This window comes from Devosia sp. (genome assembly GCF_017744655.1).
In the GTDB taxonomy this organism is placed as follows: Bacteria; Pseudomonadota; Alphaproteobacteria; order Rhizobiales; family Devosiaceae; genus Devosia.
In genome coordinates this window covers 1-115,343 of record NZ_JAGIAW010000004.1, presented here as the reverse complement: position 1 = coordinate 115,343, position 115,343 = coordinate 1, and the positions used below count along the sequence as shown (strand labels likewise).

103 protein-coding genes and 1 pseudogene (1 of these 104 running past the window's edge) are annotated in these 115,343 nt (G+C 62.2%); 45 read left to right on the top strand and 59 right to left on the bottom strand.

All coding sequences use genetic code 11. From position 1 onward, the window contains the following. Positions 1-606, top strand: partial view of a hypothetical protein gene (locus J7557_RS09860; RefSeq protein WP_291419835.1) — the 3' portion only. The gene continues 36 nt to the left of window position 1, outside the view; the window shows 606 of its 642 coding nt (coding positions 37-642); its start codon lies beyond the left edge, outside the window; the stop codon is at positions 604-606. On the opposite strand, the gene J7557_RS09855 is transcribed toward J7557_RS09860, so the two are convergent. Genes J7557_RS09855 through J7557_RS09840 form a run of 4 tightly spaced genes read right to left on the bottom strand, consistent with a single transcriptional unit; the run spans position 595 to position 4,889 of the window. Further along, on the bottom strand, positions 595-1,629 hold the full coding sequence (locus tag J7557_RS09855) for an ABC transporter ATP-binding protein (RefSeq protein ID WP_291419833.1): 1,035 nt from the start codon (positions 1,627-1,629) through the stop codon (positions 595-597). The genes J7557_RS09860 and J7557_RS09855 overlap by 12 nt on opposite strands. Beyond that, the gene (locus J7557_RS09850; protein WP_291419830.1) at positions 1,626-3,167 is read right to left on the bottom strand and encodes an iron ABC transporter permease; all 1,542 of its coding nucleotides are present in this window, start codon (positions 3,165-3,167) and stop codon (positions 1,626-1,628) included. The genes J7557_RS09855 and J7557_RS09850 overlap by 4 nt, the downstream gene beginning before the upstream one ends. A 48-nt stretch (positions 3,168-3,215) precedes the next feature. Further along, positions 3,216-4,211 (bottom strand): iron ABC transporter substrate-binding protein, encoded by a 996-nt coding sequence (locus J7557_RS09845; RefSeq protein WP_291419828.1) that lies wholly within the window; start codon positions 4,209-4,211, stop codon positions 3,216-3,218. Positions 4,212-4,223: 12 nt separating this feature from the next. Further along, the gene (locus J7557_RS09840; RefSeq protein ID WP_291419826.1) at positions 4,224-4,889 is read right to left on the bottom strand and encodes a Fe2+-dependent dioxygenase; all 666 of its coding nucleotides are present in this window, start codon (positions 4,887-4,889) and stop codon (positions 4,224-4,226) included. Positions 4,890-5,042: 153 nt separating this feature from the next. Between J7557_RS09840 and J7557_RS09835 the strand changes: the two genes are divergently transcribed. The 11 genes from J7557_RS09835 to J7557_RS09785 all read left to right on the top strand — a co-directional run bounded on the left by J7557_RS09835 (position 5,043) and on the right by J7557_RS09785 (position 17,912). Then, positions 5,043-6,305, top strand: coding sequence for an imelysin family protein (locus J7557_RS09835; protein ID WP_291419824.1), 1,263 nt, complete (start codon positions 5,043-5,045; stop codon positions 6,303-6,305). Positions 6,306-6,403: 98 nt separating this feature from the next. After that, on the top strand, positions 6,404-7,846 hold the full coding sequence (locus J7557_RS09830; protein WP_291419822.1) for a hypothetical protein: 1,443 nt from the start codon (positions 6,404-6,406) through the stop codon (positions 7,844-7,846). A gap of 63 nt (positions 7,847-7,909) precedes the next feature. Further along, positions 7,910-8,272: a cytochrome c gene (locus tag J7557_RS09825; protein WP_291419820.1), complete on the top strand. Its 363-nt coding sequence runs from the start codon at positions 7,910-7,912 to the stop codon at positions 8,270-8,272. Positions 8,273-8,401: 129 nt separating this feature from the next. Continuing rightward, positions 8,402-9,550, top strand: a complete 1,149-nt coding sequence (locus J7557_RS09820; RefSeq protein ID WP_291419818.1) for a calcium:proton antiporter — start codon at positions 8,402-8,404, stop codon at positions 9,548-9,550. Between the two features lie 72 nt (positions 9,551-9,622). Further along, entirely contained in the window at positions 9,623-9,799 is a 177-nt protein-coding gene (locus J7557_RS09815) for a hypothetical protein (protein WP_291419816.1), read from the top strand. Positions 9,800-9,819: 20 nt separating this feature from the next. Beyond that, entirely contained in the window at positions 9,820-10,572 is a 753-nt protein-coding gene (locus tag J7557_RS09810) for a F0F1 ATP synthase subunit A (RefSeq protein WP_291419814.1), read from the top strand. Positions 10,573-10,716: 144 nt separating this feature from the next. Beyond that, the gene (locus J7557_RS09805; protein WP_291419812.1) at positions 10,717-11,820 is read left to right on the top strand and encodes an LLM class flavin-dependent oxidoreductase; all 1,104 of its coding nucleotides are present in this window, start codon (positions 10,717-10,719) and stop codon (positions 11,818-11,820) included. Continuing rightward, entirely contained in the window at positions 11,817-12,770 is a 954-nt protein-coding gene (locus tag J7557_RS09800) for an amidohydrolase family protein (RefSeq protein WP_291419810.1), read from the top strand. The genes J7557_RS09805 and J7557_RS09800 overlap by 4 nt, the downstream gene beginning before the upstream one ends. A gap of 44 nt (positions 12,771-12,814) precedes the next feature. Beyond that, complete coding sequence (locus J7557_RS09795; RefSeq protein WP_291419808.1) at positions 12,815-13,783, top strand: AraC family transcriptional regulator; 969 nt, start codon at positions 12,815-12,817, stop codon at positions 13,781-13,783. Positions 13,784-13,841: 58 nt separating this feature from the next. After that, the gene (locus J7557_RS09790) at positions 13,842-15,053 is read left to right on the top strand and encodes an MFS transporter (RefSeq protein ID WP_291419806.1); all 1,212 of its coding nucleotides are present in this window, start codon (positions 13,842-13,844) and stop codon (positions 15,051-15,053) included. A 264-nt stretch (positions 15,054-15,317) separates the two neighbouring features. Further along, complete coding sequence (locus tag J7557_RS09785) at positions 15,318-17,912, top strand: DUF4344 domain-containing metallopeptidase (protein ID WP_291419804.1); 2,595 nt, start codon at positions 15,318-15,320, stop codon at positions 17,910-17,912. A gap of 34 nt (positions 17,913-17,946) precedes the next feature. On the opposite strand, the gene J7557_RS09780 is transcribed toward J7557_RS09785, so the two are convergent. The 5 genes from J7557_RS09780 to J7557_RS09760 are packed head-to-tail and all read right to left on the bottom strand — an operon-like array spanning position 17,947 to position 24,902. Continuing rightward, positions 17,947-19,941, bottom strand: a complete 1,995-nt coding sequence (locus J7557_RS09780; protein ID WP_291419802.1) for a CocE/NonD family hydrolase — start codon at positions 19,939-19,941, stop codon at positions 17,947-17,949. Between the two features lie 14 nt (positions 19,942-19,955). Next, complete coding sequence (locus J7557_RS09775; protein ID WP_291419800.1) at positions 19,956-21,563, bottom strand: ABC transporter ATP-binding protein; 1,608 nt, start codon at positions 21,561-21,563, stop codon at positions 19,956-19,958. Next, positions 21,560-22,387 carry an ABC transporter permease gene (locus J7557_RS09770; protein WP_291419798.1) on the bottom strand — a complete coding sequence of 276 codons (828 nt, stop codon included), beginning with the start codon at positions 22,385-22,387 and terminating at the stop codon, positions 21,560-21,562. Before J7557_RS09770 ends, J7557_RS09775 begins: the two co-directional genes overlap by 4 nt. Then, positions 22,384-23,331: an ABC transporter permease gene (locus tag J7557_RS09765; protein ID WP_291419796.1), complete on the bottom strand. Its 948-nt coding sequence runs from the start codon at positions 23,329-23,331 to the stop codon at positions 22,384-22,386. The genes J7557_RS09770 and J7557_RS09765 overlap by 4 nt, the downstream gene beginning before the upstream one ends. Continuing rightward, positions 23,331-24,902, bottom strand: coding sequence for an ABC transporter substrate-binding protein (locus J7557_RS09760; RefSeq protein WP_291419794.1), 1,572 nt, complete (start codon positions 24,900-24,902; stop codon positions 23,331-23,333). Before J7557_RS09760 ends, J7557_RS09765 begins: the two co-directional genes overlap by 1 nt. Before the next feature lie 267 nt (positions 24,903-25,169). On the opposite strand from J7557_RS09760, the gene J7557_RS09755 reads away from it, so the two are divergent. Further along, entirely contained in the window at positions 25,170-25,481 is a 312-nt protein-coding gene (locus J7557_RS09755; protein ID WP_291419792.1) for a cyclic nucleotide-binding protein, read from the top strand. On the opposite strand, the gene J7557_RS09750 is transcribed toward J7557_RS09755, so the two are convergent. From J7557_RS09750 to J7557_RS09735, 4 genes are all read right to left on the bottom strand, one after another. Next, the gene (locus J7557_RS09750) at positions 25,478-26,371 is read right to left on the bottom strand and encodes a LysR substrate-binding domain-containing protein (RefSeq protein ID WP_291419790.1); all 894 of its coding nucleotides are present in this window, start codon (positions 26,369-26,371) and stop codon (positions 25,478-25,480) included. The two genes, J7557_RS09755 and J7557_RS09750, sit on opposite strands and share 4 nt — an antisense overlap. 88 nt (positions 26,372-26,459) lie before the next feature. After that, the gene (locus J7557_RS09745) at positions 26,460-27,263 is read right to left on the bottom strand and encodes a transglutaminase family protein (protein ID WP_291419788.1); all 804 of its coding nucleotides are present in this window, start codon (positions 27,261-27,263) and stop codon (positions 26,460-26,462) included. A gap of 9 nt (positions 27,264-27,272) precedes the next feature. Then, a complete protein-coding gene (locus J7557_RS09740) occupies positions 27,273-28,223 on the bottom strand; it encodes an alpha-E domain-containing protein (protein ID WP_291419786.1) in 951 nt (316 codons plus the stop codon). Between the two features lie 2 nt (positions 28,224-28,225). After that, the gene (locus J7557_RS09735) at positions 28,226-29,647 is read right to left on the bottom strand and encodes a circularly permuted type 2 ATP-grasp protein (protein WP_291419784.1); all 1,422 of its coding nucleotides are present in this window, start codon (positions 29,645-29,647) and stop codon (positions 28,226-28,228) included. A 226-nt stretch (positions 29,648-29,873) separates the two neighbouring features. On the opposite strand from J7557_RS09735, the gene J7557_RS09730 reads away from it, so the two are divergent. Then, positions 29,874-30,803: a 2-hydroxyacid dehydrogenase gene (locus J7557_RS09730; protein ID WP_291419782.1), complete on the top strand. Its 930-nt coding sequence runs from the start codon at positions 29,874-29,876 to the stop codon at positions 30,801-30,803. Between the two features lie 36 nt (positions 30,804-30,839). On the opposite strand, the gene J7557_RS09725 is transcribed toward J7557_RS09730, so the two are convergent. The 3 genes from J7557_RS09725 to J7557_RS09715 are packed head-to-tail and all read right to left on the bottom strand — an operon-like array spanning position 30,840 to position 32,588. Then, positions 30,840-31,736 carry an alpha/beta hydrolase gene (locus tag J7557_RS09725; protein ID WP_291419780.1) on the bottom strand — a complete coding sequence of 299 codons (897 nt, stop codon included), beginning with the start codon at positions 31,734-31,736 and terminating at the stop codon, positions 30,840-30,842. Further along, positions 31,733-32,071, bottom strand: coding sequence for a cupin domain-containing protein (locus tag J7557_RS09720; RefSeq protein ID WP_291419779.1), 339 nt, complete (start codon positions 32,069-32,071; stop codon positions 31,733-31,735). Before J7557_RS09720 ends, J7557_RS09725 begins: the two co-directional genes overlap by 4 nt. Before the next feature lie 55 nt (positions 32,072-32,126). Then, the gene (locus J7557_RS09715) at positions 32,127-32,588 is read right to left on the bottom strand and encodes a GNAT family N-acetyltransferase (protein WP_291419777.1); all 462 of its coding nucleotides are present in this window, start codon (positions 32,586-32,588) and stop codon (positions 32,127-32,129) included. Positions 32,589-32,705: 117 nt separating this feature from the next. Here J7557_RS09715 and J7557_RS09710 point away from each other — a divergent pair, with 117 nt between their 5' ends. Beyond that, complete coding sequence (locus tag J7557_RS09710) at positions 32,706-34,340, top strand: alpha-glucosidase family protein (RefSeq protein ID WP_291419775.1); 1,635 nt, start codon at positions 32,706-32,708, stop codon at positions 34,338-34,340. Positions 34,341-34,497: 157 nt separating this feature from the next. Here the strand turns inward: J7557_RS09710 and J7557_RS09705 are convergent, their stop codons facing one another. Beyond that, entirely contained in the window at positions 34,498-36,735 is a 2,238-nt protein-coding gene (locus J7557_RS09705) for a heavy metal translocating P-type ATPase (protein ID WP_291419773.1), read from the bottom strand. Between the two features lie 67 nt (positions 36,736-36,802). Here J7557_RS09705 and J7557_RS09700 point away from each other — a divergent pair, with 67 nt between their 5' ends. Continuing rightward, positions 36,803-37,228, top strand: a complete 426-nt coding sequence (locus J7557_RS09700) for a helix-turn-helix domain-containing protein (RefSeq protein WP_291419771.1) — start codon at positions 36,803-36,805, stop codon at positions 37,226-37,228. Positions 37,229-37,326: 98 nt separating this feature from the next. Next, positions 37,327-37,713 carry an NAD(+)--rifampin ADP-ribosyltransferase gene (arr, locus tag J7557_RS09695; RefSeq protein ID WP_291419769.1) on the top strand — a complete coding sequence of 129 codons (387 nt, stop codon included), beginning with the start codon at positions 37,327-37,329 and terminating at the stop codon, positions 37,711-37,713. 177 nt (positions 37,714-37,890) lie between these two features. Here arr and J7557_RS09690 read toward each other — a convergent pair whose 3' ends face one another. From J7557_RS09690 to J7557_RS09675, 4 genes are read right to left on the bottom strand one after another with little or no spacing between them, the layout of a single operon-like run. Beyond that, positions 37,891-38,739, bottom strand: coding sequence for a metal ABC transporter permease (locus J7557_RS09690; protein ID WP_291419766.1), 849 nt, complete (start codon positions 38,737-38,739; stop codon positions 37,891-37,893). After that, a complete protein-coding gene (gene sitC / locus J7557_RS09685; protein ID WP_291419764.1) occupies positions 38,736-39,593 on the bottom strand; it encodes an iron/manganese ABC transporter permease subunit SitC in 858 nt (285 codons plus the stop codon). The genes J7557_RS09690 and sitC overlap by 4 nt, the downstream gene beginning before the upstream one ends. Continuing rightward, positions 39,594-40,487: a manganese/iron ABC transporter ATP-binding protein gene (locus tag J7557_RS09680; RefSeq protein WP_291419762.1), complete on the bottom strand. Its 894-nt coding sequence runs from the start codon at positions 40,485-40,487 to the stop codon at positions 39,594-39,596. Next, on the bottom strand, positions 40,484-41,347 hold the full coding sequence (locus J7557_RS09675; RefSeq protein ID WP_291420073.1) for a metal ABC transporter substrate-binding protein: 864 nt from the start codon (positions 41,345-41,347) through the stop codon (positions 40,484-40,486). Before J7557_RS09675 ends, J7557_RS09680 begins: the two co-directional genes overlap by 4 nt. Positions 41,348-41,942: 595 nt before the next feature. Between J7557_RS09675 and nrdH the strand changes: the two genes are divergently transcribed. From nrdH to J7557_RS09650, 5 genes are all read left to right on the top strand, one after another. Then, complete coding sequence (gene nrdH / locus J7557_RS09670) at positions 41,943-42,164, top strand: glutaredoxin-like protein NrdH (RefSeq protein WP_291419760.1); 222 nt, start codon at positions 41,943-41,945, stop codon at positions 42,162-42,164. 47 nt (positions 42,165-42,211) lie between these two features. Further along, entirely contained in the window at positions 42,212-42,616 is a 405-nt protein-coding gene (gene nrdI / locus J7557_RS09665; RefSeq protein ID WP_291419758.1) for a class Ib ribonucleoside-diphosphate reductase assembly flavoprotein NrdI, read from the top strand. After that, the gene (gene nrdE, locus J7557_RS09660; RefSeq protein WP_291419756.1) at positions 42,598-44,772 is read left to right on the top strand and encodes a class 1b ribonucleoside-diphosphate reductase subunit alpha; all 2,175 of its coding nucleotides are present in this window, start codon (positions 42,598-42,600) and stop codon (positions 44,770-44,772) included. Before nrdI ends, nrdE begins: the two co-directional genes overlap by 19 nt. Positions 44,773-44,789: 17 nt before the next feature. Continuing rightward, positions 44,790-45,764: a class 1b ribonucleoside-diphosphate reductase subunit beta gene (gene nrdF, locus J7557_RS09655; protein WP_291419754.1), complete on the top strand. Its 975-nt coding sequence runs from the start codon at positions 44,790-44,792 to the stop codon at positions 45,762-45,764. 103 nt (positions 45,765-45,867) lie between these two features. Further along, on the top strand, positions 45,868-46,467 hold the full coding sequence (locus J7557_RS09650) for an ImmA/IrrE family metallo-endopeptidase (RefSeq protein ID WP_291419752.1): 600 nt from the start codon (positions 45,868-45,870) through the stop codon (positions 46,465-46,467). A gap of 56 nt (positions 46,468-46,523) precedes the next feature. Here the strand turns inward: J7557_RS09650 and J7557_RS09645 are convergent, their stop codons facing one another. Beyond that, positions 46,524-47,069: an AAA family ATPase gene (locus J7557_RS09645; RefSeq protein ID WP_291419750.1), complete on the bottom strand. Its 546-nt coding sequence runs from the start codon at positions 47,067-47,069 to the stop codon at positions 46,524-46,526. A 179-nt stretch (positions 47,070-47,248) separates the two neighbouring features. Between J7557_RS09645 and prpC the strand changes: the two genes are divergently transcribed. The 8 genes from prpC (at position 47,249) to J7557_RS09605 (ending at position 58,995) form a co-directional block, all read left to right on the top strand. Continuing rightward, positions 47,249-48,385, top strand: coding sequence for a 2-methylcitrate synthase (gene prpC / locus J7557_RS09640; protein WP_291419748.1), 1,137 nt, complete (start codon positions 47,249-47,251; stop codon positions 48,383-48,385). A gap of 18 nt (positions 48,386-48,403) precedes the next feature. Next, complete coding sequence (prpB, locus tag J7557_RS09635) at positions 48,404-49,315, top strand: methylisocitrate lyase (RefSeq protein WP_291419746.1); 912 nt, start codon at positions 48,404-48,406, stop codon at positions 49,313-49,315. Positions 49,316-49,565: 250 nt separating this feature from the next. Next, positions 49,566-50,231 carry an epoxyqueuosine reductase QueH gene (locus tag J7557_RS09630; RefSeq protein WP_035078157.1) on the top strand — a complete coding sequence of 222 codons (666 nt, stop codon included), beginning with the start codon at positions 49,566-49,568 and terminating at the stop codon, positions 50,229-50,231. Between the two features lie 238 nt (positions 50,232-50,469). Then, a complete protein-coding gene (bcsN, locus tag J7557_RS09625; RefSeq protein ID WP_291419742.1) occupies positions 50,470-51,393 on the top strand; it encodes a cellulose biosynthesis protein BcsN in 924 nt (307 codons plus the stop codon). A gap of 18 nt (positions 51,394-51,411) precedes the next feature. Next, positions 51,412-53,583 (top strand): UDP-forming cellulose synthase catalytic subunit, encoded by a 2,172-nt coding sequence (gene bcsA / locus J7557_RS09620; protein WP_291419740.1) that lies wholly within the window; start codon positions 51,412-51,414, stop codon positions 53,581-53,583. Next, complete coding sequence (locus J7557_RS09615) at positions 53,580-55,820, top strand: cellulose biosynthesis cyclic di-GMP-binding regulatory protein BcsB (RefSeq protein WP_291419738.1); 2,241 nt, start codon at positions 53,580-53,582, stop codon at positions 55,818-55,820. Before bcsA ends, J7557_RS09615 begins: the two co-directional genes overlap by 4 nt. Before the next feature lie 32 nt (positions 55,821-55,852). Then, the gene (locus J7557_RS09610; protein ID WP_291419736.1) at positions 55,853-56,863 is read left to right on the top strand and encodes a glycosyl hydrolase family 8; all 1,011 of its coding nucleotides are present in this window, start codon (positions 55,853-55,855) and stop codon (positions 56,861-56,863) included. Continuing rightward, positions 56,860-58,995 carry a cellulose synthase gene (locus J7557_RS09605; protein WP_291419734.1) on the top strand — a complete coding sequence of 712 codons (2,136 nt, stop codon included), beginning with the start codon at positions 56,860-56,862 and terminating at the stop codon, positions 58,993-58,995. The genes J7557_RS09610 and J7557_RS09605 overlap by 4 nt, the downstream gene beginning before the upstream one ends. Positions 58,996-58,998: 3 nt before the next feature. On the opposite strand, the gene glpK is transcribed toward J7557_RS09605, so the two are convergent. After that, complete coding sequence (gene glpK, locus J7557_RS09600; RefSeq protein WP_291419732.1) at positions 58,999-60,528, bottom strand: glycerol kinase GlpK; 1,530 nt, start codon at positions 60,526-60,528, stop codon at positions 58,999-59,001. Positions 60,529-60,656: 128 nt separating this feature from the next. On the opposite strand from glpK, the gene J7557_RS09595 reads away from it, so the two are divergent. After that, positions 60,657-62,444 (top strand): adenylate/guanylate cyclase domain-containing protein, encoded by a 1,788-nt coding sequence (locus J7557_RS09595; protein ID WP_291419730.1) that lies wholly within the window; start codon positions 60,657-60,659, stop codon positions 62,442-62,444. 154 nt (positions 62,445-62,598) lie between these two features. Here the strand turns inward: J7557_RS09595 and J7557_RS09590 are convergent, their stop codons facing one another. The 4 genes from J7557_RS09590 to J7557_RS09575 form a co-directional block, all read right to left on the bottom strand. Then, a complete protein-coding gene (locus J7557_RS09590; protein ID WP_291419727.1) occupies positions 62,599-63,192 on the bottom strand; it encodes an SCO family protein in 594 nt (197 codons plus the stop codon). After that, positions 63,185-63,736 (bottom strand): copper chaperone PCu(A)C, encoded by a 552-nt coding sequence (locus J7557_RS09585; protein ID WP_291419725.1) that lies wholly within the window; start codon positions 63,734-63,736, stop codon positions 63,185-63,187. Before J7557_RS09585 ends, J7557_RS09590 begins: the two co-directional genes overlap by 8 nt. 60 nt (positions 63,737-63,796) lie before the next feature. Further along, entirely contained in the window at positions 63,797-64,186 is a 390-nt protein-coding gene (locus tag J7557_RS09580; RefSeq protein ID WP_291419723.1) for a hypothetical protein, read from the bottom strand. Positions 64,187-64,264: 78 nt separating this feature from the next. Next, entirely contained in the window at positions 64,265-65,422 is a 1,158-nt protein-coding gene (locus J7557_RS09575; RefSeq protein WP_291419721.1) for an HPP family protein, read from the bottom strand. A 237-nt stretch (positions 65,423-65,659) separates the two neighbouring features. On the opposite strand from J7557_RS09575, the gene J7557_RS09570 reads away from it, so the two are divergent. From J7557_RS09570 to gmd, 4 genes and pseudogenes are all read left to right on the top strand, one after another. Next, positions 65,660-66,088 carry a hemerythrin domain-containing protein gene (locus J7557_RS09570; protein ID WP_291419719.1) on the top strand — a complete coding sequence of 143 codons (429 nt, stop codon included), beginning with the start codon at positions 65,660-65,662 and terminating at the stop codon, positions 66,086-66,088. Between the two features lie 131 nt (positions 66,089-66,219). Next, positions 66,220-68,406 (top strand): bifunctional diguanylate cyclase/phosphodiesterase, encoded by a 2,187-nt coding sequence (locus J7557_RS09565; protein ID WP_291419717.1) that lies wholly within the window; start codon positions 66,220-66,222, stop codon positions 68,404-68,406. A 139-nt stretch (positions 68,407-68,545) separates the two neighbouring features. Further along, positions 68,546-69,886, top strand: a complete 1,341-nt coding sequence (locus tag J7557_RS09560) for a UDP-glucose/GDP-mannose dehydrogenase family protein (protein WP_291419716.1) — start codon at positions 68,546-68,548, stop codon at positions 69,884-69,886. A 39-nt stretch (positions 69,887-69,925) separates the two neighbouring features. Then, positions 69,926-71,079: pseudogene (gene gmd, locus J7557_RS09555) on the top strand (GDP-mannose 4,6-dehydratase). Here gmd and otnI read toward each other — a convergent pair. From otnI to J7557_RS09505, 10 genes are all read right to left on the bottom strand, one after another. Further along, complete coding sequence (gene otnI, locus J7557_RS09550) at positions 70,986-71,774, bottom strand: 2-oxo-tetronate isomerase (RefSeq protein WP_291419690.1); 789 nt, start codon at positions 71,772-71,774, stop codon at positions 70,986-70,988. The pseudogene gmd and the gene otnI overlap by 94 nt on opposite strands. 65 nt (positions 71,775-71,839) lie before the next feature. Beyond that, positions 71,840-73,075, bottom strand: a complete 1,236-nt coding sequence (locus J7557_RS09545) for an amidohydrolase family protein (protein WP_291419688.1) — start codon at positions 73,073-73,075, stop codon at positions 71,840-71,842. A gap of 9 nt (positions 73,076-73,084) precedes the next feature. After that, positions 73,085-74,059 (bottom strand): ABC transporter ATP-binding protein, encoded by a 975-nt coding sequence (locus tag J7557_RS09540; RefSeq protein ID WP_291419686.1) that lies wholly within the window; start codon positions 74,057-74,059, stop codon positions 73,085-73,087. Further along, positions 74,049-75,044, bottom strand: a complete 996-nt coding sequence (locus tag J7557_RS09535) for an ABC transporter ATP-binding protein (protein ID WP_291420072.1) — start codon at positions 75,042-75,044, stop codon at positions 74,049-74,051. The genes J7557_RS09540 and J7557_RS09535 overlap by 11 nt, the downstream gene beginning before the upstream one ends. Positions 75,045-75,119: 75 nt before the next feature. Further along, positions 75,120-76,064, bottom strand: a complete 945-nt coding sequence (locus tag J7557_RS09530; RefSeq protein WP_291419684.1) for a succinylglutamate desuccinylase/aspartoacylase family protein — start codon at positions 76,062-76,064, stop codon at positions 75,120-75,122. 16 nt (positions 76,065-76,080) lie between these two features. Next, entirely contained in the window at positions 76,081-76,941 is an 861-nt protein-coding gene (locus J7557_RS09525) for an ABC transporter permease (RefSeq protein ID WP_291419681.1), read from the bottom strand. Continuing rightward, the gene (locus J7557_RS09520) at positions 76,941-77,921 is read right to left on the bottom strand and encodes an ABC transporter permease (protein ID WP_056311544.1); all 981 of its coding nucleotides are present in this window, start codon (positions 77,919-77,921) and stop codon (positions 76,941-76,943) included. The genes J7557_RS09525 and J7557_RS09520 overlap by 1 nt, the downstream gene beginning before the upstream one ends. A gap of 30 nt (positions 77,922-77,951) precedes the next feature. After that, complete coding sequence (locus J7557_RS09515; RefSeq protein WP_291419673.1) at positions 77,952-79,124, bottom strand: Xaa-Pro peptidase family protein; 1,173 nt, start codon at positions 79,122-79,124, stop codon at positions 77,952-77,954. Positions 79,125-79,190: 66 nt separating this feature from the next. Then, on the bottom strand, positions 79,191-80,729 hold the full coding sequence (locus J7557_RS09510; RefSeq protein WP_291419671.1) for an ABC transporter substrate-binding protein: 1,539 nt from the start codon (positions 80,727-80,729) through the stop codon (positions 79,191-79,193). A gap of 24 nt (positions 80,730-80,753) precedes the next feature. Continuing rightward, positions 80,754-81,758 (bottom strand): GntR family transcriptional regulator, encoded by a 1,005-nt coding sequence (locus tag J7557_RS09505; protein WP_291419669.1) that lies wholly within the window; start codon positions 81,756-81,758, stop codon positions 80,754-80,756. A gap of 193 nt (positions 81,759-81,951) precedes the next feature. Here J7557_RS09505 and J7557_RS09500 point away from each other — a divergent pair, with 193 nt between their 5' ends. Both J7557_RS09500 and J7557_RS09495 read left to right on the top strand, forming a co-directional pair. Further along, a complete protein-coding gene (locus J7557_RS09500; RefSeq protein WP_291419667.1) occupies positions 81,952-82,923 on the top strand; it encodes an aldo/keto reductase in 972 nt (323 codons plus the stop codon). A gap of 12 nt (positions 82,924-82,935) precedes the next feature. Then, complete coding sequence (locus tag J7557_RS09495; RefSeq protein WP_291419665.1) at positions 82,936-84,102, top strand: hypothetical protein; 1,167 nt, start codon at positions 82,936-82,938, stop codon at positions 84,100-84,102. A 67-nt stretch (positions 84,103-84,169) separates the two neighbouring features. On the opposite strand, the gene J7557_RS09490 is transcribed toward J7557_RS09495, so the two are convergent. The 8 genes from J7557_RS09490 to J7557_RS09455 form a co-directional block, all read right to left on the bottom strand. Further along, the gene (locus J7557_RS09490; protein WP_291419664.1) at positions 84,170-84,892 is read right to left on the bottom strand and encodes a Bax inhibitor-1/YccA family protein; all 723 of its coding nucleotides are present in this window, start codon (positions 84,890-84,892) and stop codon (positions 84,170-84,172) included. Between the two features lie 12 nt (positions 84,893-84,904). After that, positions 84,905-85,666: an anti-sigma factor gene (locus J7557_RS09485; protein ID WP_367272883.1), complete on the bottom strand. Its 762-nt coding sequence runs from the start codon at positions 85,664-85,666 to the stop codon at positions 84,905-84,907. Further along, entirely contained in the window at positions 85,666-86,184 is a 519-nt protein-coding gene (locus J7557_RS09480) for a sigma-70 family RNA polymerase sigma factor (protein WP_291419660.1), read from the bottom strand. Before J7557_RS09480 ends, J7557_RS09485 begins: the two co-directional genes overlap by 1 nt. Positions 86,185-86,371: 187 nt before the next feature. Then, positions 86,372-86,983, bottom strand: a complete 612-nt coding sequence (locus J7557_RS09475; protein WP_291419658.1) for a TetR/AcrR family transcriptional regulator — start codon at positions 86,981-86,983, stop codon at positions 86,372-86,374. A gap of 16 nt (positions 86,984-86,999) precedes the next feature. Further along, on the bottom strand, positions 87,000-88,640 hold the full coding sequence (locus tag J7557_RS09470) for an ABC transporter ATP-binding protein (RefSeq protein WP_291419656.1): 1,641 nt from the start codon (positions 88,638-88,640) through the stop codon (positions 87,000-87,002). Further along, complete coding sequence (locus J7557_RS09465; RefSeq protein WP_291419654.1) at positions 88,640-89,581, bottom strand: ABC transporter permease; 942 nt, start codon at positions 89,579-89,581, stop codon at positions 88,640-88,642. The genes J7557_RS09470 and J7557_RS09465 overlap by 1 nt, the downstream gene beginning before the upstream one ends. Positions 89,582-89,585: 4 nt before the next feature. Beyond that, on the bottom strand, positions 89,586-90,566 hold the full coding sequence (locus J7557_RS09460; RefSeq protein ID WP_291419652.1) for an ABC transporter permease: 981 nt from the start codon (positions 90,564-90,566) through the stop codon (positions 89,586-89,588). A gap of 70 nt (positions 90,567-90,636) precedes the next feature. Beyond that, entirely contained in the window at positions 90,637-92,214 is a 1,578-nt protein-coding gene (locus tag J7557_RS09455) for an ABC transporter substrate-binding protein (RefSeq protein ID WP_291419650.1), read from the bottom strand. Between the two features lie 476 nt (positions 92,215-92,690). On the opposite strand from J7557_RS09455, the gene J7557_RS09450 reads away from it, so the two are divergent. Further along, positions 92,691-93,437: an SDR family NAD(P)-dependent oxidoreductase gene (locus J7557_RS09450; RefSeq protein ID WP_291419648.1), complete on the top strand. Its 747-nt coding sequence runs from the start codon at positions 92,691-92,693 to the stop codon at positions 93,435-93,437. Between the two features lie 58 nt (positions 93,438-93,495). Beyond that, a complete protein-coding gene (locus J7557_RS09445) occupies positions 93,496-94,230 on the top strand; it encodes a phosphotransferase (protein WP_291419646.1) in 735 nt (244 codons plus the stop codon). A gap of 413 nt (positions 94,231-94,643) precedes the next feature. Here the strand turns inward: J7557_RS09445 and J7557_RS09440 are convergent, their stop codons facing one another. Genes J7557_RS09440 through J7557_RS09430 form a run of 3 tightly spaced genes read right to left on the bottom strand, consistent with a single transcriptional unit; the run spans position 94,644 to position 96,743 of the window. Beyond that, positions 94,644-95,519: a sigma-70 family RNA polymerase sigma factor gene (locus J7557_RS09440; RefSeq protein ID WP_291419644.1), complete on the bottom strand. Its 876-nt coding sequence runs from the start codon at positions 95,517-95,519 to the stop codon at positions 94,644-94,646. Continuing rightward, on the bottom strand, positions 95,509-95,973 hold the full coding sequence (locus J7557_RS09435) for a carboxymuconolactone decarboxylase family protein (RefSeq protein ID WP_291419642.1): 465 nt from the start codon (positions 95,971-95,973) through the stop codon (positions 95,509-95,511). The genes J7557_RS09440 and J7557_RS09435 overlap by 11 nt, the downstream gene beginning before the upstream one ends. Before the next feature lie 14 nt (positions 95,974-95,987). Further along, on the bottom strand, positions 95,988-96,743 hold the full coding sequence (locus J7557_RS09430) for an SDR family oxidoreductase (protein WP_291419640.1): 756 nt from the start codon (positions 96,741-96,743) through the stop codon (positions 95,988-95,990). A gap of 181 nt (positions 96,744-96,924) precedes the next feature. Here J7557_RS09430 and J7557_RS09425 point away from each other — a divergent pair, with 181 nt between their 5' ends. From J7557_RS09425 to J7557_RS09405, 5 genes are all read left to right on the top strand, one after another. Continuing rightward, a complete protein-coding gene (locus tag J7557_RS09425) occupies positions 96,925-97,896 on the top strand; it encodes a bestrophin family protein (protein ID WP_291419639.1) in 972 nt (323 codons plus the stop codon). Further along, a complete protein-coding gene (locus tag J7557_RS09420) occupies positions 97,896-98,534 on the top strand; it encodes a TetR/AcrR family transcriptional regulator (protein WP_291419637.1) in 639 nt (212 codons plus the stop codon). Before J7557_RS09425 ends, J7557_RS09420 begins: the two co-directional genes overlap by 1 nt. Before the next feature lie 91 nt (positions 98,535-98,625). Further along, positions 98,626-99,366 (top strand): 3-oxoacyl-ACP reductase family protein, encoded by a 741-nt coding sequence (locus J7557_RS09415; protein ID WP_291419635.1) that lies wholly within the window; start codon positions 98,626-98,628, stop codon positions 99,364-99,366. A gap of 83 nt (positions 99,367-99,449) precedes the next feature. Then, entirely contained in the window at positions 99,450-100,115 is a 666-nt protein-coding gene (locus tag J7557_RS09410) for a helix-turn-helix domain-containing protein (RefSeq protein WP_291419633.1), read from the top strand. 77 nt (positions 100,116-100,192) lie between these two features. Then, the gene (locus J7557_RS09405; RefSeq protein WP_291419631.1) at positions 100,193-101,317 is read left to right on the top strand and encodes an epoxide hydrolase family protein; all 1,125 of its coding nucleotides are present in this window, start codon (positions 100,193-100,195) and stop codon (positions 101,315-101,317) included. A 66-nt stretch (positions 101,318-101,383) separates the two neighbouring features. On the opposite strand, the gene J7557_RS09400 is transcribed toward J7557_RS09405, so the two are convergent. The 11 genes from J7557_RS09400 to J7557_RS09350 form a co-directional block, all read right to left on the bottom strand. Further along, a complete protein-coding gene (locus J7557_RS09400; protein ID WP_291419629.1) occupies positions 101,384-102,853 on the bottom strand; it encodes an amidohydrolase family protein in 1,470 nt (489 codons plus the stop codon). 23 nt (positions 102,854-102,876) lie between these two features. Continuing rightward, positions 102,877-104,355, bottom strand: a complete 1,479-nt coding sequence (locus J7557_RS09395) for an amidohydrolase family protein (protein WP_291419627.1) — start codon at positions 104,353-104,355, stop codon at positions 102,877-102,879. A gap of 53 nt (positions 104,356-104,408) precedes the next feature. Further along, complete coding sequence (locus J7557_RS09390) at positions 104,409-105,977, bottom strand: ABC transporter substrate-binding protein (RefSeq protein WP_291419625.1); 1,569 nt, start codon at positions 105,975-105,977, stop codon at positions 104,409-104,411. An 86-nt stretch (positions 105,978-106,063) separates the two neighbouring features. Continuing rightward, a complete protein-coding gene (locus J7557_RS09385) occupies positions 106,064-107,026 on the bottom strand; it encodes an ABC transporter ATP-binding protein (RefSeq protein ID WP_291419623.1) in 963 nt (320 codons plus the stop codon). Further along, a complete protein-coding gene (locus J7557_RS09380; protein ID WP_291419621.1) occupies positions 107,023-108,009 on the bottom strand; it encodes an ABC transporter ATP-binding protein in 987 nt (328 codons plus the stop codon). Before J7557_RS09380 ends, J7557_RS09385 begins: the two co-directional genes overlap by 4 nt. After that, positions 108,002-109,492, bottom strand: a complete 1,491-nt coding sequence (locus J7557_RS09375) for an amidohydrolase family protein (protein WP_291419619.1) — start codon at positions 109,490-109,492, stop codon at positions 108,002-108,004. The genes J7557_RS09380 and J7557_RS09375 overlap by 8 nt, the downstream gene beginning before the upstream one ends. Further along, positions 109,489-110,682: an amidohydrolase family protein gene (locus J7557_RS09370; protein WP_291419617.1), complete on the bottom strand. Its 1,194-nt coding sequence runs from the start codon at positions 110,680-110,682 to the stop codon at positions 109,489-109,491. The genes J7557_RS09375 and J7557_RS09370 overlap by 4 nt, the downstream gene beginning before the upstream one ends. A 13-nt stretch (positions 110,683-110,695) precedes the next feature. Further along, complete coding sequence (locus tag J7557_RS09365; protein WP_291419615.1) at positions 110,696-111,634, bottom strand: ABC transporter permease; 939 nt, start codon at positions 111,632-111,634, stop codon at positions 110,696-110,698. 12 nt (positions 111,635-111,646) lie between these two features. Beyond that, positions 111,647-112,615: an ABC transporter permease gene (locus tag J7557_RS09360; RefSeq protein WP_291419613.1), complete on the bottom strand. Its 969-nt coding sequence runs from the start codon at positions 112,613-112,615 to the stop codon at positions 111,647-111,649. A gap of 292 nt (positions 112,616-112,907) precedes the next feature. Beyond that, positions 112,908-113,609 (bottom strand): aspartate/glutamate racemase family protein, encoded by a 702-nt coding sequence (locus J7557_RS09355; RefSeq protein WP_291419611.1) that lies wholly within the window; start codon positions 113,607-113,609, stop codon positions 112,908-112,910. 11 nt (positions 113,610-113,620) lie between these two features. After that, positions 113,621-114,238 (bottom strand): flavin reductase family protein, encoded by a 618-nt coding sequence (locus J7557_RS09350; RefSeq protein ID WP_291419608.1) that lies wholly within the window; start codon positions 114,236-114,238, stop codon positions 113,621-113,623. A 137-nt stretch (positions 114,239-114,375) separates the two neighbouring features. On the opposite strand from J7557_RS09350, the gene J7557_RS09345 reads away from it, so the two are divergent. Then, complete coding sequence (locus J7557_RS09345) at positions 114,376-115,044, top strand: GntR family transcriptional regulator (RefSeq protein ID WP_291419606.1); 669 nt, start codon at positions 114,376-114,378, stop codon at positions 115,042-115,044. Positions 115,045-115,343: the final 299 nt, after the last annotated feature.

Sequence of the window (115,343 nt, the reverse complement as noted above, 5' to 3'; positions counted from 1 at the left end):
ACGACGCGTGACGTTGCCCTCGCTTCGGCTCTGTCGCCGCGCGAGTTTTCGCTGTTGCTCGCCAGGGGCGTGGCGCCCGAGCCGCTCAAGGAAGTGCCGGGGCGCGGTGGCCATCGGCTCTTTTGCAGCGATGGGCTCAGCCATGCCGCCGTGATCAGCGGCATTCATCACGCCGGGCTCGAACTGCTGGTGGCCGCCCGCCTGGCCGCCATGCTGGTCGACCACTACAATCTCGGCCAGAACGGCAATCTCGCCAATTTTCCCGATGTCGAAGAAGCCTCCGGTCTCTATGAGGCGCATGCCTATCTCTACGCTAGGCCCGATCTCTACTCGCCCGGCCGGTCGCGCCAGGGTGATATCCTGATCGAAATCGAAAATGGCCAGACCCTTTCGACCGGCCTCCTCGACTTTGAGGCGCGCGCCTATTTCGACCGGGGCGTTGTGCTGAGCCTCGATGGCCTGGGCTTTCCGCCCCATGAGCATGGCACGCAGGAAAAGACCGACCCGGTCAGCCTGGTTTTCTTCAACCTGTCGCTTGCCGTGCGCAATGCCTTTGATCGCATGCTGCAGGCAAAGCAGGGCGCGCAGGCCGCTTCAGCTTTCTAGCGGGTGCACGGTCCCCGTGATCTCGACCTGCACCGCTTGCCCGACCTCCAGACCATGCGTGGAGACGTCGTCGAAGCTGATCATCACCCGATCACCGCGATAAACCCGCTCGATGGTCACGGCGCTCTTGTTGCCGCGGTCCAAAGCCGAAACGACACGCCACTCGGCTTCCGGTGCGACCGCGATATTCAACTGCTCGGGGCGGACAAGCACTTTGCCGGCGCCCTCTGCGGCATCGTCCTCGGCAATAAGGAGCGCGCCCAAGGCGCATTCGGCTGTCCGGCCGGAGAAATCTGCGGGCAGGATGATCGCCGCGCCAAGGAAAGCCGCGGTAGTTGCATTGACGGGTCGACGATAGAGGGATTTGGGACTGCCGGCCTGGACCAGCCGGCCATCGCGCAAAATCACCAATTGATCGGCAAAGCCCATGGCCTCGTCGCGGTCATGTGTGACCAGCACGGTTGCAACGCCGGCCTGTGCCAGGATGTTTGCTGTCGCGTCGCGCATCTGTTCGCGGAGGCCTGCATCAAGGGCCGAGAATGGCTCGTCGAGCAGCATGAGGCGGGGTTGCCGCGCCAGGGCACGAGCCAGTGCTACGCGCTGCTGTTGTCCGCCCGAGAGTTGGTGCGGCTGGCGTTGCGCCATGCCGCGGTCGAGTTCGGCCAGGTCCATCAGGGCCAGAGCGCGCTTGGAGGCATCCGCCTCGGAGCGGATACCGAAGCAGATATTGTCGAGCACGCTCAGGTGAGGAAACAGCGCGCCTTCCTGCATGACAAGGCCAATATTGCGCCGATGGGCGGGGACGCCGACCTCCCGGTCCGCGATCAATTCACCATTGAGTTCGATCTTGCCAGCGTCCGGAGTTTCAAAGCCCGCGATCAGGCGCAGAAGCGTAGTCTTGCCCGAGCCCGATGGGCCGACGATCACGGTGCGGGAGCCCATGGCGACATCGAGGTTTATGCCGGCAAGCGCAGTCGTCGTGCCGTAAGTCTTGCCCAGATTAGCGATGTGAAGAACGGTCAAGACGAACGGGCTCCGGTGGCCTGGCTATGAAGGATGACGCAGAGCGGCAGGGAGAGGATCACCATGGCGAGGGCGAAGGGGGCCGCCCCGACATGGTCGAATTCGCCAGTGCGGGCCCAGAACTGAGTGGCCAGCGTTTCCGTGCCAATGGGGCTCAACATCAGCGTCGCGGTGAGTTCAGTGGTGATGCCCATGGCGACCAGCGCCATGCCGGCGGCAATGCCGGGAAAAGCGAGACGCAGGGTGACGCCGACAAGGACTATAAGCGGCGGCCGGCCCAGCGCGGTCGCCGCGCGTTCAAGCTCAACCGGCACCTGCGCGAGACTGGCGCGCACCGAAACGATGGCGCGCGGCAGGTAGAGCAGAACATAGGCGAGAAGAAGCGTCGCAACAGTCTGGTAGAGCGGCAGCGCCACCCGCACCGTGACGGCAACCAGCGCCAGAGCGACGATGACGCCCGGAAGCGCGCCGACCTGGAAATGAATATTTTCGAGCGTCTTCTGCAATGGACCGGGCGCCCGGGCGGCAAGCCAGGCAATGGGCAGGGCCATGATGCAGACCGTAACGGCACCGGCCAGGGCGTAACCGGCCGTTTGCCAGGTCGCGACGGCAAGTTGGGGCAGATGCCAGGCTTCGACTCCACCAATCAGCAGCCAGCGGAGCAGTGTCACGACGGGCAGCCCGATAGCGAGCACCGTGACGAGAAGAGGAAGCGCCATGAAGAGTGGCCACCAGGCACCCAGCTTGGCGAGAGCAACCTGCCGCGCCGCGCCGCCACCGACCCGGGCATAGCGCCGCTCGCCCCGCATCCAGGCTTCGGCTGCAAGGAAAACCACGGCAAGAAAGACGAGCACGATGCCCATCAGATTGGCCGCCGGACCGTCATAGACGGCCTGAAACTGGCTGACGATGGCGACGGTCAGCGTGTCATAGCGGATCAGCACATAGAGCCCGTATTCGGAGAGAAGATGCAGCGCGATCAACAATGCGCCGCCCGAAATGGCCAGCCGCAATTGCGGCAGCACGACCCGCAGAAAAACCGCAAGAGGCCTCGTGCCGAGCGTTGCCGCGACATCCTCCATAGCCGGATCGAGCCGGCGCAATTGTGCAATAACCGGCAGATAGACCAGCGGAAAATAGGCAAGGACGGAGACAAGCACGGCCGGCCACAGGCCACGCAGCACCGGGATGGCACTATCCCAGGCATAGGCCTGGACGAAGGCGGGAATGGCCAGCGGCGCCACGGCCAGCCAGCGCCAGAGCGCTCGCCACTTTAGGTCGCTACGCTCCGTGAGCCAGGCAAGGGCCAGCGCCAGTACGATGCTCAGCGGCACGGCCAGCACTTCGAGCAGCATCGTATTAATGAGCAATTCGCCGATGCGCGGGCGAAACAGCAGCGCGCTCGCCGTGCCCCAACCGGATTGGACCAGCACGACCAGAACGAAGCCGACAGGCAGCAAGGACAGCGCCGCAACGGCTATCGCGGCAGCAAGCACAAGGGGCCACGCCCCGCGGCGGCGATGCCGATAGAGACGCATTGGCACGCCAGCGCGGCCCTTACTCGGCAATGCCTGGTGCATGGGCAGTCAGATCACCCCGGCCGCGGTCATCAACCGCACCACGTCCTGCGCATTGAGCAGCGAGGGGTCGATATCGGGGCTGTCGATGCTCGAAAGCGGGGGCAGCGCTGGATTGGGCTCGATGCCGCTGGCAATCGCATATTCATAGCTATGCCCGTCGCGCAGGATTGCCTGACCCTCGGGGCCGGTGACAAAGGCAAGAAACTGCTGTGCGGCTTCCGGATTGTCCGAAGCTTTCAACACGCCGCCACCCGAAACCGAAATAAAGGCGCCGGGATCCTTGTTGGCGAAGTAATGCACTTTCAGCTTGTCCGAGCTTTCGCCGGTGCCGGCCTGATCGCCGAAATAGTAGTAGTTGTAGATCAGCGCCGCTGCCACTTCCCCGACATTGGCGCCGCGCATGGCTTCGAAATTACCGCGATAGGGCAGCGCGTTCTGCTTGAGCCCGACGAGCCAGTTCGCCGTCTCCTCGGTCCCGCGCAATTCCAAGAGCGCCGAAACGATCGCCTGGAAATCGGCGCCGGCCGGTGCCGCGCCCCAACGGCCCTGCCATTCGGGCTTGGCGAGGTCGAGCATGGAGACGGGCAGTTCGTCCTCGCTGATCATCTCGGTATTATAGACGAGCATGGTCGTGCGCGCGGCAATGCCGGTCCACATGCCGCTCTGCGGCCGAAACTGCTCGGGCGTATTGGCCAGCGTTTCCGGCGCCACCGGCAGGAAGAGGTCGGCATCCTGCACCATCATCATGGCCGGCGAATTCTCGGTGAGGAAAATATCCGCCGGGGAATTGAGCCCTTCCTGCACGATCTGATTGGCCATCAAGACGTCGGTGCCCTTGCGGATAGCCACTGGAATGCCGGTCTTGGCGGTAAAGGCATCGGCCCATTCCTGCGTCAAAGCCTGGTGCTGCGAGGTATAGACCGTCAGCCCATGGTCCTGCGCCAGCGCTGAAGTGGCGAGGGTTAGCGTCAATGCGAGCGTCGCGAGAAAAGTCCTTGTCATGCGATTGTTCCCTTACGATTCCACCCACAGGCGCTTGAGATTGGCGCTGCTTTTATTGATCAGCTCGAATTCCTCGGTCTTGCCGTCGCGCTCGAAAATCGAGCGGGCGACACGATCGAGATCGAAGAGGATTTCCCGTTCGTCGGCGCGCCGCACCAGGCTCTGCGCCCACGTGACGGCCACTTCGCGGCGACCGCGCGTTACGGGCTCTACGCGATGCAGGACCGTCGTCGGATAGACAATGGCCGAACCGGCAGCGAGCTTGTAAGCCGCCTCCCCGCCGGTCGTTTCCATCACCAGTTCGCCGCCGTCATAGGTGTCGGGTTCGACAAGAAAAATCGTCACCGAGATATCGGCCCGCATGTGGTCGGGGCCCATCAAGGGATTGTCCATATGGGTGCCGAACTGCATGCCCGGCTCGTAACGCGCAAACAGCGGCGGCGCGAAACGGCGAGGCAATACCGCGCCAGTAAAGACCGGATTGGCTTTCAGCGCTGCGATGACCTTGTCCTGCGCCGCGGCGAGCGCTGGCCCTGCCCCGAGCTGCTCGTTGTTCTTGACCAGCCGCGATGCCCAGCCCGAGCTCAGCACGCCATCGACGAAAACGCCTGACCCAACCGTGTCGCGCAGATCGGCCACGGCATCGCGATCAAGCACGTCGCCGATACACAGGATCATGCTACAGCCCCCTCGCAGGCAAAAGTTGACAATCAGTGTCAGTTACATAGTTGACACTAACTGTCAGTTTATCTACCCCTTGGCTCGGCGGTCCGCAAGCCGCCAAAAACGGGGTCTGGAGGGTTTCTCGTGGAGCGTCGCACGCGGATTTGGATGGGTCTGGGAACCGCCTTGCTGGTGGGTGGCGCAGGTGCAAATTCGCCCGCCATTGCCCGCCAGAATCCCGGCCTCGAATCCGAAGTTCAGCAGACGCCCGCCCCGCAGCCGACGCGTCCGCGCGTGCTTGTCGCTCAGGCCGAGGCAGCCGGTGAAGGTGGTCCGGGCGAAGGCGGCGGGGCCGTGCTTGGGACCATCACCGAGTTCCGCCTCTCGACCAATGACCCCTCGGCGTTTTCCTACGATGCCAAGAGCCAGGTATCGGCCTATGCGGCGTTGGTCTACGACACCTATGTCGCGACCAATGCAGCGGCGACAGCGCTCAACGATGCTGTAGCGGCCCTGCAAGCGACGCCCTCGGACGAGACACTGACCGCTGCTCGTGCAGCCTGGCTTGCAGCGCGCGAAACCTATCTCAAGACCGAGGCCCATCAGTTTTATGCCGGCCCGGTGGACATTCCCACCATCTCTGCCGACGCTCCGGGCGGCCCGATAGCGCGCCTCAATGGCTGGCCGGTCAATCCCGCCACTATCGACGCCGTCCTCGCCGACACGGCCCAATCACTCAATTTCCGCGCCATCGCCCGGCTCAACACAGTCGAGCCGACGGTCAACATCACCACCGGCCTCCATGTCGCCGAATACCTGCTCTGGGGCACGGATGGCGCGCTATCGGCGTCAGCCTTTGAGGGTGAAGCTGGCGCACGCCGCGGCGAATACCTCGCCTCGGTGGCCCGGCTCTTCATCAACGATACCGGCACGCTTGTCGCCGCCTGGGCGCCTGACGTCGGCAACAATTATCGCGCCTCGGTCGAAAGCATGGATCAGCGCAATGCGCTTGGCCGCGCGTTCAACGGCATGACGGTACTGATCGGCTACGAAATCCCGCTGCGCCGCATCGGTGCCGCGCTCTTCCCGGCCAACAAGAACTTCCAGGCCTCTCCTTTCAGCGGCACATCCGAAGTCGACAATGCCGCCTCCTTCGCCGGAGCACGCGCAGTTTATTTCGAGAGCGGTCTAGACGCCCTGGTCAAGGCCACCAATGCCGACCTCGCAGCCAAGATCGATGCAGGCTTTGCCCGCGCCTCCAAGGCTCTCGGCGCCATGGACGCGCCCTATGCCAGGTTCCTCGCCCCCGCTTCGGACAGCCCCGAACGCGCCGCAGGCGAGGAAGCGGCCCGCGCCCTGACCGATCTGGCGCGCGACCTGCGCCAGGCCGCCAATCAGCTTGGCGTGCTCGTCGTCGTACCCGGCATGTAGCCGGAAGAACAGATTTCGACCGTCGGGCAATGGCCCGCCGGAGAAAACACAGGCCCGGATGCACCAGATCGCCTTCCCGGCTCAATTGGAGGACTTCAATGCTTACCCGTAGCCTCATCATCCTTGGCACCGCGCTGATGGCCAGCACCGCCATGGCGCAGGACATCACCTCTTCGGTCGATTTCACCACCAACAAGGCCAATGACTTCCGCGGCCTCGCCTATGGCGCCGATGGCAAGATCTATGTCTCGGGCCATGTCGGCAATCCGAGCGCCGAAACCAATCCTGCCTCGCATGTGATCGTCGGCCGCTTCAATGCCGATGGCACGCCCGATACCGCTTTCGGCGAAGACGGCTTTGCTGAAGTCGACCTGCCGGGCGGCACCATCGAGCAGTCCCTCGCCGTGGCTCCGCTCGCCAATGGCGACGTGGTTGCTGCGATCAATGCCACCGAAGAAGACGGTGGTATCTCCGTCTATCTCGTGCGCTTCGACGCCACCGGCAAGCAGGTGACCGGCGATGCCTGGGGCGGCGAAACCGGAGCCCTCGAAGTCGTCTTCGGCTGGCCCAATGCCAATAACGACGCCTTCCCTGGCGTCGAAAACCCGCCGCAGGATACCGCCTGGGATCTCAAGGTCGACAATTCGAGCGGCGAAGAAAAGCTCGTCGTCGCCGGCCACGGTTCGGCCGCCGAAGGCTCGGGCCGCACCGATGCCGACCGCTATGTGGTTCGTCTCCTCGCCGCCGATGGCTCGGTCGATGCCTCCTTCAATGGCGGCAAGCCCTTCACCTATCAGTCGGCCCAGACCTTTAACGAAGGCGGCCGCCGCGTGACCCTTGGCGCCGATGGCTCGATCATGAGCGCCGGCTATACCAATCTGGGTGAGGCGCTGCGCAACCACATCATCCTGATCCATCTCAATCCCGATGGCTCGCTCGACGAGAACTTTGGCGGCTTCGTGTCCCCGCAGTCCTCGGCTGAAGCCGTTGGCCTCGCAGCGACCCCCGGCATTGCCATTTTCAATCCTCTGGTGGCCGATGGCGGCTTTGCCGAAGGCTATGCCGCCGTTCAGCTCTCCGATGGCAGCTGGGTGACGACCGGCTACGGTGGCGCCACCGCCGAAGCCACGCCCTCGACCCTGGGCTTCAAGACCACCGAAGCGCCCGATCTCGTTTCCTTCCGCGTCAAGGGCAAGGAACTCGACACCACCTGGGGCAGCAACGGTTCCGCGGTCGTGCAGTCCGAAGGCCTGACCGGCCTCAAGTCCGCCGAAGAACGCGGCCGTTTGCTCGTCGGCCTCCCCAATGACCGCACCCTGCATGTCGGCTATTTCGGCGGCATCCCGTCTGCCGTCGTGCTCGATAGCGCCGGCAAGCTCGATACATCAGTGAGCGAAGACGGCATCCTGGCTCTCCCCAACGACACCGTTTCCGCCCAGTTCTTCGGCGCCGCCGTGTCGCCCGATGGCAAGCACGTGGCTCTTTCCACCAACAACAATGCCGGTGGCGCGCGCCTCGTGGTCCTCGACCTGCAGGAATAGACCAATCAAATCTGACGAGGTGGGCGGCCATTGGCCGCCCATTTCATATTTGCGCGAGAGAACATGAAGACATATCAGCGCCTGGCCGTGGTCCTTGCCACTCTCCTCGCCCCGGCACTGCCGGGTTTTGCCGAGGACACGGCCCCGTCCACCCCGACATCGCTCGCCGAAACCATTGTCCTTGGCGAACCGATCTATGTCCGCCGCTGCCAGGAATGCCATGGCGCCAAAGGCGGCGGCTTTGTCGGCCCAAAACTCTCGGGCAATCAGCGCCTCGCCAATGCCGAATTCGTCATCCGCCAGATCACCAATGGCAGCGCCGACATGCCCGCCTTCGGCAAGCGCCTGACGCCGGAAGAGCTGCTCGCCGTCGGCACCTATGTCCGCAATTCCTGGGACAACAGCTTCGGCGCGTTCACCGAGTAAAGCGCGCCATGGACAACGAAACCGCGATGGTCTAAATGCCATATCGACGGCTCCCTAGCCGTCACCGACAGGGACGGCCCTGACATTCGGTTCTATTGATCGGGGACGACCCTGAGGAGATAGCAACCCGTGTCCTTCCTCCGCGAACACCTCCCCAAAGCCACCATCGCCAAATTGCTCGTGGCCTGGGGCGTCGTGATCATCTTCCTCATTGGCGGTCCGACTTGGCTGCACGAGCCGATCGCCCCCTTCGTCGCCGTCATCTCTTTCGTCGTCATCTTCGCGACCATCCTGCTGGCCGCCTTCGGTGTGGTGCACGAGGCCGATTACCTCGCCCATCAACTGGGCGAACCCTATGGCACGCTGATCCTGACGCTCTCCATCGTCATGATCGAAGTCATCCTCATCGCCGCCGTCCTGCTTGGCCCGGGTGACAATCCCACCATCGGCCGCGATTCCATTTTCGCGGTGATGATGATCATCCTCAACCTCGTCATGGGCATCTGCCTGATCCTGGGCGGACGCCGCTTCGGCGAGCAGGAATATAATTCACAGGGCGCCATGGCCTATGTGTCGATGACCCTGCTTCTGGCCGGTATCGGCCTGATTCTGCCCAATACGCTCAGCACCGGAAACGGCACCTTCTGGCCCATGCAGGCCGCAGCCTTCGCCATTCTCACCACGGTGCTCTATGGCGTTTTCCTTTTGATGCAGACCCGCGGCTACAAGCGCTTCTTCATCCAGCCCGATATTGGGCAGCTCGTCGTCCCCATCCGCCCTTCCATGACCGGTTCTCCGGCGGAGCCCGCCCGCGATCTCGACAAGCGCGCCATCATCATGCGCTCTATACTGCTCGTGGCGCTCATGCTGCCCATCGTGCTGCTCGCCCATGACCTGGCGCTGGTTATCGATTTCGGCATTGGCGCGGTCGGCGCCCCGGTCGCCCTGGGCGGCGCGCTGATCGCCATCATCGTCTTCACCCCAGAGTCGATCACCGCCATCCGGGCCGCCGTCGACAATCAGTTGCAGCGCTCGGTCAATCTCTGCCTCGGCGCCTTCGTCTCGACGGTCGGCCTCACCGTGCCCGCCGTCCTCCTCGTCGGCCTCTTCACCGGCAAGACGGTGATCATGGGCGTGACGCCGACCGAAACCGTCCTGCTGCTGCTCACCATTGGTCTCACGACCCTGACCTTTCTCGGCCAGCGCGCCTCGGCCCTCCAAGGCGCGCTGCACCTCACGCTCTTTGCCGTCTACGGCGTGCTGCTCTTTCTGACCTGACGCCAAGGCCCGCCATCGGGACGACCTGATGGCATGGGGCGAAGCGGGGACGACCCCTTTTCGAGGTGTCCCATGTCCAATCCGCTCAACGTCATCGTGCTTATCGGCTGCCTCATCGGCTATCTCGCCGCCGACATTCTTACCGGCATGGGCGCCGTCCAAGGCACGGCCGGCTCAATCATCACCAGCCTCCTGCCCTCCGCCTTCGGCCTCGCCGTGGGCCTCGTGGCGCTGCGGCTGACCAAATAACCGCCATTCAAGGACAAGCCATGGCCAATGACCCCATCCATCAGTTCGTCGTCGAGCCGATCTTCCCCCTCAACCCAATCGCCGGACACGACTTCAGCTTCACCAATGCCTCGGCCTATATGCTCCTTACGGTGGTGATCGCCGGCGGCTTCATGGTGCTGGCGGGACGCAAAAAGGCATTGCTACCCGACCGCCTGCAGGTGGCGGGCGAGATGCTTTACAAGGCCATCGAAAGCCTCGTCGTCTCGATCACCGGCAAGGAGGGCATGCGGTTTTTCCCGCTCGTCTTCTCGCTCTTCAGCTTCATCCTCGTCGCCAATATGATCGGCATGTTTCCATATGCCTTCACCGTCACCGCACAGATCGTCGTCACCGCCGCCCTGGCCCTCTTCGTCTTTGCTGTCGTCACCCTCTATGGCCTTTTGAAGCATGGCCCAAAATTCTTCGGCCTCTTCATGCCCAGCGGCCTGCCCCTCTATCTGGCGCCCGTCATCGTCCCCATCGAGATCATCTCCTATATCTCGCGCCCCATCAGTCATTCGGTGCGTCTTTTCGCGGTCATGCTCGCCGGCCATATCACCCTAAAAGTATTCGCCGGCTTCGTTGTCGATCTCTCGGCGCTCGGCCCCTTCGGCATTGCCTTATCCGTGGCTCCCATGATCATGACCGTGGCCATCACGGCGCTCGAACTCCTGATGTCGGTGATCCAGGCCTATGTCTTCACGCTTCTCACCTGCATGTATCTCAACGACGCCATGCACCCCTCCCACTAGCGTCGGACTGGCCTCGAAGGACGGCGAAGAATTTTCTCCGTCCTCCATCATTGCCGAAAAGCGGCTGCGGATTCGGCACTCAAAACGCAATCGACAATGTCTATAAATTGAATAGGGTTTCACCTCCTAACCGAGGTGATCCCCATGGCAGCCATAGAATTCATCGGCCATACCTCCAATCGCGAGGGATCCGACATTGTGCCCACGACGAGTCCCGTCATCGACAAGACCTATATTCGCAACCACGTGCAGGCGGCGGAGGCAGCAGGCATCGATCGCCTGCTGATCGGTCAATTCGCCCAGTGGCCGGACAATAACCAGATCGCCGCCTATGTCTTCGGCCAGACCGAGCGCATCGGCGCCCTCCTTGCCCACCGCCCTGGCCTGATGGCGCCCACCCTTGGCGCAAGACAATTGGCAACGCTCGATCAGTTCTCCGAAGGCCGCGTCTGGGTCCACATCATCACCGGCGGCTCCGATATCGATCAGGCCCGCGATGGTGACTTCGAGGACCATGACACCCGCTATGCCCGCACCGACGAATATATCGAGGTGCTGAAAAAGGTCTGGGAGAGCGACGCACCTTTCGACCACGAAGGGCGCTTCTACAAATTCAAGGGCGCCTTCAGCCAGGTAAAGCCGTTCCAGAAGCCGCGCATTCCCATTTCCTTCGGCGGCTCCTCGGATGCGGCAATTGCTGTCGCCGGCAAGCATGCCGATATCTATGCGCTCTGGGGCGAACCGCTCGACGGCACCCGCGAAACCATCGCCAAGGTCCGCGCCGCCGCCGCTGCGAACGGCCGCGACCCCTCCGAAATCCGCTTCACCCTCGCCTTCCGCACCATCGTTGCCGATACCGAAGACGAGGCATGGTCCAACGCCGCCGAAATCCTTGAAAAGGTGAAGGCTGGCGTCGCGCGTCAGGCCGGCGGCAATGGCGAAAAGCTGCCGAGCAATGTCGGCTCGGTGCGTCTGCGCGAAGCCGCCAAGCGCGGAAAGGTGCTCGACAAGCGCCTTTGGACCGAAGTGGCCGAAGCCAGCGGCGCCGGCGGCAATTCCACCGCGCTGGTCGGCACGCCTGAACAGGTCGCCGAAGCCATCCTCGATTATTACGACGCCGGCATTTCCAATTTCCTCGTCCGCGGTTTCTACCCCACGGCAGACACCGTCACCTATGGCCGCGATGTCGTGCCGCTGGTCAAGGCCGGCATTGCCGAACGCGAAGCCCGCAAGGTTGCAGCAGAATGAGCGCTCCCCTCGATATCGTCGACATCCACACCCATCTCTGGCCGCCCGCTTGGGGTCCGGGCGGTAAATTCGCAAAACCTGCCGGTAGCTTCTCGCCCGAAATCTACCGCAAGATTACGACACCATCCGCGCTCGTCGATGAATTCAAATCCGCCGGTGTTTCGCTCGCCGTGGTCACCGCCACCGTTGAAAGCCTTTTTGGCGCCGAGGGCCCGGTGGATTCGGCGGGTCTCCGCGAAGCCAATGACTGGCTGGCAAGCCTCGTTGCTGCCGAGCCATCACTGGCCGCTTTCGCCGTCACCGACGTTTTTGCGGGTGAAGAAGGCGCGGCGGAAGCCGAACGCGCGATAGTGGACCTCGGCCTTTCCGGCCTCGTCATCGACTCCTCGCGTAATGGAAAATTCCTCGCCGATCCTTCGGCCCGACCAACCCTTGAAGTCGCCGCCCGCCATCGCGTCCCGGTCTTCGTCCATCCGGTCGCCCATCCCAATTCCGAGGTGCTGATCGCAGGCGCCGGCATGCTGGGCAATTCGCTCGGCCGCGGCTTGATGAATGGCGTCGCGTTCCTATCCATCATCCAGTCCAGCATTCTCGATGACCTGCCGGACCTGCACCTGATCTTCGCCACCCTCGGCCTCGGCGGCATCGTCCAGGCCGCACGCGGCGGCATTTATGGCCGCGCCGAACGCCAAAAACGACCCCGCCCGAACATCTATTTCGACACCATGGGCGCCGATCCCGCCATCGTCCGCACCCTCACCGGCTTTTTCGGCGCCGAACGCGTTTTGGCCGGCACCGACTGGCCGATCCTGCCGGCGCTGCAGGCCGAAAGCCTCGCTGCCAGCCTCGCCGAAGCCGGGCTCAGCGAGGCCGAGCGACGTCTGGTGGCGGGCGGCAATGCGCGTCGCCTGCTCTCTTTGCGCGCGGCAAAAGCCGAAGCCGCGGAATAGCTCCGCGGCTTGTCTGCCGGACGAATTGACTGTAAACTTTACGCATGAACTACAATTCGTCCGCCACCACCGACGCATTGAGCGAAGTCCTGCAGGATTTTCGCTTGAGCGGCGTCAATTATGGCCGCTGCGAACTGCGCCATCCCTGGAGCATCAGCTTTCCAAAGCAGCCGCTACTGCGCTTCCATTTCGTCAGCAAGGGCCCCTGCTGGGTGCATACGGAGGCCGAGGGCTGGCAGGAGCTCGCCGCGGGCGATCTGATCCTCCTTCCACAGGGCGTCGAGCATCGTCTCGCGAGCTCCCCCAGCGTCACCGAAAATTCCCTGTCGGCCTGTCAGGTGACCGGACACGGCGGCAATGTTTGCGAAGTGGTACAGCAGGGCGATGGCGATATCAGCATGATCTTCTGCGGCTCCATGGCGCTCGGCGCCTATGCGCTGCACCCACTGATCAGCCTCATGCCCTCCATCATCCGCGGCTGCGACGTCGCAACCCACGACCCCATGGTCAATCCCTTGCTCGAAGCCATGGCCATTGAAGCCAGCCAACCGCGCATGGGCAGCGCCACAATCCTGTCGCGCATGGCCGACCTGCTCACCGCCCGGCTCATCCGCTGCTGGGTGAAAAGCCACGACACCTCACCGACCGGCTGGCTCGCCGCCATTCGCGATCCCCATATCGGCGGCGCCCTCGTCGCCATGCACCGCGACCCCGGCGCCAACTGGACGCTGGAAACTCTTGCCGGCACCGCCGGGCAATCGCGCTCGATCTTCGCGGAGCGTTTCAGCGCCATTTTAGGCGAAGGCGCCGCCCGCTATCTCACCCGCCTTCGCATGCAATTGGCGCAGGAATGGCTGGGGCAGAGCGGCATGCCCATCGCCGAAGTGGCGTCCAAACTGGGCTATGAATCCGAAGCCAGTTTTGCCCGCGCCTTCAAGCGCGTCACCAGCGCCTCGCCCGGCGCGGTGCGTCGCAGCGCTTCCGGACGAATTGATATGGAATTCGGATTTTAGGACACATATCGTCTTTTCGATCCTGTCTATGAACGTCTCCCGATTTGGAGACCTCTTCATGACTGACACTTCGATTTCAGCGGGCCTTGCCGCCGACACATCCGTCTCGACCGGCTGGAGCGCCAAGACCTGGCTCGCCATGCTCGGCATGCTCGCCACCAGTTTTGCGCTGGTCTCGGCCGAGTTCTTGCCCGCCGGCCTTCTCACCCCCATGGCCCGCGACCTCGGCATCAGCGAGGGGACGGCTGGCCAGGTGGTCACCGTCACCGCCATGGTCGGCGCCCTCGCCGCCCTCTTCAGCAATGTCCTCATCGGCCGGATCAACCGCAAGGCGGTGCTGGTCGGCCTTAGCGCCCTCGCCATTGCCTCCAATCTCCTCGCCACCTTCGCCACCGATTTCTGGGTGCTGCTGGTCGGCCGCGCCGGCCTCGGTATTGCACTCAGCGCCTTCTGGGCCCTGTCCGTTGCCGTTGTCGCCCGACTCGTCGGCACCGGCGCCATTGGGCGCGGCACCGCCATGGTCAGCCTTGGCGTTTCCCTTGCCACCATCGCCGCCCCATCCATGGGCGCCCTGATCGGCGATTGGCTCGGCTGGCGCAGCGCCATGGGTCTCACCGCCGCGCTCTCTGGCCTCGCCCTCGTCCTGCAGCTTATCGGCCTCCCCAGCATGCCCGCCTCAGCCGGCAACAGCATGGGCGACATGGTGCGTCTGCTAAAACGCCGCGGCGTGCAACTCGGCATGCTCGCCATCATCCTGCTCATGGCCGGCCACATGACCGGCTCGGTCTACGTCCGCCCCTTCCTCGAACAGGTGACGGGCCTTGAGACCGGCATGATCGCCCTCGTGCTCGCCGGCTTCGGCGCCGCCGCCGTTCTGGGCACGGTTGCCGGCGGCAAACTGGCAGATATCGACGCCAGCCGCGCCCTCGCCACCACGGGCGGCATCATGGCTCTCGCGGCAATCGCGCTCGTGCTCTGGGGCAGCCAGATCGCCGCCGCCTTCACCTTCGCCGCGCTCTGGGGCTTTGCTTTCGGCATGGCGCCCGTGGTCTTGCAGGCCAACCTCTCACGCTCGGCCACCGACGCGCTCGAAACTTCGGGCAGCCTGATGGTGGTCTCCTTCCAGGTCGCCATCATGACCGGCGCTCTGGTGGGCGGGTACATCGTCGACACCTATTCGGCTGTTACCAACCTCATGGTCACGACGCTCCTGGCCGGGCTCACGCTGGTCCTGGCGCTGCTCCAGCCCAAGCCGTCCCTCACCCGATAAATCGTAAAAAGGGCCGGCCTCACCTCGAAAGAATTTACCGCCTCAAAACCCAGAAAAATTGCATGAGCGGCCCCAAGGATTTAGTCACCTGAAGCGTCTTCTTAAAAGAAGTGAGCGTGATTCTTGGGGCGGAAGCGGCGGGTTTTCGGACCGTTTCCGGACCCGTGAGGTTGCCGATCGGGCGCACAGCGCCCAGTCGCGGTTTTGATATTCAGGGTTTCGATGAATTTTTCCAGGTTAGCTTTTTGTGTTGCCGCATTTGGATTGACCCTATCCATCCCCGCCATGGGACAACAGGTGCTGGGGGCGCTCGATGGGGTCGTAGACAGCCAGTTGCAGCGTGGCTGGTTCGGTGGGGAGCAGGATGGCTGGTTCGTGCTGCGCAACGACGCACTGGAAGAATCCGAACAGACCCTGACCATCAAGGCTGGCCCGCCCGGCACCAATGGCCGGCACACTTCCGTCAATGTCACCCTCAATTCAAGCCAGCCCAAGGCCGCGATTGGCGTGGTCGTGCGCAACGACTCCAACAAGGGCACCTGCGTGGCCGAACTGACTGCGGAAGCCGATGCCAACCTCTTCTGCGTCATCGACGGACAGTTTGAATCGATCGGCTCCCTCGCCAATGCCGCCAAGCTCGACGGCAGCGACACCATCGAACTGGTTGAAGCACCAGGAACCGCCCGTTTTATCGTCAATGGCAAGACATTGGGCGATGTGACCAATGGCGCCGCGCTTAGCGACGAAATCGGCATCATGGCCTATGAACGTGGGACCTTTGGCGTCGCCGATTTCATCGTCACCGATGTTCCCGGCGACAATACCAGCGCCCAGACGCAAGGCTCAGGCCTGCCGCCCCGCGGCGGCTCTGGCGCCAGCGCCTCAGTCGAAGAGCCGGCAACAGGCGACGGCAGCGACACCGCCTCGCGCATGGCCGCAATCATGGGTCCCCTGGCCGGTGCCATCCTCGGAACGGACGCAAAGGATGGCTGGGACGTCTTCTTCGAGAGCGACTGGATGGTGCTGGTCAACGGCACTACGGCCAGCAGCGAAAATTTCTTCACCATCCCCACCGGTGGTCCGGTCCGGTCCGGCGAGCGCGTGGTGAGCGTCAGCGTCGGCATCAAGCCACCCGAAGGCAGCTCTGCTGAAGACTTCAAACTCTCCGCAGCCGGGATCATCGTCGAAAGCACCAGCAGCAAGGATTCATGCCTCGGTGAAATCACGCTGGGCGGGGACGGTGTGGTGCTGTGCTTCGGCGACGATGGCAAGGGCGAGGAAATCGGTCGCCTGCCCGGCGCCGCAAAGGGCGATGGCAGCGACTTCCTCGAATGGGTCGAACAGCCTGGCGTTGCCGGCTTTTTCCTCAATGGCGAACTCATCGCCCAGGTGAACGATCATCCCGTGCTCGGCGGCGAGGTCGGCGTGCTCGCCTATGAGCGCGGCGATTTTTACTTCCGCGACTTCACCGTGTCGGACACGGGCACTGCCGCGACCGGCGGCAAGGCCAAGGGCTCCGCCCCGACCGCCTCCACCAGCGCGAGCGACGAGGAAATCCCCTTCCTCAACAGCCACGAATCCCGGCTGATCGGCGCCTATCTCGGCGTCACCAACGGCATTTTTATGCACGAATTTGGCCATGCGCTGATCGGCGAATTGCAGGTGCCCTCGACCGGCCCCGAAGAGGACGCCGTCGACATCTTCTCGGCCCTGCGCGTCGTCGAACCGACCATGTATCCCTCTGGCGACGAGGCCATCGACCTGATCGGCCGGGAAGTTGCGGTCTACTCCGTCCTCCCCTGGTACTATGGCGGCATGATCAATGCCGATAGCGGTCAGGAACTTCCCTGGCAGGATGAGCACACCGGCGACCTCCGTCGTTTCCGCAACACCTTCTGTGTCATCTATGGCGGCAATCCCGGCCTTTATGGCGATATTGCCGCGCAGGTGGGGCTCGAAGAGCGCACGCTGTCGCGCTGCGAAGAAGAGTTCAACCGGCAGAACCGTGCCTGGCGCACCATCCTTGCCCCGCATACCCGCCTCAGCGCCTGGCACCCCGATGGACACCTGACCGCCGATGCCCCTGGCGCAACGATCACGGTGACCTTCGAAGAGCCGACGACGCCGATGAGCCGGTTCCTCGTCGAAACCTTTGGCGATGGCCTCCGCGGCTTTGCCGATGATCTCGCGAAGACCTATGCCCTGCCCCGCGACCTGACGGTCACCTATCGCCAGTGCGGCGAGCTCAATGCCTGGTACAGCCCCAATGAGGGCAGCATCACCATGTGCTACGACCTGATCGAATATCTGGTCGAGATGATCGCCGATGTCGAACTGGGTGGATCGGGCGCCGCCACGCCGCAGGCGGAAAGCGTGCCGGTGAAGTCGGAAATGATGGCGACGGCCGGTGCGCTCAACGAACTGGCCGACTATGGCGTGCCTGCGACCAACGTGCTCTTCCCCGCACCCTATCGCGGCCCCACGCCGGCGGGCCATACGAGAGCACAAGTGCTGACCACCGAGAGCATGGTCGATCTCGTGACCGGCAGCGACAACTGGCTGCTGATCGACACAAGCGGCGGAGCAGAAACCCTGCCGGGCGCCTTTGCCGTGACCGATGCGGGACGCGACGGCAGCCTCACAGACCGCTTCCAGGGCCTCGTCAATGACTGGCTGACCGACGAAACCGGCGGCGACAAGACGGTCCCGGTGATCTTCTTCGGCTGGGGCATGCAGGACCGCTCCTCCTACAATGCCGCGCTCCGCGCCGGCATGGGCGGCTGGAACGCTTACTGGTATCGCGGCGGTATCGAAGCCTGGCAAGCCAATGGCCTGCCGATGGCCGATCAGACTGAATAGCAAAAGGCCCGGCATTACTGCCGGGCCTTTTGCTTTACATCAGGTCGCGCGGGAAGGACTGATCCCAGTTCCGCTCGGCCCGCAAGAGCCCGTTCTCTTCCACCGACAGTTCGCCGGTTAGGTAGAAAGTGTCGCGGTCGGAACGCATCCTCGTGACGCTGTCGATACGGATGCGCCAGCCGTCTCGGCCCATCTCATAGCTCTGTGTAAGCACATACTCCGCCGAGGTCGGATCGTTGTCTGCAATGGTCAGCTCGCGCTTCAGGCTGTGGCTGAGTTCGGTACCGATATCGTCGAAGCGCAAGATGCCTTCGCCGAAGAGACCGCCAATACCTTCGGTGACATAGGTCGTGGTTCCAGCGACGTGGTCTTGGCTGGAGTAGCGGCGCACTGTGCCCGGATCGAGCTGGGTGATCGGCGTTGCCGGACCGTGCGCGGGCGGCGGCAACTGTACCGCGCCAGCATCGGCCTTGCGCACCGGGAGGGACAGCGAGCTGTTCGCCGTGTCGACCGTCAGCGTCGCCAGTTCCGGCGATGGCCAGACCATCGGCCAATAGGACGTGCCGATGGCAATGCGGATGGCATGGCCGGCCGCAAAGCGATGTCCGCAATCGTTGAGTTTGAGCGTCACGTCGTAGAACTGGCCCGGCACCAGTGCTGCCGGCTGCTCATGGCTGTCGCGATGCGTCAGGTTGAGCACCTGATAGCTGACACGGGTCACGGTGCCATCGGGCCGCACATCCGAGAGACGGACGGAAACCTGCGCGACTGGCTTGTCCGAAGCCACACGGAGTTTCAGCACCGGCGCGCCGAGGACGTCAAAACTCTCTGTCTGCACAAGGGAGTCAAAGACGAGAGCGCTGCCGTCATCGAGACGCTGGTCGGTCGGGTGTTCGCCGACGCAGCCGGTACCCATCCATTCGCCGCCGGCCTTGCCATGGCTCTGCGGTGAGCAAATGGGCAGCATGCCGGCAGGCGAACTACCAGTATGAAGGCCATGGTCACCGCCGAGCTGGAAAAGTTTCGGGGCAATGGACGCAGACGGCCAGTTCGCCTCCCCGACCCAGCGACCGGGTGCATCGGTGCGGGTGCCGGTGGGGGCGACACTGTCATTGATATAGGCGCGAAGATCCGGCTCGTTCATGACGCCGGTGTCCTTGCCCTTGAGCCAATGGTCCCACCAGCGCACGGCTTCCTGAAGGAAGCCGATGGCCGGACCGGGAACACCGTCCTGCGGATAGATATGGCCCCATGGGCCAATGATAGCCTTGCGCGGCGTCTTGAGTCCTTCGAGCAGACGCGGCACGGCATTGGTATAGCTATCGGCCCAGCCACCAATGGCGAGCACGGGCACTTCGATATCGGAAAAATCCTCGCAGACCGAACCGTGCTTCCAATAGCCGTCGTACCGCTGGTGTTCGAGCCAGAGCGCCGGGAAGAACGGCATGTCTTCCACGCGTTTCAGCCAAGCCTCGCGCCAGCCTTCGCCGACAATCTCAGGGTCGAGCGGGCGGGCCTGATAGGCCAGCATGATCGTACCCCACCAGAGATTATCATTGAGCAGCAGGCCGCCCATATAGTGGATATCGTCGGTATAGCGGTTGTCGGTCGAGTAGGCCGTGATGATGGCTTTCAGCGCCGGCGGCCGACGCGCAGCGACCTGCAACCCGTTAAAGCCGCCCCAGCTCTTGCCCATCATGCCGACATTGCCGTCGCACCAGGGCTGCGCGGCAATCCAGGCAATGACTTCGAGCGCGTCATCCTGCTCCTGCTTCAGATACTCGTCGGCCATGTGGCCGTCACTCTCGCCCGTGCCGCGCATGTCGACGCGGATGGCTGCATAGCCATTTTCGGCAAAGAAGCCGTGCATGGGCTCGTCGCGGCCGCGCGTCCCGTCGCGCTTGCGATAGGGGATGTATTCGAGGATCGCCGGGACTTTTGCATCGTCCTCGGGCAGGAACAGCCGCGCGCCGAGGCGCGTGCCGTCGCTCATGGGAATCCAGATATGTTCGGTGATACGGATCGACATGGGATAGTCCAGTTCTAGGCGGTCGCCTGCTGGCGCTTGGCCAGCACGGTATCGAGCCAGTCGCGGCGCAGTTCGGGCACCGAGGTCACCAGCTCTTCGGTATAGGGGTGGAATGGCGGCTGGAAGATTTCCACCGTCGGCCCCTGCTCCACGATCTTGCCGCGCTGCATGACGAGCGTGCGGTCGGCCAGGCGCCGAACGACGCCGAGATCATGGGTGATGAAGAGGTAGGACAGACCCAGTTCCTGCTGCAGGCTTTTGAGCAGTTTGAGGATGTCTTCCGCCACCAGCGGATCGAGCGCCGACGTGACCTCGTCGCAGATGATGAGGTCGGGCTTTGCGGCGAGTGCACGGGCAATGCAGACACGCTGCTTCTGGCCGCCCGAGAGCGCACCCGGCAGGCGCGTCGCAAAATCCTGCGGCAGGCCGATGAGATCGAGGAGCCGCGCGACTTCCTTCTGCTTGGGCACATCATGCATGCCGAAGTAGAATTTCATCGGCCGCCCGATAATTTCGCCCACCGTCTGACGCGGATTGAGCGCCACGTCGGGCAACTGATAGACAAGCTGAATACGCCGCAATTCCTCGCGGCTGCGGTTCTTGTAGGAGCGGTCGAGCCGCCGCCCATCAAAGCTGATCATACCGGCCGACGTCGGCAGGAGACCTGCAATGGCGCGGGCCAGGGTCGACTTGCCCGAACCGGATTCACCAACCACTGCCAGCGTTTCACCCCGGCGCAGATTGCACGAGATGTCGTCGAGCACCGGCGTCTTGCCATAGTAGGCGTGCACGCCGCTGACATCGAGCAGCACGTCGCCGATCTGGCGGTTCGCAGTCTCGCCAACAAGATTACCCTGCCGCTCGGCAACGAGCATGCGGGTATATTCCTCGCGCGGGGCCTCGAGTACCTGCTCGGCAGTCCCCTCTTCGACCATCTTGCCGTGACGCAGCACCATGATGCGATTGGCGATCTGGGCCACGACTGCAAGGTCATGGGTGATGTAAAGGGCCGATGTGTTGTAGCGCTGGATCAGGCTACGCAGCAGAGCCAGCACCTCGATCTGCGTCGTCACGTCGAGCGCCGTGGTCGGCTCGTCGAGGACGATGATATCGGGGCGGCAGGACATGGCCATGGCGACCATGGCGCGCTGCAGCTGGCCACCGGACACCTGATGCGGATAGCGATCCCCAAAACTTTCGGGGTTCGGCAGCTGCAGGGTTTTCAGCAGCTCCAGCTTCCAGGCTTCCGCCTCGGGCCGCGTCATCTTGCCGTGGTAGAGCGCGCCCTCGACGATCTGCTCGCCGATGCGGATGGCCGGATTGAAAGCCGCTGCGGCCGATTGCGCCACATAGGCAATCCGTGCACCGCGCATGTTTTCGCGGGTCGCGCGATTGCCTTCCATCAGCGACGTGCCGCCAATGTTGATAGTGCCGCCAACAATGCGGCAGCCGCCACGGCCATAGCCCATGGCCGCAAGTCCGATGGTCGACTTGCCGGCGCCGGATTCACCGATCAGCCCCAGCACTTCGCCGGGCGCGAGATCGAGATCGATCCCATCGACCAGGAGATTGCCATTGGGCGCCGCGACTTTCAGGCCGCGAATAGTGAGAACATTGCTCATCGATCGGCTCCCTGTGTTGCAGCACCGGAATTGAGCAGCCAGTCGACCACGAGATTGACCCCGATGGTCAGCAGCGCAATCGCGGCAGCCGGGAAGAGCGGCGCATAGAGGCCGTAGAGAATTGCCTGCTGGTTGTCCTTCACCATGCCACCCCAATCCGCAAAGGGAGGCTGGATGCCGAGGCCGAGGAAGGAAAGGCCGGCGACAAAGAGGAAGGTAAAGCAGAAGCGCATGCCGAATTCAGCAATCAGCGGCGGCAGCGCATTGGGCAGGATTTCGCGGGTGATCAACCAGCCAAGGCTCTCACCACGCAGACGCGCGGTTTCGGCATATTCAAGCACCGAAATACCCTGCGCCACGACACGGGCCAGACGGAACACGCGGGTGCTATCGAGAAGAGCGATAGTGAAGATCAGCACCGGCACCGATGAGCCCAGCGCCTGCAGCACCACCAGCGCCGAAATCAGCACCGGAATGCACATGACGGTGTCGACGATACGCGACAGCACGGTATCGACCCAGCCACCAAACAGCGCCGCCACGAACCCCAGCGGAATGCCGATGGAAAACGAAATCAGCGACGCGGCCAGCGACACACCGATAGACATCTGTGCCCCGGCCAGAAGCCGCGAGAACATGTCGCGGCCATTCTGGTCGAGACCGAACCAGAACTGGCTCGACGGCGGATCGAAGGGCGCGCCGACGATCTCGTTCATGCCATAGGGCGCCAGCATGGGTCCAAAAACGAAGACCAGAAGGTTGAGCGTCACGATGGTGAGCCCGAGCCAGGCGGAAATGGGAATTGCCTTAAGCTTGCTGGTCATCGCGGATGCCTCAGACGGGGATTGAGGGCGATGGCGGCGATATCGGCAACGGAATTGAGGATGACATAGGCCGCCCCGAAAACCATGGCCGCAGCCTGCACCAGCGGCAGGTCGCGCTTGGCGACGGCATCGACCATGAAGCGCCCGAGCCCGTTATAATTGAAGATCGCTTCGACGAGCACGACGCCGGTGATGAGATAGGCGATGTTGAACGCCACCACATTGACGATGGGCGCAGCAGCATTGGGCAGCGCATGGCGGAGAACGACGCGCTTGGTCCTCAGACCTTTCAGGAACGCGGTTTCCACATAGGCCTGATCCATGACCGACAGCACAGCCGTGCGTGTCATGCGCATCATCTGCGCGACGGTGACGAGCACCAGGGTCAAAGCCGGCAGGGTCGTTGCCCGCAGCCAATCGCCAAAGTTCATGCCCGAATAGGTATCGGCAAGGCTCGGGAGCAGGTTGAACTGCACCGACAGGAACAGAATGAGCAGCAGCCCGAGGAAATATTCGGGCAGCGACACGAAGGCCAGCGCCACGATGTTGATGCCACGGTCGAACATGCCGCCGCGACGCACGGCCGCGGCGAGGCCCAGCAGAACGGCAATCGGCACAGAAACGATGGCCGCATAGGCGGCGAGCGCCATTGTATTGCCGAAACGCGGCCAGAGGAGATCTGCAACGGGCTGACGATTGGCGAGCGACATGCCGAGATCGCCGGTCACGAAACCATGAAGCCAGGTCAGGTAACGCTGCCAGGCGGGAAGATCGAGGCCGAGATCCTGTCGGAGAGCAGCCAGCGATTGCGGCGTTGCATTCTGTCCGAGAATTGCCGAGGCGACGTCGCCCGGCAGGAGCTGAGTGCCCGCGAAAATCAACGCGGACACCAGCAGGAGCGTCAGGATCCCAAGCGCGACACGCTTAAGGATAAGTTGGATCATTATGCTTCGAGCCAGACCTTTTCAGCGAGGCGCGCGCCCATGAAGTTGAACATCGGATGGGTGGTCACGCCGCCAAGCTTTGTCGAGACGGCGTCGAGATAGTCGCCGAACATCGGGATCATTGCACCACCGTCATCGGAAATCATCTGCTGGAGTTCAGCGTAGATTTCCTTGCGCTTGGCATTGTCGAGCAGCGCACGCGCTTCGATGAGCTTGGCGTCGAACGCCTCGTTCTTCCAGTGCGTATCGTTCTGTGCCGAAGTCGAGGAGTAAGCAATGGTAAGCATCTGGTCAGCCGTCGGACGGCCGCCCCAATAGCCCATCGAGAACGGCGCCTTCATCCACACGTTCGACCAGTAGCCATCGCTCGGTTCGCGCTTGATCGAAAGCGTGATGCCGGAAGCCGCAGCCGTGCCCTGGAAGATAGCGGCAGCGTCAACAGCACCCGAGAAGGCCGCGTCCGAAGCCGACAGCTCGATATTGAGCGCGTCGAGACCGGCTTCCTTGAGGTAGAACTTGGACTTTTCCGGATCATAGGCGCGCTGCGGCAGGTCGGCGGCATAGAACGGGTCGGTCACCGGGATCGGGTGATCGTTGCCGAGCTTGCCGTAGCCGCGCAGAGCGGTCGTTAGCAACTGCTCGCGATCGATCGCGTACTTGATGGCCATGCGGACATTGTTGTCGGCATAGACGCTCTGGGTGCAATCCATCAGGAAAGTGAAGTGCTGGCCACCGGCCGACTGCACCACTTCAAGGTTCGGATTGCGCTTGAGGAGATCGACGGTCTTGAAATCGAGCTGGTTGATGGCGTGCACCTGGCCGCTCATCATCGCATTGGTACGGGCAGCAATGTCGTTGATGACGATGACTTCGACCGCATCGACCCAAGCGGTATTGGGCTTCCAGTAGCTTTCGTTACGGGTGAAGCGCGCACGTACGCCCGGCTCATAGCTTTCGAGCACGAAGGGACCGGTGCCGATCGGCTTGGTCCAGTCTTCGAAGCCTTCGGGCACGATGAGGAAGTGATAGTCGGAGAGAATGTAGGGAAGATCGGCATTGCCGCTGTCGAGCACGATCTTGATCTCGGTGTCCGAAACCTTGACCACGTCGGTAAACTGGCCGGCCGTCGAGCGCGCTGCCGAGGTCGAAGCCTCGCCGCGGTGCAGGTTCAGCGAATAGAGGATGTCTTCGGCGGTCAGCGCCTTGCCATTGTGGAAGGTGACGCCTTGACGGATCTTGAAAGTCCATTCCTTGGCATCGGCCGACGGCTCCCAGCTTTCGAACAGCTCGGGCTGGACCATGTTGTCCTTGTCGATTTCGACGAGACCGTTGAAGGTCATGTAGGCCTGGTTGACGGGCACCCAGTCGTTGAGAACGCGCACGTCGAAATTGTCTGTGGTGGAACCGCCGCCGATGCCAAGCTTCAAGACGCCGCCGCGCTTGGGCGTCGCTTCCTGCGCGAATGCGGACGGCACGATCAAGCCGCTGGCGAGAGTTGTGAGACCGAGCCCTGCTGCACCAGCGATGAACTGGCGGCGGCTCAGGTCGAATGACGACTTGTTCTGCGACATATTCCTACCTTGCTTATTTTTGCTTACCGCGCGTCCGCAAGGGCAGCGGAGGCGGTCCCCATGGCCGGAATACTAGTGGGCAAATGATGGCATCAGGCATGATTTAAAATCATACCCCTATCAGAATCCGGCGTGCATGGTTTGATTGGTATCGAGGCTAGATGGCGTTCTGTTTGGGGAGGACAGCGCAACGCAAATCAGCGCGACTTCCCGGTTTCATAAAAGGTAATGCAGCGCCGCCCCTGGCGCGTTTAGGAGCATTTTGAGATGGAGCTTGCGACTGGCGTAGGTCTCATCGGCGCAGTAGCCTACCTGGCAGGCTATGCCTTGATTCAGATGCGCGTGCTCACAATCGATGACGGCCGCTATGCAGCACTCAACGTCCTCGGGGGCGTGGCCCTGATATACTCACTGATGTGGAATTTCAACCTTGGGTCTTTCCTGACCCAGGCTGCCTGGCTGGTTTTCACCGTCGTCGGCTATGCCCATAGCCGTCATCAGCGCCGCAAGAATGCCGCCAAACCAGCTGTCATTCAGGATGCCGCCAACGATCCGGAACCGCCGGCCGCGGCCGCCTAATCAACTGTCATGTTGACATTGTGCGCGATCAGCCAATCGCTGACTTCGCGCACAATCTTGCGCTGATGCCGGTCCGCCGGACGCATCAGATAGAACCGCCCTTCCGACTGCATCATATGTTCGTGCACAGGCACCAGAATGCCGGCATCCAACTGTTCGCGGATCAGCCAGGTCCAGCCGAGCACATAGCCCCCGCCCTGCATCGCAGCAGCAACGCAAAGCCCATAGTCGCCCAAGAGCCAGCGCCTTTGCCCTTCTGGCGGCATCAACCCGGCGCTGCGCCACCAATGCGGCCAATCCTGCCATTCGCGCATCGTATCCTCGATGCCGATGATGACTGGATCGGGCACATCCAATAGCGGAGGCAGGCCCGGCGCGGCGACCGGCACGATTTCTTCGCGCCCGAGCACGATCAGGTTGACCCCGGCCGGCCGTTCGCTGCGATAGAACACCGCCAGATCGAATTCGTCGAGGCGCAGGTGCACGATGTCATCGGTCACCTTGAGTCGCAGTTCGAGCCCAGGAATTTCCTGTTGCATGCGCGTGAGGCGCGGCATGAACCACTGGTCGGCAATGCCGCGGGAGCAGGCAATGGTGATCTGGCGCGGACCGGCCCAGCTCCGCACCCCCTCCGTCACCGCCGCCACTTCTCCGAGCACGCGCGAAATGTCGGCGGCATAAGCCTCGCCAATCTGGGTGAGGTGCACGCCGTGCACAGCGCGGGTGAAGAGCTTTGAGCCGATAAAGGCCTCGAGCTTGCTGATCTGCCGGCTGACCGCGCTCTGCGTCAGCCCAAGTTCGAGGCCCGCCCGCGAAAAACTGCCAAGGCGCGAAGCCGCCTCGAAAACGACAAGCGCATTGAGCGGCGGCAATTTCTGCAATTTGGCCATGGTGAACTTCGACGCGCCGATGACCGGCCCATGCTTCGCCATAGCTCAGCGCAAGCCCGTGCGCATCTTAATTCGCGATACCAGTCGACTAGACGGCCGAAACCTTCGCCACCTGCTCCACTTCGGCCACTGGCACCGTGCGCAGCGTCGGGGCGGTCTCCGCATCGAGCCCGATGGCGAGGCGCACATAGCGATCGGTCGGGCATATCTGCGCGTGGGGATCAAACCCTACCCAGCCAAGGCCTTCGTCAAAGGCCTCGGCCCAGGCGTGCAGCCCATCTTCGCCATCGGCAACTCGATAGCCGACGACATAGCGAGCCGGAATATCGAGCGCCCGCGCCGCGCCAATGAAGAGGTGCGCATAGTCGGCGGCCGCCGGCCGCTGTTCGCTGGCTTCACCGGTGTCTTGCACCTGCGTTTGCCCGCCATCCGCCTGCATCTGCCGCGGCACTTTCGGCTCTTCGGGCAAGCCCAGCTCTTCACCGACCCGGGCCATCAGCGCGTGGCAAATGCTCAGTCGGTTGTCCTTGCTGTGGCGGAATGGCTCATAAAGCGCCTCCGGCGCTTTGGCCGCAGCCGTGAACCGCCGATAGAGCGCCGGCACCGGCTCGCCGCTCGGTCGCCCCAACACGCCATGCGTATCGCGCGTCGTCACCTCGCCGCGCACATGGATGGTGATTTCACCCTCTGGCCGCAACTGGTTGACCAGATGCGCCGCATTGCCAAAGCCGTCGGTGAAACGCCCAGCATTGCCGATACCCGGCCCCTCGACACTCCAGCTTTCGACCGTCTGCGTCGGCCCGCTTGGCGGCGTCAGCAGCAGGTGGAACACGGCCTGGCCCGTGCCTTCCGGCAGGGTCAGGCTCAATCGATGGTCAATGGCAATGCGCATGGAGAAGGCTCAGTAGAAATTGTAGCTGGCCGACAAGGTGTCGGTCACCCGGTTATTGCCGTCAATGAAGTCATTGAGGAAGTCGTGGAGGCCTCGGGCAAAGATCTGGTCCATGTTCGTGCCCTCGACGAGCTTCAACAGATCATCCATCGCGTCATGACACGCCTCGCGCCGCCCATAGAGTTTTGCGAGGAGGTTGAGATTGTCACGCACGAAGTGCGCGCAATAGACCAGCGAGCGCGGCATCTCCGTCCGAAGGATCAGGAAGTCGGCAATGTTATGGGCCTTGTAGCGGTCATGATAGACGTGACCATAGGACCGATGCGCCGAAGCCGCGCGCAGGATCAGCGTCCACTGCTGGATGTCGATCTCGCCACCAACGAGGCTCGAACGCGGCAGCAGCACATAGTATTTCATGTCGAGAATGCGCGCCGTATTGTCGGCCCTCTCGACGAAATTGCCCGCCTGAAGAAAAGCAAAGCCATCGTCACGCAAGATGGTCCCAAGCAGCGCCCCGCGGAATTCATGGCTGCGCTGCCGCACCCATTGCAAAAGTCCCAGGAGTTTCGCCCCGCGCACATCGCGCGGCTTGATCTGCGAGAATTCGAGCCAAGCCCCGTTCATGCTCTCCCACATATCCGTGGTGATCGCGGTGCGGACCGAACGCGCATTGGTGCGAGCGGCTTGGAGGCACGAATAGACCGACGAGGGATTGGTCGGATCGAACATCATGAAATAGGCGACGGTGTCGACATCGGCGACCTCGTGCCTTTCGGCAAAAGCCTCATCCATTTCCGCTGCCTTCAGCATGGAAACGAGATGCTCGCTCGCCCCGCCCTCTCGGCGGCTGGTGAGCGACATGCGGTAGCCGACCTCAAGCAGGCGCGCCATGTTCTCGGCGCGCTCCACATAGCGTGAAAGCCAGAAAAGGTTTTGTGCGGTACGTCCCAGCATTCTCATGACTAGTCTTCCAGCACCCAGGTATCCTTGGTCCCGCCGCCCTGCGACGAGTTCACCACCAAAGATCCCTTCTTCAACGCCACGCGCGTCAGCCCGCCGGGCGTGATCCGCACCTCATCGCCCACCAGCACATAGGGCCGCAAATCGACGTGCCGCGGCGCGACATCGTTGTTGATATGCGTGGGACAGGTCGAGAGCGACAGCGTCGGCTGCACGATGTAATTATCCGGCCGCGCGATGATCTTCTTCCTGAATTCCTCGTGCTGCGCCTTGGTCGAGGTCGGCCCGACCATCATGCCATAGCCGCCCGAACCATGGACTTCCTTGACCACGAGCTCCGCAATGTTTTCGAGCACCCAAGCGCGCTGGTCCACGTCAGTACAGTTATAGGTCGGCACGTTATTCAGCAGCGCCTTCTCGCCGAGATAGAATTCAATGATTTCAGGTACATAGGTGTAAACGGCCTTGTCGTCGGCAATGCCGGTTCCCGGCGCATTGACCAGCGTGACATTTCCCGCCCGATAGGCATCGAAAATACCAGGCACGCCCAGCATGGAATCCGGCCTGAAGGTCAGGGGATCAAGATAGTCGTCGTCGATGCGGCGATAGATGACATCGACGCGCTCCGGTCCCGTCGTCGTCCGCATATAGACCTTGCCGCCATCGACGAAGAGGTCCTGCCCCTCGCAAAGCTGCGCGCCCATCTGGTCGGCGAGGAACGAGTGTTCAAAGTATGCCGAGTTATAGATTCCAGGTGTTAGCACCGCGATGACCGGATTGCGCCCAGCCCCCGCCGGCGCCACGCTTTCGAGCGTCCGCCTGAGGTTTTCGGGATAGGTTTCCACCGGCGCGACCTTGCTGCGCTGGAACAGGTCCGGCGCCAGCATCATCATCGCCTCGCGGTCTTCCAGCATATAGGAGACGCCCGACGGCGTGCGGAGATTATCCTCCAGCACATAGAATTCGTCCGGCCCCACCCGCACGATATCGACGCCGATAATGTGCGCATAGACGCCCCGCGCCGGCTCCAGCCCCATCATCTGCGGACAGAAGGCCGCATTGTTGAGAATGAGCTTCTCCGGAATGCGCCCCGCCTTCAAAATCTCCTGACGGTGATAGATGTCATAGAGGAAGGCATTGAGCGCCTTGACCCGCTGCTCGATCCCCCGCGACAGCTTGCGCCACTCATTGGCGGCAATGATGCGCGGAATGACATCGAAGGGAATGACCTTCTCGGTGCCTTCTTCCGAACCATAGACGGCAAAGGTGATGCCGAGCTTGCGGAAGATCGCCTCCGCGTCGGCCTGCATCAGCGCCAGCCCCTTTTCGGGCTGTTCCGCCAGCCATTCGCTGAGGGCGCGGTAAGGTTCGCGGACAGATCCATCCGCATTGTACATTTCGTCAAACGGCGTGTTTTCGCCCATTACTCTTCGCAGGTTTGATACGGCTTTCCCATCGCCAAACCATTGCTACACAATTGGCCGCTGCCGTCCAGACGATCAAAGCCGCCGCTTGCCGCTTTTTAGTGCAGGTCAGCCTTGCGCAAAGCCCGCACAAAATGCTCTCATTCGCGCGGGACGATTTGTGCTCATCCCGCCTTGCCTCCTTGGCCTCAGTCGTTAGTCTCTCAGGCCAAGAGAGGAACTTCCCATGACCATCGAGATTCTGCAGACCGGGCCCCTGCTAGCCTCCTGCGAAAAGGCCCTGGCCGAGCGCTACACCGTCCACAAGCTGCATGAGATTGCCGACAAGGATGGCTGGCTCGCCGAAAATGGCGCTCGCATCCGAGCCCATGCCGGCTCGGGCGTGCAAAAACCGCTGATGGAAAAGCTGCCCAATCTCGAAATCATCGCCAGCTTTGGCGTCGGCTACGACAATATCGATACCGCCACCGCCAAGACGCGAAACATCCGCGTCACCAATACGCCCGACGTGCTCAATGATGCCGTCGCCGAAATCACCATCGGCCTGATGATTTCCCTCGCTCGCCGCATTCCGCAGGGCGACCAGTTCGTGCGCCAGGGCAAGTGGCCGGGCAACAGCTTTGGTCTTTTTTCCGAACTGACCGGCAAGACCGTCGGCATTCTCGGCCTCGGCCGCATCGGCAAGGAAATCGCCACCCGCGCTCAGGCCATGAAGATGCGCGTCGTCTATTACGGCCGCCACCAGCAGCCCTCCGTGCCTTATGTCTACTACAACAATCTAGAAGACATGGCCCGCGACAGCGATTGGCTCGTCATCATCGCCCCGGGCGGCAAGGGAACTGAGGGCATCGTCTCTAGAAAGGTTCTCGAAGCCCTCGGCCCCAAGGGCATGCTGGTCAACGTCGCCCGCGGCACACTGATCGACGAGCCTGCCATGGTCGACCTCCTGCAGAATGGCGGCCTCGGCGGCGCAGCATTGGACGTGTTCGAGAAAGAACCGCAGGTCCCCGAGGCCTTGCTCGGCCTCGACAATGTCGTCCTCTCTCCCCACCAGGGCAGCGCGACCAACCAGACCCGTGACGCCATGGGCGCCTTGCTGGTGGCCAATCTCGAACGCCATTTTGCCGGCGAACCGCTGATCTCGGCGGTGGTCTGATACCGGCCCTGCGCTCCCCGCTAGTGGAGCGCAGTACTACTGCGCCAAAAACGCCTTGGCGTAGTCGGTGACCGGCTTTAGCCCCTTCTGAACCATGTCGTAATGTGTGGTTCCGGGAATGATGGCCAACTGGTTGACGGTGGGGCGCAAGGCGCCATCGTAGCGGGCATCCCGCGTACCGCCGCCGAACAGGCGATACATTTCGGCGATATGCTCGGGATACATCATGTCGGCATCGGCGAAGATCAGAAGGGTCGGCGCCTTGATGTTTTTGACATCTGCACTCCAGTCAAATTCGCCCTGGTTCATCTCCCCGGTCTTGCGCATGATCGCTTCCCAATCGGCATCGGGATAAAGCTCCGCGAGCGGAGACTCCGCCAGTTGCGCGCCAATCGCCGGGGCCATGGACGGCATTTCCTTGAATGCCGTCAGCACCTCTGGATAATTTCCGCTGCTTTTGACGTTCATACCGATCACGATCAGCTTTCGGACCCGCTTCGGATGGCGGAGCGCCGTTTGCAGCGCCACGCCGCCACCCAGCGACCACCCCATGACGTCGACCTTCTCAAACCCCAGCGCGTCAAGAACCGCGTCGACATCGTCGGCCATCTGCTCGGTGGTCCAGGGCGTTGCCGCGTCGGAACTGAACCCATGCCCACGCATGTGGATGGCGATGACCTGATGATCTTCAGCCATGGCGGCAAGCGGCGCACCGAAAAAGTCCGCTGGATTGACGCCACCATGCAGCATGACCAGCGGCGACCCTTCGCCGTGAATTTCGTAATAGATCTCGACCCCATTGACCGAAACACGGTCTGACTTGCTCGGCACGCTCATCAACACATCTCCTTGGGCAAAGCTAGGGATAGCCACAACGAGGGCAGCAGCCAGAACCAGGCCCGCTATCACCCGCTTCAACATGACCAATCTCATTCCAGATTCTCCTGCACCATCTCGCCCGCGGCGTGAATGCAGACGATTTCCAGTCGATCGGGCCCCATATTGGTGAACTTGTGCGGCACATTGGCTGGCGCGATGGCGATGTCACCGGCCGTCAGCTCAAATGTCTCCTCCCCGGCCACGACCAGCGCCTTGCCGCGCTTGACGATCCAGGTCTCGGGATAAGGATGGACATGCAGAGCCGGCCCCTGCCCTGGCTCATTGTCGACCGAGAAAAACGAAATCGGCGTACCGTAGCTGCCGCCTTCAAAACGAATGGTACGGCTGGGCGACGCCGGCCGATCCGCAGCGCGCAAAACATAGGTCATGGTCTGTCTCCTCTTCTCATCACAACGACGAACGGGAGAGCCGCGTTTCGACAGCCTAAAGCGCGGTCACGTAAATCCCGTGCCAGACGCCGCCGACCTCGACATTTTCGGCAAGCCGCCAGCTGTCACGTTCGAACAGGTCTCGCGCCTCCGCCGTCAACGCATGAAGCCGCGCAAAACCAAGCCTCCGCGCTTCCGTCTTGGCCCGGTTGACCAGCGCCAGCCCCACGCCCTGCCGCCGCAGGTTTGGCTCCACCAGCAATCCACCCAGCCACGGCGAGCGCTCGGTTAGCCCACCGGAACTCAAGGTCAGCGCGCAAGTCCCCGCCAGCTTGCCACCGACGAAAGCGACAATTCCCAGCGGCAGCCGGTTCCGCTCCCGACGCTCGGTCAAGTCCGCCCGCGCCGAAGCCCCGCGCGGATTGTACCAATCGGCCCATTCGCTTTCGAAGAGATCGACGAGATCGCTCAACACCTCATCATGGTCGATCAGCAGGCCGGTGGTGATATCGCTCATAAGCCCTCCAGGCATGTCCGCCTTGCACCAAACGGCGTGAGACGCCGATTAACAGTTTCGCCAGAACCCGATAGCTTCAAGCTGATTTGGCCCCATGGCCCGACGAGGAGCAAGACAATGACCGAGTGGTGGCGCGGCGGAGTGATCTATCAGGTCTATCCGCGTTCGTTTCAGGACAGCAATGGCGACGGCATCGGCGACCTGCCGGGGATCATCGACCGGCTCGACCACATTGCCAGCCTCGGCGTCGACTGCATCTGGCTTTCGCCCATCACCCAATCGCCCCAGGCCGATATGGGCTATGACGTCTCTGAATATATGCAGGTCGATCCGCTTTTCGGCTCCCTGCAGGATTTTGACCAGCTGATGGAGCGGGCCCATGCGCTGGGCCTCAAAGTCATCATGGACCAGGTCGTCAGCCATACGTCCGACCAACACCCCTGGTTCCGCGAATCCTGTTTCTCCCGCGATAACGCCAAGGCAGACTGGTATGTCTGGGCCGATGCCAAGCCCGATGGCTCCCCGCCGAACAACTGGCTCTCCGTCTTCGGCGGTTCCGCCTGGGAATGGCACACCTCGCGAAAACAATACTACCTCCACAACTTCCTGACCTCGCAGCCGGACCTCAATTTCCACAATCCGGCCGTCCAGGAAGCCGTCCTTGAAGTCATGCGCTTCTGGCTCGATCGCGGTCTCGATGGCTTCCGCCTCGACACGGTCAATTACTATTTCCACGATGCGCAACTGCGCTCGAATCCGCCGCTGAAATCCCTCAAAGGCAAGCCGGCGGTGAACCCCTACGACATGCAGAGCCACAAATATTCCAAAAGCCAGCCCGAAAATGTCGGCTGGCTCAAGCGCGTGCGCAAGATGATGGATGCCTATCCCGGCGCCACCACCGTCGGGGAAGTCGGCGACGACGAGCGCGGCCTTGAACTCATGAAGCAGTACACATCCGGCAAGGACCTGCTGCACATGTGCTATTCCTTCGATTTCCTCGGGCCCAAATTCAGCGCCGACCACTTCCGCTCAAAGGTCGCGCGTTTCTTCTCGGAAGACGAAACCGGCTGGCCCTGCTGGAGTTTTTCCAACCACGACGTCATCCGTCCCATGACCCGCTGGGCCAAGTTTAGTGCCTCACCGGCCGATCTGTCGCGCCAGGCCGCGGCCCTGGTCATGACGATAAAAGGCTCGGTCGGCCTCTATCAGGGCGAAGAACTGGGCCTGCCGGAAGCCGATATTCTCTATGAGGAACTGACCGATCCACGCGGCATTCGCTTCTGGCCGGAAGACAAGGGCCGCGACGGCTGCCGCACGCCGATGCCGTGGCAACATAACCTTGCCCATGGTGGCTTTTCGACCGCCACGCCCTGGCTGCCGGTGAAGGCAGCGCATCTGGCGCTCAGCGTCGACGCGCAAAATGCCGATCCGGATTCGACGCTGAATTTCTTCCGCAAATTCATCGCCTGGCGCAAGTCGCACCCGACCCTGCTGACCGGCTCTATCGACTTTTTCAAGACCGACGAACCCGTCCTCGCCTTCCGCCGCTCGGCCGGAAACAAGGATCTCATTTGCATCTTTAACCTCTCGGCCGAAGAGCGCGTGGTAGCGGTCAGCAAGACCGGAACAACGCTCGAACCCGTCAGTCACAATGCCAATCTCGAAGGCAAGGCGCTGACACTGGGGCCGAATGGCTTTGCCATCGTCGAAGCCCCAGCGGGCGAGGGAAAGGTTCGCTACAAGGCGGGCTGAAGAGAACGCCCAATCCACGGCCTCAGTAGCCCTCATGGTGAGGTGCGCAGCGAAGCGAAGCCTCGAACCACGGGGGCGTGGCGCCGGATATCCGGGCACGTCCTCGCCCTTCGAGGCTCGCCTCTGGCGAGCATCTCAGGGTGAGGACTACGGATGCCTAGCCCTTCTGCCCCTTCCACGCCAACAACCGCAGCGCATTGGCCGTGACCAGCAGCGTAGCCCCGGTATCCGCCAAAATCGCCGGCCACAATCCGGTGACGCCAATGATCGTCGTCACCAAAAACACCGCCTTCAGCCCCAGCGCGATGGTGATGTTCTGCCAGATGTTCGACATCGCCGCCCGCGAGATGCGGATCAGGTTGGCAACGTCCATCACCCGTCCATGCAGCACAGCGGCATCGGCCGTCTCCAACGCCACATCGGTGCCACCGCCCATGGCAATGCCGATATCGGCAGCCGCCAGCGCCGGCGCATCATTGATGCCATCACCGACCTTGGCGACCAGCTTCCCCTCGGCCTTGAGGCCCAGGACGATGCGCTGCTTATCCTCCGGAAGCAATTCGGCATTCACGGCGATACCGAGATCGGCCCCGATCGCCTTGGCGGTGCGGGCATTGTCACCCGTAAGCATGACCACATCGGCACCCAATGCCTTGAGCGCAGCCAGGCCGGCGCGGGCATCGTCCCTCGGCTCGTCGCGCATGGCGATAAGGCCCGCCACGTCATTGCCGGCGAGCAGAACCGAAACCGTCTTGCCCTCGTCATTGAGCGCCCCGATGCGGATCGAAAAATCCTCGCTGAGCGGCACACGAACAGCCGCCGCCTTGGGCGAACCAAGGAAAAGCTCGCCCCCATCGAGCGTACCGACCACGCCCTTGCCACCCAGCGCGCCGGCATTGCTGGCCGCAACCGGCTCAACACCAGCCGCCTTAGCCTTGGCCAAAATGGCGGTGGCCAGGGGATGGCTGGACCCGACTTCGAGACTTGCCGCCAGACGCAGCATTTCGGCCTCCGAACGTCCCACCGCGATGACGTCAGTCACCTGCGGACGGCGTTCGGTCAGCGTGCCGGTCTTGTCGAGCGCGACCATATTGATCTTGCCCAACTGTTCGAGCACCACGCCGCCCTTCATGAGCAGGCCCTGGCGGGCACCGGCCGAAAGCGCCGCGGCAATGGCAGCCGGCGTCGAAATAACCAGCGCACAGGGGCAGCCGATGAGGAGAATGGCGAGACCCTTGTAGACCCACTCATCCCATGAGGCGCCCGTCAGCAATGGCGGCAGGATGGCGACGAGGGCGCCAACCAGCAGCACGCCAGGCGTGTAATATTTGGAGAATCGATCGATGAAGCGCTCCGTCGGTGCCTTGGATTCCTGTGCGGTTTCGACGAGCGAGACAATGCGGGCAATGGTGTTGTCAGCCGCTGCGGCAGTGACGCGAACGCGCAGGGCCCCGTCCTGGTTGACGGTGCCGGCAAAGACCTGATCTTCGGGGCCCTTGTGGCGGGGCACGGATTCGCCCGTGACCGGAGCTTCGTCGACCGAGCCCTCGCCTGAAAGAACCACGCCATCGGCGGGCATGCGATCGCCGGGGCGGACAAGGACAACATCGCCAACGGCGAGATCGGCAGCGTCAATTTCGCTGACCTTGCCATCCACTTCGCGGTGGGCGCGGCGCGGCACGAGATTCGCCAATGCCTTGATGCTGGCGCGAGCGCGGCCGGTGGCGATGCCTTCGAGCAATTCGCCGACAAGGAAGAGCAAGACGACAATGGCCGCTTCCTCGGCCGCGTCGATGAAGACGGCCCCGACCGCGGCGACGGTCATCAGCGTTTCGATGGAGAACGGGCTGCCATTCATCATCCCCATGCGCGCACGGCGGAAAATGGGGAGCAGGCCGACCAGCATGGCGAGGATGAAAAGCTCGTTGTGCCACTGGGGAAAGAAGCGCTCGAGCGCGAAGGCAGCGGCGACGGCGAGGCCGCAGAAAATGGTCAACTGTGCCTTGGCGGTCTTCCACCAGGGGCCGTCTTCGGCGGCGTGGTCGTGACCGTGCATGCCTTCGAGCGCGTCGGGCTTTTTGTCATCGTGATCGTGATCATGGTCGTGATCGGCGTGGTCATGACCGTGATTGTGGCTATGATCATGCTGCTTGGCGGCCACCTTGGGCACAGCGCCGGTCAGCGGGGAAATGCGATAGCCGAGGTCGGTGACCTTCTTCTGCACTTGCGCGAGATCGGCGCCCTTGTGGCCAAGTGTGAGAGTACCGGCGACAACGGAGACGGAAACATCTTCAACGCCCGGCAAGCGCCGCACGGCGGTGTCGATCTTGCTGGCGCAGCTTGCGCAATCCATGCCTTCGACACGGAAGCGTGTGCTGGTTTCCTCGGCGCTCATCTTTCGGCTCCTTGATTTTATCTGGAACCGGCGTACATCCTCTAGTGACTAGAGGAGCAAGCGCAAAATGCAGCAGGGCATCACGATCGGCAATGTGTCGCAGGCGAGCGGGGTGAAAGTGCCCACCATTCGCTATTACGAACAGATCGGCCTCCTCCCTTCCCCGCCGCGCACGGAGGGCAATCGGCGCAGCTATGACGATCGGGATCTGGAGCGGCTGACCTTTATCCGGCACTCGCGCGAACTGGGTTTCGAGATCGACGAGATCAGGACGCTGCTGTCATTGCAGGATCAGCCGAACGTTTCCTGCGAGGACGCCGATGCGATTGCGAGCCGGCATCTGGCTGATGTGAAGCAGAAGATCGCGAGCCTGACGGCGCTGCAGCATGAGCTGGAACGAATGGTGGTGGGGTGTTCGCACGGGCGAGTGGAAACCTGCAAGGTCATCGATATTCTGGCTGACCACGGGAAGTGCAAGTATCACGGAGACTAAGTCTCCTTCCCACTTCTAGATATGGAGCACGAAGGGCTTGCTTCAAGCCCGGCAGGCTGCACTATAACCGCACTCCCACAGAGCCAAGGGAGCTTGCCATGATTTATTGCCACGGAACGCGCGCCGATCTCAAAACCGGGGATCTGCTATCGCCGGGCTATGCCTCCAACTTCGGGCGGCGCAAGCCGGCGTCGTGGATCTATTTTGCCGCGACACTGGAAGCGGCCATTTGGGGTGCGGAACTGGCCGAGGGCGAGGGACGACAGCGGATTTATGTCGTCGACCCGACGGGCGAGTTTGTCGATGACCCCAATCTTACGGACAAGAAATTTCCCGGGAATCCGACGAAGTCTTATCGGAGCCGGCAGCCGCTAAGGGTGGTTGGCGAGGTGACGGGATGGGTGGGGCATCCAGCCGAGCAGTTGCAGGCGATGAAGGATGGGGTGGAGCGGATGCGGCAGGCCGGGGTGGAGGCGATAGACTAGCCCCCGATCTTCCTTCTCCCCTTATGGGAGAAGGTGGCGCGTAGCGCCGGATGAGGGGTATTCTTACGGTGCCTATCACTTGCTCCTCTGCGGAGGAGAGATACCCCTCACCCTGGATTTTTGCTGAACGCAAAAATCCTGTCCCTCTCCCACAAGGGGCGAGGGGAAGGCCGGTGGCTATCCCGCTATCTCCCGGCTCTCCACCCGCGCTGCCTTCCCGGTCGAGTAGATAAACGCGCAGATGAAAACGACCGTCAGCAGCAGAACGATTGTCGGCGCGGGGGCGCTGTCCATGAAGAAGGACAGGTAGACGCCGAGCAGCGAGCCTACGAGGGCAATTGCGGTGGCGAGCATCAGCATGGTCGAGAAGCGGCGCGTGAGGAGGAAGGCTATTGCGCCGGGGGCGATGAGCATGGCGATGGAGAGGATGATGCCGACGGCCTGCAGGGCGCCGACGATGGTCAGGGAGATCATGGCGAGAAGGCCATAATGGAGGAGGTTTACACGCAAGCCCACGGCTCGGGCCTGACCAGGGTCGAAGGCGTGCAGTAAGAAGTCCTTCCACTTGATGCCGATGATGCCGGCAATGGCCACTGCGATCACCAGCGCCTGGATGATGTCACCCATGCTAACGCCCAGCATGTCGCCGAAAAGGATGTGGTCGAGATGCACGTCGGACTGGATCTTGACGTAGAGCACCAGCCCCAGGCCGAACATGCCGGAGAAGACTACACCCATCACCGTGTCCTGCTTGATGCGGCTATTGTCCTTGAGAAAGCCCGTGGCCACCGCCGAGAACATGCCGGCGGCGAAGGCGCCGATGGCGAGGGGGATGCCGAAAATGTAGGCGAGTACCACGCCGGGAAACACGGCATGGGAAATCGCGTCGCCCATCAGCGACCAGCCCTTTAGCACCAGGAAGCATGAGAGCAACGCCATCGGCACGGCGACCAAGGCCGAGATAACAAGCGCATTATTCATGAACTCGAACTGGAAGGGCAGGATGAGAAAATCCCAAAGGTTCATTGACCTGCCTCCAGGGCTTCGGCGGCACGACGACGGGCTGCGAGGAGCCCATGCTTGGGCGCAAAGAAGAAGGCGAGAAGGAAGATCGCCGTCTGCGACACGACGATGATGCCGCCCGTGGCGCCGTCGAGGAAGTAACTGACATATGCGCCGACAAAACTCGTGATCGTGCCGATGGCCACGGCAATGATCAGCAGCCGCGGAAAACGGTCCGTAAGGAGATAAGCCGTGGCACCAGGGGTGACGACAAGGCAGATGACAAGGAAAGCCCCAACCGTTTGCATGGCGGCAACCGTCGATGCCGAGAGCAGCACGAAGAACACGGCCCGCAGCACCGCCGGCTTCAACCCGATGGAGCGGGCGTGGTTTTCGTCAAAGAAAGTGACCATCAGATCCTTCCACTTGGCGAGAAGCACGGCCAGCGAGACGAAGCCGATGATGGCGAGCTGCAGAGTGTCTTCAGGGGTGATGGCGAGGATGTTTCCCAGCACAATGGTCTGGATGTTCACCGAGACCGGCGAGACCGAGACCATGAAGAGCCCCAGGCCAAAGAAGGCTGAGAAGATCAGGCCGATGATGGCGTCTTCCTTGAGCTTGGTGCGCTGATTGAGAAAAAGCATGGCCGCGGCAGCGAGGCCACCGGAGAAGAAGGCCCCGAGGGCAAAGGGCAGGCCCAGCATATAGGCGCCGGCAACGCCGGGAACGATGGAGTGGCTCAGCGCATCGCCGATCAGCGACCAGCCTTTTAGCATCAGATAGCAGGAGAGAAAGGCGCAGACCCCGCCGACAAGGGCCGAGACCCACATGGCATTGGTCATATAACCGTAGGAAAAGGGTTCGAGCAGCAGTTCCATTTACGGCTGCTCCTCCGGCTTTTCGTCGGGCGAATGGCGCCGCGCCTTGCCGCCTTCAAAGAGCAGCGGGCGTTCGTCATCGGTAAAGACGCCGACACCGGAATGCTCGCCATTGGGGGCGTGATTGATGACGAAGTGGCGGAGCACGCCGCCAAAGGCTTTTTCGAGGTTTTCCTGCGTAAAAGTGTCCTCGGTCGGCCCATAGGCCAGCACCGTACCCTTGATAAGAATGGTGCGATCGCAGAACTCGGGGACGGAGCCGAGATTGTGCGTGGACACCAGCATCACCCTGCCCTCGTCGCGCAGTTCGCGCAGAAGGGTGATGATCTGGTCCTCGGTCTTCACATCGACGCCGGTAAACGGCTCGTCGAGAAGGATAACCCGCCCATCCTGCGCCAAAGCGCGGGCGAGAAAGACGCGCTTCTTCTGCCCGCCCGACAATTCGCCGATCTGGCGCTTGCGGAATTCGCTCATATTGACGCGCTTCAGCGCCGCATCCACCGCATCGTGGTCGGCCTTTTTGGGAAGGCGCAGCATGCCCATATGGCCATAGCGCCCCATCATCACGACATCTTCGACCAGAACCGGGAAATTCCAGTCGACCTCTTCGGACTGCGGCACATAAGCGACGAGATTTTTCCTCAGCGCCTGCGCCACCGGCATGCCCAGTACGGAAATCTCGCCGCGAGCGAGTCGCACAAAACCCATGATGGCCTTGAACAGCGTCGACTTGCCCGAGCCATTCACACCCACCAGCGCCGCTATGGTGCCTGTGGGAATGGCAAAACTCGCATCGCGAATGGCGGTCAGGCCATTGCGATAGGTAACGGTAGCGCCGTTGACGGCGATGCCAGTGCCGGTCTCAACCTCGGCATGGCGCAGGGGGGCATTCATTCCGTAAGGCCTTTGGCAATGGTTTCAGAGGTAACGCGGAGGAGGTCGATATAGGTTGGCACGGGGCCATCGGCTTCCGTCAAGGAGTCCACATAGAGCACGCCGCCATATTTGGCGCCGGTCTCGCGGGCGACCTGCTCGGCCGGTGCCGGAGAAATGGTGCTTTCCGAGAAGATGACGCCGATGGAATGCTCACGCATGGCATCGATCACCTTTCGCACCTGTTGCGGCGTGCCTTGCTGATCGGCATTGATCGGCCACAGGTAAAGCTCCTTCAAACCGAAATCGCGCGCGAGATATGAAAACGCGCCTTCCGAGGTAACGAGCCAGCGCTTGTTCTCGGGCACGGCGGCCAGTTCAGCCTGGATCGGTTCGATCATGGCCGAAATCTTGGCTTTGTAAGCCTCGGCATTGGCCTTGTAGGTCTCGGCATTGGCCGGATCGTGCTCGACGAAGGCGTCGCGGATATTGTCGACATAGATCATGGCAATACTGGGCGACATCCAGGCATGGGGGTTCGGCTTGCCCTGATAGGGGCCTTCGGCAATGCCCATGGGCTCGATGCCGTCGGAAACCACGACGCTCGGCACATCGCGCAGGTTGGCGAAGAAACGCTCGAACCAGAGTTCGAGATTGAGCCCGTTATAGAGAACGAGATCGGCACCCTGGGCGCGCTGGATGTCGCCGGGGGTGGGTTGGTAATTGTGGATCTCGGCGCCAGCCTTGGTGATGGATTCAACCACCGCAGCGTCGCCCGCAACATTCTGGGCGATATCGGCAATGACGGTGAAGCTCGTGACGGCCTTGAACTTATCCTGGGCGAGAGCGGGAATTGCGGGAAGCGCGACCGACAGTCCCATAGCAAGCAGCGTCCCAAGGGCCTGGCGTCGTGTACCGAAAAGCATAGAGCAATCCTTGTTGCGAATGATTTGCATTTTCACTCAATGTATAGAGGCGCCGAAAAGTTGCAAGTAGGAATGGTTTGCAAAAAGCATGGTTGGGAAGAGGCACTTTGCGGCAGTTAACAAAGTGTGTTTGACGGGGACAAAACCCCTCCCTGGCCTATGTCCCTATATCTCCACGACGAATCCCTTTTGACCGTCACGGGCATCCCCAGCATTTTCCACAAGAGCAAAATTTGAACGATTTTTGACACGGGGGGCGTGCGCTCAGACCCGCGAATCTGACAGGCTTAAAAAACGCTAAATTCCGGCATTTTTCGATCACAATTGGTCTGTCAAGCCATTGATGACAGGACTGACACAAACCATATACCTTGCAGTAAGGATTGGTGCCGCATACTACATATAGCGTTCAGGGCTTGTTCGATTCGAAAGAGTGGAATGGAGCCCAAGGCCGGTCAAAACCGTTATATATGGCGATGGACCGGCGCGCGTTTGCAGTTGTTTTAAAGCGTTGAACCCCGTTTTTAGAACCATCCCTCGTGAGGATCCGATGACTATCACCGTCTATTCCAAGCCTGCCTGCGTCCAGTGCACCGCAACCACGCGCGCGCTCGACCGAAAGGGCATTGATTACACGGTGGTCGACATCTCCGAAGACGCCGACGCTTATGCGCGCGTCGAGGAAATGGGCTACCGTCAGGTTCCGGTCGTGGTCGCCGGTGATCAGCACTGGGCTGGTTTCCGCCCCGACATGATCGGCGGCCTCGCCTGATTTAGGACGTCGCGCGGTTCACTGCGCGACAGGAACGAGGTGCAGGCATGAGCCAGATCGTTTATTATTCCAGCACCTCGGAAAATACCCACCGTTTCGTCACGAAACTGGGACTTGCAAGCGTAAGGCTGCCGGTGGACGCCGGCAGCGAGCCACCGCAGGTGGATGAACCCTATGTTCTGGTGGTTCCCACTTATGGCGGCGCCAATGGCAAGGGTACCGTGCCCAAGCCGGTCATTCACTTTTTGAACAATCCAGCCAATCGCAGCCTCATTCGAGGCGTGATTGCTGCCGGAAACACCAATTTTGGCGCAGCTTATGGCGAGGCGGGTAAGATCGTCAGCCAGAAATGCGCCGTGCCTCTCCTCTACCGCTTCGAGCTTCTCGGCACGGCAGAGGACGTAGAAAACGTCAAGCAAGGACTCGAACGGTTTTGGACACGCTCACACTAGACCGCACGGAAGATCGCCCGGCCTCCAAGGGTCAGGTCCAGGATCAGAGCCTGGACTATCACGCGCTCAACGCGATGCTGAACCTCTATGACGAGGCCGGCAAGATTCAGTTCGACAAGGACAAGCAGGCTGCGCACCAGTATTTCCTGCAGCATGTGAACCAGAACACCGTCTTCTTCCACAATCTGCGGGAGAAGCTCGAATATTTGTCCGTTGAAGGTTACTATGAGCGCAGCGTGCTCGATCAGTATTCCTTCAACTTCATTCGCGATCTCTACGATCACGCCTATGACAAGAAGTTCCGCTTCCCGACCTTCCTCGGCGCGTTCAAATATTACACCAGCTACACGCTAAAAACCTTCGACGGTAAGCGCTATCTCGAGCGCTACGAAGATCGCGTCTGCATGGTGGCCATGACCCTCGCCCGCGGCAACGAACAGCTTGCCCGCGATCTCGTCGACGAAATCATGGCTGGCCGTTTCCAGCCCGCGACCCCGACCTTCCTCAATGCCGGCAAGGCCCAGCGCGGCGAGCTCGTCTCGTGCTTCCTCTTGCGCATCGAAGACAATATGGAGTCGATCGGCCGCTCGATTAACTCGGCCCTGCAGCTTAGTAAGCGCGGCGGCGGCGTGGCCCTGAGCCTGACCAATCTTCGCGAAATGGGCGCGCCCATCAAGCATATCGAGAACCAGTCCTCTGGTGTCATCCCGGTGATGAAGCTGCTCGAAGACTCCTTCTCCTATGCCAACCAGCTTGGCGCGCGTCAGGGCGCAGGTGCGGTCTATCTCAACGCCCACCACCCCGACATCATGCGCTTCCTCGACACCAAGCGCGAAAACGCCGACGAAAAGGTCCGCATCAAGACCCTCTCGCTTGGCGTCGTGATCCCCGACATCACCTTCGAATTGGCCAAGAACAACGAGGACATGTACCTGTTCTCGCCCTATGACGTGCAGAACGTCTATGGCGTGCCGTTCAGCGAAATCTCGGTCACCGAAAAGTACCGCGAAATGGTCGCCGACGGCCGTATTCGCAAGAAGAAGATCAAGGCCCGCGAATTCTTCCAGGTGATCGCCGAGATCCAGTTCGAGTCCGGCTACCCCTACATCATGTTCGAAGACACGGTGAACAAGGCCAACCCGATCGACGGCCGCATCACCATGTCGAACCTCTGCTCGGAAATCCTGCAGGTCAGCGAAGCCAGCGAGTTCAGCGAAGACCTGAGCTACACCAAGATGGGCAAGGACATTTCCTGCAATCTCGGCTCGCTCAACATCGCCGCCGCCATGGACTCTTCCGATTTTGGCAAGACCATCGAGACTTCGATCCGTGCCCTGACTGCCGTGTCGGACATGAGCAATATCTCGTCCGTCCCCTCCATCGCCAAGGGCAATGACGACAGCCATGCCATCGGCCTCGGCGCGATGAACCTGCACGGTTATCTCGCCCGCGAACGCATCTTCTACGGTTCGGAAGAAGGCGTCGATTTCACCAATATGTACTTCTACACGGTGACCTATCACGCCATCCGCGCCAGCAACCTGATCGCCACCGAGCGCAATCAGTCCTTCAAGGGCTTTGAAAAGTCGAAATACGCCAGCGGCGAATATTTCGACAAGTACATCCAGCAGGAATGGGCACCGGCGACCGACAAGGTCCGGGGTCTGTTCGAAACCGCCGGTATCCACATCCCAACCCGCGAAGACTGGCTGGAACTCAAGGATCTGGTCATGGCTCACGGCATGTACAACCAGAACCTGCAGGCCGTGCCGCCGACCGGCTCGATCTCCTACATCAACCACTCGACCTCCTCGATCCACCCGATCGTGTCCAAGATCGAGATCCGCAAGGAAGGCAAGATCGGCCGCGTCTACTACCCGGCCGCCTTCATGAACAATGACAACCTGGATTATTACCAGGATGCCTATGAGATCGGTCCCGAAAAGATCATCGACACCTATGCGGCGGCGACCCAGCACGTCGATCAGGGCCTGTCGCTGACCCTGTTCTTCCGCGATACCGCGACCACCCGCGATATCAACAAGGCGCAGATCTACGCCTGGAAGAAGGGCATCAAGACCATCTATTACATCCGCCTGCGTCAGATGGCCCTTGAGGGCACTGAAGTGCAGGGCTGCGTCTCCTGCGCGCTGTGACCAAGGGCAAGCCAAACATGAACGTTCACGTAAAGCCCTTGAGCCGCATTCGTGCGATCAATTGGAACCGCATTCAGGACGAAAAAGACCTCGAAGTCTGGAACCGGCTGACCTCCAACTTTTGGCTGCCTGAAAAGGTGCCGCTCAGCAACGACATCCCGTCCTGGGCGACGCTGACCCCGAACGAACAGAAGCTGACCATCCGTGTCTTCACCGGTCTAACCCTGCTCGACACCATCCAGAATGGCGTTGGCGCCGTTCGCCTGATGAGTGATGCACAGACCCCGCATGAAGAAGCCGTTCTCTCGAACATCTCCTTCATGGAAGCGGTACATGCCCGTTCCTATTCGTCGATCTTTTCGACCCTGTGCCTGACGCCGGACGTCGACGACGCCTATCGCTGGTCGGAAGAAAACGAGTTCCTGCAGCAAAAAGCCCGGCTGATCATGGAACAGTATGACGGCGCCGACCCCTTGAAAAAGAAGGTCGCCTCCGTCTTCCTTGAAAGCTTCCTGTTCTATTCCGGCTTCTACCTGCCCATGTATTGGTCGAGCCGCGCCAAGCTGACCAATACCGCCGACCTCATCCGCCTCATCATCAAGGACGAGGCCGTGCACGGCTACTATATCGGCTACAAGTTCCAGCGCGAGCTGGAGCGCCTGACCGAGGCCCGCAAGCAGGAAATCAAGGACTTTGCCTTCGATTTCCTCCTCGAACTCTACGACAACGAAGCGCGCTACACCGAAGACCTCTATGACGGGGTTGGCCTCGCCGAAGACGTCAAGAAGTTCCTCCACTACAACGCCAACAAGGCGCTGATGAACCTCGGCTACGAAGCCCTCTTCCCCCCCGAAGCCTGCAAGGTCAACGCCGCCATTCTCTCGGCCCTCTCGCCCAACGCCGACGAAAACCACGACTTCTTCTCGGGCTCGGGTTCGAGCTACGTCATCGGCAAGGCGATTGCGACCGAAGACGAAGATTGGAATTTTTGATTCAAGTTCAATGAAGAAGGGGGTGGCGCCGCAGTGCCACTCCTATACTCCAGATAGGTCGCGCCTTAGACGAATATAGTTCCACTAGCGCAAGGAGATTGCGTTGAACTACATCGAACAAGCCGTCATCCGCCTCCGCGTCGACTTGGGAATCCCCAACGATCTGCGCCCGGATCTACTAGATACCCTCCGCAGGCTGCGCATAGCAGGGGTCATTCGAGGTTTTGGCCCGAAGATTGGCGCCGTGTCGTCAGACATAGCCGCTCGCTGGGACCCCGCAGAAAAGTGGATTTTTCTGTCCGATGCCGTTTGGGACCAAGTTGTCCTTGGCGAAGAAGACCCAGAGCTACGCTTTACAATCTTGCACGAGATTGGTCATGCTGCGCTCCGGCACTCGGCCAGAAATCGCAAGGTTGGTAACATTTACCAACACGGTCGTTCCGTTGAACGCGAAGAAGAAGAGGCAGACGATTTTGCGCGAGCCTTCGCCATCCCACTTAATTTTATTTCGAATTTAGATATCCGCGATGCTACTGCGCTCTCGGAACGGTTTGGCTTGTCCCGTGAGGCAACTGAAAAGCGCATGGTCGATCTTCAGCGACACGCACGAACTTACGTCGCAGGCGCTGCAGACGAGCCAGAAGACAACTATGCGGAGGCAATGACTGTCATGTCTCACAACGCCCGCAACTGGAACTTATAGACGGAGAGCCGGGAGAGCGGCGCCAGATCTCTTCTGACTCGAACTTTTGTGTCGTTCTAGACCTGCGCTAATAGACCCACCAAACGCAGGTGACGCGGGCCAAAAATTTCCAGCACGCGTGGCCCCTCTGCAAAAAGCCCCAACTCATCCTTGCGAATGATCGCCTTAAGCCGCGCATCGACCCTCTTGCGCAGGGCCGGATATTCGATGCTCACCGCAATATCGTCCGGCTGCATCAGCGGCACGAAGACCAGCAGGTCGAGCCGCGCCAGCGCTTTCTCGATTTTCGAAAGAAGCTTGCCCGTGGGAAACCACTCAAAGCCCTCATCCTCGCTGATCACCTCAAGATAGGCGAGAAAGTCGATCGGGCTGCGATCGAAGACGATCAGGCTCTCCTCAGCCTCCGACAGGATCAGTGCGCAGCTTCTCTCCAGTTGCAGTTCCAGATCGGCACTGGTCGGCCCATCGGCAAACGGCACCCCCTCCTCGGCCATGAGCCAATAGGGTTCCGGCACCAGCAGAGCGTCACGCCGCGCCGCCACAAGATCTTCCACCAGCGTGGTCTTGCCCACGCCATGCGTTCCCGTCACGGCAATCCGCATGCTTTGCCCTCCCCGAAGCGTTCACTCTTGAAATCCAGATTGCCACGGTGCGGCCGAAAATCCGGCAAGGCACCATCTCCACTTTTCTGTCGACACATTGATGCCATTTGGGGCAAAGTCCGACGCAAAGGAATAAAAACATAAAAATCTGTTGACAGAAACTGCCGGGAGAGCTTCGCATGGCCGAATTCAAGCCCAAGAAATCCGTAGCCCTGTCGGGCGTCGTCGCCGGCAACACGGCGCTTTGCACCGTCGGCCGCAGCGGCAATGACCTCCATTATCGCGGCTACGATATTCTGGACCTGGCGCGCAATTGCGAATTCGAGGAAGTCGCCCATCTCCTCGTCCATGGCGCCCTGCCCACTCGCCCCGAACTCGCCGCTTACAAAGCCAAACTAAGATCCCTCCGCGGCCTCCCCGCGGCCGTCCGCCAGTCGCTCGAACTTTTGCCCGCCGCCACCCATCCCATGGATGTGCTGCGCACTGGCGTCTCGGCCCTCGGCTGCATCCTCCCCGAAGCGCACGATCACAACCATGCCGCCGCCCGCGACATTGCCGATCGCCTGATCGCCAGCCAGGGCTCCATGCTGCTCTATTGGTACCATTTCTCCCAGAACGGCCGCCGCATCGAGGTCGAAACCGAAGACGATTCCGTCGGCGGCCACTTCCTGCATCTGCTGCACGGCAAGGCGCCAAGCCCGAGCCACGTAAAGGCCATGCACGTCTCGTTGATCCTCTACGCCGAGCACGAATTCAACGCGTCCACCTTCACCGCCCGTGTCATCGCCGGCACCGGCTCGGACATCTACTCCGCCCTCGCCGGCGCTATCGGCGCGTTGCGCGGCCCAAAGCATGGCGGGGCTAATGAAGTCGCCTTCGACATCCAGAAGCGCTACGCCAATCCCGACCAAGCCGAAGCCGACATTCGCCAACGCGTCGAGAACAAGGAAGTCATCATCGGCTTCGGCCACCCGGTCTACACCGTGTCCGACCCGCGCAACGAGGTCATCAAGACCGTCTCGGCGGAACTCTCCAAGGAAGCCGGCTCGACAAAAATGTACGACATCGCCGAGCGCATCGAATCCACCATGATGGATGCGAAAAAGATGTTCCCCAATCTCGATTGGTTCAGCGCCGTCTCCTACCACATGATGGGCGTACCCACTGCCATGTTCACGCCCCTCTTCGTCATCGCGCGCACCTCGGGCTGGTCGGCCCATGTCATCGAGCAGCGCCAGGACAACAAGATCATCCGGCCCTCGGCCAATTATACCGGCCCCGACGATCTGGCTTTCGTGCCGATCGATCAGCGCTAAACCCAAGGACTTTTCGCCATGCCCTATCTTCTCTCCTCGGACCTGCCGAACGAGCCCGCGGGCCTCCGCTTCCGCGCACTGATCGAACGCGGCGGCATTCTGCGCCTGCCCGGCGCGCACAATGGCATGGCCTCGCTTCAAGCCAAGGCCGCCGGCTTTGAAGCGCTCTATCTCTCGGGCGCCGCCATGACCGCCTCCATGGGCCTGCCAGATCTCGGCATTATCACCGTCGATGAAGTCTCCTTCTTCATCAAACAGGTGGCCCGCGCCTCGGGCCTGCCGGTGCTGGTCGATGGGGATACCGGCTATGGCGAAGCGCTCAATGTCATGCACATGGTCCGCGCCTTCGAAGAAGCCGGCGCTGGCGCCGTGCATCTTGAAGACCAGCTCCTCCCCAAGAAGTGCGGCCACCTCAACGACAAGAAGCTGGCGACCGCCCACGACATGGCCGCCAAGGTCAACGCCGCCGCCAAGGCCCGCAGAAACCTTTACATCATCGCCCGCACCGACGCCGCCGCCAGCGAAGGCATCGACGGCGCTGTCGCCCGCGCCAAAATGTATATGGAAGCCGGCGCCGACGCGATTTTCCCCGAGGCGCTGAACACCGCCGAAATGTTCCGCGAATTCGCTTCCCGCATGCCCGGCGTACCGCTCCTCGCCAATATGACCGAATTCGGCAAGACCCCCTTCTTCACCGCCTCCGAATTCGAAGACATGGGCTACCGCATGGTTATCTGGCCGGTCTCCTCGCTTCGCGTCGCTAACAAGGCCCAGGAAAAGCTCTACGCCACCCTTGCCGCCGATGGCTCGACCAAGGCCATGGTGCCGGAAATGCAGACCCGCGCAGAGCTCTACGCCACGATTGGGCTGGCCGATTACGAAGCTCTCGATGCCTCCATCGTGGCGACGATTGTACCCGAGCCGATCTGAGGGATAGGCGCAGCCTCACCTCTCCCTCGGGGGAGAGGTCGACGCGAAGCGTCACCGAATTCGCTTTGGCGAATTCGGTTGGGTGAGGGGGCCTTCGGCAAACACTGAGCAATAGGAAGGCCCCCCTCACCCGGCCCTGCGGGCCGACCTCTCCCCCAGAGGGAGAGGTGGGTGCGAGACCTAAAGGCAGTGAATATGCCCGCTCTCGAAAAACTGGAAATCCCACCCAGCTTTTGCTATTCACCCGCCCATGAGCGAAGAATTTGAACGTCCCGTCCTGACGCCCCCCACCGGCGAGAAGAAAGTGCTGCTCCATTCCTGCTGCGCCCCCTGTTCGGGCGAGGTGATGGAGGCAATGCTGGCCTCGGGCGTCGAATATACGATCTTCTTCTACAATCCCAACATTCACCCCAAGCGCGAATATCTCCTGCGCAAGGACGAGAATGTGCGCTTTGCCGAGAAGAACAACGTGCCGTTCATCGACGCCGATTATGACCGCGACAATTGGTTTGCGCGCGCCAAAGGCATGGAGCACGAGCCCGAGCGCGGCATTCGCTGCACCATGTGCTTCGACATGCGCTTCGAGCGCACCGCGCTCTACGCTCATGAACACGGTTTTCCGGTGATGACGAGCTCGCTCGGCATTTCGCGCTGGAAAAACATGGCCCAGATCAACGAGAGCGGCAAACGCGCCGTCGCGCCCTATGAGGGTCTCTCCTATTGGGACTACAACTGGCGCAAGGGCGGCGGCTCGGCCCGCATGATCGAGATTTCCAAACGCGAAGAATTCTATCAGCAGGAATATTGCGGCTGCGTCTATTCCCTGCGCGATACCAACGAGCACCGCGTCTCCACCGGCCGCGAACGCATCGTCCTGGGCCAGAACTACTATGGCAAGGACACGACGTCCGAATAGTAGCGCCGTCGGCAAGTCAATAATTGTGGCCAAAAGATGTTCCGCAGTGAAACACTGCGGATATGCACCATTAATTCACCCTTCGGACATTTGACCGAAAATGTTACCGGACTTGGTGAATTAACAAGGTATGAAATTAGGTTTTCGTTAACCCTGTATTGCCTAGCTTGGTGATCGCTAATCAGCAGGCCGAGGGCCGTTGCTAGCGTTTCTGGGCTAGAATCGGGTTTGACGTGACATGCGGGACACTAAAAAGCTTTGGCGCGCAGCCGGCTACCTGCTGCGAAACGGCATGCTTGCCGGCCTTTCGGCGTGTCTCCTTGCCGCCTGTTCCACCACCAGCGACATGCCGGCTTCCGAAGCCCAGATCGTCCGCGCCTCCTCCGCCTTCATCCTGCCCCCGCCCGGCGGCCCGGCCATCGTCACCGTGGTCGAAACGCGTTTCCCCAATGCCATCCGGCAGGACGTTTCGCTCGCGACGGAAGCGCGTAGCGTCGGCGAAAACAAGATCAGCATCATCCGCTTCACCGGGCGGGGTGGCGATGGCAGCGACGCCGCGCTCAAGGATATTCCCTTCACCCAGGTCAACCTGACCGAAGAAGCCCTGGCCGCCTGGCCCAATTCGGGAATGGCCGTCTCGCCCTATTATGTGCAAAACGCCTATGGCCCCTTCGGCTATGCCATTGCAAAGCCGCCAAACGGCGATAGTTGCCTCTATGCCTGGCAGCGCATCGAGCCGGCCCTGAAACCCTCCGGCGCTGTCGATCGCGGCGCCATCATCATCCGCCTGCAACTCTGCCGTCGCGGCGTCTCCGAAGAAATGCTGCTGAGCACCATGTATAATCTGCGCCTCAACATAGAGGTCTTCCCCGCCCTCCGCGCCCCCGCCGCCATCGGCCGGATCGCGGCCCCGATAAAGCCCATCGGCGCCGCCGGCTTTGCCGAAGTCATCCCCACGAGCCAGCCCGCGCCCCGCCCCGCGGCCGCCCAGCCGCGCCCGGCCCCGGTCGCAACGCCCGCCGTCACCACTATTCCCGTGCCGCCACCCGGCGCGCCCATCGTCCCCGGCCCAACGGGCACCGGCGGCCAGACCGGTGCAGTCGTGCCGCGCCCGCCCGCCACGTCCGTCATTGTTCCCTCGCCGAGCGCGAGCGGAAACTGACGCCCAGAGGAGCCCAGGATGAACAAGGCGCTCACCGTCGTCATCTGGATCGCCATCTCGGCGATCGTCCTGCTCCTTGTCACCATACCCGTGAGCCTTCAGGCGCATCTTGTGATGGGCGCCATCCTGCTCGGCGCCATGCTGGTCATCAAAATCCTCCGGCTCGACGGCAATTGGCGCCTGCTGCTCCTCACCTTCGGTACCATCATCGTGCTGCGCTATGCCTTCTGGCGCACCACCAGCACGCTGCCGCCCGTCGAGCAATGGATGGACTTCATCCCCGGCCTGATCCTCTATCTGGCCGAGATGTACTGCATTCTCATGCTCTTCCTCAGCCTCTTCGTGGTCGTGCGGCCCATGCCCAGCCACGTCTCGATCCGCCTGCCCCGGGACGAGCCGGTGCCGACGGTGGATGTCTTCATCCCAAGCTATAACGAAGACTATGAACTCCTCGCCGGCACCCTCGCCGCTGCTCGCGGCATGGACTATCCCGAGGATCGCTTCACCGTCTGGCTGCTCGATGATGGCTCGACCGAAGCCAAGCGCGACCACCCGGATCCCGAACAGGCCGCATCAGCCCAGGAGCGGCATGAACAGCTCCAACAGCTCTGCGAAGAGCTCGGCTGCCGCTACTTGACCCGCGCCCGCAACGAACACGCCAAGGCCGGCAATCTCAACAATGGCCTCGCCAATTCAACGGGCGAATTCGTCGCCGTCTTCGACGCCGACCACGCCCCGGCCCGCGATTTCCTCCAGGAAACAGTTCCCCACTTCGCTCGCGACAACCAGCTCTTCCTCGTCCAGACCCCGCACTTCTTCCTCAATCCCGACCCGCTCGAGAGGAACCTCCGCACCTTCGAGGTCATGCCGTCGGAAAACGAGATGTTCTACGGCATCATCCAGCGCGGGCTCGATCGCTGGAACGCCGCCTTCTTCTGCGGCTCCGCCGCCCTCCTCCGCCGCGAGGCCCTTGCCACCAACAATGGCTTTTCCGGCAAGAGCATCACCGAGGACTGCGAAACCGCCATCGAGCTCCATAGCCGGGGCTGGAACTCCATCTATATCGACAAGCCCCTCGTTGCCGGCCTCCAGCCTGTCACCTTTGCCAGCTTCATCGGCCAGCGCACCCGCTGGGCCCAGGGCATGATGCAGATCCTCTTGTTCAGCTTCCCGCTGTTCAAGTCCGGCCTCAGCCTCCCCCAGCGCCTCTGCTATCTCTCCTCGACGTTGTTCTGGCTCTTCCCGCTGCCGCGCATGATCTTTCTCTTTGCGCCCTTCTTCTACCTCTTCCTCGATCTCCAGATCTTCACCGCCTCGGCCGGCGAGTTCGCCGCCTATACCCTCACCTATGTGGTGGTGAATCTCGTCATGCAGAACTCGCTCTTCGGGCGCTGGCGCTGGCCGTGGATTTCCGAGCTCTACGAATATATCCAGTCGGTGCACCTCTTGGGCGCGCTCTTTTCAGTCGCGAGAAATCCCTACAAACCGAGCTTCAAGGTCACCGCCAAGGACGAGAGCGTCGAAACCGCGCGCCTCTCCGAACTCGCCCGGCCCTTTTACCTCATCTTCCTGCTCCTGATCCTTGCCGTCGCCATGACCATCTACAAGATCGGCGCCGAGCCCTATCAGGCCGAGGTGACCATGGTCGTCGGCGGCTGGAACATTTTTAATCTCATCCTCGCCGGTTGCGCCCTCGGCGTCGTCTCCGAGCGCCGCGAGGGCTGGGGCAGCCGCCGCGTCGCCGTCGAACGACGCTGCGAAGTGCGCGGCGCCGATGGCAACTGGGTCAAGGCCGGCTTCGTCAATGTCTCGAGCGGCGGCGTCGCCGTGCGCCTGCCCAATGGCGCCGCAGGCCTCGGCCGCGGCATGCCTACCACCGTCCGCTTCACCCCGCTCTCCGACACTATCGGCATCGACGAAATGCCCGTCTTCATCCGCTCCGTCACCCAGGAGAGCAAGGGCGTCATCTTCGGCTGCCGCTATATGCCCGAGCGCGGCCAGCACTACCGCCTGATTGCCGATCTCATCTATGCCAATTCCGGCAACTGGCAGGCGCGCCAGAGCGCTCGCCAGGTCAATATCGGCATTATCCGCGGCACCATTCGCTTCCTCGGCATCGCGCTCTACCAGACGGGCCGTGGTTTGGGCTACCTGCTCCGTTTCGGTTCTGGAAGGGTGCTCGGCAAATGATGCGCCGCACTCTTCTTACCTCTATCGCGCTCCTCACGACGCTCGGACCTACCTTGGCCCAGCCCGCCCCCTTCGACATGTCGCCCGAAAGCGACCGCGTAGTTGTCCCCGCGCCATCAGTATCAGACGAAACCATTCCGGCGCCGGTTGAAGAGGTCGCGCCGCTCACCTTCTCGCGCTTTCTCGTGCCCGGCACCAATCTGCGCCTCGTGGGCGAAGAGGCGAGGCAGGGCGTCGTCGTTTACCTGACCGACGCCCAGGCCGCTGCCCCCGCCACCCTCAATTTCTCGCTCCTCAATGCGCTCGTCGTCGCGCCCGAAATTTCGAACCTGCGCGTCCGCATCAACCAGACCGAGATCGCGGCTACGCCCATCGCCTCCTCGTCCGGCGCTACCCCCATCAGCATCGCCGTTCCCGCGGGCGTGCTCCGCCCCGGCGCCAATATCGTCGAATTCCGGGCCACCCAGCGTCATCGCACCGATTGCACGGTGGAATCGACCTATCAGCTCTGGACCGAAATAGCCGGCAGCAGCGCCCAACTCGTCTTCGAGGGCGAAAACCTCGAACGCATCACGCAACTGACCGATATCGGTGCCGTCGGCGTCGATGAAACCGGCAATACCACCCTGCGCCTCATCGCCCCGGACATGACCGACCCCGCGGCGCAGGCAGCAGCGCTACATCTGGTCCAGCAGATCGGCCTCGCTTTGCGCACGCCAAAACTCAGCGTGATCCTCGCCGACGCTCCCGCCGAGGAGCGCCTTCCCGGCGTCCTCGATGTCGCCATCATGCCCGCAGCAGAACTGCCGCCCGCCTTTGAGGCGGCGCAGGCCCAGGCCAGCGCCGGCCCGCTCGCCGCCATGCTGCCCATGCCCTCCGGCGCCGATACGCTCGTGGTCTCGGGCCCGACCTGGGATACCATCGTGCGCGCCGGCGACGCCCTCCTCACGGCCGCTCCCGTCTCGCCGGAGCGGCCGCGCTTCGACCTGCCCAATCCCCTGCCTCTCTTGCAAGGCGGCGCCACGGCGACCCTTGCCAGCCTCGGCATCGACCGGCTCGAATTCAACGGCCGGCGCTTTACCACCCAGTTGCAGTTCGAACTGCCCTCCGATTTCTACGCCTATCGCTATGGCGAACTCGAATTGGTGCTCGATGCGGCCTATTCGAGCGACGTGCTGCCCGGCAGCGAAATCGACATCTACACCAATGGCGAGATTGCCTCGGCAACGCCCCTGCTGCGCACCGATGGCGGCACACTCAAGGATACGCGCATCCGTATCCCCATGACCAATCTGCGCCCCGGCCGCAATGAGGCAACGCTGGCCGTCAACCTGCAGACCCGGTCCGACGCGGTCTGCAGTCCCGGCTGGACCGGCGCCGCGCCCGCCCGCTTCGTTCTCTCCAGCAACAGCTATCTGCGCCTGCCCGATTACGCCCGCGCCACCGCCGTACCCGATCTTCAGGTGCTCACCGGTTCGGCCTGGCCCTATGCCGATGATGAAGCCGTGCCCCTGGCCCTCAGCCAGGACCAGGATTCGCTCGTCGCAGCCATGATGTTCGCCGCCCGCATCGCCACCGCGTCGGGCCGGGTCATCACCTTCGATATCGTGCCGCAGGACAATCTGGCCCCCGAGGCCAATGCCATCCTCGTCATGCCCACCACAGCTCTGTCGCCGCTCAATCTGGGCCGCACCGGCATAGGCACCGCCTCCTCGGGTCAGGGCAGCGACGATACCCTGCTCGACCAGTTCGGCAATAGCCGACCCGAAGGTCCGCTTTCCGGCATTTCCAACTGGCTCCAGCAGACCGTGGGACTGGACCTCGCCGATCTCAGGCTTGTCCCCGCCCCCGACCTGCCCTATGCCCCGGCCGCCGACGCGCTCGTCGTCTCGCAGGTCCGCCAGCCCGAAGGCGGCATCTGGACGGTCCTGACCTCCACCACCGCTCCGGCTCTTCACGCCGGCACCGAAAGACTGATCGATACGCCCAAATGGCGCAGCATTGCCGGCCGCGTCAGCGCCCTGGCGCCGGGCGAGGACGACATCGCCGTCGTTCCTGCCAATGCGGTGTCCATCGTCACGCCGGAATCCGTCTCCCCCTTCAACCTGCGCCGCGTCGCCGCCAACTGGTTCTCGGGCAATATTTTGTACTTTGCCCTCGCCATCGTGGTCGGCGCCGTACTCCTGATGCTGATCACCTCTCGCGTCCTGACCAAGATCGGGAGACCCTCGCCATGAAGCGCCTGGCAACGCTCCTCCTGGGAGGAATCATGACGGTTCCCGCCTGTGCCGCGCCCGCCATCACGCCGGAAGAATGGCAAAGCTATCTCGACGCCTTCGTGAGCCCCGAAGGCCGCGTCATCGACACCGCCAATGGCAATATCAGCCATAGCGAAAGCCAGGGCTATGGTCTCGTCCTTGCCGCACTGGCGGAAGACCGGTCCGGTTTCGAGCGCATCCTCAATTTCACCAAAACCGAGCTCATGATCCGCGACGATGGCCTTGCCGCCTGGCGCTGGGAGCCGGATGCCGACCCGCACGTCACCGACACGAACAATGCCACCGACGGCGATATGCTCATTGCCTATGGCCTGCTGCTCGCCAGTGACCTCTGGGGCGAGACTACATTCTTCACCGAGGCCGCCGCCATGGTCGCGACCATGGGCCGCAATCTTCTCGTCTCCGCCGATGGCCTGCCGGCCATTCTTCCCGGCACCGAGGGCTTTGCCGGCAACGACGCGACCGCCGGACAGCCCATCCTCAATCCCTCCTACTGGATTTTCGAAACCCTGCCGCGTTTCGACAGCCTCGATCCGGTCATCGACTGGAACGCCGTAACCGAAACCGGGCTGGAACTCCTCCGTCGCGCCTCCACGACACCCGCCGGCATTCCCGGCGACTGGGTGGTCATGGCCGGCGGCGCCATCGGCCCCGCCCCCGATTTTCCGGCCGAGTTCGGCTATAACGGCATTCGCATTCCGCTCTATCTGATGCGCGCCGGGCTTGATCCCGCTTTTCTCGAACCTTTTCGCGCCAAGGCCTCCTCGGCTGGCCTCTTCAAGATCGATCTCGCGACCGGCAATGCCATGGAGCCCATTGACGAACCGGGCTATCGTCTCATTCAGGCCGGCATGGAATGTGTCGCCACCGGCCAGCCCGTACCCGAGGAGCTGCGCACCCTGCAAACCACCAGCTACTACGCCGCGACCCTGCAATTGCTGATGCTGGACCACCTGCGCCGCCAGCGTCCCAACTGTCTTGGCCTTGAGGCGCAATCATGAAGCGCTTCGCCCTGACCCTCTGCCTCATCGGCATCTCGCTGCCCGCCATGGCCCAGGCCATTGCCCCCTTCGGCGTCGATCCCATGACCGTCTCGGAAACCGGTCCCGCGCCGTCTGCCAGCCCCCAGCCTGCCCCCTTTGCCGCGGAAATGCCGGTGCAGACCGAGATAGGCATAACCCTTCCCGACCCCATCCTCACCGCCCAGGCGCCGCCGCAGACCTCGGCCTCCGGCGCACCGGACGAAACCGCCCTGCGCTATTTCGCCCAGCAGGGCGATACCGTCCGCCTGCAGCGCGAAATCGAGCGCCTCCGCGCGCTCTATCCCAATTGGCAACCGCCCGCCGATCCGCTGACCACCGATTTCGTGCCCGACCAGTCCATCGTGCGCATCTGGGATCTCGTCACCGCCGGCGACTATGCCGGCGCCCGCGCCGCCATCGCCGAGAAAAAGGCCGCCGATCCCGGCTTCGTGCCCACGGCCGATCTCACCGAAACCATCGAGCGCGGCGAAGCCGGCACGCGCCTCCGCGCCGCTTCCGATGCCAGCCAATTTGACGAAGTCGTCTCCATCGCCGCCAATGCGCCGCAGCTCCTGACCTGCTCCAGCGTCGACAATCTCTGGCGCCTCGCCGAAGCCTTCATCAAGACCGGCGCCCAACAACGCGGCTCCGACGCCTATTCCTATATCCTCACCAATTGCACAGACCCCGGCGAGCGTTTTGCCACCATGCAAAAGGCCATCGACCTGCTCGACCGCACGGCGCTGACCCCCCTCCTCGCGCTCGAAAAAGACGGGGAATTCTCCCCCCTCCGCCTCGATCTCGCCCGCCGCGCCGTCGCTGCCGCCCTCGATGAAGGCGGTGCCGCTCCTGCGACCGACGATGTCGATCTCCTCGCCAAAGCCGCCATGGCCGACAAGAATGCCGAGGACCTGCGCCTCCTCGGCTATTTCGAACTCGATCGCAATCGCCCGACCGAAGCCCGCCGCTTCTTCGAAGCCGCCAATTCCGCCGTCCCCTCGGCCGAGTCTGCGCAAGGCCTCGGCGTCGCCCTCGTGCAACTGAACGACCCTGCCGCCGCCGAAGCGGCCCTCGCCGAATATCGCGACGACAACGAAGACATCGCCAAAGTCTATCGCGACGCCGCCGCCGCCACCCTCGCCCGCGAACCGCGCCTTGCCGTCTCCGAAACCATTCTGGGCCGCATCGTCGAAACCACGATCGCCACCCGCGACGCGGGCCTCGCCCAGGAACTTGGCTGGTACGCCTATGCCTTCAACCAGCCCCAGACCGCGCTCGAATGGTTTCAAACCGCCCTCGGCTGGCAGGCCGATCTCGAACCCGCCGCCTATGGCCTGATGGTCTCCGCCAATGCCCTTGGTGACACTGCCCGCGTCGAGGAAATCCGCCGCACCTGGGGCGGCCGCTCTGTCCGCATCGCCCAGTTCGGCAACCTGACTTCGCTCACCTCACCCTCTTCCGTCGTGCCGCTGCCAAAACCGCGGCCGGCCCACCTCACCCAGGTCCAAACCGTCCGCGTGGCCCAGCAACAGGCACCAAGGCAAGTCCAGCAAGCCGAAGCCTCCTCCAGCGGAGGCAGGGGTGGCGGTGGCGGATGCCAGACCTTCCGCCCGCCAAACTCCCTCTCGCCCGGCGGCGCTCTCTCCCATGCCTGGTGTCTGATGGATCTCAACCGCCCCGCCCAGGCGGTTGATCATTTTGGTCGGGCCCTCGACTCGGCCAATGAGGCGACCCGCAGCGACGCCGCCTATGGCCGCGCCCTCGCCTTCATCCGCCTCGGCCTCCCCGACGAGGCCGCCGTCGCCGCCGCTGCCGCCCCCCTTTCGGACAAGCGCGTGGTCGAACTCCAGACCGCCATCCTGACCCTCAAGGCCACCAGCGCCTACAATATCGGCGAATATCAGCTCGCCCTCGCCATGCTCGACGCGCGCGCCCAATACGCGGCCGAGCGCAACGATCTCCTGACCCTGCGCGCCTGGAGCTATTATCACCTGCGCCGCTATGCCGAAGCCGAGCGCATCTTCGAAGCCGTCGCCGCCACCGGCTATGGCGATGCCGTCTCCGGTCTCGATGCCGCCCGCGCCTCGCTCCGCAGCGCCCAAAGCCAGTAAAAATCAGCCAAACGGCCGCCGCGCCTTTTCGAACGCCACCGCCCCCGTCAGCGTCTTGCCCAGCGCCTGCCGCCACCCCTTGAGCTTGGCCTTGCGCCTGGCCGGCGCCATGCGCGGTAAAAACTCCTGGTGAAAATCCCGCCGCGCCCCGAAGCGATCCGCCTCCGGCCAAAGCCCTTTCTTCCACGCCGTCAGCCAGGCCGTCCCCAACGCCGTCACCTCCGGCACCCGCGTACAATCGACCGGCAGATCCAGAATATCGGCCAAAAACTGCATGGTCCAATCCGAGGCCACCATGCCGCCATCGACGCGCAGCACCATGGCCTCTTCGAGCTTCAAATCGCGCCGCATCGCCTCGAACATGTCGCGCGACTGAAACCCCACCGCCTCCAGCGCCGCCCGCACCAGCTCCGCCCGCCGGCTATTGCGCGTGAGCCCCGTCACGATCCCGCGCGCCTCATTGTCCCACCACGGCGCCCCGAGCCCTGAAAAGGCCGGCACGAGATAAACCGCTTCATCAGGATCGGAAGCCGCCGCCAGCGCATCCGCCTCCGGCCAATCCCTGATGATCCCCAGATCGTCGCGCAGCCATTGCAACGCCCCGCCAATGGTAAAAATCACCCCTTCGAGCGCATAGGTGGTCTTGCCCGCCAACCGATAGGCCACCGTGGTCAGCAACCGATGCCGCGATTTGACGCAAACGCTCCCGGTATTGAGGAGGGCAAAACAACTCGTCCCATAGGTCGATTTGGCCATGCCCGGCGCAAAACACCCCTGCCCGATCAGCGCCGCCTGCTGGTCCCCGACAACCCCATGGATGGGCACCGCCGCCCCGAGCACACCCGGATCGGTCAGCCCGAAATCATCAGCGCTGTCCAACACGCGCGGCAGCATGGACCGAGGCACATCGAAGAGATCGACGAGATCCTCATGCCAGTCGCCCGATTTCAGATCATAAAACAGCGTTCGACTGGCATTGGTGGCATCGGTCGCATGCACCCTGCCCCCGGTCAGCCGCCAGATCAACCAGCTGTCCACCGTGCCAAAAGCTAGCTCGCCCCGCCGCGCCCGTTGCCGCGCCCCCTTCACATGGTCGAGGATCCACTTGACCTTCGGTCCCGAAAAATACGGCGCCAACATCAGCCCGGTGCGCCGCCGCACCAGCTTGTCCGCCTCCGGCCGGCTCTGGCGCAGGCGCTGGCACGTCTCGGCCGCCCTAATGTCCCGCCACACCACCGCATTATGGATCGCCATGCCGGTCTTTCGGTCCCAGACAATGGTGGTCTCGCGCTGATTGGTAATGCCGATCCCGGCAAGGTCGGCGGCGCTAATCCCCGCCTTGCGCAGCGCCGTCTTGCTGGCCCAGAGACACGTGGCCCAGATTTCCTCGGGCACATGCTCAACCCAGCCGGGCGCGGGCTGGTGCTGGGTAAAGTCCATGCGCCCCATGCCCACGATATTCTGTGCGGCGTCGAAAATCACGGCCCGGCTAGACGTCGTGCCCTGGTCGATGACCAGAATATAGGCTCCCATGCCGCCGCCCGCCCCTATACTTGCCCATTTCAAGTAGAGCGCCAAAAAACCACTTTGGGCAATCGCTTCATCTCGTGCAGGGCGCCGGGAAATGCTAGATTTGATCGCCCCTGCGAAAGCACACGTTCATGGTGAAGTCCGAGCGTCGTCTGGTTCCCATAGTTTCGGTCGATGTCGTCGGCTTCTCCCGGCTCGTCCAGCACGATGAACCCAAGACGGTGCGCCTCGTCCGCCAGACCTATGGCCACTTCACCAAGGACATTGCTGAACGCGGCGGCACTATCTTCAAGACCATGGGCGATGGCTTCCTCGCCGAGTTCAGCAGTGCCCTCACCGCGCTCGATTGGGTCGCCGATGCCCAGCGCGAATTGCACCAGCGCCAGATCAAGGCGCCGGGCGGAGAAATTCTGCAGGTGCGCGCCGGCATCGTCATGGCCGATGTGCTGGTGCATGGCGACGATCTCTTCGGCAATGGCGTCAATCTCGCCGTGCGCGTGCAGGGGGTTTCTCCGCCCGGCGGCATGGCTGTCACCAAATGGATGCATGCCTATCTCGGCGCCGAGACCGATCTCGCCTTCACCGATATCGGCCCCACCATTCTCAAAAATATCCCGCGCACCGTGCATCTCTATGTCTGGCACCCGAGCGGCGCAGCAAAAGCCCTGCCCAAGAAGGACGAGACACCCATCGTCGCGCCGTCGAGCCGCCCGTCGGTCGTGGTCCTCCCCTTCGACAATCTCTCCGGCGAAGCCGACCAGGCCTATTTCGCCGATGCCGTGGTCGAAGAAATCACCGCCACCCTGGCGCGCATTCGCGATTTCTTCGTCATCGCCCGCAATTCCGCCTTTTCCTACAAGGGCCGCTCGCTCGACGTGCGCCAGGTCGGCCGCGAACTGGGCGTACGCTATGCCGTGGAAGGCAGCGTGCGCCGCGTCGGCCACAAGGTGCGGATAACAGCCCAATTGGTCGAAACCGAAAGCGGCAACCACATCTGGTCCGACAAGGTCAATGGCACGGTGGAAGACCTCTTCGACCTGCAGGACACCATGGCAGCGCTCGTTGCCAGCGCCATCCAGCCCTCCATCCGCCAGGCCGAAATCGAACGCGCCCTCTCAAAGCGCCCCGATACGCTCGCCGCCTACGATCTCGTCATGCGCGCCATGCCCCAGCTCTGGGCCCATCAACCCGCCGCCAATCGCGAAGCCATCGCGCTCCTGCAACAGGCGCTGGCGCTCGAACCCAATTATGGCCTTGCCGCGGCCCTTGTCGGTTGGGCCCATGGCCAGCAGATCGCCTACAATTGGACCGACGACATTCCCGGCGAGCGCGCCGAAGCGCAAAAAGCCATCGACCGCGCCTCTGAATCCGCCATCGGCAACCCCACCGCCATGGCCGCTCTCGCCTCCGCCATCATGCAGACCGGCGGCGATGTCGCCCGCGCCAGAGACCTTGCCGAGCGTGCCCTGGTGCTCGACCCCAACCACGCCTGGGCCTGGCTCAGAAAGGCTTTTGGTCTTGTCTATCTTGGCCAGCCCGACGAGGCGATCGAGGCGTTCCAGGCCTCGCTGCGCCTCAGCCCCATGGACCCCTTCGCCTTCAACATGCTGCTGGGCACGGCCCTCGCCCATTTCGCTGCCGGCCGCTCGCAGGAGGCCGTGGATTTCGCCAGCCGGGCGCTTGCCGAACGGCCCAACCTCAACTGGCCCTTCCGGGACTTGGCGAGCTACTACGCTGCTCTCGGCGACCTGACCGCCGCCACCGCCGCCCTCGAAAAATTCCGCGCCGCCCGCCCCGGCATAGACCTCGCCACCATCCGCGACAGCCTGCGCTTCATGCACCCGGATTTGCTGGAAAAGTATATGGCGGGCCTCGCCAAAGCTGGGCTGAAGGAAAAGGCGGAAGTGGTTTCATTGTAGGTTGGGGCTCCCACACCCTCCCAGCCTCCCCCATCAAGGGGGAGGTGCCGCATCGAGTTTGCGGTACGATGTTGCCCCACCCTCAGTCCCTTCACCTCCCCCTTTGATGGGGGAGGCTGGGAGGGGGTGGGGCCCCAGGCGCAAACAGGAAAGGCTACCCCTCTGCGAGCAACTTCCGCAGCTTGGCCAGGGCCGTCGCGCTATCCTCGCGATAGGCGATGGTCCCCTCGAAATTCCCCTCGCTATTGAGCAGGAAAATCGAGGCCGTATGGTCCATCGTATAGTCGCCGTCTTCGAGCGGCACCTTCTGGTAGTAGATCGCCCAGGCCTTTGCCGCCTTCTCGATCTCTTCCGGCGTGCCGGTCACCCCGGTGACATGCCCCGTCCAGGCGACATAATCGCCGATGATATCGGCCGTATCGCGCTCCGGATCGACCGTCACGAAATAGGCCTTGAGGTCCTTGGCCTCGTCGCCGAGCGCCTCGTACCACGAGGTCATTTCAGCGAGCGATGTCGGGCACACTTCCGGGCAATGGGTAAAGCCGAAGAACAGCATGGAGGGCGCGCCGGCAAAACTCTGCCGGTTGAACGCTTCCCCACTCGCCGTCACCAGCTGGTAGTCGCCATCACCGAGGTTCTGGGCGACGCTGGGGCGCGTCGCCGTATAGGTGTAGAGCCCGACAGCACCAAGCCCTGCCACCGCAACCAGCGTCCAGAGAACGGCACGCAGGCGCCCGAGATTACTCATGGCTCGCCTTGTCCCCATGCTCGCAACCGGCCGGCGCATCGGCGGAAGCCGCGCCCGCCACCAGTTCCACGACCACCGTGCCGGCCTTTTCGAAGGTCAGCGTAACGGGAACGACATCGCCTTCCTTGATCGTGCCATTGAGGCCCATGAACATCAGGTGGAAGCCACCCGGCTCCAGGGCGACAGTTTCGCCGGCGGGGATTTCGAGCCCATCCTTGAGCTGCCGCATCTTCATGACATCGCCTTCCATGGCCATTTCATGAATCTGGGCCTCTTTGGCAATGTCGGTAGTGACCGAAACCAGCCGATCAGCTTCCGTGCCGGTATTGGTAACGGTGAAGAAGCCACCGCCCACAGGCGCGTTGGGCAGCGTGGCGCGGGTGAATGCACCGCTGATTTCAAGCGCGCCGAGCTTTACGGCAGCGCCGGCATGCTCGGCGGCTTCCGTAGCATCATGGCTATGGCCCTCATGGGCAAAGACCGGCAGGGCGGAAGAAAAAGCAGCAAGAAAGGCCATGGCAATGGCGGAACGACGAAGCGTCATGTGATCCTCGAAGGAAACAGGAATTGGCCGCAAGGCAGCCGGAAAAGCGAAAACCGTGGATCAGGCGGTTTGAGGCGGCCCGCGCGGTTGCCCCGGATGCTCCATCGGCCTTGCCGGACCGGAATGGGCAGTGGCTTCAAAATGAACGGGATCGGCATCCCGCACCACTGGCGGCTGGACCACCGGAGGCAACACCGCCACAAACTGGGATTTGCCAACGCCGGTCAGCGGGCACTTTGCCGCCGTCGGCGTGTCGCTGTCGCCCCGCTCGGGATTGGCCACGGACGTACAGACCGACCAGGAGACGCTGGATTCAAAACCGAGCCGCGCCAGTTCGCGCTGCAGCCCTGCCGACTGGTGCAGCGGCGCCAGCAGCACGAGCATATAGAGCGCCAGAACCGCAATGGCGGCGCCCACTTCTCGTCCAATATGGCGCATGCTTTTGGGCATGACGTCTCCCCGATATGGGATTTCTGCTACGCTTTGCCCGCAAAAGAAGCAAGGCGCGCAGTGTCGCAGAGCTAAATTCTAGGCCGTTCGGGCAAGCTCTGCCTGATTGACATGAAACAGCGCCGCCACCACGTCCGATTGCGTCACCATGCCGGCCAGCTTGCCGGCCACGTCCACCACCGGCACATGGTGGTGCCCGGTCTCGGCCATTACCTGCACCACCCGCGCAATCGGCGTCGACACCGGTACCGAGCGCACATCGCTTGTCATCACGTCCCGCACCTTGCCCCGCAACGGCCGGTCCGAATTGCCGATGGACCGCAGCCGCCAGCCCAGACCCGAGCCCGTCGCCGAAGGCCCCCAATCCGCCTTGTCCAAAAGATCGGTCTGCGTGACGATCCCCACCACGCGTCGCTCCGCATCCACCACCGGCAGCGCCTTGACCCCATTGGTCCTGAGCAGTTTGAGCGCAATCCGCAGCGACGTGCCCGGCATGACGCTGGCCACCTTCTGCGACATCACCGCCGAAGCAATCACGCCACCCGAACGCCGGTTGAAGGCCAGCACCTCGGCCCGCTGCAACACCTCTTCGAGATCATCCGGATCGACCGGCACCACCTCGTCGCGCTCGCGAATGGCCGTTGTTAGATCGTCCACCGTCACCCCGAGCCCACCCGTCTTGCTGGCCGAAACCACCGGCGCATGCACCTGCACGCGGTGCGGATAGACCTTGCCGGTCAACCGATTGTAGCCAATGGCCGCCATAAGCAACGCCAGCGATCCCGTCAGCACCGGCCAGAGCACATAGAAAAATCCCAGATCGTGAATGGCCGGTCCACCCAGCACTGCCGTCAGCGCCACCGCTCCGCTCGGCGGATGCAGACACTTGAACGTCAGCAAGAGGCCAATGCTGACCCCCAGCGCCAGCGCCGCCGCCACGCTCTGGTCCGGCACCAGCATGGCCGCCATGACCCCAACCACGGCCGCGATGCCATTACCCCCGATGATCGACCAGGGCTGCGCCAGGGGACTTGCCGGCACAGCAAAGAGCAAAACCGCCGAGGCTCCCAGCGGCGCAATCAAGAGCGGCGCCGCCGCAGCCGGCAAAGCCAGCCGCCCGATGATCCCGACCACCAGAATGCCGAGGCACGCCCCCATAGCCGCGCGCACACGCTCAAGCGGACTGACGGCAACGAGATGCGGAACGAGGTGGGAGAACAGGGCTGGAATTTTCATGGCCCCGCTTCCTAAAGCGAGTGCCCGCCGCAGCCAAGGCATGCCCAACCAAATGCATCGGCAAAACTAAAACGGCCTTCTTCTTTCACCGACCAGCCGCCGATGCGGCACTCAACGTTACCAGTCTGCTAACCAACTCGCATCCGAACCGGCCCCAATCCCCACGCTTTGATCCCGAGCAAAGCACGGCTGAAACAATCGGCTAGCGTCCCCCGAAAATTCCGCAAGGGCACCATCATGAGCGCGCCGATTGAAGCCTTGAACCGCCGCTACGCCGATCTGCTCGGCATCTGCGACCAGCTAGAAGCGGTCGCAGACAGCCTGCCCAACAATGTCTCCACCAGCCAATGCGGCCGGCTTGCGATTGAAATCGTTGATCTTTTGGCTCTCACGCATCGCGAAGAAGAAACCACCCTGCTCCCCCTCCTCGCGGCCTCGCCCCGCCCCGAACTGCGCCAGCTCGCCCGCCGCCTTCGCGAGGAACACGACTATGACGACGACGCCGTGATCGAAGTCCGCGAAACCCTTCTCGCCCTCGCCGCGTACCATCCCCTCCAGTCCGCCGACGCCACCGGCTACCTCCTCCGCTCCTTCTTCGAAAGCCTCCGCCGCCACGTCCGGGCCGACAAAGATCTCCTCGCCATCATCTCCAACCTTACGCCTTAGCCTTTGCCACATAAGGGAAATTTACACCGTATTTAACAAAGGTCTCCCGCGATCACGCAGAAATGCCGGGGTCGGATAAACCAATTCGTCACTTCGCTGGTGCATATCTGAATGAATCAGAGGCAGCACCCATGACGCTTTCGCCTTCTCCTGAGGGCCATTCCGTTTCTGCACAAATCGTCTGGGCCGCTGTGGTTCTGGCGATCTGCCTCGCTGTCGTAGCCGTGGTCTCGGTCTCCTGGGCCATGGGCCGCATCGACGACCGCGCCCTCGACGAGCAAAAGCAAACCATTGAAGTTGCTCTATTTGAGGCGCGCGCCCGGCTCGCCGCCGACCAGGCCGCAACCACCGTCACCCTTGAAGAAGTTGCTTCCGAAACGGACGAGCTCGACCGCCGCCTGACGACGGCGCTGGGGCACGACCGCGCCTATATCCTGGCGCCCGATGGCAAGGTCCTCCGTGCCTCGGTCGATGGCCACTACGCCGGCAGGATATTTACCCTCGCCGATTCCTTCGTCCTGCAACCGATCATCGACCGCCTGCGCCTGCGGATCGCCAGGGCCGCCTTCGACGACCCCAGCCTGCGCTCCAACGATGCCGCGGGCATCCTGGCGCTGAGAACGGTGGGATTTGCTGATAGCGGCCAAGGCTTTGTCAGCATTCGCCCCATGACGTCCCTCAGCGACGACAACGCCATTGATGATCACCTGCTCATCTCGATCAAGCTGATCGACCAGACCATGTTGCAGGATATCGGCAAGCAGTTCGGCATCGCCAATATCAGGCGCGTCGCCCATCCCAACAGCGCCGGCTGGCTCCCGATACTCAATTGGGAAGGCGCTACGCTGACCTATCTCGCCTGGACACCGGCCAAGCCAGCACAGGCCCTGCTGGGCGAAGCAGCGCCGGCCCTGATCACCATGCTGGCAATGGTGGGCGTGGCCATGGCCGCCCTGCTGGTCTGGCTGCGGCGAACCTCGCTCACCATGGAAGCAAGCCGTGCCCACGCCACCTATTTCGCCCTGCACGATCCCCTGACGGGCCTCGCCAATCGCGCCCTCTTCGAAACACGCCTCAAGCAGGCTAAGGACTATGAATTCCTGGCTGAAACCAAGGTGTTGCTGATCTCAGTGGATATCGACCGCTTCAAGGAGATCAATGATTCATGGGGGCATGCCGCGGGCGATCAATTGCTGCGCGAAGTCGCCAAACGCCTGATGATCGAGATGCCCGAAGAGGCGACCGTCGCCCGCCTCGGCGGCGACGAATTCGCCATCATCCATCCCGGCATTCTGAGCGAAGGCCAGGCGCGCTGGATCTGCCAGCGGCTGGTCCAATATACGCGGACACCTCTGACCATCGGCAGCGAGCGGATCAATGTGACGCTGAGCCTGGGCGCCGCGCTCGAAAAGGGAGACGAGGTGACGCCGGAGGAAATCCTGCGCCGCGCCGATGTTGCTCTCTATGCCGCAAAACTGGCCGGGCGCGACGGTTTCGCGCTCTACAGCCCCGAGATGGACCGCGAAAAGCGCGAGCGGCGCACGCTCGAAATCGAGTTGCGCAATGCCCTCTTGACCGGAGAAGGCCTGCATCTCCTCTACCAGCCCATCCATGGCAGCCTCAGCGGCAAGATCGCGGGGGCCGAAGCGCTGATCCGCTGGATGCATCCGACGCGGGGCCTGCTCTCCCCCGACCATTTCATCGCCCTCGCCGAAGAGTGCGACATCATCGATCAACTGGGCGAATGGGTTCTGCGAGAGGCATGCCGCTTCGCAGTGTCGTCCGACCTGCCCCGCATCGCCGTAAATGTCTCGCCAGTCCAGTTTCACAATGCCCGGCTTGCCGAGCGCATCCTGGCAATCCTCGTCGAAACAGGCCTGACACCGGACCGGCTGGAAGTGGAAATTACCGAAGGCGTCTTGCTGCAAAACTCCACCCAGACCCAGGAAATCCTCGCTACGCTCCGGCAAGCGGGCGTCAGCATCGCACTCGATGATTTCGGCACGGGCTATGCATCGATCAGCTATCTGCGCAGCTATGCCGTCGACAAACTCAAGATCGACAAATCCTATTCCCAACTCGTCGGCACCGACCCGGTTGTGGGCCATATCGTTCGTCTGATCGTCGAAACGGCGCGTGCTCTGGGCATGTCCGTCACGGCGGAGGGTGTCGAAAACCAGGACCAGCGCCGCAAGCTGACATCCATGGGCTGCACCTACCTCCAGGGCTATTTCTTTGCTCGCCCACTCTCGCCTGACGACATGCGGGGCGCTCTCTCCCGGAACATGAAGAACGGCATCGACCAGAAGCTTGCCTGATCCCCATAGGGCTTCACGCAAAGGTCACGCGCAGCGCATAAGCGCTTTTCCCAAGGAAACACGATGTGGCTGGAGAGTCGGGTTGGGTTCCTTCGTCTCAGCATTATGTATAAAACGCAGCAGGTCGGGGAGCATCGCTATGCGCATCACCATGATAGGCAGTGGCTATGTCGGCCTCGTCAGCGGCGCCTGTTTTGCCGATTTCGGTCATGACGTCACCTGCGTCGATCTCAATGAACAAAAGATCGAGGCCCTTAAGGCCGGCAGAATTCCCATCTTTGAGCCCGGTCTCGAGGTGCTTGTCGCCGACAATGCCAGAGCCGGCCGCCTGACTTTTACCACCGACCTTGCCCCCGCCGTTGCCAATTCCGACGTCGTATTCATTGCCGTAGGCACGCCGTCCCGTCGCGGCGATGGCCATGCCGACCTCTCCTATGTCTACGCCGCCGCCGCCGATATCGCCCGGGCCGCCAAAGGTTTTACGGTCATCGTCACAAAATCCACCGCGCCGGTCGGCACTGGCGACGAGGTGGAACGCATCATCCGCGAGACCAATCCCGCAGCCGATGTGGTGGTCGTGACCAATCCCGAATTTTTGCGCGAGGGCTCAGCCATCGAGGATTTCAAACGGCCCGACCGCATTGTCGTCGGCCTCGAGGACGAGCGCGCCCGCGAGGTGATGACCGACGTCTATCGTCCGCTCTATCTCAATCAGGCGCCGCTCATGTTCACCGGACGCCGCACCGCCGAACTGATCAAATATGCCGGCAATGCCTTTCTCGCCATGAAGATCACCTTCATCAACGAGATCGCCGACCTTTGCGAACGCACCGGCGCCAATGTGCAGGACGTCGCCCGCGGCATCGGTATGGATAACCGCATCGGCGGCAAATTCCTCAATGCCGGCCCCGGCTATGGCGGCTCCTGCTTTCCCAAGGATACGCTGGCCCTCGTCAAGACCGGCCAGGATTTCGACACACCCCTGCGGCTCGTCGAAACCACCATCGAAGTCAACGACCGCCGCAAGCGCGCCATGGGCCGCAAGGTCATATCGGCCATGGGCGGCAATGTGCGCGGCAAGACCATCGGCGTCCTGGGCCTGACCTTCAAGCCCAATACCGACGACATGCGCGATGCCCCCTCGATCGCCATCATCCAGTCCCTGCAAGATGCCGGCGCAAAGGTCCGCGCCTATGACCCCGAAGGCATGGAAGCGGCAAAGACGTTTTTGAGCGGCGTGGACTACGCCGCAGACGTCTACGACGCGGCGTCTGGAGCCGACGCCCTGGTTTTAGTCACCGAATGGAACGCCTTCCGCTCGCTCGACCTCAAGCGAATTGCAGAGGCGATGGCCGGGAACGTCTTTATCGATCTGCGCAATGTCTATCGCCGTAAGGAAGTCGAGACGACGGGCCTAAACTATGTCAGCATCGGTCGTCCGCAGGGCGTAACAGATACGGCAGCGCAAGCGGCAGAATAGACCGGCAGGATACCGTATTTCATAAACTGTGGGGGCAGTATGAATTCGGGCAAGGTTGCTCTGATCACTGGCATTACCGGACAAGACGGCTCCTATCTCGCCGAATTTTTGCTGGAAAAGGGATATCGGGTCCACGGAATACAGCGTCGAGTTTCGGTCCCAAACGACCAGCGCATTGGCCACCTCGTCGATATTGAAGCCCCTTCATCCAGCGTCATGCTGCACTATGGCGACCTCACGGATGGCTCGGGCCTGACGCGATTGGTCCGGGATATCGCGCCCGACGAGATCTACAATCTGGGGGCGCAATCGGACGTCAAGGTGTCGTTGTGTCGTTCGATGCGCCCGAATATACCGCAGATGTCGACGGCCTCGGCACCTTGCGTCTGCTGGAGACCATCCGCCTGCTTAGGCTCGAGAACAAGACCCGCTTTTATCAGGCGTCCACCTCGGAGCTTTATGGTCTCGCCCAGGAGACGCCGCAGCGGGAGACGACGCCATTTTACCCGCGCTCACCTTATGCCGTGGCCAAGCTTTTCGCCCACTGCACCACGATCAACTATCGCGAGGCCTATGGCATCTATGCCTGCAACGGCATTCTCTTCAATCACGAGAGCCCGCGTCGCGGCGAGACTTTTGCGACGCGCAAAATTACGCGTGGCCTCTGCAATATCGCGTTTGGATTGGAACGCTGTCTCCACATGGGAAACATCGACGCGCTGCGTGACTGGGGCCATGCGAGGGACTATGTCCGCATGCAATGGCTGATGCTGCAGCAGGCGGTTCCCGAGGACTTTGTCATTGCCACCGGCAAGCAGTATGCGGTCCGCGAATTCATTCGCTGGGCCGCATCGGACCTCGGCATCACGCTGGAATTTTCCGGTTCCGGGACCAGCGAGATCGGGATAGTCGCGCAGGTAGCAGGCGACAGGGTGCCCCACGTTTCCGTGGGAGACGTGATCGTGCGCATCGACCCGCAATATTTCCGCCCGACCGAGGCCGACACCCTGCTCGGCGATCCCACCAAAGCGCGGGAAAAGCTGGGGTGGGTTCCCGAGATCAGCGCTCGGGAAATGTGCCGCGAAATGGTCGAGGCCGACTACCGTGCGGCACTGCGCCATGTCTCGAGCCAACCCAACGCTGCGCTCGTGCCGGCCTTGGGCCGGTATTCCGCGCCGACCCAGCCGGAGTAACCTACCTCGTCCAGGACCTTGAAGATATTGGCGTAATTGATCTCGCCGGTGCCCGGTTCATGGCGGCCCGGGTGGTCGGCGATCTGGACATGGGCAATGCGGGATTGCAGGCGCAGGAAGGTCGGGATCAGGTCGCCCTGAACGATCTGCATGTGATAAAAATCGTATTGCAGATAGAGGTTCTCGTGGCCGACTGCGGCGGCGACGCGCTCGTAGTCATCGGTGGAGTTGATCAGAAAGCCCGGCATGTCGCGGGTGTTGATCGGCTCTAGCAGAAGCTTGATGCCCACCTCAAAAAGGCGCGGCGCTGCATAGGCCAGGTTGGCGATAAGGGTGTTATATAGTTCGGCGCGCGCGATGCCTGTTGGGGCAATACCGGCTAGGCAGTTGACCTGGGTGCAGCCGGTTGCCTTGGCGTATTCGATTGCCGTATCGACGCTTTGGCGGAACTCGGCGACACGGTCTGGATGACAGGCGATGCCGCGCTCGCCGGCGGCCCAATTTCCGGCTGGTAGGTTGAACAGGGCCTGGCTGAGACCGTGTTGCTGCAAGAGATCCGCCAGCGCAGCGGGCGGCTGGTCGTAAGCGCCGACATATTCGACGGCCTTGAAGCCGTCTGCGGCGGCGGCGCCGAACCGCTCGAGGAAAGGCAGTTCAGGGTAGAGCATCGAAAGATTGGCGGAGAAACACGGCATATCTGAAACTTCCGAAGTGAGCGGGTAACCCGCTCACCAGAGATAGCCGAGTACGCGGACCCGGACTAGTTCAGCGCGTTCTTCACGATGCGACCGCTGGCCATGATGATGGGCATGTGGGCGCCATCATCCTGCAAGAGGGAAATGTCCGAGAGCGGGTCGCCATCGACCACCAGGAGGTCGGCAAAGGCGCCTTCGGCGACGATGCCGACCTCACCTTCGAGGCGGCAGAGTCTTGCACCGATAACAGTGGCGGAGCGGATGATTTCTTGCGGGGTGAGAACCTTGGCGAGGAGTTCGAATTCCATGCCGTGATATTTTCTGAGCTGCCCGAGAAGATCGGAGCCGAAGGCCATGGGGAGGCCGGCGTCGCGCATGATCTCGAGCGAGCGGAGGCCGCCGCCGCGGACGACATCGATCTTGGCGATTTCGGCGGCGCCGAGGCCGAGGGCTTCACCTTCGAGGGCGAGCGCGTCATAGGCGACGAGCGTGGGAACGGCGATGCAGCCCTTTTCGGCGGCTTTCTTGGCGGTGTCGGGCTCGATCAGGTTGCAGTGTTCGAGCGAGTGGACGCCGAGTTCGACGCAGCGGGCGATGGACTTGTCGGTATAGACATGGGCGGCGACGTACATGCCCGCGTTTTCGGCCTCTTCGACCATGGCGAGGATTTCGTCTCGCGAATATTGGATCGAATGGATCGGGTCATTGGGCGAGGAAACGCCACCATTGGCCATGACCTTGATGAAGTTGGCGCCTTCCTTGATCATGGTGCGGCAGGCAGCGCGGACATTGTCGACACCGTCGACGATAAGCCCCATGGATCCCAAGCGGTCGGAGAAGAGGCCCGGACGATCATCGGTGCGCTGGCGCAGGTCGGCATGGCCGCCGGTGGTGGTGAGGCCCTTGCCGCAGATGATGAGGCGGGGACCGGCGATGAGGCCTTCATTGACCGCGCGGACGAGGCCGTAATCGGCGCCGCCGAGATCGCGCAGGGTGGTGAAACCGCGCTGCAGGGCTTCTTCCATCACCCGCGCAGAGCGCAGGGCGGCGAGCGAGGCCGGAGCGATCATATTGGCCCAGAGGTCGAGCGTTTCGGCAACGACATGGACGTGGCAATCGACGAGGCCGGGCATGATGGTCTTGCCGGCGAGGTCAATGACTTCAACGCCGTCCGGACGCGCAAGACCGGTGCCGATGGCGGCGATGCGCTGGTCGGTGACAAGTACCTCAAGCCCCTGCCGCAGGATGCCTGCTTCAGCATCGAGGACATTGCCGCCGGTGAAGAGAAAAGACGTGGTCATGAAAGCAACTCAGCGGTTGTGACAGGCAACCATCTGGCCACCTTCACGGGCGGTCAGGGCGGGTTCGGTGGTCTTGCAGACGGCGGTGACGAGTGGGCAGCGCGTGTGGAAGGGACAGCCGCTCGGCTTCTTCGTGGCGCTCGGGATGTCGTCATTGGTGGCGCTAAAACTGTGGCGCTTGCGCGGATCGCGCGAGGGCGCCGAGCGCATCAGAAGCTCGGTATAGGGGTGGCCCGGTTCGGCAAAGATGCGCGTCTTGGGGGCGATCTCGACGATCTTGCCCAGGTACATGACGGCGACGCGATGGGAGATGAATTCGACGACGCCGAGGTCGTGCGAAATCGAGAGATAGGAGACGCCGAGATCGCGCTGCAGATCGCTGAGGAGGTTGAGTATCTGCGCCTGCACCGACACGTCGAGCGCTGAAACCGGTTCGTCGCAAACGATGACGTCGGGGTTGAGGGCCAGGGCCCGGGCGATGCCGATGCGCTGGCGCTGACCGCCGGAAAACTGGTGGGCAAAATTGTCGGCCTGGTCGGGACGGAGGCCGACGCGCTCCATCAGCTCGGCAACACGCGTTTCGCGCTCGGCCGGGGTGCCGACCTTATGGATGTCGAGCGGGGCGCGGATAATGTCCTTCACCCGCTGACGCGGATTGAGCGAGGAAAACGGGTCCTGGAAGACGATCTGCATGCGGCGGCGATAGCTTTTGAGCGCCGCGCGATTGAAGCCACGGATTTCCTGCCCGTCGAACTGCACGCGGCCGCCGGTCGGCTTGACGAGGCCCATGAGGGCGAGGCCGGTGGTCGACTTGCCGCAGCCGCTTTCACCAACGAGGCTCAGGGTTTCACCGCGCTGGAGGGAGAAGCTGACGCCATCGACGGCCTTTACCGCGCCCACCTGACGCTGGAAGACGCCGGAGCGAATGGGGAAGTGGACTTCGAGGTTTTCGACCGTGAGCAGAGGAGTGCGATCAGGCTGCATCGTCGTGCTCCCAGCAGGCGGCCCAGTGGCCGGGGCGTTTTTCTTCGAATGGTGGGCGCTCTTCGAGGCACCGCGCCGAGGCATTGGCGCAGCGCGGGGCAAAGGCGCATCCCTTGGGCAGGTTCCAGAGTGGAGGGACGGTGCCGGGGATATCGGCGAGGCGATCACCGGCCTCGCTCGACGCGCCAGCACCGGGCACGGCGCCCATCAGGCCGATCGTATAGGGGTGGAAGGGACGATCGAAGAGATCGTAGATGCTCGCTTCCTCGACCTTGCGGCCCGCATACATGACGATGACGCGGTCGGCGACTTCCGAGACGACGCCGAGATCGTGGGTGATGAGGATTTGGGCGGTGCCCAAGCGCTTTTGCAGGTCCGAAATCAGGCCCAGAATCTGGGCCTGGATGGTCACGTCGAGCGCCGTGGTCGGCTCATCGGCAATGATGATTTTCGGGTCGCAGGCGAGGGCCAGGGCGATCATGGCGCGCTGGCGCATGCCGCCTGAGAGTTCGTGCGGAAACTGGCTGGCTCGGCGTTCGGGATCGGGCATCTGCACGAGGCGCAACACATCGACGGCGCGCGCATCGGCCTCGCGGCGGCTGCATTTGCGGTGCTGCCGCACGGATTCAGCGATCTGCTCGCCGATGCGCAGCACCGGATTGAGCGCGGTCAGCGGTTCCTGAAAGATCATGGCGATCTTCTCGCCACGGAAATCTTCGACCTGCCGCTGGTCCATGGCGAGGAAATCCTGGCCCTCGATGACGACCTTGCCGCCGGCAATGGTGGCGGCCTCCGGCAGGAGTCGGAGGAGCGACAGGGCGGTCATGGACTTTCCGCAGCCGCTTTCCCCGACGATGCAGAGGGTCTCCCCTGCCCTGACGGAAAAATTCATGTCGGAGACGACGGCAAAAGCGCCATTAACGCCCCTGATCTCGATATCGAGATCGGAGACTTCCAGAACCGGGACATGGGTTGCTGTGTTCATTTCGCTCATTGCCGTCGTCTCCAATGCCGGGCTTGTGGGGCACACCCGGCATGTTTTGGGTCGCTTGCGCGCGTCTCAGTCGGTGGCGCCTTCGAGGTTGCCGACCATGAAACCGTAGTCGCCGCTATGGACGAGGTTGCGGGTGAGGTGCTGCATGATCATCACGCCATTCTCGAACGGCGTCGGGATTTCTTCGAGCACTTCGAACGTGTAGGGGCTAACCACGCGGCCGAGGAGCTGGCCGCCCTTGATGACTTCGCCATTGGCCGGAGCCAGCGGTTCGAGCCAGCCGCCCTGGCTCGGACGGATGCCGGCCAATTCGTTGACGACGATCTGCTTGGGATTGGTCCACGGATCGCCCTGAATGGCGCCGATGGTTTTGAGCATGTTGAGCACGCCGTCGACGGTCTGCTTCACATAAGGAGTCTGGTCGACAATGCCGCCGCCGAGCTCGATCACGGCGACCGGGATATTGCGGGTGTCGATGGTCACCGACTTGGTGGTGCCGCCAAAGACCGTGCCTTGCTTGTTCTCGACCGGACGGTAGAGGAGTTTTGAGCCAAAGGCGCGCGACAGGCGCTCGTCGTTCCAGATGTAGACATAGTCGACGGTCGGGCGATCGGTGCCCGAATGCAGGTCGATATGCACGTCGATGACATTGAGGAACTCGTTGGTCATCGCATGGGCGAGCTGCTGGGAATAGGTGCCCTTGGGGTTGCCCGGGAACTGGCGGTTGAGGTCGACCTTGTCGATGGTGGCAAAGCGCTCGTTGACAGCGAAGGCATAGGGGTTGGCGACCGGCAGCAGCAGGATACGGCCTTTGAGGGGCTGTTCCTTGAGGGCGCGGTAGAGATCGAGAATGGCCTGGGAGCCGGTATTCTCATTGCCGTGGATGGAGGCGGAAATGCCGATGGTGGGACCATCCTCTTCGCCGACCAGCTCATGGATGAACAGCACCGCATCGCTGCCATCGGCATGCGTAGTGAACTTGGGACGAAGCTGGTTGATGGATTTGACCATTCGAATATTCCTTTAGTTACTTTGCCTTGGCGGACTTGCCGCCGCCGCGAGAGAGCTGGCGGGGGTCGAGCACATCGCGCAGACCGTCGCCGAGTAGATTGAAGCCGAGCACCGTCACCATGATGGTCGCGCCCGAGACGATGGAGAGCCACGGCGCGTCCCGCATGAAGCGGGTGCCATAGGCGAGGGTCCATCCCCAGGTCGGGGCCGGCGGCGGGAGGCCGAAGCCGAGAAAGCTCAGGGCCGATTCCGAGATGATCGCCGTACCAAGGCCGAGCGAGGCAAGGACGATGATCGGCCCGAGGGCGTTGGGCAGGATTTCCTTGAAGATGATCCGCACCGGGCTCGCGCCCAGAGCCTTGGCGGCCTGCACATAGTTCTGTTCGCGCAGCACCAGGGTCGTTGAGCGTACGACGCGGGCATATTCGGTCCAGGCGACGACGATGATGGCGAGCGCCACATTCATAATGCCCGGGCCAAGCACAGCGACGATGGCGAGGGCCAGAACGATGGCCGGGAAGCCGAGGAAGATATCGGTGATCCGCATCAAAACCTGATCGACCCAGCCACCAAAGTAGCCGGCGACGAGACCGACCACCGTGCCGATGGCAGCCGAGACGGTCACGGCGATGACGGCGATTGTCAGCGAGATGCGGGCGCCGAAGACGAGACGGGACCAGAGGTCACGACCGAAATTGTCGGTGCCGAGGATGTGCTCCATGGTCGGACCATCGAAGCGATTGCGCATGTCCATCTGCTCGATGCCATGGGTCGCGACATAGGGCGCGAAAATGGCGAGGAGGAGGATGGTCAGCGATATCAGCGCGCCGACGACGAGCGAGACATTGGTGAAGGCTTTTGGCAAACGCATGGTCATCAACCCAACCGGATACGCGGGTCGACCGCTGCGTAGAGAAGATCCACCACTAGGTTCACGAGCGCGAAGACGATGGCGAAGGTGAGCACGATGCCCTGGATCAACGGCAGGTCACGCTGCGAGATCGCGGCGATGGTGAGCTGCCCGAGGCCCGGCCAGGCAAAGATGGACTCAGTGAGCACGGCGCCGCCGAGAAGCGCACCGAAGCGGAGGCCGATGACACTGAGCACCGGGAGGAGCGCATTGCGGAGGGCATGGCGGATGACGACGCGCCCCTTGCGCAGGCCCTTGGCATAGGCGGTGCGGACAAAGTCTTCGCGCAGCACTTCGAGCATGGAGGCACGGACGAGGCGCGAGATGATGGCCGCGGAATTAGCCGCCAGCGCCAGGGCCGGCAGGGCGATGTGGCCGATGGAATCCCAGAGGACCTGCGGGCGGCCGGTGATGGCGGCGAGGAAGGCTTCGGGCAGTGGCACACCGCGTCCGATGGCGGGGAGCCAGCCGAGCTGCACGGCAAAGAGCAGCATCAGCAGGAGGCCGAGCCAATAGACCGGCATGGAGACGCCGAGCTGGGCGAAGAGCATGGTGACCGTATCGACCCACGAACCCTGACGGATGGCAGCGAGGACGCCCAGCGTCAGGCCGATGAGGGTCGCGAGGATCAGAGCAACGACGGCGAGCTCGATGGTTGCGCCGAGGCGGCCGAGGATGATTTCGGAGACCGGCTGGTTCTGGAAGATCGAGCGGCCCATATCGCCTTGCAGCAAGGCGGCAAAGTAGTCCCAGAGGCGAATGTACCAGGGGTCATTGAGCCCGAGGGTATTGCGCAGGGTTTCGATGGCTTCCGGCGTTGCGTCCTGGCCGAGGAGAACGGCGGCAGGATCGCCGGGGATGATGAGCAAGAGGCCAAAGGTGACCACCACCATGCCAATGGCCATGGGGATGAGCAGCAGGAGCCGGCGGATGACATAGGCTACCATTGGCTTTGCCTCTGCGGGACTGGATTACGCTCAGCCAAGGATCACCTCATCGAGCTTGCGGGGGTACTTGGTGAGGCTATCGGGCCCCTGTCCGGTGACGAGAACCGTATCGGCAAGGCGGAAGCCGCCGAGGCCGGGCACGTAGAGGGCGGGTTCGGAGGAGCAGACCATGTTGGAGAGGAGCACGGTATCGTCGCCCCCTTCCACCCATGGCGGCTCATGGAACATGACGCCCATGCCGTGGCCGACGCGATGGAGGCAGAATTCGCTGACACCCTGCTCCCGGATGAAACCGAGGGCGCGGTCATCGGCTGAAGAACAGGTGGCGCCGGCGATCAGGCCCATCGTGCCGATGGCCTGGGCCTGCTGGGCCAGATTGTAGAAGCGCTCCTGCTCCTTGCTGGGTTCGCCCAGAATGAAGGTGCGCTCGCTTTCGGCGGCGCGCCCACCCACCCGGCAGCCGAGAGAAAGAATCATGCTTTCTCCGCGCTGCGGGCGGTGGCCGGTCGGCATTCCGTGAGGGAAAGCGGAACGCAGGCCGGAATAGACAAGTCCACCGGCAATGCCCTGCACGAGCATGATGTCCTCGTGCTCGCGATACATGGTATCGAGGGCATGGCGGATGATGTGGGCTTCGATCTCGATTTCGGTCGGCATGGTCTTGCCGCTGCGCAGCGCCTCGTCGATGACGGCGACGCCGGCGGCAACCATGGAGTCGGAAATGCGCGCGGCTTCGCGCTGCAGCACCAGTTCTTCGGGGCGCTTGGTGAGGCGCATTTTGCCCACGATGCCCAAGGCGCGCACCTTGGCATTGGGGAAGGCTGCTTCGATCTGGCCGACGCGGGCGAGCGAGATGCCCGGCGAATGCGCCACGGTACCCTTGATGTCGCCGACAGTGCGGGCGAGCACGGCAAAGGGCCGGTCGCGGCCGGGAAATTCGAAATAGACGACGAGCTCTGCCGCGGTCTTCTGGTCGAGCGCGTGATGGCGCTCAAGCTCGGGAACCAGCAGGTAGGCGTCGGTTTGCGTCAGCGCGAAAACGACGGGGCGCTCGGTGGTGTAGTGGGAAAAGCCGGTCGTGTAGATGACGTCGTCATTGGAATCGAGCAGCAGCACGTCGACGCCGTCTTCGGCCATGCGCGCACGAATGTCGGCATGTACGGATGCGTAATAGTCGGCGCTGAGGCGCTGGGAGAAGGCCATGGCGATGTCCTTGGAGTGGGGCCACAAGGCCGGCCGGCACCGAAGCGCCGGCCGGGATAGTCACAATCAGTCGGCGTAGCCGATCAGGCCGCGGAGATTGCCGCGCGGCGTGGCCTGCACTTCGACCGGCAGGTCCTTGGCGTAGAACAGCTGATAGCCCTGGGCCGAGATGATGTAATAGGGCAGCTCTTCGGCAAGGATGGTCGCGGCCTTCTGATAGGCAGCGGCGCGGCCGGCCTGATCGAGGGTCGAACGACCTTCCTGGAGGAGTGCGTCGACTTCAGGGTTGGAATAGCCACCCCAGTTGGTCGGGCCACCGGTCGAGAGCTGGGCGAACATCAGGCGATCGGGATCGACGATATTGAGCCAGCCGAGCAGAGCGATCTGATGCTTGCCCTGCTGCACATAGTTGGTCGAGAACGACGGCCAATCGCTGATCTGGGCAGTTGCCTTGACGCCGGCGGCTTCAAAGAGTGCCTGCAGGAACTCAACGCTCTGCACGCGGTTGGTATCTTCGCTGTGGGTCGAGAGGACGACTTCAAGATCCCGCCCCTCCTTGTCCAGCACGCCGTCGGCATTGCTGTCGGTCCAGCCGAGTTCGTTGAACTGTGCCACGGCCGCTTCGATGTCGAAGGTCGGCTGCGCGATGGCATCGGAATAAGCCCAGGACGAGGGCAGGATGATCGAGTGCGCTTCCTGATCGACGCCCTGATAGATGTCGTTCACGATGGTTGCCTGATCGACGAGCTTGGCAAAAGCCTGGCGCATCTTCGGATCGGACAGCAGCGGATCCTTGACGTTGAAGTTGAGGTAATTCACGCCGAGACCTGCAGTGATGACATTGCCGAAGCGGTCATCGGCCTTGAGGCGTTCGATATCCTGCGGGGCGAGCGGGGACTGGATGACATCGAGGTCGCCGGCCTCAAAGGCCTGCGAACGGGCGGAGTTGTCGCCGATGATTTTCAGCGTGACGTTCTCGATCGTCGGCTTGCCGCGCCAGTAGTTCTCGTTGGCCGCGAGGACGATCTCGCTGCCACGGTTCCACGAGACGAGCTTCATCGGGCCTGCGCCAACCGGATTGAGCGCGATATCGGTACCGCCTTCAACCAGCGCCTTGGGCACGATGCCGATATCGAGATAGGTGAGGAGAGGCGCATAGGGCGCGGAGAGCGTGAACTTCACGGTCTGCGGATCGACGGCTTCGACGGCCGAGATCGGCGCATAGAGCGCGCGGCTCGGGGCGTTGAAGTCGGGATTGACCAGCGTCGTATAGGTATAAACGACGTCATCGGCGGTCAGCGGGCTGCCGTCCGAGAACTTCAGATCCGGACGAAGCTTGAAGATAAAAGTCTGCGGATCGGGCGTTTCCCAGCTTTCAGCAAGGTCCGGAACCGGCTCGAGGCTCGGGGTGATGTGGACGAGGCCGGAATAGATGAGGTCAGCGGCGCGCGAGGCAGTCGTGTCGCGCATCAGGCGCGGATCAAGCGTACCGGCGTCCACGTCCATCCCCACGATGAGCGTGTTGCTGTCCTGTGCGAAACCAGTCTGCACCGGCATGAGGCTCAGCGCTATCAAGGCGCTGGTCGTCAACAAAAACTTCTTCATTCCCTGTTCCCTTGCTGTGACTAATTAAGCGGATAGTCGGCCCGCTAGCTGACCACCCTTGGCGCGCCTGAGATCGGCAAGCCGCGGAGCCAGAATGGTGTCGAGAGCGCCGGTATCTGGCGCGTGGCGATATTCGAAACACTGGACGCCGGGCCGCACGAGCTGGGCCACATGATCGGCGCCCGAGGCGTAGACCACTGCGTCGGAGCCCTCGATGATCTCGCTGAGATCATCGGCGGACGACCAGGTGACGCGGATGTCGGAAATATGCGGGGCGAACTCGCGCACGCTGGGGCGCATGATCGCGATATATTCCTTGAAGTGGGTGATGGCAGCGACGCGGGCGCGGGAATCGAGACCCGCAAGGCTCTGCCGGGTGCGCTGCGACGGGATGAACCGAAGGCCCAGCACATCGCTGCCCTCGACCAACGCCCGCACTTCCGCTTCCCTGTGGCTGAAGGTGAGGACGATGTCGGCGGCAAGGCAGGCCTGCCGTTGCGGGCCGTCATTGCGAATGCTGTCGAGCGTCACCAGTTCGATCTGATCATTGCTGGCGAGGGTCGGCCGGATTTCGTCGACATAGTCGCGACCCGGACCTTCGAAGATGCAGACGAAAACGATGTTGAGACCGGTGGCGGGGCGACGCATCTGCGCACCGGCATTGATCATCGACACCAGCGCCATGGATGAGACGCCAAGCGCTTCGGCCTTGGCGAGGATGGCTTCGATATCGCCGCGCAGCGCGTTGATCGGCTGCCCGGAGGCCGCGACGGCCAGCGGATCGCGCGCCGTGAAGGCCCCGAGGCCAGCGCGCATCTCGATCAGACCCTCGTCGCGGAGCTGTTGGTAGACCTGGCTGACCGTCATCGGCGCAATGCCGAGTTCGCTCGCCAGCTGCCGGACCGATTGGAGCTTGGTGCCATAGGCCATGTCGCTGAAGGCCAGCATGTAGCTCAAAAGCCCATGCAATTGCGTCCCGACCGGGACGGGAAGCGACTTGTCGATGCTGGACGCGTCTATCGTGAACATGTGTTCTACCACGTTGATACACTGACCGTAACCACGAGTTCCCAACACTGCAATAGGGCATGCAATTTTTTTGCACACGGTTTGATTTCGCCTGACGAATGTGCACAAATGCATGAAATCAGGCGAATTTTACCGGCTTTCGCGCCGGAACATCGTCGTTTGCGCGTCTTTTTCTGCGTCTTGAGGTGTACTAATGGAATATAGCAACCTGGGCCGAACGGGCCTGAAAGTGTCGCAGCTGGCATTGGGCTGCATGACCTTCGGCTCGCCAAACTGGGCCCCATGGGTGCTGGATGAAGCGGCTTCGCGGCCGATCATCGACAAGGCAGTGGACCTCGGAATCAACTTCTTCGACCTGGCCGACATGTATTCGGCGGGAGCGAGCGAAGAGGTGGTGGGCAAGGTGCTCTCGACGCGGAAGCGCCAAAACCTTGTGCTGGCGACAAAGCTCTACAACCCGATGAGCAGCGACCCCAATGACAGGGGCCTGTCGCGAAAGCATATTTTCGAGGCCGTGGACGGCAGCCTGAAGCGGCTCGGCACCGACTATATCGACCTCTATCAGCTGCACCGTTTCGATTATGGCACCCCGCTCGAAGAGACGCTGGATGCGCTCAACGACGTGGTTCGCGCCGGCAAGGTGCGCTATCTCGGCGCGTCTTCGATGCACGCCTGGCAGTTTATGAAGGCTCTTGGGATGCAGCGCGCCAATGGTTGGGCGGCCTTCGTTTCCATGCAGCCGCACTACAACCTGATCTACCGCGAGGAAGAGCGCGAAATGCTGCCGCTCTGCCGCTCGGAAGGCATCGGCGTCATCCCCTGGAGCCCCCTCGCCCGCGGGCGCCTGGCGGCCCGCACCGACGCCGACACGACCCGCTCGCAGACTGACAAGACCGCTTCGGCGCTCTATGACCGTTCGCGCGAACAGGACGATGCGGTGGTTGCTGCGGTTCGCACAGTGGCTGAACGCCATGGCCGTCCGCCGGCCCAGATCGCTTATGCCTGGGTAGCGACGCGTCCGGGGATTACTGCCCCCATCGTCGGTATTTCGAAGCTCCATCAGTTCGATGATGCCGTGGCGGCGCTCGAGGTGAAACTCAGCGACGAGGATGTGGCGCTGATGGAAGCCCCTTACGAACCCAAGCCGGTTGCCGGTCACCAATAGGAGCTTTTGGCCATGCTGATTGGCAATGAACTGGCGGGCCTGACGGCCGGCATCGACGCGCTTTATCGCAGCACGCCGCGCAGCGACGGATTTTTGGACAAGGAGGGCCTGATCCCGGTCGCCATGGCCGAGGTCGAGCCGACAAAACTGCGCGACTATGCCGAGGCGCGGGAACGGCTCGAAGCCCTTGCAGTACGCAATGCCGGCGAGGCGGAAACGCAGCTTCGTCGTGACTATGTCGACGAAATGATCGACTCGCTTCTGGCGCTGGTGACGACTTTTGAGGAAAAGCCGATCAGCTTTGCCGACCGCGTTCGGAGGCAGATCCGGGTTGAGACGCAACTCGTGCCCGACGACGAGCTGGAAGGCTATCGCAGGACGATCCGCGAAAAGCTCGATGAGCTTGGCTATGCCGGTGGCAGCCTCACCGAGGACTTCAATCGCTGGGAAGCGCAGGCGCGCGTGCCGAAGGGGGCCGTTCTCGCTGAGTTGAAGGCACTGATCCTTGAGGGTCGCGAGCGGGTGACGGCGACCATGTATCCCATGGCGCATGAATGGATGGAGCCTGCAGGTGTCACGGCCGTGCCGTTCTCGGCCTACTGCGACTATCCCACGCGGAAAGTGCTGCTGAACCTCGATTTCCCGTATACGCGCTTTTCGCTGAAGCACCTCGCGACGCATGAAGTGTTTCCGGGGCATCTGGTGCACATGAACCTGCGCGAACGCTATGTCGCCGAGGGCAAGATGCCGCTCGATGGGGCGCAGGTGGTGACGAGTTCAGCCAGTAGCGCTCTCTTCGAAGGCATTGCCGACAATGGCATGTTCTTCCTCGATTGGGTGGATGGCCCCGAAGATGAACTGGGTGTTGCCCTGCAGCGTCTGCGGAGCGCCATGCGCTGCAATGCGGCCTGGATGATGCATGCGCAAGGGATGAGCCTTGATGAGATCGTGCCCATCATGGCCGACAAAGCGCTGCAGGACCCGGTGACGGCGCGCTCGCGTCTGGCCTTCCTCAGCCACAACCTCAGGGCGCCATTCGTCTACGCCTATTATGGGGGCGACATGGCCGTGCATGAGGTGTGGAAGACGGTTGCGCCGGAAGAACGCAAGGAATTCTGGAGCTTCCTCTACGACAACATGCACACGCCTACGACGCTGAAGAAATACTGGAAGGCATGACCAAATAGGAAAGGCCGGCGAGACCAAAAGTCTCGCCGGCCTTTCCCTTCAGGCGCCTGGAAGCGCCTTATTCTTCCGTCTGGCCGGTGAGGCTGAGGAGAAGCTGGAAGATGTTGATGAAGCTCAGATAGAGCGACAGGGCACCCATGACGGCGAGCTTCTGATTGGCTTCGGCGCCATTGTTCTCGGCGAACTGTTCCTTGATGGTCTGGGTATCCCAGGCGGTGAGGCCGAGGAAGACGAGAATGCCGACCACCGAAACGATGAACTGCAGCATGCTCGAGCCGAGGAAGATATTGACGATCGAGGCGATGGCGACGCCGATCAGGCCCATGATCAGGAACGAGCCGAACTTGGTCAGGTCCGTCTTGGTCGTATAGCCGTAGAGGCTCATCGCGCCGAACATGGCGGCCGAGATGAAGAAGGTGCGGGCAATGCTGGCGCCGGTAAAGACCAGGAAGATCGAGGCCATGGAGAGCCCCATGACGGCGCAGAAGGCCCAGAACATGGTCTGTGCGGCGCCGGCCGAGATCGAATTGACCTTGAAAGAGAAGAACATCACGAAGGCGAGCGGCGCTAACATCACCACCCATTTCAGCGGCGAGCCGAAGATCGGCACATAAAGCGCCGGGGTCGAGCCGACGAAGAAGGCGACGAGGCCGGTGATGACGAGGCCGAGGCCCATATAATTGTAGACGCGCAGCATGTGCTGGCGCAGGCCTTCGTCAAAGGCGGCACCGGACATGGTTGATGCCGGATTGCTCCAGCGCGATTGTGGCTGCAAAGCCATCGTCGGTCTCCGTCAGTATAGGGAATCGAAAAGGGAGCCGGCGGCGCGGGACACCTCGCCGGGCGGAGCGCTCGCAACGAGCGCATAGGCTATGTCGCCGAACTGCCAATAGGCAGTCGTCGTATCGTCGACATGGCGCGTGGACGGACGCTCCACGATGAACTGACCCGGACGCGCCGCAAAGAGCGACACGGCACCGAGATCGCCGGCATTGACGGCAAGCTCGACACTGGGGCCGAAATGGGAGGGATAGACCTGCACATCGGTCACTGACCAGCCGGCCGGCAGCTTGGGCATGCGGATGGCAGTCTCGGCGAGAAGTTCGGCCGGATCATAATCGGTGACGGGCGGCTGCGAATGCATGCCGGCGCGGAGGGCCGTGATGTGGTGGGCTTCGACCGCAGCGGTGACATATTCGGGTACGGCGCTCGACGCTTGGGCCGGCAGGGTACCGATCTGGCTATGCGCGATCCAGCCGGCGCTGAGGAGGAAGGACGCAGCCGCGAGCGGACGGAGGCGGCGGAAAAACTGGCCGCGCTGCAACCGGCCTTCGAGGCGCCGGGCCACATCGCTGGTGGCCGGCATGGGCGGGACTTCGTCGCCGGCAAGGGCCAGACGCAGTTCGTCGCGCATGCGGAGGTCCGTCATGACCTGCGCCGCAATATCAGGGTTCTGGGAGAGCCAGTGCTCGATTTCGATACGGCGGGAAACGTCGAGCTGGTCGTCGACATAGGCCGCCAGTTCCAGGGGGTCGACTGTTTCAATGTTCCGCATCATTCGCCTCCTTTGATCAGTCTCAGGGCCGGGCCGCTTTCCCAGCGTCGCAGGGCTTCCCGCCCACGCGAAATACGCGACATCACCGTGCCGGCAGGGACACCGAGCACTGCGGCGGCCTCCTCGTAGCTGAGGCCTTCAATGGTCACCAGATGCATGGCCTCGCGCTGCTCGTCGGGCAGCGTATCGAACGCGCGGCGCACCTGATTGAGCCGGACGCTGTCGAGCTGGTTGGGGGGCAGGGCCTCGGCGGTTTGCGCGGCATAGTCGCGATCGCGGGCCGCCGAACTCTTGCCGGAGCGGACCCGGTCGATGTGCAGGTTATGAAGGATCGACATCAGCCAACCGCGGAGATTTCCGGCGGGGTTGTAGGTGACGCTCCGCTCCATCGCCCGCACCAGCGCATCATGCACGAGATCCTCGGCATCGGTCGGATGCCGCGTCAGGCTCAGCGCATAGCGGCGCAGAGCCGGAAGCTCGTTCATGACCTCGGATTTGCGGGGTTTCGGCGGGACCATGCGCTATATACGGACGAAAGGACGCGGCTCTTCCATACGGAAAGCAAAAATCTTGGCCGCTGCACCACAACCCCACTGAGAGATTCACAGTTTGTCGTCACCACCGGGCCTGTCCCGGTGGTCCATGCCTTGGCGGGATGGATTGCCGGGACAAGCCCGGCAATGACGACGGAGGGGAGATGGTGCCCTAGGCCGACGCCAGTTGGGCCTCGGGCGTCGGTTCGCAGACGCCGGGTTCGAAGAGATCGAGCAACTGGCCGGCATAGAGGTCGAGATCGATGGTCGCGTCATGCGCCCATTGCAGGAGGCCGCTCTCGAGGGCGCCTGATATGGCCGTGGCGACGACGCCGGGATCGAAGGATTTGAAGGCGCCGCGATCCTGCCCGGCGGTCAGGGTGCCGACGAGCCAATCCTTCTGCTCGCGCCAGACGGCGAGATGGTCGGAGACTTCCGAGCCCCCTGCCCGCGTGGATGCGAGATGACGCAGAGCGAGGACTTCGGCGCGGTGTTTTCGGACATAGGTCAGATGCCCCGTGACGAAGGCAGCGACGCGCTGCCATTCATCGTCGAGCCCTTCGGCATCCTCGACAATGGCTTCCACCATGCGCTCGCGAACGCTGGCAAGGACGGCATCGAAGAGGCCGTCCTTGCTGCCGAAATAATAGCAGATGATGCCCTTGGCGACTTTTGCCTCGGACGCCACCCGCGAGAGCGAGGTGCCGGCGACGCCATCGCGCACCAGCACGGCGATCGTGCAATCGATGATGTGCCTGCGTCGCTTTGCTTCGAGGAACTTCATCTCCTGCACGCCTCGCTCAGGCGACTTTTGAGATGTCTGGAACGGCGTCCAGAAGCATTCTCGTATAATCGGCCTGCGGACTGTCGAAGATCGCGTCCGTCGGCCCGCGCTCCACAAGCACACCATTGTGCAAGACGCCGACCGAGGTCGACATCTGCCGCACGACGGCGAGGTTGTGGCTGATGAGGAGGTAAGTCAGCCCGAACTCGGACTGCAATTCGCTCATCAGGTCCAGCACCTGCGCCTGCACCGACACGTCGAGGGCCGAGGTCGGTTCGTCGCAGACGATGAACTCGGGCTGGCTCGACAGGGCCCGGGCGATGGCGATGCGCTGGCGCTGGCCGCCCGAAAATTCATGCGGGAATTTGCGCATGACGGAGGGATCGAGACGCACTTTGTTGAGCAATTCGGCGACCCGATGCTCGACTTCGGTCTTGTTGCGCGCGAGCCCGAGCGTGCGCATGGGTTCGGCGATGATGTCCTTGACCCGCCAGCGCGGATTGAGGCTGGCATAGGGGTCCTGGAAAATCATCTGCACGCGCTTGCGGCGCTCCTGATGCCCGGCGCCACCGGCCCAGATATCGTGACCATCGACGGTGATATGGCCTGCAGAGGGACGCACGAGGCCGACGATCATCTTCGCGCAGGTCGACTTGCCCGAGCCGCTTTCGCCCACGAGGCCAAAGGTCTGGCCCTTGGGGATGGAGAAGCTGACATCGCTGACCGCCCGGAACATTTCGACCTTGCCGGGGAGGAGTTTGGTAAAACTGCCGCGGCCGAGTTCGAAATCGCGGACGAGGTGCTTTACCTGCACATAGGCGGTGTCGTCATTGGCGGGTGTCGCCGTGGCGATCTGGCCTTCCTTGCGCTCGATCGTGGGGATCGAGTCGATGAGCTTGACCGTATAGGGCTCGCGCGGGCGGCGGATGATGTCGCCCACCGTGCCGGTTTCGACCACCTTGCCGTGATGCATCACCACCAGCCGATCGGCCGTCTGGGCGATGACGCCCATGTCGTGAGTGATGAGCATGACCGCTGCACCATGGTTGGTGCAGAGCTTTTTCAGCACCTTGATGATCTGGGCCTGCACCGAGACGTCGAGCGCCGAAGTTGGCTCGTCGGCAATGATCAGCTCGGGTTCGGCAGCGATGGCCAGGGCAATGACCACGCGCTGCCGCATGCCGCCCGAGAACTGGTGCGGATAGGAATCGATGCGCTCGGCTGCCTTGGGAATGCCGGCCTCGGTGAGGAGGTCGATGGCCTTCTGCCGCGCTTCCTCCTCGCTGAGGGGAAGATGGGTGCGGATGGTCTGGATGAGCTGCCGGCCCACAGTGTAGAGCGGGTTGAGGCTCGTCAGCGGGTCCTGAAAAACCATGCCGATGCGCTTGCCGCGCAGCCTGGCTTTTTCGGGTTCGCCGAGATTGTCGATGCGCTCGCCCTTGAGCAGGATTTCGCCGCTCGATATGCGGCCGGGCCGCTCGATGAGGCCGATGACGGCTGACCCCGTCATCGACTTGCCGGCGCCGGACTCTCCAACGACGCCGACGACTTCGCCCGGCATGATGTCGAAGGAGACACCGTCCACAGCGCGGAACACCTCATCGTGGAAGGGAAAATCGACGACTAGATTTTTGATGGAAAGAACAGGTGTGGTCATCAGCGCAACTTCGGATTGAGGGCGTCGCGCAGCCAGTCACCCAGGAGGTTGACCGAGAGCGCCAAGAGCACCAGCGTGATGGCGGGGAAGAGCAGAATCCACCACTCTCCAGAGAACAGGAATTGCTGGCCGATACGGATCAGTGTTCCCAGTGACGGCTGGGTCGGGGGCACGCCGACGCCGAGGTAGCTCAGCGTTGCTTCCTCGATGATGGCGAGCGCGAGGCCAATGGTGCCGATGACGAGCACCGGCCCGACGACATTGGGGAGGACGTGACGAAGGAGGATGATGAACGGATTGACGCCGAGGATGCGCGCCGCCGCCACATAGTCCTTCTGCCGCTCGACCATCGTGGCGCCGCGCACCGTGCGGGCGAACTGCGCCCAATTGGCAAGGCCGATGGCGATGATGAGCACCCAGATGGCCGCGCCTTCCTGCTGGTTGGGCGGGATGATGCCGCGGGCAACGCCGAAAATAAGAAGGGCGATGAGGATGGCCGGGAACGAGAGCTGCACGTCGGCGACGCGCATGATGACAGCGTCCCAGAGGCCGCCGACATAGCCGGCGACGAGGCCAAGACCGACGCCCATCACCATGGCGAAGAGCGTCGCCATGGCGCCGACGAAGAGCGAGACGCGCGAGCCATACATGATGGTCGAAAGCACGTCACGGCCCTGGCTATCGGTGCCGAGGGCGAAGTAGCGCCCGCCCATCGAACTCGAATTGGGCGGGGTAAAGCCGTCCATGAGATTGAGGGTGGCCGGATTGAACGGATTATAGGGCGCGAGAAGCGGGGCGAAAACCGCCATGAAGATCAGGAGGAACGCCACGATGGAGGCGACGACCGTTACCGGCGAGCGACGATAGGACCAGACGATGTCGGAGCGGAGGAAGGTTTTCCAGCGCGAGGTTTTCGGAGGGGACTGGGGCAGATCGGTCACGATGCTACCTCCCGGATTTGGCGCCGTCGCGCAGGCGCGGATCGACGATGAAATAGAGGATGTCGACGATGAGGTTGATGATCACAAAAACCAGCGCGACGAAGACGAGGTAGGCGGCCATGACGGGCACATCGACCGCGGCCACCGAATTGACGAAGAGCGAACCGACGCCCGGCCACTGGAACACCGTTTCGGTGATGATGGCGAAGGCGATGACGGAGCCAAGCTGCAGGCCGGTAATGGTGATCACCGGCACCATGGTGTTTTTCAGCGCGTGGCCGAAATTGATGGCGCGCTGCGAGAGACCCCGGGCCCGGGCGAAGCGGATATAGTCGGTGCGCAGCACTTCCATCATTTCCGCGCGCACGAGGCGCATGATGAGCGTTAGCTGAAAGAGCGACAGGGTGATGGCCGGCAGGATCAGCGAGCGCAGGCCTGACTGGGTGAGCAGACCCGTGCGCCACCAGCCGATTTGCACGACCTCGCCGCGCCCGAAGGACGGCAGCCACTTCAATTCGACGGCGAAGACATAGATGAGCCCGATGCCGATGAGGAAGGTGGGCAGCGACACGCCGATCAGCGACAGGGTCATGATGACGCCAGTCGAGAAAGCGCGCTGCTTGAGGGCGGTATAGACGCCGAGGAAGACGCCGAAGACGAGCGCGATGATCAAGGAGGCGACGGCAAGCTCGATGGTGGCCGGCAGGCGCTCGAGGATCAACTGGCTGACCGGCTGCTGCAGGCGATAGGACACGCCGAACTGGCCCTGCAGGGCGTTGACCACGAAATGATAGAACTGGACGTAGAAGGGCTGGTTGAGCCCGAGGCGTTCGCGCGCCTCCTCATAGTCGGCCATGGTCGCATCCTGACTGAGCAGGTTAGCCAGGGGATCGCCGACATAGCGGAAGACAAGGAAGGCAATAAACGCCACGACAAGCATGACGATGACGGACTGAAGCAGCCGCCGTGCGATGAAGGCGAGCATGGGCGCCCCTCAAATGGGCGGACCGCCGCGAGAGCGAGAACTCAACGCGGCGGCCCGGGATTTCAGCGCTTTACTCGAAGGTGACCGTGGTCATGTTCGGCTGGTTTTCCGGCTGAACCGGCAGCGTCACGCCCGAGCGCATGGCATAGGCCAGCACCTGGTTGTGCACCGGCAGCAGCACGCGATCGGCCTTCACCGTGTCCCAGATTTCGGCAACGGTCGCGTCACGCTTGGCCTGGTCGCTTTCGGTGCCGAGCGAAACGATCTTCGCGTCAAGCTCGGGATTGGTATAGAGGCCGACATTGTAGGTGCCGTGCGTATCGGTCTTGGAGTGCACCAGATCGTTGAACACATAGGCGCTGTCGAAGGTCGGAACGCCCCAGCCGAGGAGATAGAAGTCGCTCTCGTTGGCAAGGATGATCGGGGAATGTTCGGCAACCGGGCGCGAGGCCAGGGTCACCTGGATACCGATCTGGCCGAGCATGCCGACATAGGCGGTCGAGATCGCCTCGTCATTGACATAACGGTTGTTCGGCGTGTCGAGCGTGACGGTGAAGCCATTGGGATAGCCGGCTTCGGCCATCAAGGCCTTGGCCTTTTCAACATCGGGCGCCGGATAGGCGTCGAGCTCTTCGGTCCAGCCAGCGACGAAGGGCGGGTTGGGAATGCCCGTCGGGATCGACTGGCCACGCATCACCACCTTCTGGATGGCGTCGCGATCGAGCACCAGTTCCATGGCTTCACGCACCAGCGGATTGTTGAAGGGGTTGGAATCGGTGATGTTCGACGACTTCAGCGGCGCATCGCCGAACTTGTAGCCGAAATAGATGAAGCGGTTTTCGGGGCCCGTTTCGACCTTGAAACCTTCGGTCGAGGACAGACGCTCGATATCCTGCGGCGGCACATCCTGGACGATGTCGACTTCACCCGAGAGCAGCGCCGAGATGCGGGTCTGGGCATCGGCAATGGTCAGGTATTCGACGCCGGTCACGGCCGGAGCTTCGCCCCACCATTCCGGGTTGGACGCGAGCACGGTCTTCACGTCGACTTCACGCGACACGAGCGTATAGGGGCCGGTGCCGTTGGTGTTGAGAACGGAATAGTTGCTGGCGCCGCTGGCAAAGTCCTGGACCACGGCGAGATCGTTCTCGTCGGACCAGGTCTTGTCCATGATGAAGGTATTGGTGAGGTTGTTCGGGTAGATGAGCGAGGGACCGGCCATCTGGAACTCGACGGTATAGTCGTCGACCGCAGTCACGCCTTCCACCACGGAATGGAGCTGCTTCATGTTCGAGAATTCGCTCTTGGCGCGCTCGATCGAGTAGACCACGTCTTCGGCGGTAAAATCGTTGCCGTTGTGGAATTTGACGCCTTCACGCAGCTTGAACACCCAGACGGTGTCGTCGCCTTCCTTGAGTGCCCATTCGGTGGCGAGGCGCGGCGTCAGGGTGCCGTCATTGTCGCGACCAACCAGCGTCTCATAGATGTGGTGGGCCAGCGTGTGCGTATTGCCCTGGTTCTGCGAATGCGGGTCCAGCGTGAGCGCATCCGATGAGCGGGCCCAGCGGATGGTCTCGGCATTGGCCACACCGGCGAGCATGGTCGAAGCGACAAGCGCCGCGGCAATGCGAGTCAGTGAAGTGTGCATTAGCGTTCTCTCCGTTCCTGAATAGCGCCTTCTCGAAATAGATGTTTGGAAGGCTTGGTCCACACGAAAGCCCAATTTTATCAGGAGCGCAATTGCACAAACCCCGGAACAATAGTCACAACAGCACCACAAACCTGTTATAAACACTGAGCTGAACGCATTTTACGAAATCAGTTCGGAAACTTACTTAAAGAATCTTCCAAAAATACATGACGTGCTGTTTTGCACGTCATGTATACGGATGGAAGATAGGATTTCTTCCATGCCTGCATGAAAATTCGCGCGACGGCTAGAATTGCTCCCCGGAAACGGACGGCAGCCATCGCGCCGTTGCCCTGCCCATTTCTCGAATATCCCGCTGTAGGCTCTGGCTTTTCTCCTATGCTTGCCGCTACCTTTGCAGCGCCGGGCAACGACCTCGCGCACTATTCCGCTCCAAGAAACCCGAGCAGGGTTCGGCGGTCAGGAGAAAACTTATGAATCAGATCGACCTCAGCGGCCAAGTGGCCGTCATCACCGGCGGCGCACAGGGGCTGGGCTTTGCCATGGCCAAGCGCATCCTCGATTCCGGCGCCAAGGTCAGCCTTTGGGACCGAGACGAGAAGGCTCTGGCAAGGGCGGTTGAGGCGCTGGGCATGGGCGCATCAAGCCAGGTGGTTGATATTACCGACCTCGCCGGATTGATCGAAGCACATGCGCGGGTCGAGACGGAGATTGGTGGGGTATCGATCCTCGTCAATTCGGCGGGGATCGCGGGCAACAATGCGAGCCTTGATCAGTATGATCCGGACGAATGGCGGCACGTCGTCGAGATCAATCTCAATGGCACGTTCTATGTCAACAAGGCGGTCGTCCCCGCGATGAAGGCCCGCAATTACGGGCGCATCGTCAATATCTCCTCGGTGGCTGGCAAGGAAGGCAACCCCAATCTCTCCGCCTATTCGGCCGCGAAAGCCGGCGTGATCGGCCTGACCAAATCGCTCGGCAAGGAGTTGGCCGGCTACGACATAGCGGTCAATGCCATCACTCCGGCCACCGCCAAGACCCGCATTCTCGACACCCTGACGGATGAATTCATCCAATACATGCTGACTCGCATTCCGAGGGGACGCTTCCTCGAAGTCGACGAGGCCGCATCCATGGTGGCCTGGCTGGTTTCCAAGGAGAACAGCTTTACCACCGCCTCGGTGTTCGATCTTTCGGGCGGCCGGTGCACTTATTGATATGGAGCTTTGCGCCCGCCGTGCTCGGGCAGCAGCCGCCTAATTGAGGACAATGCCGATGGGATGGGAAGCGCTCGCATATTGGGGGAAGGATGTAACGCGCGTCGAACCGCTGACGGGCGGTAGTTCCAACGATGTCTGGAGCGTTCTGATCGACGGACGTCTTGCAGTCGCTCGTCTCGGCAATAGAAGCGACGCCGACCTCGCCTGGGAAGCCGAACTTCTCCAATATCTCGACAGCAATGGGCTAACTGTCCCGGCACCAATCCCAACCACGGACAACAGGCTGTTCGTGGGAGGCCTGGTGGTGATGAACTATATGGAGGGCGGGCCACCGCAGACGGCAAGCGACTGGCGCCGCGTGGCAGACACGCTGCGTGAGCTGCATCGATTGACGGCAGGTTGGCCGCAACGACCGGGATGGAGATCCTCCACCGATCTCCTCCATACGGACAAGGGGACGCGAATAGACCTCGCGGCGATGCCATCCGAAGCCGTCATCCGATGTCGGGCAGCCTGGAAGCGACTTGAGGGGCGCAAGACGTGTGCGGTGCACGGCAATCCCAACAACCCCGGAAACATCCGCATGAATGCCGACCGCGTCGCCCTCATCGATTGGGACGAGGCTCATGTCGACGTACCCGATCTCGATCTGGCGCTGCCTCACAATGCCGCCGGGCTGCAGGGCGCCGCTCAGGATAGCGCCGCCCAAGCCTCGGCCGCATGGGAAGCCGCCGTTTGCTGGAAGGACGACTACGCGGTCAAGCGGTTAGCCGAGGTTCGAGCCGTCTGAACTGCTAGCGATTGGGCAGGCTGAGCCGGAACGTGGCCCCCTTGTCGAGGGTACGAGCTCTATTCCAGCATCGTGCGCCTCAAGCATGGTGCGGACGATGTCGAGGCCCATACCGGTGCCGCCACTTTCGCGTCGGATCGTGAAGAGGGGCTGGAAAATACGGTCCTGTTGCCCTCCGATATGCCTTCGCCATCATCGGCGATAGTCAGGGTAACGCGCGCCTCTTCCCGGCGAACAGCGATCTCCAGATGCTTCGCACCATGCTCGGCTGACGATGCGGCCGGAAAGCTGAATGGCGGGACGGAGCAGTGGGCGATCAGGGTTGCGCATGGGTGCAAACCTGACATCGTCGCCAGCAATTTTTGTGCAGATGGACCGGAGAAAGTCAGGTTTGCCACGTCAACCCGTGTCGCTCAGTTTTTGCGCAGGCGATCCTGAACCGATGTCAGTTTGTCCGGATTGCGCGTGACATAGATGCCGAGGATCCTGCCATCCTCGATATGGAGCGCAGTCGTCTGCAACAAGGCCCCGTGCTCCCGGCTGATAAAGCCGGGCAGTCCGTCGATCCAGACCGGCTCGACCATCTCTGTCCAGCCTGCTCCATACTTGCGGAACATTCCCTCGTAGAGACGCAAGACACGTTCGCGGCCCTCGATGGGATTGATGAAAGCGAAGACCTTGCCACCGCCATCGGAATGCATGACGACGCCTTGGGCCAGGAGCGCTTCAAGCGTGCTCATGTCGCCATTATGCGCAGCGACAAAAAAGGCCTGGGCGATACGATCGCCCTCGGCGCGATCGACCGGATAGCGCGGGCGCGCCTCCTGCACATGCTTGCGGGCCCGGGAGGCCAATTGGCGAACAGAGGTAGCATCCCGGCCAAGCGTCGCTGCGATCTCGTTGAGCGGCTGGCCGAAAACTTCATGGAGGAGAAAGGCGGCTCTTTCGAGCGGAGACAGGCGTTCGAGCGCCAACATCAGCGTCATCGTCAATTCGTCGGCATCGACCTCGGGTTCCTCAGGCTCAAGCATGGGCTCGGGCAGCCATGAACCGACATAGTGCTCGCGTCGGGCGCGGGCCGACTTCATTTCATCAAGGCAGAGGCGAGTGACGATGCGCGAGAGGAAGGCCCCGACTTCGCGCACTGTCGCCTTATCGACCTGCGACCAGCGCAGCCAGGCATCCTGCACCACGTCTTCCGCCGCGGCGCGGCTGCCCAGCATGCGATAGGCAAGGCGCACCAGTCGGGACCGGTGCACCTCGAAATCATTGGCCGCCTCAGGCGGCATGTTGTGCCTCGCTGACGACCGGACGGATGCGGAAGCCGACCTGCAGCCGGTTCCATGCATTGATGGCGCCAATGGCGAGGGTCAGGTTGACCTGTTCCTCAGGCGAGAACTGGGTGGCGATTGGCGCGTAGTCTTCGTCGGCGGCGCCATTCTGCGGCAGGAGCGTCAGCGCCTCGGTCCAGGCGAGCACGGCGCGCTCCCGCTCGGAATAGATCGGGGCTTCACGCCAGGCGCTCAGCAAGTGCAGACGCATTTCGGTTTCCCCTGCCTGACGCAGATGTTCGACATGCATGTGGATACAATAAGCGCAACCATTGATCTGCGAAGCGCGCAGCTTGATCAGTCCGATCAGCGTATTGTCGAGCCCGCTGGCGGCAATGGCCGTTTCCAGCGTCATCATGGCCTTGATGGCTGCGGGCGCAAGCGAGAAGTGATTTTCGATACGGGGGTGCATGGTGGTTTCCTGATTTAGCGATTGGGACGGCTGGTTTTGAGCCAGTCGGCATAGGTCACGGTGCCAAGACGCGCGGCCCCGCGGGGTAGAAGCGAGGCTTCGTCGAGCCGGGCGCCAAAATACTTCGCTTCCGGATCGGGTTGGACTTTCCGGCTATCTTCGATGTCGCCGAGATAGCGGGCAACAAGGTCCGCTAGCCGGAATTTTTCCGGCCCAGCGATTTCAACCGTGCCGTTGATCGGCTGCGCCAGTGCCGCCTCGGCGACGAACGCCGCGACGTCATCGGAGGCGATGGGCTGGATCAGCGCCGTGCTGAGCGGGATTGCAGCGTCAGCGCCGACGGAATTGGCGATGCTGCCGAGGAATTCGAGAAACTGGGTGGCGTGAACGATCGTGTACGGCGTGGGAGAGGCCTTGATCAACCGCTCCTGCGCCCGCTTGCCTCGAAAATAACCGCTCTCCTGCAGGTCCTTGGTACCAACCACCGACAGAGCCACGTGGTGGCGAACGCCGGCGCGGGCTTCCGCGGCGAGGAGATTGGTGCCCGCGGTCACAAAGAAATCGAGCACCGCCTTGTCCTCGAACGACGGGGAATTGGCGAGATCAAGCACGACCTCGGCGCCAAGCAGGGCAGCGTCCAGACCTTCCCCGGTCATGGTATTGACCCCGGATTTGGGTGAGGCTGCGATGACTTCGTCACCTCGCTCCGAAAGCAGCCGGACGACCTTGGACCCGATGAGGCCGGTGCCGCCGATAACGACGATTTTCATGTTCCTATCCTTGCGAGTGAGCGTCGGCCGATAAACCGACCGACCGTTCTGCTGCAAAGACGAGATGGCCGTGAGCGGTGTGACATGGGCGCGAAAATTCTCGCCCGCGCCTCGCCAGCAATGTCACACAGGCATAGCCTGTCTCGTCTTCGCCGTATCACCACCCAAAGGGAGAGGCCGCATGCATGTGGGTCGGTCGTATCGCGTCGTCGAATTCGCCATGTGGTCGCGCCGCAGCGTGGTCTATATGGTCCTGCTCAGCCTCCTGGCCATAGCCCTGTTCCTGCTGCCGCCGATACAGGGTTTTGCTTTGCCCTGGCAGGTCGTCGTGATGCTGGGCACCACCGTCTCCCTCGTCGCGGGTTTCAAGAATTCGCAGGTTCTTGGCCGCAGCGCCGAAGGCTTGCAGGCCTTTGCCCAGATTGCCGCTACCAGCCGCATGCTCGCCGGGTTCTGTCGCGATTTCTGCGAGCCGCAAGTGGCGAAAATCCTCATCCATCGCCACATCGCCTGGCTCACCGCCCTGCGGTTCGGCCTGCGCCGGCCAATGCCTTGGGAATCGATGAGCCGGCGCGCCAATATCGAATATCGCCGCCGCTACCATATCCTCGAAGACACGACGACCTTGAATGCCGAGCTGGCGCGGCTCGCGCCCGAAGCGGCTAAAGTCTCGGACGGCACGCGGCCAGAGATCGACCTGTTGTCGCGCCAGGCCGAAGCCTTCAATGCCTTGTTCAAGGCCGGAAACCTGCCACCGCAGATCTATGTGGAGCTGACAAAACTCCTGCGCGATTGCCACGACCAGCAGGCGCGCTGCGACCGCATCAAGAACAATCCCTATCCCCGCCAATATGCCATTGTCAGCGCCATGCTGGTCTGGTGCTTCTGCACCTTTCTGCCCTTCGGCGTCGTGGCGCTCTTTTCCGAAATGGGCATCGGCATCTGGCTGGCCGTGCCTTTCAGCACGCTGATCGGCTGGATGTACATGTCGCTCGATCAGGTCGGCGAGAGCACGTCCAACCCATTTGAAGGCAATGCCAATGACGTGCCGATCTCGCAGATTTGCCGGGATCTCGAAATCGAGCTGCGGACCCTGTTGGGTGAGAGCGAGATTCCAAAACCCCTGCCCGCGATTAATGGCATTGCAACATAATGCAGAAGATCATTCTTGACTCCAAAATCCAGAATGACTATTTCCCCGCCATGGCCAGACCCAAGGAATTCGATCGCGACGCCGCCCTTGCCGGAGCACTGCAGGTGTTCTGGACCAAGGGCTATGAAGGCGCTTCAACCGACGACCTGCTCAAGGGTATGAATATCGGCCGGCAGTCCATGTACGACACCTTTGGCGACAAGCAGGCGCTCTTCCTTGAAAGCCTGCGCTGCTACCACAAGCTCGACAACAAGAACTTCTTCGACCATCTCGGGGACAATCCCTCGCCCCTCAAGGTGCTGCATGGCTTTCTCGCCATTTTCACCCGCCGCAGCGACGAGGAGAACGCTCGCGGCTGCATGGGCATCAATGCCACGACAGCCTTCGGCCGCAACAATCCGGAAGTGACACAACTGGCGCGCAATACCGCTACCAGCGTCGAAGACATGCTGGCCCAACTGGTCGGAGCGGCAAAAGAAGCGGGAGAAATTTCGGCCAGGGTTGATAACGCGGCGGCGGCCAGTTTCCTCTATGCCACCTTGCAAGGCCTCACCGTGCGAGCCCAAGCCGGCGCCAGCCACGATGAACTCGCCAGGGTAGCTGATTTCACCATAGAGGCGCTCAAAGCCATGCGCTAACCGCTCCCAGCCTAAACGCCAATCAGCGCACCTAATTTTGGACTATTCAGTCCAGAAAATAACTCTCCATGCCTGACGAAAGGAATCCAGCATGTCGGCATATCTCCCCCTTCTCGACAAACGCGCCGTTGTTACCGGCGGCTCACGCGGCATCGGCGCTGCCATCGTGCGAAAACTCGCCGAGCAAGGCGCGCATGTCGCCTTCACCTACGCTTCGAGCCCGGACGCGGCACAAGCGCTTGTCGATGAGGTAGTCGCCAGAGGCGGCAAGGCTTTCGCGTTGCAGGCAGACAGCGCGGACGTGACGAGCCTCCAGGCCGCCATCCGCACCGCAGCCGCAAAACTTGGCGGCATCGACATCCTCGTCAACAATGCCGGCATTATCGCCCATGCGTTGATCGACGATTTTTCCGCGAGCGATTTCGATCGGACAATTGCCGTCAATGTCCGTGCGCCATTCTTTGCCATGCAGGAAGCCGCGAGGCACATGCAGGCTGGCGGACGCGTCATCAATGTATCGAGCAACACCGCCGTCAGCGCCAGAGTGCCGGGATCGACGGTCTATGGCATGTCCAAATCCGCCGTCACGGCAATGACCCGTTCGTTGGCCCATGAATTCGCGCCCAGAGGCATCACGGTCAATGCCATTCAGCCCGGGCCCACGCGGACCGACATGACCGCGGGACGGGAAGATTACATCATCAGCATGGTGCCGGCCGGTCGCCTTGCCGACGCCTCCGAACCTGCAGCACTCGTTGCCTATCTCGCCGGTCCCGATGCCGGCTTTATCAATGGCACCGGTCTCACCATCGACGGCGCCATGACCGCCTAGCCTTGCCGACCCCGTTCCGCCTGATGATTGCGCAAATTGCCAAACCCGGTCAGATTGCCGGGGCGCAACTCGGGCGGACGGGCATGCATACTGTCGCAAAACTCGATGGCTGGTCGTCGCCGGTGGTGGAAACGGTGACACACACCACTTTCAACACCAGCGGCAGCATGCTCATGCAGCCCGACGGCTGCTGGGATTTCGTTATCCTCAAATCTGCGGCCGGTACGACCGTGCTGCGGACCGGTCTCACGACCTCAGCGGTCACGCATCACTTCGCAGAAGGCGACGAAATCCTGTCGATCGCCTTCAAGGCGAGCAGTTTCATGTCGCTGATGCCGGGCGAAAAGATGCTCGACGAGGGTGTCGTGCTCTCCAATATCGGCCGCGACCGCTTCTCGCTCGGCGGCGATATCATCGAAATACCCACCTTCGACAATGTCGACCGGTTCGTCACAAAACTCCTCAGCAATGGCATTGTCGAGGACAACAGCCTGGTCGCCTCCGTCGTTTCCGGTCATCCCATGGCCATGTCGGAGCGAACCATGCAACGGCATTTCCTGAAAACCACCGGCCTTACCTACAAGACCTTCACCCAGATCGAACGAGCGCAAAAGGCACTCACCCTATTGCAACAGGGGCGCCCGGCCGCCGATGTCGCCTTCGCACTCGGCTATGCCGACCAGCCGCACATGATCCGCTCAGTCAAGGCGATCATGGGCCAAACGCCCGGTCAGATCGCCCCACGATAAGTTGTCGGAAATCTTCAATCCCGCGACCGGCCCGCTGGCTAGAAAGGATGCACTTTCACCCAGCAAGGACGCAGCAAATGACCGACATCCGCCCCTTCAAGATCGCCATCTCGGAAGCCCAGTTGGCCGATCTCAATCAGCGCTTGGCCAATACCATTCTCGCTAGCGAGGCCCCCGGCGCCGGCTGGGCTGCCGGCCCCAACGCCGACTTCGTCACCAGCGCGATCCAGCGTCTCCGCAATGGCTATGATTGGCGCGCGCAGGAAGCCGCGATCAACCAGCACCCCCAGTTCGTCACTGAAATCGACGGTCAGACCATCCATTTCCTGCACGTCAAGGCCGCAACGCCCAATGGCACGCCGCTCCTCCTGCTGCATGGCTGGCCGGGTTCCTTCGTCGAGTTTCTCGACGCCATCGCGCCGCTCAGCAGTGCCGGTTTCGATCTGGTCATCCCGTCGCTTCCCGGTTTCGGCTTTTCCGGTCCGACCCGCGAGGCCGGCTGGAATGACAACCGCATCACCGCAGCGCTGCTCGAACTGATGTCCCGCCTTGGCTATCAGCGCTTCGGCGTACAGGGCGGCGATGCCGGCGCCGTGATTGCTCCCACCATTGCCCGTGCGGCGCCGGATCGAGTCATCGGTGTGCATGTCAACGCCGCAACCATGGGCTTCATTCCGATGGGCCCGATCGAACCCTCTGAATTCGCTAGCTTCACCGAGGCCGAAACCACGCGCCTGCAACGTCTGCAGCAGTTCATGGCCGAACGCTTCGGCTTCAACGTCCTGCAATCGAGCCGTCCGCAGACCTTAGCCTATGGGATTTCAGACTCTCCGGCCGGCCTCATCGCTTGGCTGGGCGACATGTTCGCCGGCTTTGGCGACAGTCCGGACGCCGTGGCCAAGGACAAGTTCCTGACCAATGTTCTGGTCTATTGGTTCACCGGAACAGCGGCCTCCTCGATCCGCCTCTACTACGAAAATGCACATGATCCGGAAGCGTGGTCGCCAAAGCCCAATTCGGGCGTTCCCACCGGCGTCGCTGTCTTCGCCCGCGATGAAGTCGCCATCCGCCGCTTTGCCGAAGAGGGCAATACGATCGTCCGCTGGACTGAACTCGACAGTGGCGGGCACTTCGCAGCCATGGAAGTGCCGCTGGTCTGGGCCGAAGAAGTCTCAAGCTTTTTCGCAGGCCTGAAGCGCTGAAACGGGGCCAGCAACAAGAAGCCGACCGCTCGTGAAGAGTGGTCGGCTTTCGTTCTTGCGGACGTTTTAGATCGGCAAATCCGGCAATTCAACGCGCGTCTCAAAGCTACGGTAGAATTGGCCCCAGCCGGGATCACGCAGATGCTGCTCAAGACCGGCGCGCTTGACCAGGGCCTGCGCCTCGCGATTGCCCTCGGCGAGGGCCGCAGACGTGTCGACATGGACCGGTTTGCGGTCGAGCAGAACGAAGTCACCATCGACCATGACAGTTTCCACATCGGCGCCGACCGCCTGGTGAATGAGACGGTGGACCGGGAGCCAATTGGGGGTCAGGTGCGGCTGGTTCATGTCGATGACGACGATATCGGCCTTCTTGCCGACTTCGAGCGAACCTATTTCTTTTTCCATGCCGAGGGCGCGGGCGGCGTCGATGGTGATCATTTCGAGCACTTTTCCCGGCGGGAAATAGTAGCGGTCATGGTTGCGCAGCACATGCTGGGTCGATTGGAAGGAGCGCGCGATCTGCAGCATGTCGAAATAGCGACTAGGCGCGGTACCGTCCGACGTGACAGCGACATTGACGCCGCGGGCCAGCATTTCGATGACCGGGGTGGAGCGGCCCGGCGGAGCATGGGTGACATGGGTGCCGGTTTCGGCGAGGATGTCGATTTCCTCATGAGAAATGCCCCAGCAGTGCTGGAGGTGGATATCGGGTCCAAGAAGAGCGTTTTCCTTGTCCTGGAAGGCCAGGCGGATATGGCCGGCAAAGGCATCGGAATGAATGCGGACGCTATACTTGTGCGCCAGTTCGCGAACGGCGCGGGCCTGGTCGCGATCAGCCTGGGTCAGGGAGACCGCCTGATCGGGCGTCGACATGTTTGAGGGATCGAGCGAAGGTACGATGGTGAAAGGGGTCACATAGACCTGGATGCGGCCATTGGCGCTGCCATTGATGGCTTCAATGGTGGCTTCGGTGCCCGCCATCATATCGTCGAAGGAAACGCTGCGACGCTGGGGTTCGCCGCTTTCCCAGCGGGTGACCGTGCGCGGCCAGGGAAGGCCGGCAGGACCCACGCAGATGATTTCCCGGAGGCCGATCTCGCTATAGGCGCGGGCGTGGTTGATGGCGAATTGCGGATCATCGCTGCGCGGCATGGAGGCAACGATGCTCACCGACGTGGTGACGCCGGAGGTGAGACGTTCGAGGCCGGAGACCAGGCCATCGGCATACCAGAATTCGCGCGTGACATAGTGGTAGTAGACCGGTGTGACGATCTTCATCCAGAGCGGGTTGGTGTCGACGCCGATGCTGCGGATGAGGCAGTGCCCGGCATGGCCATGGGCATCGATGAGGCCGGGGATGATGAGTTTACCGCGGCAATCGACCACGCGATCATCTGGCTCGATGCTAACTTCGGACTGCGGGCCGACGGCGGCGATACGGTCGCCAACGACGCGAACCGCGCCGTCTTCGATGATCCGCCTATCGGCATCGACCGGAACCACAGTGCCGTTGATGAAGACAGTACCTGCCATGGTTTTGCTCCTGGTCATCAACGTCAGCGCAGCGGGAAGCTGGGGCGGAAGAGGTCCTCCACGGGCGGATGTTTCCAGCTCCGCTCGGGGTATTTGGCGATAAGGCCTTCGAACTGGCGTTGCGCCTGCTCTCGTGCGGCGACGAGGTCGAAATCGTGCACCTTGCCATGGCGCATGGAAAGGTGGCCATCGACGAAGACGGCTTCGGTCACCTTGCCATTGCCGCCCATGAGCAGGGTGGTGATGGGATCGATCGTGGGCGTCATATGCGCATCGTCCAGGCGGAAGATGGCGATATCGGCCAGCGAGCCAGCGGAGAGGCGGCCGAGGTCGTTGCGACGCAGGGCCCTGGCGCCGCCAAGCGTGGCAGCGTTGAAGAAGTCGGCCGAGCTGGCAGCATTTGAATGTTCGGCAATGCGGCAGGCGATGAGACCAACCAGCATGTTCATCCACATATCCGCGGGAGCGGTATCGGTGGCCATGCCAATATTGACGCCAGCAGCGCGAAAACTGGCGAAAGACTTGAGAGCGCTGCCCATGCGGGCCGAGACCAGCGGCGAATGGGCGAGGCTGACGCCATGCTCGGCATAAAGGGCCACGTCGCGCTCGGTGGCATAGGTGCCGTGCGGGGCGATCAGGTGGTCGTTGAGGAGGCCATGGCGGGCAAGCCATTGCGGACCGGTCGCGCCATGGAGGCGATCCATCATATCGATCTCGAACTTGCCCTGGGCCATATGGATGCGGACGGGGCAATCCAGCTCTCGGGCGGCGTCCATGGTACGTTCGAGCAGTGTTTGCGTACAGGTTTCCACGCGGTCTGGCGCAAGAAGGCCATTAATGAGACCACCATGAGTACCGTGATGGCGGCGGATGAAATCGAGAGCCGTATCGAGACCAGCAAGCCCCCTGCCCTCATCGAATTGCATATGAAAGATGCCGGTACTGTCGACGATGGCGCCGCCGGAGCGATAGGCAGGGCCGAGAAAGACGCGCAGGCCGAGGGCGGCGGCGGCTTCGGCGGCAGCGCCAAACTCTTCGGTAGTTTCGGCCCATTCGCGATAATAGAGCGAAGCGATGGGCAGCGCGGTGGTGATGCCGTTGAGGAGAAGCGTCGCGAAGGCGAATTTCTTCTGGAAAGCCAGTTCCTCGGACGAATACATTTCATATGGGCCACGGGCAACATAGCTTTCGGGCCAGACGCGCCCACGCGGCCAGCCGGGCTGGTTGTCGGTGACGAGCGTATAGGTATCGAGATCGGACAAGGCGTCGAGGTCGATGAGACCCGGACTGATCAGGGCTGCTCCGAGATCGATGCGATTGGCCACTTCGCCTTCGAAGCGGCGCCCAGCATAGAGAACACGATTGCCTTCGAAGACCAGTTCGCCATTGCGAATGAGAACGTGCGTATCGTCCTCATGGGCAACAAGCCATGCGGCGGTCAGCAAGGTTTTGCCGCGCGGTCGGGCGCCCAGCGTGAGATCGTTGAGGCCGGCCATTGTCATTACCCCGTCGACAAGAAATAACCGGCGCCCCTTGGGGCGCCGGGCATTTTTGGTTACTCGCCAACCATCGTGAACCAATGGCGGGCCTTGTTGTCGGCGCGCACGTCGATGGCTTCGATGCGGCTGCCGGTAGCCCAGGCAATCGGCTGCTGGTGCAGCGGGATCATCAGCAGTTCATCTTTGGCGATGCGCAGAGCCTGCTCTTCGAGCGAGAGGCGTTCTGTCGGATCGGTCGCAGCAGCGGCCTGCTTGACCAGATCGTCGAGCGCGGGCACCGACCAGCCGCCATAGTTGGAAACGCCATAGGCACCGTCACGGGTGGCGAGCACCTGGGATAGCAGCGAGAAGGCGTCCAACGTCGGCTCATTGGCCCAGCTAATGTTGAAGACTTCGACTTCACCCTTGGAACGCTTGGGCGACTGCACGGCGCGCGGGCCCATATCGATGGTAGGAGCAAAGCCTGCGCGGGTCAGCATATTGGCAATGCCCTGGCAGAAGTCTTCTTCGTTGATGCTCTCGTCGTTCATGCAGGTATAGGTGAACTGAGCGCCTTCCTGCCCTGCTTCCTTGAGGAGGGCCTGCGCCTTGGCCGGATCGGCCGGCTCATAGGTATCGAGCGCAGCCGAGTAGCCGGCGATGTCGGGAGCGATCATCGAACCGGACGGGCGAGCAAGGCCGCGCATGATGCGCTGGTTGATCAGGTCGCGGTCGATGGCGGCTTCGAAAGCCTGGCGGACGCGGATGTCGTTGAACGGGTTCGGACGACCATCGAGCAGGGTTTCATTGCGGTTGAAGGCGACGAAGACCGTGCGCAGTTCGGTGAGGGCGATCACCGTCTTGGTCGGATCGGCCTTGAGGCGTTCGAGATCCTGGATCGGGGCGCTGTCGATCAGATCGACTTCATCGGAGAGCAGGGCGGCGATGCGGGTGGCAGCCGAAGTGATCGGGATGAATTCGAGACGATCGACATTGTGGTGCTTCTCGTCCCACCAGCCATCGTTGACGACGAGCACGGTCTTGCTGTCCGGGGCGCGGCTTTCGAGCATGAAGGGGCCGGTGCCATTGGTGTGGCTCGTGGCATAGCCTTCGATGCCCTGGGCAAAGTCGGACGGTTTTTCGGTATTGTTGTCCTTGAGCCAGCCGGCATCGAAGACGAAGATATTGGTGATGTCGTTGAGGAACAGCGACGAGGTGGTGCTGACATCGACTTCGACGGTGAAGTCGTCGATCTTCCTGATGCCCTGGTAAAGGGGCATATTGCCCTTGAGCGGCGAGGCCGGATCGGCAGCGCGCTGGAAGGAAGCAACCACGTCATCGGCGGTGAAATCAGCGCCGTCGTGGAATTTCACGCCTTCGCGCAGCTTGAAGCGCCAGAATTTGCCGTCGACCAGTTCCCACGAGGTGGCCAGGGCCGGCTCGATCTGGAAGGTCTTATCGTAGCGCACGAGGCCTTCATAGATGTGGTTGAGGAAGGCGAGGTTCGAGGTCGAGGGGATCGAGTTGGGATCGAGCGAGTATATATCGGCTCGCGAGCCCCACTTGACCGTTTCGGCCTGCGCTGCCATCGCTCCCATGGACAGCGAAACCGCCAGGGCGGCCAGCATAGTTTTTACGACAGACATCCGTTCTCTCCTGTTATGTCGTTATTCTCGGCGTTCCGGGGTTTGGGGCCCCGGAACGGGTTCGTCCCGGCCTGAGCTTTCCCTCCTCAGGCGAAGTGGCAGGCGACGCGACTGCCATCGGGTTTGTGTCGCAGCTCCGGGCGTTCGACCTTGCATTGGGCCTGGGCCAGGGGGCAGCGGGTGTGGAAGGTGCAGCCGGGCGGCGGAGCGAGCGGGCTCGGCACTTCGCCTGCGACGATCTCGCGGTCGCGATGCGGCTCGTTCACATCGGGAATAGTTTCAAGCAACAGGCGCGTATAGGGGTGCTTTGGATCGGCGAAGAGGACTTCGGTCTCCGCCTCTTCGACAATGCGGCCGAGATACATGACCGCGATGCGGTCGGACATGTGGCGCACGACGCTGAGGTCGTGGCTGATGAAGAGATAGGTCAGGCCCAGCTCGTCCTGGAGACGCCGCATCAGGTTGAGGATCTGCGCCTGCACCGACACGTCGAGCGCCGAAGTCGGCTCGTCGCAGACGAGGAATTCAGGTTCGGAGGCGAGCGCGCGGGCGATGGAAATGCGCTGGCGCTGGCCGCCGGAAAATTCATGCGGGAATTTTTCGCCATCGGCGATGTTGAGGCCGACAATGCCGAGGAGTTCGGCGACGCGCTCAGTGATCTCGGCCTCGGAATTGCGCAGTTTGAGTTCGCGCAGCGGCTCGGCGATGATGTTTTTCACCCGCCAGCGCGGATTGAGCGAGGCATAGGGGTCCTGGAAAATCATCTGCGCCGAAAGCGGCGCACCGGACTTGCCGGGTGCGAAGCGGATTTCGCCGGCGCTCGGATCGTATAGGCCGGTGACGAGGCGGGCGACGGTGGATTTGCCGCAGCCGGATTCGCCCACGAGGCTGACGCAGCCGCCCAGGGGGACGGAAAAGGTCACATCATTGACGGCATGCAGCATCTGGCGCTTGCGGCCGTAGACCAGGCGATTGAGGAAGGAGGCCGAGACGTCGAAGGTCTTGTCGAGATGGACGACCTCGAGCGCAGCGGTGTCGGAGCGGGTCATGCGACGCCTCCATTGTGAAGCCAACAGGCGGCCATGCCGGCGGGCGTAGGCGCCAGCACAGGCAGGTCCTGGCGGCAGCGCGGGCCAGCTTCGCGGCAGCGTGGATTGAAGGCGCAGCCAGGCGGAATGGCATTGAGGCGCGGCATGGCGCCATCGATCTGGTTGAGCTTTTCGACGCGGGCGCCAAGGGCCGGAATGGAGGCCATGAGGCCGCGCGTATAGGGGTGGGAGGGGTTCTTCAGCACCTGTTCCACCGGGCCGATCTCGATGAGACGGCCGGCATACATGACGGCCACGCGATCGGCGGTTTCGGCGATGACGCCCATGTCATGGGTGACCAGCATGACCGCCGTGCCGTTTTCCTTGCAGAGGCGGCGCAGGAGGCCGGTGATCTGAGCCTGGATGGAGACGTCGAGCGCCGTGGTCGGCTCGTCGGCGATGATGAGTTTGGGGCGGGCGGCGAGCGCCAGGGCAATGACGACGCGCTGGCGCATGCCGCCGGAAAACTGGTGCGGATAGTGATCGACGCGCTCATCGGGGCCGGGAATACCGACTTCGCGCAAAAGCTCGATGGCGCGGGTGCGGGCCTGAGCCTTGGAAGTATTGGGCAGGTGCTGGCGGATGGTTTCGCCAAGCTGGCTGCCCACGGTGAAGAGCGGATTGAGCGAAGTCAGCGGGTCCTGGAAAATCGCGCCGATCTCGCGGCCGCGGACTTTTTCCATTTCGTTGTCGCTGAGGCCGACAATGGAGCGGCCTTCGAGAAGGATATCGCCCGAGGCAACGCGGCCGGGGCGTTCGAGAAGGCCCAGGATGGCAAGGCCGGTCATGGACTTGCCGGCCCCGGATTCGCCGACGACACCGAGGATTTCCCCGGGCGCGATGCTGAGCGACACATCGTTGAGCGCAGTCAGCGTACCGTGACGATTGGGAAATTCGACGACGAGGTTTTGCACCTCTAGGCAAGGTCGCTTGTCGTCAGCCATGCGATTGCTCCCGTTCGGGATAGCTGGGCGGGAAGATTTCCGAAACCGGCGGATGCCCATAGGAACGGGCCGGATACTGGGCGATGAGCCGGTCGAACTGGGCCTGCGCCTGATCCCGCGCTGCGGCCATGTCGATGCCGGCGACTTCGCCATGGCGCATGGAGAGACGGCCGTCGACGAAGACGGCTTGCGTCACCTTGCCCGAGCCGCAGGTCACGAGGGTCGTGATCGGGTCGATGGAGGGAGCCATATGCATATCATCGAGGCGGAAGACGGCGATGTCGGCCTTGCTGCCCGGGGCGAGGCGTCCGATGTCGGCGCGATCAAGAGCCTTGGCGCCGCCAAGGGTGGCGGCCTCGAAGAGATCGCGACACAAAATGCGTTCGGGTGCGCCGTCATTGATGCGGCAGGCGATGAGGCCGACCAGCATGTTCATGATCATGTCGGGCGGCGTCGTGTCGGTGCCCAGCGCAATGGTGATGCCCATATCGCGGACGCGCGAGAAAGATTTTAGGGTGCCCCCGCCTCTGCCCGAAACCAGCGGACAATGAACGATGGAAACGCCGTACTCGGCATAGAGCGCTAGGTCTTCGTCGGTGGCGACGGTGGCGTGGGGGGCGATGAGGCGATTGCTGAGGAGGCCTTCGCGGGCGAGCCAGACAGGGCCCGTGGTGCCGTGCATGGATTTGACGACGTCCATCTCCATGGTGCCCTGGGCCATATGGAGGCGAACCTTGCAATCGAGAGCTTCGGCCTGTTCGAAAGTGGCGCGCAGCAATGCCGTGGTGCAGGTTTCGACGCGGTCAGGCGCGAGAAGCCCCTGAATGAGGCCCCCATAACGGCCGGACTGGCGCTCGATATAGCTGACGGCATCCGCAAGACCATCAAGGCCGCGCTGCTCGTCGAAATGCGGGCGCACATCGCCGGGGGCGTGAAGGACCATGCCGCCGGCGCGGTAAGCGGGGCTGAGATAGACACGGAGGCCGAGTTCGCCGGCGGCATCGGCCGCGGCGTCAAACTCGGCAACGGTTTCGGCCCATTCACGATAGAAGAGCGAGGCGATGGGGGCCGCGGTCGTAATACCGTTGAGGAGCAGTTGGCCGAAAGCAAAACGCTTCTGAAAGGCCAGTTCCTCGGGCGTATACATTTCGTACGGCCCTTTTTCGACATAGGTCAGCGGCAGGACGCGGCCCTTTTTCCAGCCGGGAAAATGGTCGATGCCAAGGATCGTGGTGTCGAGATCGGAGAGGGCGTCGAGATCGATGAGGCCGGGCGAGATCAGCGCGCGGCCGAAATCAATGCGGCGGGCGACGTCGCCGGCAAAACCATGGCCGGTGAAGATGACGCGGTCGCCCTCGATGACCACTTCGCCGTTCTTGAGGAGGACGGGGCCGGCCTCCTCATGGGCTAGAACCCAGGCGGCGGTGAGGAGCGTGCGCCCCTCTGGCCTTGCGCCGAGTTTGAGGGATTTTAGTGCGCTCATGGCATGTCCACGATGCAGGTGCCGTTGCGGGCAATGACGCGGCCGCCCTTGACGACCATGGGCCGCGGGGCGATCTCGACCACGGAGTGGGCCACGGTTTCGCCGACCAGCAGGGTGAAATCGGCCTTGGCGTCGACTTTTACGCCATAGTTTTCAAGCCGCATGACATCGGCGCCGCCCTGGGAGACGAGTTCGAGCATGTGTCGCAGGTCGATGTCGGAGCGCACGGCATTCTTCATGCCGATGATGCGGGCACGGTCCATCATATCGGGCTGGCCCCAGGGACCCCAGGTGTCGCGGATACCATCGCAACCGGCACCGGTGCGCACCCCGGCCTCGCGCAGGCGCTTTACCGAGGGAACAGTGGCCGAGGGCGCGCCGGTGGTGAGAATGGCGATATCGAGTTCGGCGATTTCGTCGATGAGCTTGCCGGCGCGGACGGTGTCGCTCATCCCGAGCGCAAAGGCATGGCTGATGCCGAAACGGCCCTGCATGCCATTGGCGCGAACGCGCTCGAAAATCAGTTCCATGGTGAATGCGCCGAGGTCGCCTGTTTCATGGAGGTGAATATCGACATCGACGCCATGCTTGACGGCAAGATCGAAGAGCACGTCGAGCTGACCCTTGGGGTCGCGGTCGATACCGCAGGGGTCGATGCCGCCCAGGACTTCACAGCCATTGGCAAGGGCTGCGTCGAGCAGTTCGACCGTGCCCGGACGGCCCATGACGCCCGATTGCGGGAAGGCGACGAGTTCAATGTCGATAATGCCCTTGAGGGCTTCGCGAGTGCGTTCGACGCCTTCCACCAGGGTCAGGCCATGGGTGGTGTCGATGTCGACATGGCTGCGGATATGGGTAGCGCCATTGGAAGCCAGGCCGATGGCATGGCGCATGGACTGGATATGCGGGTCCATGCCGAGGGCGATGCGGTTTTCGCGCTCGAAATCGATGCGGCTGCGCAGCACGGCTTCGCGGTTGTTTTCGTGCCAGCCCATGCCCCAGGTGGTCTTGTCGAGATGGGTATGGGCATCGATGAGGCCGGGCCAGACAATGGCATTGCCGCCATCTTCGGTGGGCATGCCGGGCTGATCGGCAACCTTGCCGATTTCGACGATCATGCCGTTCTTGATGAGAATGTCGCAGGTGGCCTCGCCGAGGGGGCGGACGTTTTTCAGGTGCAGGTCGTTCATGGCTTCCCCCGGATTATCGCAGCTTGGGATTGAGGGCATCACGCAGCCAATCGCCCAACAGGTTCACCGAAATGACCAGCAGGCAGAGCTGCGTGACGGGGAAGATGACGATCCACCACATGCCCGAGAACAGATATTGATTGCCGATGCGGATCAGCGTGCCGAGCGAAGGCTGGCCCGGCGGCATGCCGATGCCGAGAAAGGACAGTGTCGCTTCGGTGAGAATGGCCATGCCAAAGCTGAGCGTGGCGGCGACGAAAACCGGTGTCAGCGTATTGGGCAGGATATGCTTGACCATGACACGGCGAGGCGGCACGCGCAGCAAGCGTGCCGCCATGACATATTCCTTGCCGCGCTCGACAATGGTCTGAGCGCGTACCGTGCGGGCATATTGCACCCAGCCCGATAGCGTGATGGCCAGCACTAAAACCGCCGAAGCGCCGATTTCGCGCAGGTCGGGCGGCAGCATTTGGCGAACAATGGCCGAGACGAGAATGGCGATGAGAATGGTCGGGATAGAAAGGACCACGTCGCCGATACGCATAAGAAGGTTGTCGACCACGCCGCCGAAATAGCCGGCGATGAGGCCAAGGCTAAGGCCGATCAGCAGCGAGAAGGACACCGCAGCAAGCCCGATCAGCAACGAGGTGCGCGTGCCATAAAGCATCACCGAGAGCATGTCGCGGGCCTGGGTATCGGTGCCCAGGATATAGGGCCATTCGCTGCCTTCGACCCAGATGGGCGGCAGTTCGGACTTCCACATGTCAAGCTGCATCGCATCATAGGGATTTTGCGGCGCGATAAGCGGAGCGAGGAAGGCAGGGAGCACGAGCACGGTCAGCAGCACGGCGGCAAAGCGCGCCGGAACCGAGCGAGAAAAGGACCACCAGAGATCGCTGCGACGGATGCGCTCGATCAGCGAGGGACGTTGGGGCGTGGACTGGATCGACATGGTTCGCCTCCCCTACTGGGCGCCGCGCAAGCGGGGGTCGATCACCGCGTAGAGGATGTCGACCATGGTGTTGAGGAAAACGAAAATGAAGGAGACAATGCAGAGATAGGCCGCCATGACCGGGATATCGACGAAGGTCACGGCCTGGATGAACAGCATGCCCATACCCGGCCACTGGAAGACGGTTTCGGTGATCAGCGCGAAGGCGATCAGCGTGCCGATATTCATCGCCGTGAGGGTCACCACTGGCATGAGACAATTGCGCAGGGCGTGGCGGAAATAGATGCGGAAGCGCGGAATGCCGCGGGCCCGGGCGAACTTGACGAAGTCGGAGCGCATGACCTCGAGCATTTCGGCGCGGACGAGGCGCATGACCAGCGTCACCTGATAAAGCGAGAGCGAAATCGAGGGCAGGATCAGCGCGAGGAGACCGGTACGCGTGAGAAAGCCGGTCGACCACCAGCCGAGCTCGACGACATCGCCACGCCCGAAGGCGGGCAGCAGGCCGAGCGAGACGGAAAACACCAGAATAAGCAGGATGCCGACCACGAAACTCGGGAGCGACACCCCGATAATCGAGCCAAATTGCAGGATTTCTGAGTACCAGGCGCCCCGTTTTATCGCCGTCAGCACGCCAAGAGGCAGGCCGATCAGAAGCGATAGAATTGTCGCGACGATCACCAACTCCATGGTGGCGGGGAAACGTTCGGCGATCAGGCCCAGGACTTCCTGGCCGTTGCGATAGGAGATGCCGAAATTGCCCTGGGCCGCATTGGCTACGAAGCGGGTATATTGGACGAAGAAATTATCGTTGAGGCCAAGCTTTTCGCGCAGCAGTTCCTTGTCGGCCTGGGTCGTCTGCTCGGTGGACATCATATCCACCGGATCGCCCGCCAGGCGGAAAATCAGGAAGGCCAGAAAGGCCACTGTCAGCATCACCAGTAGAGCATTGGCTAGCTTTTTGATGATGAAGACCAGCATTGGCTATTTCCCGTTTGGCAAAGAGAGTTTTGGTACGGAGGCTGGGCGCAGGACCAGGCGCTGATCGGGACGACCGATCATTCCGTCATTTCGGGACGCGAGGGCGCTCCCGGCAAAACCCATCTTTTCCTCCATCCTCCAGCGGCCCTCTTCCAACCGCGTGACCGTCATCCTTACGGTCGAAAATGTCTTTGTCAATTCTATTGTCGACAATTATGCCAACACTATAACAGACAAAATCGCCACAAAGCTCTCGGCAATCACGTTGACGAGGCTCCTTTCGAGAGAGGCGTCAGTCCTTCTGGCGGGGGAAAGCGTAGGAATTGGCTTTGGAGGTGCGTAGCCCTGCCCCGACCAGCGCTTCGGCCGCCTTGATGGCGACAACGATGCCATCGATGACGACGACGCCAGTGGCCGCAGTCAGCGCATCGGTCATTTCCGACATGCCGGCGCAGCCCAGCACCACCGCTTCGGCGCGGTCTTCGTCACGCGCCCGTGCGATTTCGGCGAGCAGCAGATCGAAGGCACGCTCGGGCTCGGATTCGAGCGTCAGTACCGGCAGATCGATACAGCGGACGCGGCGGCAATGTTGGCTGGCGCCATAGCGCAGCACCAGATCTTCAATGGCGGGTACGGAGCGCGGCAGTGTGGTGATGATGGAAAAACGTTTTGCTACCACCATGGCGGCCTGCACGGCGGCCTGGCAGATGCCAAGCACGGGACCGGCGGCGAATTCGCGAGCAGCATCGAGTCCCGGATCGTCGAAACAGGCGATGACTGTGGCCTCGGCGCCGGCCTCCTCCGCCGCGCGAATATCGGCCAGCATGGCGGGAACGGACAGGGCTTCGTCGGAAAACCCTTCGATGCTGACCGGCGTATTCTGGCCTGTGCGCGCGTCGATCACCGTGCCAGGCGAAGCCACACGTTGCGCTGTGCGCAGGGCCTGTTCAGTCATCGAGGCGGTAGAATTGGGATTGATCAGCAGGATTTGCATGGCTTTGGCATCTACTTCTTGAGGTCGGCCAGCTTGGGGGCCTTCAGCACAAACTGCTGATCGGAGACGATGTAATTGTCGGCATGGAGCCGCGCGATCGGGTGATAAACCTCGGGGTTGACGTAGCGCTGCTGCTCGTCGAGGCAATCGGGGCGAATGTGCATATGCACCACCTCGCCCAGGACGATGACGCGGCGCGGGTATTCGATGATGCGCTCGACGCGACACTCCATGGCGCAGGGGCTGGCGGGCAAATAGACACAGTCGACCTGGGCGCCGGGCGCGGTTTCGGCCTCGGCTAAAGCCAATTCATCGGTATCGGCATCAACCGGCAGCCCACAGACCAACATGGTCTGAGCCAGTGGCATATCGACCATGTTCACCGTGAACTCATTGGTGCGCCTGATATTGGCGACGGTGTCCTTTTCCTCCCCGCCGAGCCGCGGCTGAATGCCGAGCGCCACAATGGCCGGGTCATGGGAAAAGACATTGAAGAAGCTCATGGGCGCGCCATTGCTGTGCCCGGCCGCGGAGCGCGTCGTGACCAAGGCTATGGGTCGCGGGCCCACAAAATTGGTGAGCAGACGATAGCGGTCCATCGGCTCGAGCGCAGTCAAATCGAATTCCATCGCGATACCTTCAGCCACAAGCGTCCTTATGCCGATTTACGTCGACATTATTGTCGACAATAACGCTTCTGATTTATGTGGACCAGATGGAAAAATGAGTTATGAAGTCTCAAGGCAACGCTGTCCGGTCCGCACAAATGGCACCTATAACCGTCGATGAAATCGCCGAACGCATCTGGCTCTCCATCGCCGAGCGCCGCCTGCGCCCGGGCATGCGTCTCAAAGAGGCTGAGCTTGCGGAAATTTTCGGCGTAAGCCGCGCCCGCATCCGGCAGGTGCTGACAGCCCTTGAGCGCGACGGCCTCGTCAAGACCGAAGCCAACAAAGGCGCCATCGTCGCCGAACCCAGCGCGGAAGAAGCCCGCGATATCTTCCATATCCGACGCGAAGTGGAGCAGCGGGTGCTAGCGCGGCTGATCGGCCACCTCGATGCCGAGAAATTGCTGGACCTCTTTGCGCATGTGGCCAAGGAGCGCGCAGCCAATGCCGCCAATGACCAGCGCGAGATCATAAAGCTCTCCGGCGGCTTTCACCTCATGCTGGCCGAAATGGCGGGAGCCGATTTTCTCTGGGGCATGATGCGCGACCTCGTCAGCCGCACGTCCCTCATCACCGCGGCCTTCCGCGATTCCGACAAATACAACTGCGGACCGGACGAGCACGAAGAACTGCTGATGCATCTCAAGAACGGCGACCTGCAAAAAGCGCAGCACGCAATGGTGCATCACCTCGAGCATGTCGAAAACGAGCTCAAACTCTCCGGCAACCCGGAACTCGCCCGTAGCCTCAAGGACGCGCTTTTGTAGGATCGCTACAATTTAGTATCCCGACCGCGAAAGAGTGAAGCTGTCTAGCCTTAGTTTCCTTGGGCTTTGCATTTCAAGAGCAAACCTCAGTTCGCCAGAAGACCGAAGCAACCAGAGCGATTTCGATAAAAGAGCGAACCTGCAAAAAAAGGTATGCATGCCCAACATCATAGAATGGCATGTTGATTGCCACTGAGAAGTGACCCGCTAGGCGGGACTATTTCCATCGAGATTTGACCCATGTTCCAACCGTGCCCTGGCTGTTTTCAGCGGGGGCTATGGAGTGATCGACATGGCGT

Excerpts from the sequence above, each read along its gene's own strand:
- J7557_RS09450 (WP_291419648.1), top strand. The coding sequence starts at position 92,691 with ATGAATCAGATCGACCTCAGCGGCCAAGTGGCCGTCATCACCGGCGGC.
- J7557_RS09730 (WP_291419782.1), top strand. The coding sequence starts at position 29,874 with ATGACCATCGAGATTCTGCAGACCGGGCCCCTGCTAGCCTCCTGCGAA.
- J7557_RS09350 (WP_291419608.1), bottom strand. The coding sequence starts at position 114,238 with ATGGAATTCGATTTGACTGCGCTCGAGCCGATGGACCGCTATCGTCTG.
- J7557_RS09825 (WP_291419820.1), top strand. The coding sequence starts at position 7,910 with ATGAAGACATATCAGCGCCTGGCCGTGGTCCTTGCCACTCTCCTCGCC.
- J7557_RS09360 (WP_291419613.1), bottom strand. The coding sequence starts at position 112,615 with ATGCTGGTCTTCATCATCAAAAAGCTAGCCAATGCTCTACTGGTGATG.
- J7557_RS09830 (WP_291419822.1), top strand. The coding sequence starts at position 6,404 with ATGCTTACCCGTAGCCTCATCATCCTTGGCACCGCGCTGATGGCCAGC.
- J7557_RS09715 (WP_291419777.1), bottom strand. The coding sequence starts at position 32,588 with ATGAGCGATATCACCACCGGCCTGCTGATCGACCATGATGAGGTGTTG.
- J7557_RS09765 (WP_291419796.1), bottom strand. The coding sequence starts at position 23,331 with ATGATCCAACTTATCCTTAAGCGTGTCGCGCTTGGGATCCTGACGCTC.
- J7557_RS09380 (WP_291419621.1), bottom strand. The coding sequence starts at position 108,009 with ATGGCTGACGACAAGCGACCTTGCCTAGAGGTGCAAAACCTCGTCGTC.
- J7557_RS09565 (WP_291419717.1), top strand. The coding sequence starts at position 66,220 with ATGACGCTTTCGCCTTCTCCTGAGGGCCATTCCGTTTCTGCACAAATC.
- glpK (WP_291419732.1), bottom strand. The coding sequence starts at position 60,528 with ATGGGAGCCTATATTCTGGTCATCGACCAGGGCACGACGTCTAGCCGG.
- J7557_RS09735 (WP_291419784.1), bottom strand. The coding sequence starts at position 29,647 with ATGGGCGAAAACACGCCGTTTGACGAAATGTACAATGCGGATGGATCT.
- J7557_RS09530 (WP_291419684.1), bottom strand. The coding sequence starts at position 76,064 with ATGGTCAAATCCATCAACCAGCTTCGTCCCAAGTTCACTACGCATGCC.
- J7557_RS09355 (WP_291419611.1), bottom strand. The coding sequence starts at position 113,609 with ATGCAAATCCTGCTGATCAATCCCAATTCTACCGCCTCGATGACTGAA.
- J7557_RS09435 (WP_291419642.1), bottom strand. The coding sequence starts at position 95,973 with ATGCACCCCCGTATCGAAAATCACTTCTCGCTTGCGCCCGCAGCCATC.
- nrdF (WP_291419754.1), top strand. The coding sequence starts at position 44,790 with ATGAACGTTCACGTAAAGCCCTTGAGCCGCATTCGTGCGATCAATTGG.
- J7557_RS09545 (WP_291419688.1), bottom strand. The coding sequence starts at position 73,075 with ATGACCACGTCTTTTCTCTTCACCGGCGGCAATGTCCTCGATGCTGAA.
- J7557_RS09580 (WP_291419723.1), bottom strand. The coding sequence starts at position 64,186 with ATGCCCAAAAGCATGCGCCATATTGGACGAGAAGTGGGCGCCGCCATT.
- J7557_RS09705 (WP_291419773.1), bottom strand. The coding sequence starts at position 36,735 with ATGAGCGCCGAGGAAACCAGCACACGCTTCCGTGTCGAAGGCATGGAT.
- J7557_RS09535 (WP_291420072.1), bottom strand. The coding sequence starts at position 75,044 with ATGAACACAGCAACCCATGTCCCGGTTCTGGAAGTCTCCGATCTCGAT.
- J7557_RS09445 (WP_291419646.1), top strand. The coding sequence starts at position 93,496 with ATGGGATGGGAAGCGCTCGCATATTGGGGGAAGGATGTAACGCGCGTC.
- bcsA (WP_291419740.1), top strand. The coding sequence starts at position 51,412 with ATGAACAAGGCGCTCACCGTCGTCATCTGGATCGCCATCTCGGCGATC.
- J7557_RS09490 (WP_291419664.1), bottom strand. The coding sequence starts at position 84,892 with ATGGCTTTGCAGCCACAATCGCGCTGGAGCAATCCGGCATCAACCATG.
- J7557_RS09795 (WP_291419808.1), top strand. The coding sequence starts at position 12,815 with ATGAACTACAATTCGTCCGCCACCACCGACGCATTGAGCGAAGTCCTG.
- J7557_RS09390 (WP_291419625.1), bottom strand. The coding sequence starts at position 105,977 with ATGTCTGTCGTAAAAACTATGCTGGCCGCCCTGGCGGTTTCGCTGTCC.
- arr (WP_291419769.1), top strand. The coding sequence starts at position 37,327 with ATGATTTATTGCCACGGAACGCGCGCCGATCTCAAAACCGGGGATCTG.
- J7557_RS09755 (WP_291419792.1), top strand. The coding sequence starts at position 25,170 with ATGGAGCTTGCGACTGGCGTAGGTCTCATCGGCGCAGTAGCCTACCTG.
- J7557_RS09485 (WP_367272883.1), bottom strand. The coding sequence starts at position 85,666 with ATGCGGAACATTGAAACAGTCGACCCCCTGGAACTGGCGGCCTATGTC.
- J7557_RS09370 (WP_291419617.1), bottom strand. The coding sequence starts at position 110,682 with ATGAACGACCTGCACCTGAAAAACGTCCGCCCCCTCGGCGAGGCCACC.
- J7557_RS09375 (WP_291419619.1), bottom strand. The coding sequence starts at position 109,492 with ATGAGCGCACTAAAATCCCTCAAACTCGGCGCAAGGCCAGAGGGGCGC.
- J7557_RS09805 (WP_291419812.1), top strand. The coding sequence starts at position 10,717 with ATGGCAGCCATAGAATTCATCGGCCATACCTCCAATCGCGAGGGATCC.
- nrdH (WP_291419760.1), top strand. The coding sequence starts at position 41,943 with ATGACTATCACCGTCTATTCCAAGCCTGCCTGCGTCCAGTGCACCGCA.
- J7557_RS09710 (WP_291419775.1), top strand. The coding sequence starts at position 32,706 with ATGACCGAGTGGTGGCGCGGCGGAGTGATCTATCAGGTCTATCCGCGT.
- J7557_RS09815 (WP_291419816.1), top strand. The coding sequence starts at position 9,623 with ATGTCCAATCCGCTCAACGTCATCGTGCTTATCGGCTGCCTCATCGGC.
- J7557_RS09770 (WP_291419798.1), bottom strand. The coding sequence starts at position 22,387 with ATGACCAGCAAGCTTAAGGCAATTCCCATTTCCGCCTGGCTCGGGCTC.
- J7557_RS09740 (WP_291419786.1), bottom strand. The coding sequence starts at position 28,223 with ATGAGAATGCTGGGACGTACCGCACAAAACCTTTTCTGGCTTTCACGC.
- J7557_RS09775 (WP_291419800.1), bottom strand. The coding sequence starts at position 21,563 with ATGAGCAATGTTCTCACTATTCGCGGCCTGAAAGTCGCGGCGCCCAAT.
- J7557_RS09500 (WP_291419667.1), top strand. The coding sequence starts at position 81,952 with ATGGAATATAGCAACCTGGGCCGAACGGGCCTGAAAGTGTCGCAGCTG.
- J7557_RS09595 (WP_291419730.1), top strand. The coding sequence starts at position 60,657 with ATGGTGAAGTCCGAGCGTCGTCTGGTTCCCATAGTTTCGGTCGATGTC.
- J7557_RS09475 (WP_291419658.1), bottom strand. The coding sequence starts at position 86,983 with ATGAAGTTCCTCGAAGCAAAGCGACGCAGGCACATCATCGATTGCACG.
- J7557_RS09810 (WP_291419814.1), top strand. The coding sequence starts at position 9,820 with ATGGCCAATGACCCCATCCATCAGTTCGTCGTCGAGCCGATCTTCCCC.
- J7557_RS09720 (WP_291419779.1), bottom strand. The coding sequence starts at position 32,071 with ATGACCTATGTTTTGCGCGCTGCGGATCGGCCGGCGTCGCCCAGCCGT.
- J7557_RS09385 (WP_291419623.1), bottom strand. The coding sequence starts at position 107,026 with ATGACCCGCTCCGACACCGCTGCGCTCGAGGTCGTCCATCTCGACAAG.
- J7557_RS09700 (WP_291419771.1), top strand. The coding sequence starts at position 36,803 with ATGCAGCAGGGCATCACGATCGGCAATGTGTCGCAGGCGAGCGGGGTG.
- J7557_RS09575 (WP_291419721.1), bottom strand. The coding sequence starts at position 65,422 with ATGAAAATTCCAGCCCTGTTCTCCCACCTCGTTCCGCATCTCGTTGCC.
- J7557_RS09560 (WP_291419716.1), top strand. The coding sequence starts at position 68,546 with ATGCGCATCACCATGATAGGCAGTGGCTATGTCGGCCTCGTCAGCGGC.
- J7557_RS09780 (WP_291419802.1), bottom strand. The coding sequence starts at position 19,941 with ATGTCGATCCGTATCACCGAACATATCTGGATTCCCATGAGCGACGGC.
- J7557_RS09510 (WP_291419671.1), bottom strand. The coding sequence starts at position 80,729 with ATGAAGAAGTTTTTGTTGACGACCAGCGCCTTGATAGCGCTGAGCCTC.
- J7557_RS09630 (WP_035078157.1), top strand. The coding sequence starts at position 49,566 with ATGAGCGAAGAATTTGAACGTCCCGTCCTGACGCCCCCCACCGGCGAG.
- J7557_RS09540 (WP_291419686.1), bottom strand. The coding sequence starts at position 74,059 with ATGCAGCCTGATCGCACTCCTCTGCTCACGGTCGAAAACCTCGAAGTC.
- sitC (WP_291419764.1), bottom strand. The coding sequence starts at position 39,593 with ATGGAACTGCTGCTCGAACCCTTTTCCTACGGTTATATGACCAATGCC.
- J7557_RS09430 (WP_291419640.1), bottom strand. The coding sequence starts at position 96,743 with ATGAAAATCGTCGTTATCGGCGGCACCGGCCTCATCGGGTCCAAGGTC.
- J7557_RS09400 (WP_291419629.1), bottom strand. The coding sequence starts at position 102,853 with ATGGCAGGTACTGTCTTCATCAACGGCACTGTGGTTCCGGTCGATGCC.
- J7557_RS09425 (WP_291419639.1), top strand. The coding sequence starts at position 96,925 with ATGCATGTGGGTCGGTCGTATCGCGTCGTCGAATTCGCCATGTGGTCG.
- J7557_RS09690 (WP_291419766.1), bottom strand. The coding sequence starts at position 38,739 with ATGAACCTTTGGGATTTTCTCATCCTGCCCTTCCAGTTCGAGTTCATG.
- J7557_RS09835 (WP_291419824.1), top strand. The coding sequence starts at position 5,043 with ATGGGTCTGGGAACCGCCTTGCTGGTGGGTGGCGCAGGTGCAAATTCG.
- J7557_RS09365 (WP_291419615.1), bottom strand. The coding sequence starts at position 111,634 with ATGTCGATCCAGTCCACGCCCCAACGTCCCTCGCTGATCGAGCGCATC.
- J7557_RS09850 (WP_291419830.1), bottom strand. The coding sequence starts at position 3,167 with ATGCGTCTCTATCGGCATCGCCGCCGCGGGGCGTGGCCCCTTGTGCTT.
- J7557_RS09570 (WP_291419719.1), top strand. The coding sequence starts at position 65,660 with ATGAGCGCGCCGATTGAAGCCTTGAACCGCCGCTACGCCGATCTGCTC.
- J7557_RS09410 (WP_291419633.1), top strand. The coding sequence starts at position 99,450 with ATGCATACTGTCGCAAAACTCGATGGCTGGTCGTCGCCGGTGGTGGAA.
- J7557_RS09745 (WP_291419788.1), bottom strand. The coding sequence starts at position 27,263 with ATGCGCATTGCCATTGACCATCGATTGAGCCTGACCCTGCCGGAAGGC.
- J7557_RS09415 (WP_291419635.1), top strand. The coding sequence starts at position 98,626 with ATGTCGGCATATCTCCCCCTTCTCGACAAACGCGCCGTTGTTACCGGC.
- J7557_RS09405 (WP_291419631.1), top strand. The coding sequence starts at position 100,193 with ATGACCGACATCCGCCCCTTCAAGATCGCCATCTCGGAAGCCCAGTTG.
- J7557_RS09505 (WP_291419669.1), bottom strand. The coding sequence starts at position 81,758 with ATGTTCACGATAGACGCGTCCAGCATCGACAAGTCGCTTCCCGTCCCG.
- otnI (WP_291419690.1), bottom strand. The coding sequence starts at position 71,774 with ATGCCGTGTTTCTCCGCCAATCTTTCGATGCTCTACCCTGAACTGCCT.
- J7557_RS09840 (WP_291419826.1), bottom strand. The coding sequence starts at position 4,889 with ATGATCCTGTGTATCGGCGACGTGCTTGATCGCGATGCCGTGGCCGAT.
- J7557_RS09460 (WP_291419652.1), bottom strand. The coding sequence starts at position 90,566 with ATGCTCGCCTTCATCGCACGGCGGCTGCTTCAGTCCGTCATCGTCATG.
- J7557_RS09675 (WP_291420073.1), bottom strand. The coding sequence starts at position 41,347 with ATGGGACTGTCGGTCGCGCTTCCCGCAATTCCCGCTCTCGCCCAGGAT.
- J7557_RS09515 (WP_291419673.1), bottom strand. The coding sequence starts at position 79,124 with ATGGCCTTCTCCCAGCGCCTCAGCGCCGACTATTACGCATCCGTACAT.
- J7557_RS09395 (WP_291419627.1), bottom strand. The coding sequence starts at position 104,355 with ATGACAATGGCCGGCCTCAACGATCTCACGCTGGGCGCCCGACCGCGC.
- J7557_RS09610 (WP_291419736.1), top strand. The coding sequence starts at position 55,853 with ATGACGGTTCCCGCCTGTGCCGCGCCCGCCATCACGCCGGAAGAATGG.
- J7557_RS09345 (WP_291419606.1), top strand. The coding sequence starts at position 114,376 with ATGGCACCTATAACCGTCGATGAAATCGCCGAACGCATCTGGCTCTCC.
- J7557_RS09790 (WP_291419806.1), top strand. The coding sequence starts at position 13,842 with ATGACTGACACTTCGATTTCAGCGGGCCTTGCCGCCGACACATCCGTC.
- J7557_RS09645 (WP_291419750.1), bottom strand. The coding sequence starts at position 47,069 with ATGCGGATTGCCGTGACGGGAACGCATGGCGTGGGCAAGACCACGCTG.
- J7557_RS09525 (WP_291419681.1), bottom strand. The coding sequence starts at position 76,941 with ATGACCATGCGTTTGCCAAAAGCCTTCACCAATGTCTCGCTCGTCGTC.
- J7557_RS09725 (WP_291419780.1), bottom strand. The coding sequence starts at position 31,736 with ATGAGATTGGTCATGTTGAAGCGGGTGATAGCGGGCCTGGTTCTGGCT.
- J7557_RS09750 (WP_291419790.1), bottom strand. The coding sequence starts at position 26,371 with ATGGCCAAATTGCAGAAATTGCCGCCGCTCAATGCGCTTGTCGTTTTC.
- J7557_RS09800 (WP_291419810.1), top strand. The coding sequence starts at position 11,817 with ATGAGCGCTCCCCTCGATATCGTCGACATCCACACCCATCTCTGGCCG.
- J7557_RS09440 (WP_291419644.1), bottom strand. The coding sequence starts at position 95,519 with ATGCCGCCTGAGGCGGCCAATGATTTCGAGGTGCACCGGTCCCGACTG.
- J7557_RS09760 (WP_291419794.1), bottom strand. The coding sequence starts at position 24,902 with ATGTCGCAGAACAAGTCGTCATTCGACCTGAGCCGCCGCCAGTTCATC.
- J7557_RS09680 (WP_291419762.1), bottom strand. The coding sequence starts at position 40,487 with ATGAATGCCCCCCTGCGCCATGCCGAGGTTGAGACCGGCACTGGCATC.
- J7557_RS09470 (WP_291419656.1), bottom strand. The coding sequence starts at position 88,640 with ATGACCACACCTGTTCTTTCCATCAAAAATCTAGTCGTCGATTTTCCC.
- prpC (WP_291419748.1), top strand. The coding sequence starts at position 47,249 with ATGGCCGAATTCAAGCCCAAGAAATCCGTAGCCCTGTCGGGCGTCGTC.
- bcsN (WP_291419742.1), top strand. The coding sequence starts at position 50,470 with ATGCGGGACACTAAAAAGCTTTGGCGCGCAGCCGGCTACCTGCTGCGA.
- J7557_RS09520 (WP_056311544.1), bottom strand. The coding sequence starts at position 77,921 with ATGGTAGCCTATGTCATCCGCCGGCTCCTGCTGCTCATCCCCATGGCC.
- J7557_RS09480 (WP_291419660.1), bottom strand. The coding sequence starts at position 86,184 with ATGGTCCCGCCGAAACCCCGCAAATCCGAGGTCATGAACGAGCTTCCG.
- prpB (WP_291419746.1), top strand. The coding sequence starts at position 48,404 with ATGCCCTATCTTCTCTCCTCGGACCTGCCGAACGAGCCCGCGGGCCTC.
- J7557_RS09420 (WP_291419637.1), top strand. The coding sequence starts at position 97,896 with ATGCAGAAGATCATTCTTGACTCCAAAATCCAGAATGACTATTTCCCC.
- J7557_RS09845 (WP_291419828.1), bottom strand. The coding sequence starts at position 4,211 with ATGACAAGGACTTTTCTCGCGACGCTCGCATTGACGCTAACCCTCGCC.
- J7557_RS09585 (WP_291419725.1), bottom strand. The coding sequence starts at position 63,736 with ATGACGCTTCGTCGTTCCGCCATTGCCATGGCCTTTCTTGCTGCTTTT.
- J7557_RS09495 (WP_291419665.1), top strand. The coding sequence starts at position 82,936 with ATGCTGATTGGCAATGAACTGGCGGGCCTGACGGCCGGCATCGACGCG.
- J7557_RS09590 (WP_291419727.1), bottom strand. The coding sequence starts at position 63,192 with ATGAGTAATCTCGGGCGCCTGCGTGCCGTTCTCTGGACGCTGGTTGCG.
- nrdI (WP_291419758.1), top strand. The coding sequence starts at position 42,212 with ATGAGCCAGATCGTTTATTATTCCAGCACCTCGGAAAATACCCACCGT.
- J7557_RS09605 (WP_291419734.1), top strand. The coding sequence starts at position 56,860 with ATGAAGCGCTTCGCCCTGACCCTCTGCCTCATCGGCATCTCGCTGCCC.
- J7557_RS09455 (WP_291419650.1), bottom strand. The coding sequence starts at position 92,214 with ATGCACACTTCACTGACTCGCATTGCCGCGGCGCTTGTCGCTTCGACC.
- J7557_RS09615 (WP_291419738.1), top strand. The coding sequence starts at position 53,580 with ATGATGCGCCGCACTCTTCTTACCTCTATCGCGCTCCTCACGACGCTC.